The organism is Mesorhizobium sp. WSM4808, from assembly GCF_055811675.1.
Genome location: NZ_JBVVQX010000005.1, coordinates 368,107 through 478,640, shown reverse-complemented (window position 1 = coordinate 478,640; position 110,534 = coordinate 368,107). Strand labels below are relative to the sequence as shown.

Here is a 110,534-nt window from a genome sequence, read left to right as displayed (position 1 = left end):
TTCGGCCGAGGACTTGCCGAACCAGGCCATCTCGGCTGGCGCCAGATGCCAGTTCTCGGCCCCGGGCGGCCCGTGCAATGCCCTGGAATTGCTGGAGAAATGGCAAGTCATGCAACGCAGGCCCGGACTGCCGAAGCCCGACCCGTCAGCACCGCGCTGGACATTGAAGGCGTGCACGCGCGTGCCGCCGTAATGCGCACCCGACCAGCGCGGTCGCTCGTCCGCGACATGACAGTCAGCGCAGCGCGGATGCGAGAACACCGCATAGACCTTGTCCCATTCGGACAGGGCTTTTGCTGTGTCGACTGCCACCGGCGCCGGCGTCTGGCTCTCTTGCGCGATCGCAAACGATGCTGCGAGCACAAGCATGGCAGCAGGCGTCAGCATGATGACGAGCTTCTTCATGCGAAGGCCACCGTTTTCGACAGCGGCAGCGTGCGGATGCGCTTTCCGGTGAGCGCGAAGATGGCGTTGGCGAGCGCCGGAGCCGCCGGCGGTGTGCCGACCTCGCCGACGCCGCCCATCCTGTGGAAGTTTTCCAGGATGGCCACTTCGAATACCGGGCACTGGAAGATCCGCATGGCGTCGAAATCGTGGAAGTTCGACTGTTCGACCATGCCGTCGGCGAAGGTGATTTCCTGCCCCATCGCCGCCGAAAGACCGTAGATGGCCGCCGAGATCAGCTGCGCCTCGATGATGCCGGGGTCGAGCGCGGTGCCGACATCGGCGGCGATCCACACCTTCTCGATGCGGATGCCGGCCGGCGTGTCCGCCACCTGGACGATCTCGCCGACCCAGCTGCCGAAGGACAGCGTGAAGGCCATGCCCCTGGCCTTGCCGGCGGGCAGCGCCTCGCCCCATTTCGCCATCGCGGCGACTTTCTCCACCACCTTCACCGCCGAGGGATAAGCGGCCATCAGTCTCTTGCGCATCTCGACCTGATCGATTTTTCCGGCAATGGCGATCTCGTCCATGAAACCCTCGTGGAAGAAACCGTTGACCGAGCTGCCGACCGAGCGCCAGGAGCCGACGGGGATGGAGACCGGCGCCGCGACACCGCTGACCCGGTAATTCGGGATGGAGTAGGGTTGGTCGTAAGCGCCATCGACGATGGTCTTGTCGGGACCGAGCGGCGATATCGAAGGGAACAGCCGGCGCAGCATGCCGGCAATCACCGATGGTGAGGCCATCTTCATGTCGACGGCCACCGGCATGCCATCGTCGCCAAGCCGCGCCTGGAACTTGCCGATAGCAGCCGGCCGGTAGGCGTCGTGGCGCATGTCTTCCTCGCGCGTCCAGGTTACCTTGATCGGACGCCCGCCCGTCTCTTTCGCCATCAACGCGGCACACAGCGCGTAATCCGTCTCGACGCGCCGGCCGAAACCGCCGCCCATGAAGGTGGTGTGCACATTGACCTTACCCTGCTCGATGCCGACCGCGTTGGCGCAAAGCTGCCGCACCAGGGTCGGCGCCTGGTTGCCGCACCAGATGTCGAGCGCACCGTCCTTGAACTGTGCCGTGGCGTTCATCGGCTCCATCGTCGCATGCGCCAGATAGGGCACGGCATAGTCTGCCTCGACGATCCTTTCGCGCGGCGCGTCGGCAAAAGCGGTATCGACGTCGCCATTGTCGCGCATCACCGACCCCTTGGTGGCAAGCGCCTGCTTCAGCACATCTGAAATGGCAGCGCTGCCGAGCGGGTATTCGGGATCGAACCACTGGGCGTCGATCGCCTCGGCCGCCTTGAATGCCGCCCATGTGTTGTCGGCGATGATGCCGAAGCCATGGCCATAATTCGTCTCAAGCGGCACGATCTTGATCACGCCGGGCATTTTTTCGGCCCTGGAAAGGTCCGCCTTGACCGGCTTGGCCCAGAAGCGCGGGCTCATCTTGACCGTGCCGTAGAGCATGTCCGGCAGCCTGACATCGATGCCGAAGATCGGCGCCCCGGTGACCTTGGCCAGCATGTCGATGCGCTTTTGCGGCTTTCCCAGCAGCTTCCAGTCGGCTTTGTCCTTGAGCCTGACTTCGTCCGGCGGCGCCATCGCGGCGGCAGCCGCGGCGACCGCGCCATAGGTCAGCGACTTGCCCGACGCCTTGTGCAGGATCGAACCGTCGGCCGTTTCCAGATCGGCTGCGGCAACACCCAGTTCTTGCGCCGCAGCCGCGATCAGCATCTGCCGGGCAGCGGCACCCGCTTGCCGCATCTTGTCAAAACCATCGCGTGTCGAAGCCGAACCGCCGGTGCCCTGCAGGGCAAGGAACTTGCCAACCACGCCGAGACCCGAGCGCACCGCTTGCGCCGTCATGCTCTCGTCGAAGAAGGCGAACGGACCGCCCTCTTGAAGGATCGCGGCGTTGTAGTAGGCATGGGATGCTGGTCCATGCTCGACCTTAACCCGGTCGAGCCCGACGTCGAGTTCCTCTGCGACCATGGCCGCCAGCGTCGTCGAGATGCCTTGCCCCATCTCGGCGCGCGGCGCGACGATGGTGATGGTGTTGTCGGCGCCGATCTTCACATAGGGGTTGAACGTCGCCTCGCCCTTGCCGAGTTCGGCCTCGAGCGGGTTCGGAAAAGGCTTGCGATAGTAGTAATAGCCGACGGCAACGCCGCCCGCGACAGCGGCAGCGCCGATCAGAAACGTGCGGCGGGCGATCTTTCCGACACTGGCCATGGTCAGAGACCCGCCGTCTTGAGCGCCGCGGCCTTCTTGATGGCCGAGCGGATTTTGGGGCAGGTGCCGCAGCGGCAGAGATTGCCGCCCATGGCATTGTCGATGTCGGCATCGCTTGGGTCGGCGACTTCATCGAGCAGCGCCACCGCGCTCATGATCTGGCCGGCCTGGCAGTAGCCGCATTGCGCGACTTGTTCCTCCAGCCATGCCTGCTGCACCGGATGCAGTCCGCCTGCTGTCCCGATGCCTTCAATGGTGGTGACGGCGCCGCTGACCTGCCCAACCGGGAGTGAGCAGGAACGCACCGGCTGACCGTCCACATGCACCGTGCAGGCGCCGCAGGCCGCGATGCCGCAGCCGAATTTCGGCCCGGTCTTGCCAATGAGATCGCGCAGCGCCCACAACAGCGGCATGTCCGGATCGGCATCGATATCGAATGACTGCCCGTCGACGGTAAGGCGCATGGGGATACCCTTTGTTGTCGTCCGCTGCCAAGGGCGAAGCGTCCTCTCGGCCATTTCACCTAATACAGATTGACAAATTTCGTCATTTTGTCAAATAGGATTTTGCAGGATAGAATTGCTCCATGAACCAGATCGAAGACATCACCGCCACAGACCCCAAACGCGTCCGTATCCTGGATGGCGCGATGAAGGTGTTTTTGGCCTATGGTTTCTCGCGCACCACCATGGACGATATCGCCCGCGCCGCAGACATGTCGCGCCCGGCGCTCTATCTCCTGTTCAAGAACAAGACCGACATTTTCCGCGCCATCGCCATGATGATCCTGTCACGCTCGGTCGAGGCGGCAAAGATTGCCCTATCCGGCGATGGCCCTTTCACCGAGCGCATGATGCGGGCCATCGACGAGGCATTCATCTCGATGATGGGCGCGGTCGTTGCTTCGCCGCACGGCGCCGAATTGCTGGACATGAAATCGAGCCTTGGCGATCTGGTAGGCTGCTGGCGCGGCGGGCTTGGCCAACACATCGGCGCCGCGATCGAGCGCGAGGCAGCCAGGAACGGCGTCGACCTGGCGGCCAGAGGCCTGTCGGCGCAACTGCTTGCCGACATGCTGCTCGACGGGCTGGAAGGCATGAAGGCGCGGATCAGAGATCCGGAGGGACAGCGGCAGGCGGCCGCTGCCCTGATCAGGGTGATCGACCTGACCTTGAAGGCATGATTGCGGACCAATCGATGCACATTGATTGGTCGCTCAGGCGCGCCGGCGCTCTGCCTCCGGGTTCTTGCGCGCCGCAAGAAATTCCTTGACCCGCCGGCCAGGTGCCGGACCGCGCACCGGCTTGAAGCCGTCATCGAGTTCGCCGGAGAGATCGAGCGTAGGTCGCTTGCCGACGGCCTCGTAATTCTCTTCCAGCCAGTCGCTGGCGGCGGTGCGGCCGAGATCACGCAGGTAGGTCAGAAACGCCCATTCGGCGTTGACCTTCGAGGACGCCGACAGGTCCTTGAACGCCTCGTCGGCATCGATGCGGTGCATGCGGATGTCGCGATACTCGCCATGCGGCAGACGGCCGGCGGCGATCAGTTCCTTGACGAAGGCGATCGAGCGGAATTCGCGCAGCAACCCGGCGTTGAAGGCGATCTCGTCGATGCGGTTCTGGATCTCGTTGGCGCTTCTTGGTGTTCCCTCCCGCACCACCGGATTGATCTGCACCAGAAGCACGTCCTCGGTCGCAGCCGTCTTGAAGAACGGATAAAGCGCCGGGTTGCCGCCATAGCCGCCATCCCAATAGGGCACCCCCTTGATCTCGACAGCACGGAACAGTTGCGGCAGGCAGGCCGAGGCCATCACCGTGTCGAGGTCGATCTCGCCATCGGAAAAGACGCGCAACTGTCCGGTCTCGACATTGGTCGCCGAGATGAACAGTTCCATCGACTTGCAGGCGCGGACATTGTCGAAATCGATCTCCTGCTGAACCACGTCGCGCAGCGGGTTGAAGCCGAGCGGATTGGCGACATAGGGCGAGAACACCCGCGACATGGTGTCGAAGAAGACATAGCCAGGCGTATTCTCGATCGACCAGTTGCCCCAGGCGACATCCCACGGCATGCGGTGTACCGGGCTGAACCGGCCCTTGGCCGCCACCGCGCGCCAGAAATCGTCAAGTTTCTGCCGCGCTCCCTCGACACCTCCGCGCACATATCCGTCGGCCAGCGCCACCGCGTTCATGGCGCCGGCGCTGGTGCCGGACACTGCTGATATCTCCAGCCGTCCGTCCTCCAGCAGGCGGTCGAGCACACCCCAGGAAAAGGCCCCGTGCGAGCCGCCGCCCTGAAGCGCGATGTTGATCTTCTTCTTTGTCTCCTCCGCCTTGCCGTTTTTGGTCATGGCGTCGTCCTTGGTTCGTTTTGGATAGATGAGAAGATTTTGCGCCTCACGCGGCGGTCCAGCCGCCATCGACCGAGAGATGCGTGCCGTTGATCTGCGCTGCCGCGTCCGAGCACAGGAACACCGCCGCTGCCGCGATCTGCTCCACCGTGACGAATTCCTTGGTCGGCTGCTTGTCCAGCATGACCTCACGGATGACGGTCTCGCGATCCATCTGATGGGCTTTCATTTGGTCGGGGATCTGCGCCTCGACCAGCGGCGTCAGGACATAGCCCGGGCAGATGGCGTTGCAGGTGATTTTTTCGCGCGCCAGTTCGAGTGCGACCGTTTTGGTCAATCCCATGATGCCGTGCTTGGCTGAGACATAGGCCGATTTGAACGGCGACGCGACCAGGCCGTGCGCCGAGGCGATGTTGACGATCCGGCCACCGCCGGCCTCCTTCATCAGCGGGATCGCGGCTGCAATGGTGTGGAACGCCGACGACAGGTTGATGGCGATGATGGCGTCCCATTTCTCGATCGGAAAGTCCTCAACCGGCGCGACATGCTGGATGCCGGCATTGTTGATGAGGATATCGACCGATCCGAATGTCTCAGCCGCCTTGGCGATCAGCGCCCGGCATTCGGCCGGCTTCGACATGTCGGCCTTGATGTAGGCGGTTTTCACCCCGTGGTGTTTGGCGATCGCATCAGTGATGGCGTGGTCGGCGGCCGTGTCGGAGAAAGAGTTGACGACGACATTATGGCCTTCGGCCGCCAACGCCTGGGCGATGGCCAGGCCAATGCCCGATGTGGAGCCGGTGATGACTGCGGTTTTTCTGGCGGCCAAGGGCGGAGTCCTCTGGTTGCGGCAAGAGCGAGCTTATGTTGCACTGCAGCATATATGCTCAATGCGACGCAATAACAGCGGCCAGAATTTTTGAGGAGATGAAATTTTCGTCATGAGCGGCCACACGGCCGCTCACCAGGAGGATATCGTTTGGATCGCCGGTCGCTCGCCAGGCGCCAAAAGACCTCAGGCAACCAGGTCCGGCACCGGCCCGACATAACGCGACTGCGGGCGGATTAGCCGCCCGGTCGTCTGCTGTTCACGCGCATGCGCGATCCAGCCGGCGACGCGCCCGGCGGCAAAGACATTGCTGAAGGTTTGTGGCGGAAAACCCGCCGCCTCCAACAGCAGCGCGGTGTAGAACTCGACATTGGTCTGCAGCGAGCGCGACGGCTTGGCGATCCGCAGCACGTCGAGCGCTACCTGTTCCACTGTCTCCGCGAATGCCAGCCGGCGGCCGGTTTCGCCCTCGCCGCCGAGTTGCCGCACGACGGCCTTCAGCACATCGGCGCGCGGATCACGCACGCGGTAGACGCGATGTCCGAACCCCATGATGCGCCTGCCGTGCGCGATCTCGTCGCGCAGCCAGCCGGCGGCATCGCCATGCGCCTTGATCGCATCCAGCATCTCGATCACCGGGCCAGGCGCGCCGCCATGCAGCGGCCCCTTGAGCGCGCCGAGTCCGGCCAGCACGGAGGATGTCAGGCCGGCCTGCGTCGAGGCCACCACGCGCGTCGCAAAGGTCGACGCATTGAGGCCATGATCGCAGACGGTCACGAGATAGGTATCGAGCGCCTTCGCCAGCGCCGTCGAGGCGACGCTGCCGCTCAGCATCTTCAACATGTCGGCGGCATGATCGGCGCGGCTGTCCGGCGCGATCGGCTGCTCGCCGCGCTGCAGGCGCAGCAGGGCCGGCGTCAGCACGGCGGGCGCTGCGATGAGCAGCAAGGCATCGGTCAAGGTCTCGCCGTCCGGCAGCAGCGCCATGCCGGCGCGCATGGCGCTGTAAACATCGAGCGACGCCAGCAGGGGCAGCGAGGGCAAGAGCCGTTCGAACACCTCAGCGCGTGCCTGGGCCAGTGCCCGCGTCAGTTGCGCCTCATCGGGAAGGTCGTCGAAGAGGCCGTCGAGCAGCAGCCGCATCACCTGGGCATAGTTCAAGCGGCCGGCCAGCTCCGGCAGCGAATGACCTCGGATCGTCAGACGGCCACCAAGACCATCCACATCGGAAAGCACGGTTTCCGCCGCCACCACATCATCGAGCCCATTCGCCATAGCCTGTCTCCTTGAAGCATTTCCGGATCGGAGATAGAGATGGGCAACGTTTCCATCAATCTTGATCAATAGAATCAATATCAGGGCTCGATATGTCCGAGTGGTTGTCCCGGGAAGAGGCGCTTGAGCGCCTCAAGGTGCGGGCGCAGACGCTGTACGCCTATGTCAGCCGTGGGCGCATCGGCATGCGGCCCGACCGCGCCGATCCGCGCCGCAGCCAGTACCGCGCCGACGATATCGCCGCACTGGCGACCCGCCGGGCGCGCGGACGGAGCCCATCAGTCATCGCTGAAAGCGCCATTGCCTGGGGCGAACCCTCAATCGCAACGGCGATTTCGACCGTCTCGCACGGTCGGCTCATCTATCGCGGGCAGGACGCCGCAGTGCTCTCCGGGCACGCCACACTGGAAGAAGCCGCCGCCATTCTCTGGGCTCTGCCGGAACCGGTGGCTTTCGAAGCACCGTCGCCGGATGTGCCCCATCAAGCCGGCCGGGCCTCGGCTTTTGCGCAACTTGCCGTGCTTGCCGGCCAAGGGCGCCCGTCGCTTGGGCGCAACCGGGCCTCGCTGCATGCCGATGCCGCGCACGCTGTCGGCGTGCTGGTCGCCGCGCTGGGCGCACCGGCAGGACCAGATCCCGTCCATCAGCGGCTGGCGCAGGCCTGGTCGGTGGAAGCCGGCGGCGCCAATGCGATCCGCCGCGCGCTTGTCCTGCTTGCCGATCATGAACTGAATGCGTCGACCTTCGCCGCGCGCGTCGCAGCCTCGACCGGCGCGCCGCTGGCCGCTTGCCTGCTGGCCGGGCTCGCGACGCTGTCAGGCCCTCGCCATGGCGGTGCCGGCGAGGCGGTGATGCAACTGGCCGAGGATGCGGCCCGGCATGGCGCCGATGCGACGATCCGGCGCTGGCTCAGCCACGACCGGCCATTGCCGGGGTTCGGTCATCAGCTCTATCCCGACGGCGATCCCCGGGGCGCCGCGCTGCTGTCGGTGATCGAGGTTGACGGCACACTATCGTCGCTGCGCGATGCTGCCCTTGCCGCGACCGGCGCGCTTCCCAACATCGACTTTGGGCTGGCAGCGCTGACGCGCAGCCTTGGCTTGCCGCGCGATGCGCCGTTTCGCCTGTTTGCGCTCGCACGCAGCGTCGGCTGGGCCGAGCACACGGTCGAACAGATCACAAGCGGAAGTGTCATCAGGCCGCGCGGCCGCTATGAGGGCGTGCTGGTGTAGGGTTGCAAGAGCGCCAAGCGCTCAGGACATCGTGTCGAGCTTGCGCTGCATGGCCGCGATCTGGTCCTTCAGTTCCTGAAGATCGTCGGGTTTTTCTGACGTTTCCTTCCTGGCCGGCTCGGGCGACGGCGCGGCGGCTGGCGCGGTGCCGGCGGGCGGGAACGGCGTGAACAGCCGCATCGCATTCTGGAACATTTCCATGTTGCGGCGTGTCTGTTCCTCCAGGGCCTTGATCGGCGTGGTGATCTTCATCATGTCGAGCGGCGACTTGCCGATCGCCCCCTTCATCTGCTCGCGAAAGCGCTCCTGCTCCTTGGAAAAGGCAAGCATCGACTGTTCGAGGAAGCTCGGCACGATCATCTGCATCTGGTCGCCATAATAGGCGATCAGCTGGCGCAGGAACGGGATCGGCAGCATGTTTTGCCCGTCCTTGTTCTCCAGTTCGAAGATGATCTGTGTCAGCACCGGATGCGTGATGTCGTCGCCGGTCTTGGCGTCCTGGACGGTAAACTCCTCGCCCTTCTTGACCATCTCGGCGAGGTCCTCGAGCGTCACATAGGTGCTGGTGCCGGTGTTGTAGAGGCGGCGATTGGCGTATTTCTTGATGATGATCGGATCGTCTTTAGCGGCCATCTACATCCTCCCGGGGACACCGGCGCGCCTCTGAGCAAGCCGCCGATAACGATTGTGCCTTTTTTTTGAGGATATGCGCAAAAGCTTCACAATTCCAAGCAGTTTGTGCAGTGCGGGATCACTAAATGCTGCATAGCAGGCAAAATATGCTGCGCAGCAATGGACGAATGGTCGCCATGGCAAGGCACGGCCTGCTTGCGGCGCATGGGCGCCATACCCATTTCCGGTTTGACTTGGGGTTGGGAAAGGGCAAGAAAAGTCCCCAACGACAGAGCAACACCCTTGAAGTCTGGAGAAGAAAATGTCCGCTTCCATCGTCATTGCCAGTGCGGCGCGCACGCCGGTCGGCTCCTTCAACGGCGCCTTCGCCGCCACCCCGGCGCATGAACTCGGCGCCGTCGTCATCAGGGAATTGCTGTCGCGTGCCGGTGTCGAACCAGGCGAGGTCGATGAGGTCATCCTCGGCCAGGTGCTGACCGCCGCGCAAGGCCAGAACCCGGCCCGCCAGGCATCGATCAATGCCGGCCTGCCCAAGGAAACCACAGCCTGGGGCCTCAATCAGGTTTGCGGCTCGGGCCTGCGTGCCATTGCGCTCGGCATGCAGCAGATCGCCATCGGCGACGCCAAGGTGATCATCGCCGGCGGCCAGGAATCGATGTCGCTTTCGACGCATGCCCAGCACCTGCGCGCCGGCGTCAAGATGGGCGACTTCAAGCTGATCGACACCATGATCAAGGACGGGCTGTGGGACGCCTTCAACGGCTATCACATGGGCAACACCGCCGAAAACGTCGCGCGTCAGTTCCAGATCACCCGCGAAGACCAGGACCAGTTCGCGCTCGCCTCGCAAAACAAGGCCGAGGCCGCGCAGAAGGCCGGCAAGTTCAAGGACGAGATCGTCGCCGTCACCATCAAGGGCAAGAAGGGCGACACCATCGTCGACCAGGACGAATACATCCGCCACGGCGCCACGATCGACGCCATGACCAAGCTGAAACCGGCTTTCGACAAGGACGGCACGGTGACCGCCGCCAACGCCTCCGGCATCAATGACGGTGCCGCCGGCGCGCTGCTGATGAGCGAGGCGGAAGCGGTGAGGCGCGGCATCACCCCGCTGGCACGCATCGTGTCCTGGGCAACCGCCGGCGTCGATCCGCAGATTATGGGCACCGGCCCGATCCCAGCATCGCGCAAGGCCTTGGAAAAGGCCGGCTGGTCGGTCGGCGATCTCGACCTTGTCGAGGCCAACGAGGCCTTTGCGGCACAGGCCTGCGCCGTCAACAAGGACATGGGCTGGGATCCTTCGATCGTCAACGTCAATGGCGGCGCCATCGCCATCGGCCACCCGATCGGTGCGTCCGGCGCCCGCGTCTTCAACACACTGGTCTTCGAAATGCGCCGGCGCGGCGTCAAGAAGGGGCTGGCCACCTTATGCATCGGCGGCGGCATGGGCGTCGCCATGTGCATCGAAGCACTCTGAAAAAGAAGTGAGTAGCAAACAGGGAGTAGTCAATAGGGAAGAATTGCGTCAGCGCGACGGGACGTAGATCCCTACTCGCTATTCGCTACTCCCTATTCGCTCTCCCGACCAAAGGGAGGGAACACGCATGACCAAGGTAGCAATCGTCACAGGCGGATCGCGCGGCATCGGCGCGGCGATCTCGATCGCATTGAAGACCGTCGGCTATTCGGTTGCCGCGAACTATGCCGGCAATGACGCCGCAGCGGCGAAATTCAAGGCCGAGACCGGCATTCCCGTCTACAAATGGTCGGTCGCCGACTATGATGCCTGCGCCGCAGGCATCCGCCAAGTCGAGGCCGATCTCGGCCCGGTCTCGGTGCTGGTGAACAATGCCGGCATCACTCGCGACGCCATGTTCCACAAGATCACGCGCGAGCAGTGGAAAGAGGTCATCGACACCAACCTGTCCGGCGTCTTCAACATGACGCATCCGCTGTGGAGCGGCATGCGCGACCGCAAGTTCGGCCGCGTCATCACCATCTCCTCGATCAACGGCCAGAAAGGCCAGGCCGGCCAGGTCAACTATTCCGCCGCCAAGGCTGGCGACATCGGTTTCAGCAAAGCTCTCGCTCAGGAGGGGGCTCGCGCGGGCATCACCGTCAACGTCATCTGCCCCGGCTACATCGCCACCGAAATGGTCAAGGCGATCGACGAGAAAGTGCTCAACGAGCGCATCATCCCACAGATCCCTGTCGGCCGCCTCGGCGAGCCCGAAGAAATCGCACGCTGCGTCGTTTTCCTCGCATCCGAAGATGCCGGCTTCATCACCGGCTCGACCATCACAGCCAATGGCGGCCAATACTTCGCCTGACCAAAACCACGTGGCTTGAATGTGCACACGTGCCGGCAGTGTCGCCGGCACATTTGTCTTTAGACGCAACGCTCCGATACAGCGCCGGAAGTTGTCCGGCGCCTCAAGTTCACGCGACCAGCTTGAGTTCGCGTCTCACCGCTTGCTTGCGCAGGCCCGGCTGCGACGACGCTGGCAGCTTCGCCATTTCGGCCCGGCTGAGACCTGACAATTTCATCGAGATCCTGCGCTTGACGAACGGCATCATGTTGACGACGCCGAGCACGAAATTGCGCAAGACGCGCCGCAGCGGTGTGCGAACAAGCGCCATGCCTGTCAGCCTGCCCGCCAGTTCGATCACCTCCTGCGCCGCGGGACGCCGAAGCGTCTCGTAGAGGTCGAGTTCGCTTTCCGGGCGGACACCGTTGATCACGTCGCCGAGCAGTTCTCCCAGCACCACGGCATCGATCAGGCCGGTGTTCATGCCTTGGCCGCCGGCCGGGCTGTGCACATGGGCGGCGTCGCCCATGACGAACAGGCGCCCCTGCCGGTAGGACTTGGCAAGGCGGTGATGCACGCGGAAGCGTGTACTCCAGGTCAGGTCGAGCACCTGCGCCGGGCTGGCCGACGGGCCGCGACTGTCGAGCAGCGCCTGGATGTCGGCAATGCCGGTCCGCTCAGGCGCCTCATCCATGGTCGCTACGATGCGGTATGATCCGTCCGGCAGTGGCGCGACGACGACCAGTCCGGCCGGAGAGAACAGCAGCGACACCTCTGTTGGCCCGAGCGGCCAGTCAAGGCGCACGTCGGCGAGTACAAAAGACCCTGCATAGGCCTCGCCGTCGAAGCCTATGCCGGCGGCCTCGCGCACCACGCTGTGCATGCCGTCCGCACCGACGACGTAGCGCGCCGAGATCGTCTTTTCGCGACCATTCTGGACGACCGTGACGTGCGCGCCATCGACCCCCTGCAATACCTCCTTCGCCTCGACGCCGCGACGGATGACACCGCCCAACCCGGCGATACGCTCAGTGAGGACCTTCTCGGTCAGGTTCTGCGGAATCATCAGCACGTAGGGATACGCCGAGGGCAGGCTCGAGAAATCGAGGTTGATTAGGACCCGGTCGCGATCACGTATGGCGAAGTTGTCAAGCTTCAGGCCGAGTTCGACCAGCCGCCCCGTAACGCCAAGCGGCTCGAGTGTCTCCAGCGTCTGCGCGTGGATCACTCCGGCACGTGAGGTGTTGAGGCCTTCGGCGAGGCGGTCGACCACGACGTGATCGACGCCTGCCTGATGCAGGGCAATGGACAGCGCCAGGCCGGTCGGGCCGGCGCCTATGACCAGGACTTCGGTGGTATCAGGCAGCATTTTCTCTCTCCATTTGTCAACGATTGGTGACTTTTATCTTGGGTGCTTGAGTTTGTCAACGCTCGTTGATATTTGATTTTCATGAGCACGAATCATTCGAAAAAGCCGAGCAAGTCGGATCGCACCCGAGGGCAAATCCTGGATGCCGCCAGAGATCTGTTTGCCGAGCACGGCTATGACGGCGCGTCGATCCGCGATGTCGGGACCCGCGCCTCGATCGATCCGGCCATGGTGATCCGCTATTTCCACAGCAAGGACGAATTGTTCGCCCGGGCGGCACTCGTCGACCTGCAACTGCCGGCACTTCGGGTGATCGACCCGGCCACCGTCGGCGAAACTTTGATCAGGCGGTTTCTCGAAGTCTGGGAAGGCCCGGCCAGCGGACCCGGCATGGCAATTCTGCTGCGTTCCGCGGCGTCGAACGAATTCGCCGCCGAAAAAATGCGCGAGATATTCGCCAACCAGGTGAGGCCGGTGGTTGCGGCGGTCGGCGATCTCGCCGACGCCGGTCGAAGGGCCGGGCTCATTTCGAGCCAGTTGCTGGGTTTGGCGATGTGCCGATATGTGCTGCGGCTACCGCCCGTCGTCGCTCTGTCACACGACGAGATCATCCGGAACGTCGGCCCTGCGCTGCAACGCTATGCCACTGGAGAGGACACGGCCTGAACCAGCGGTCCGGCCGGACCCGTCAACATGCAGCGGCTGCACCTAGCCAAAGCATGCAACCAATCTGTGCCGAAGCAGCACGCGGAGGTTAACAGCCACCCGCCGCCCTGTGCGAAAGCTGCTTCGTAACCTGTGGATTCTCGGTGGATAAGCTGTTCACAACACAAGATATTGGGGTGAACAAATCAGGAAAATCACGCCATCGCTGATTCGTCGCTGATTCGTTCCGGCTATGAGCCGAACGTTAACGACGACAGCCGGAATCGCCTGCCCAACTGCTTAACGCAGGTTAAGAAAGATCAACAATTTCATCATGTTGGTCGAGGCGCGCCTAGCCACCGTGATTGTTTCCAGGCAAAGGTTAACGGCAACACCCCTCTTAGCATGAAACGGGCCAGTTCAGCGATTCAGCATGTGGTGCGACTCGCGGCCGCGAAATCCACATGTAGCCGTGAACAAAAGCTGAATCTGCAGGAGTCACTGATTCGTCGCCGATTCGTTCCAGACTCGTTCTATCCGTTAATCCGCAGCCGATTGGAAGCTTGACAAAACCACCTTCTCGCCGCCGGCGGAACATTCCGCTTTCGCTTCGCGCCCGAAATCCCTATGTGTCGCCTGTCATACGCGCCATTTGAGGCAGCGCTCCCGACAACCAGAGGCCAGAAGCCTTATTTCCAGATCCCGGAAGCCTTATTCTAGGTTGATGAACATCCAGCCCAAACACACAGAGCCGCTGATCCTGTCGGGCCGCGACGTGACCGCCGTGCTCGGGCCCACCAACACCGGCAAGACCCATCTCGCCATCGAGCGCATGGTAGCGCATGAGAGTGGGATCATCGGCCTGCCGCTCAGGCTTCTGGCGCGCGAGGTCTACGCCCGCGTCTGCGAAAAGGTTGGCGCCCACAAGGTCGCGCTGATCACGGGCGAGGAAAAGATCCAGCCGCCGGGCGCCAGATATTCGGTCTGCACCGTCGAGGCCATGCCGCGCGAGACCGACGCCGCCTTTGTCGCCATCGACGAGGTGCAGCTCGCCGGTGACCTCGAGCGCGGCCACATCTTCACCGATCGCATCCTGCACCTGCGCGGCCGCCAGGAGACGCTGCTACTGGGTGCCGCCACCATGCACGGTATCCTGCAGCGCCTGCTGAGGGGTGTCTCGGTGGTGACGCGGCCGAGGCTGTCGCATCTTGCCTATGCCGGCTCCAAGAAGCTGACCCGCCTGCCGCGGCGCACGGCAATCGTCGCCTTCTCCGCCGACGAGGTCTACGCCATCGCCGAGTTGATCCGCCGCCAGCAGGGCGGTGCCGCCGTCGTGCTCGGCGCGCTCTCGCCGCGCACCCGCAACGCCCAGGTGGCGCTATTCCAGTCCGGCGATGTCGACTACCTCATCGCCACCGACGCCATCGGCATGGGTCTCAATCTCGATCTCGACCACGTCGCCTTCGCCCAGAACCGCAAGTTCGATGGCTTCCAGTACCGCAACCTGACCGCGGCCGAGCTCGGCCAGATCGCCGGCCGCGCCGGCCGGCATCTGCGCGACGGCACGTTCGGTGTCACCGGCCAGGTCGACCCGCTCGACGAAGAGCTGATCAAGAAGATCGAAGGCCACGAGTTCGATCCGGTGAAGGTGCTGCAGTGGCGCACCGCGCATTTCGACTTTGCCAGCCTCGACGCGCTGAAGCGCTCGATCGAGACCAACGCTCCGGTCGAGGGACTGACGCGGGCATTGCCTGCCGTCGACGCACAGGCGCTCGAGCATCTGTCGCGCGACGAAGACATCCGCGCGCTCACCACCAATGCCAAGCGCGTGGCGCTGCTGTGGGAAGCCTGCGCGCTGCCCGACTACCGCAGGATCGCGCCGGCGCAGCATGCCGACCTCATTGCCTCGATCTACACGGACCTCGCACGCCACGGCCATGTCAACGAGAATTACATGGCCGAGCAGGTGCGCCGCGCCGACACCACCGAGGGCGACATTGACACGCTGTCGCATCGCATAGCCCAGATCCGCACCTGGACATTCGTGTCGAACCGGCCCGGCTGGCTGGCCGATCAGGCACACTGGCAGGAAAAGACGCGCGAAATCGAAGACAGATTGTCGGATGCGCTGCATGAGCGGTTGACGAAACGCTTCGTAGACCGCAGGACTTCCGTCCTCATGCGGCGCCTTAGAGAAAATACCATGCCTGAAGCCGAAATTAGCCCTACCGGAACCGTCCTTGTCGAAGGCCACCATGTCGGCGAGTTGCAAGGGTTCCGCTTCACCGCCGACCAGACCGCCGGCGGCGAAGACGCCAAGGCGGTGCGCACCGCTGCCCAGAAGGCGCTGGCCGCCGAGTTCGAATCGCGCGCCGAACGCTTCGGCGCCTCGGCCAATGGCGACATCGCGCTCGGCTCGGACGGCACGCTGCGCTGGATCGGCGCGCCGATCGGCACGCTTGTATCAGGCGAAGACGCGCTGAAGCCGCGGCTGGTGCTGCTGGCCGACGAGCAGCTGACCGGCCCGGCGCGCGACAAGGTCGCCGCGCGTGCCGAGCGATTCGTCAATTTCCAGATCGAGTCGCTGCTGAAGCCGCTGGTCGACCTCAGGAACGCCGACCAGATTTCCGGCATCGGCCGCGGCATCGCCTTCCAGCTGGTCGAGAATTTCGGCCTCATCAACCGCCGCGACATCGCCGAGGAGATGAAGTCGCTCGACCAGGAAGGCCGCGCCGCACTTCGCCGGCTTGGTGTGCGCTTCGGCGCCTACCATGTCTTCGTGCCGGCGCTGATCAAGCCGGCGCCTGCCGGGCTGGTGACATTGCTATGGGCGCTGAAGAACGACGGCAAGGACAAGCCGGGCTTTGGCGACGTGGTCCATGCGCTCGCCTCGGGTCGCACCTCGGTGGTGATCGACCCTGCTTTCGACAAGACGTTCTATAAGCTTGCCGGCTACCGCAATCTCGGCCGTCGCGCCGTGCGCATCGACATACTGGAACGGCTGGCGGATCTGATCCGTCCGGCGACCAACTGGAAGCCCGGCCTCGGCCAGCGCCCGGACGGCGCCTATGACGGCCAGTCCTTCATGGTGACGCCGCCGATGATGTCGATCCTCGGCGCCACCGCCGACGACATGGAAGAAATTCTCAAGGGTCTCGGCTACCGTGCCGAGCCTAAGCCGGCCGTCGAGGTCAAGGCGCGGCTCGAAGCGCAGGACAACGCCGCCCGCGAAGCGGCGGTGGCGAAACTGGCGACGGAAGAAGCTGCACGAGCCGAGCAGGCCAAAGCGGCGGAAGCCGCGGCAACGGATGCCGCAGCAGAGGCAGCCGTCGAAGGGTCGGAGCCGGCATCGGACGCAGTGGCCGTTTCGGAAACCACGGTCGAAATTCCCGCCGAAATCACCTCCGACGCCGCGGCGGAACCTGCTGCGCCAGCCGTGGAAGAACAGGCGGACGCTCCAGTCGAAACCGTGCAAGACGAAGCGCCTGTAGCCGAGGCTGCGGCCGACGTCGCCGAACCGGCGCCGGTTGAACCGCAGGCAGAGACTGAGACTGCCGAGATCGAAGTTGCAGCGGCAGAAGAAGCCGCAACGCCCGAGCTGGCGGCAAATGCCGCGCCGGCAACGGACGCCGCGCCGGACGAACCTGTGGCGGTGACTGAAGCAGCCGTCGGCGAACCCGCTCCGGAAGCCGAAGGGCCAAAACCCATCCTGTTGTGGCGGCAGGGCCGCTTCGAACAGCGGCCGCGCAACCGCGATGACAACCGCAGGAACAATCGCCCGCGCAACGGACAAGCGCGCGGCCGAAGCGATGCGCCTGCGGATGCCGCCGGCGCACCGGCCGCCGCCGCTGCACCCGGCGAACGTCCGGCCCATGAAGGCCGTCGCGATGGAGCCGGCAAGCCGCGCTTCGACCGCTCGAAATTCAAGCCCAAGCCGCAGGCCGAAGGCGAACAGCGACGTGATGGCAGGCCGCAGGGCGAACGTCCCGACCGCCGCGAAGGCCGTCCCGACTGGAAGGGTGGCAGGCCGGATGGCAAAGGTGGCCCGCAAGGCGGCAAGCCGGCCTTCCAGCCGAAGCCGCGCGAGGAGCGCCCGGTGCGTTTCGATCCGGATTCGCCCTTCGCCAAGCTCGCCGCTCTCCGCGACCAGCTGAAGAAGTAGAACCCGGCTCGCTTCGATGGTTGCCGAAGGCCGCCAGCGCATCGACAAATGGCTGTTCTTCTCCCGCGCCGTGAAATCGCGCTCGCTGGCGGCGAAGTTGGTCGTCGCCGGCCGCGTCCGCATCAATCGCGACAAAGCAGCGCAGGCCTCCGACCAAGTCAAGCCAGGCGACGTCCTGACCATCACGCTCGAACGCCGCATCTTCATCTGGAAGGTGCTTGGTGCCGGTGCACGGCGCGGCCCGGCCGAGGAGGCCCGGACGCTCTACGAGGATATGTCGCCACCGCCCGCACCGAAGGGCGAAGCCCCTCCCGATGCAATTCCGGGGCTGCGCGAGGCCGGCAGCGGCCGCCCGACCAAGAAGGAACGTCGCCAGACCGACCGATTGCTCGGCGAAGATTGATGCCTGGCGTCCAAAAACACGCAGTGGTTCTGGGACAACGGCACGCCTGAGGCGAGAACTGAGCCCGGCAAACAGACGCTCTGCGGGACATGACTGACTTCCGCCGGGCCTGCAGTCTGGAATTCCATTCCGGAAACACCGGCACCGTCCGCAATGGCTACCCTTGCAAGCGGTCGACAAAGGCGTTACCTGACGGAAAAAGCCCAACAAAATGGGACGTCCCGGAGCCGACCGATGACCTATGTCGTGACCGACAATTGCATCAAATGCAAATACATGGACTGCATCGAAGTCTGTCCGGTCGACTGTTTCTACGAAGGCGAGAACATGCTCGTCATCCACCCCGACGAGTGCATCGACTGCGGCGTTTGCGAGCCGGAATGCCCGGCCGACGCAATCAAGCCGGACACCGAACCCGGCCTCGACAAATGGCTGCAGGTCAACACCGAATACGCCGAGAAATGGCCCAACATCACCGCCAAGAAGGAACCGCCGGCAGACGCCAAATCCTTCGACGGCGAGGCCGGCAAGTTTGAGAAATACTTCTCGGCCGAGCCCGGCGAAGGCGATTGACAACACGGCCGCAAAGGCCGGTATTACGCTGGGTAAGAGGCACGTCACATTAACCGGCTTGACAGCCGGCGCTGACCTGTGGCCTTCGCGTATGCAGCAAAACCTTGATTCTTCCGACTTTTTGTGTTACATCAGCGAAACATGCCGGTGACACAACGTCGATTTATGGCGCAGACGCCCCAAATCACTGAAAGGTGAAAATCCCATTCGGACCAGAGCGATCTGGGCCAGGCGGTCGCGATGTTGCGGTTTGCCGGTCCGGCTTTTCCGATGGGTTCATCTGTTGTGCGGCTAACGATCGGCTTCCCCGATCGCGCGAGTTCGGACCGGCAGGACGCCGGTGCCACAACAAGGAGTTCAGGGCGTAATGGCAACGATCACCCCGCAGAAGAAGTCCACCGCTGCGCGTCACGGTTTCAAGACCGGCGAGTACATCGTCTACCCGGCGCACGGCGTCGGCCAGATCGTCTCGATCGACGAGCAGGAAGTTGCTGGACACAAGCTGGAACTGTTCGTCATCGACTTTTCGAAGGACAAGATGCGCCTGAAGGTGCCGGTCGCCAAGGCGACCTCCATCGGCATGCGCAAGCTGTCGGAGGAGGATTATGTCGAGCGCGCGCTGAAGGTCGTGCAGGGCCGCGCCCGTGTCAAGCGCACCATGTGGTCGCGCCGCGCCCAGGAATATGATGCGAAGATCAATTCGGGCGACCTGATCTCGATCTCGGAAGTCGTGCGCGACCTCTACCGCGCCGACAACCAGCCGGAGCAGTCCTATTCCGAGCGCCAGCTCTATGAGGCGGCGCTCGACCGCATGGCCCGCGAGATCGCGGCCGTCAACCGCATGTCGGAAACCGAAGCCGTGCGCTTGATCGAGGTCAACCTCAACAAGGGCCCTAAGCGGGGCGCCAAGGCCGACAATGAAGAGGCCGAGCAGGAAGAAGCTGCCTGATCCTTCTCGCCTTTTCGAGAGATCCTGCCTGAAACGATTGGAGGCTCCGGTTTGACCGGGGCCTCTTTTGCTTTTGGGCGGCAGCTTCGATGTTGAAGATGCACCGCGCGCCAGCGTGCTGCATCACGGCTTGCCGGCGCGCCGAACCGTGGTGCCGTCCAGCGCGCGTTTTCGTTTAACGTGTGTCCCCACTTGTCGCCTTGCCAGCAAAGCAGACCGCAGCAATGGTTTCGCGCAATTCCTCGTCGGCGATCGGCTTGTGCAGGATGCGGCTGCCGCTGGCGCTGATCTCCTTGAGGCGCGAAGGCGAGGTATCGCCGGTGATGATGATGGTCGGGACAACGCGGCCGATATGGGCGTGAAGCGCACGGATCGCGTCGGTGCCGGTGGTGTCATTCTCGAGACGGTAGTCTGCGATGATCAGGTCGACCGGCGCATCGCCGGCAGCCAGCGCCGCCGCATGGGCCTTCCGTGCCTCTGCGGCGGAGCGGCCGGGATAGACACGATGTCCTTCCAGGCTGAGCAAGCGCACCATGGCATCGAGAACGTCGCCCTCATCCTCGACCACCATGATGCCGGCGGCACTGCTGGCCGGCGATGTCGTGTCGACCTCTGAGCGAGCCTGCACCGCGCCGGCCTTCGCGACGGTGATGGAAAACAGGGAACCGCGTCCGGACGTCGAAGCCAATTTCAGCGGGTGCCCCAACAGGTCGGCGGTGCGGCGAACGATGGCGAGCCCGAGTCCCAGGCCTTGCGTGCGGTCCCGCGCCGGGTTCTGCAACTGCACGAAGTCCTCGAAGACCATCCCCTGCTGATCGGCGGGGATGCCGGGGCCGCTGTCGAGGACCTGTATCTCCACACATGCGCCGCGCCGGCGACAGCCCAGCAGGACACCACCTTGCTTGGTGTAGCGAAAGGCATTCGACACCAGGTTGTTGAGAATGCGCTTCAGCATCATCGGGTCGCTGTCGACGCAGAGGCCGCTGTCGACCACGCGCCACGTAAGTCCGCGCTGTTTCGCCTCGGCGGCGAATTCATTGCGAAGATCACCAAAGAGGTCGCGCAGCGGCACCGCCTCGCTCGCGACCGTGACGATGCCCGCATCGAGCCGGGAGATATCGAGCAAAGCGTTGAGCAGCCCACTGAAGTTGCTGACAACCGATTTCGCCCGGCTGGCCAGGTCGCGCGCCTCGCGGGAGGGTACGTCGCCGCGCTGCCCCAAAACGGCAAGCGTCGAGACCAGCAGGCTCAGGGCATGGATCGGTTGGCGCAGATCGTGACTCGCCGCCGCCAGAAAACGCGTCTTGGCACGGTCGGCGGTCTGCGCCCTGTCGCGTTCCTCTTGCAGATGCTCGACCAGCGTTTCGTTCTCCAGTCGCAGGCTGACGGTTTCGCGCAGCATGCGGTAGGTGATACGGCAGTAGTAGAAATTGATCGCCACCAGCGACGCGAGCAGGAACAGGAAGGCGCCGGAAATATCGCTTTGGGTGGTCAGGCAGCGCAGGGCGACCGGCACCACCGTGGCCAGGATGGAACCAACCAGCGCCGGCGGAAAGGCCGACAGAGACGGCACGGTGCCGCAGACGAGACCAGTCAGGACGATGACCGTGAAGGACAGCACGATCGGCGCCTCGGGCATGAATCCGACCCAGCCAAGCACACCCCACAGAAGGCCTGACATGCAGGAAAATGCCGTCGCCAGCCGTGCCCAGCGCAAGATCGAGTGGCGATCCCGGGCGCGGCTGAAAAAACGGCGCGACGCCAGCACCCGGATAGCCGTCAGCAGATACAGCGCCGCCAGCCAGCCGATCAGCCAATGGGTGGAAACGGCCGTTCTCAGCACATAGACCGCCGCCATCGAGATCACGATGTTGGAGATGACCACGCCGTAGGAATTGCGATACAGGAGTTCGATCAGGGCCTGGCGTATCTTGTCTTCCTGCATCGAATCCCCCCAATTGCCCCAAGTATTCTCCGGGCGGTCTTCCCCGGTACCGTTGATCTACCGGCAACCTGTTTCGCATAAGTTGGCGATTGATCCATATACGCCGCTGCAGTCCTGGATGATGCCCTGATGATTCGCCCGCTCACCGCCATACTCGCCGACGACCATGCCATCGTGCGCGAGGGGCTGAAGCTGCTCATCTCGGCGATGGACAATGTCTCGGTCGTCGCCGAGGCTGCGGATGGCGAGGCGCTGCTTGGCCAACTGCGAAGCACGCGCGCCGACCTTTTGATCCTCGACCTCGGCATGCCAGGTGTCGCCGGGATGCAGTTCATCGCCACCATCAGGACCTTGGCGCCACACCTGCGCATCGTGGTGCTGACGGCCAATATCGAGCCGAGGACGGTGCGCGCCGCGCTCAGTGCCGGCGCCAGCGCCTACCTGACCAAGGACGGCGATCCCGAGGAACTCGGCGCCGCCATCGAAGCGGTCAAGAAGGGGGCACCTATCTGACGAAAACCGTTCGCTTCGCCGTCAGCGATATGGGCAGGGGCAGCGAGCCGATAGCCGCACAGGAAATCCTCTCCCCGGTGCCGCTGACGCGGCGCGAACGGCAGATCCTTCAACTGGTGGCGCAAGGCATGATCACGCGCGACATCGCCGAACGGCTGGGTATCAGCCTGCCGACCGCTCGCAAGCATCGCGAAAACCTGATGGGCAAGCTCAATCTCCACAACACCGCCGAACTGACCGCCTACGCGGTTCGTCTGGGATTGCCCGCCGGCTGACATCGCAGCCGCTCGGCAACGTCCCCTTAACCATCGGCAGATTAGCCAAGCCCGATCACGATCCAAATACGGCATCTGCCGTATGTTTTCGGCCTGACCCCCAGCCTACTCCTCCCACGGCTTGATCACATGGGAGGAGCCGTCATGCCGTCGCTGGATCTTTGGATTCCGTTCGCCCTCGCAACGCTCGCCTTCGCCCGCATGCCAGGGCCGGCGATTCTCTACATGACCGCGCAGACGCTGGCCCATGGCCGTCAGGCGGGATTGATGGCGGCACTGGGTGTTCATCTCGGCTGTTACGTGCACATCCTGGCCGCGGCGGTCGGACTCGCCGCACTGATGGAACACGCGCCGGTCGCTTTCTCGATGATCCGATTGGCGGGCGCCACATATCTCATTTCGCTGGGCCTTGCCATGTTCCTGGGATGGAACCGGATGGGCGAGGACGGTGCCAGGCCGGCCCCGAACACATTCCGCGACAGCATGGTCGTCGAGATCCTCAATCCCAAGACAGCACTGTTCTTCCTGACCTTCCTGCCGCAGTTCGTGGATCCGTCAGCCGCCATTGCCGTAGGGTTGCAATTCCTCATCCTCGGCATCGTCGTCAATCTTATCTTCTCGATGGCCGACCTGGCGGCGGTCGGCATCGCCTCGCTCGCCGTTGGCCGGTTCACTGGCGGCGGCGCCGGATGGGTGATCCCCAAGACATGCGGTTCGATCCTCATCGGACTTGGCGTGGCGCTCGTCAGCCATCATATCTGAACCTGCAAATGAAAAGCCGCGGCGTCAGGGGAGAGCCGACGGTGAAATTTTAGCGGCTGCCGGCAGCAAGGGCCAGTATGCCGGAGGGCGCCTCACGGCCAGCTCGCGCACCGGGCAAGATATCCCGGAAACCAGCGCCCCTTTTAGGGCCATCGCCCGAATCAACATACTCTGGGTCGCGCGCTTACGCGCCGCCGCCTTCCTTCTCAGCCTCCTGCTTCAGCGTTGCGATGAACCGCTTCGTCCGTTGCTGCTGCGGATTGTTGAACAGCACCGCGGCCGGCCCCTTCTCGACGACGACGCCGGCATCGAGGAACACCACTTCCTGGGCGATCTTGGAGGCGAGGCGCAGATCATGCGTCGCCATCACCATGGTCGTGCCTTCGCTGGCGAGCTTGCCAAGCACCTCGACCACCTCTTGCGCCAGTTCCGGGTCGAGCGCCGAGGTCGGCTCGTCGCAGAGCAACACTTTCGGCGACGGCGCCAACGCGCGGGCGATCGCCACGCGCTGCTGCTGGCCGCCCGACAGCGTCGCCGGCCAGGCGTCTGCCTTGTGCACCATCCCGACCTTCTCCAGCAGAGCCAGTGCCCGCTCGCGTGCCCTCTCAGGCGACCATTTCAACACCGTCACCAGCCCTTCCATGACGTTCTCGATCGCAGTGCGATGCGGAAACAGCTGGAAGTTCTGGAACACCATGCCAGTCTGCAGCCGCAGGCGCTGGATATCCCTGGCCGGAACCCTGCCGCCGGGGTGGAATTCGAGCGTCTCGTCGCCAATGCGCACCGTGCCCGAGGTCGGGATCTCCAGGAGGTTGATACAGCGCAGCAGGGTGCTCTTTCCCCCGCCCGACGGACCGACCAGCGCCGTGACGCTGCCTTCGGCAATGGTGACCGTCACGCCCTTCAACACGAGATTGTCGCCGAAGCGCTTTTCGATGTTGCTGAGGCCGATCATGAGCGCGCCTCCAGGAAGCCGCCATAGCGGTTGAGCCGGGTCTCCAACCGCGTCTGCAAGGCCGACAGCACCGAACTCAGCGCCAAATAGAGGATCGCCGCCTCGACATAGAGGATCAGCGGCTCATAGGTGGTGGCGACGATGCGCTGCGCCGCCTGGAACATCTCCGGCACGGTGATGGCGGCGGCCAGCGACGTGTCCTTGACCAGCGAGATGAAGGTGTTGGAGAGCGGCGGCACCGCGACCCGGCCGGCTTGCGGCAGAATGGTACGCCGCATCGCCTGGCCCCAGGTCATGCCGATCGAATAGGCGGCTTCCCACTGGCCTTTCGGCACCGAGCCTATTGCCGCGCGGATGATTTCCGACGTGTAGGCGCCGATGTTGAGCGTGAATCCGATCAACGCCGCCGTGAAGGCGTCGAGCAGGATGCCGACCGACGGCAGGCCGTAGAAGATGAGGAACAGCTGCACCAAAAGTGGCGTACCCCGGAAGATCCAGACATAGAAGCGCACAAGCGCGACCAGCGGCTTGGGGCCGAACAGCCGGGCGAGTGCAGCACCCAACCCAACGGCCAGCCCCAAGGCGAAGGACAACAGCGTCAGCGGCACGGTGAAGATCAGCGCCGCCCACAGCAGCGAAGGCAGCGACTCCAGCATCAGTTGCAGCCAGTGCGGCACGTATGACCCTCCAGATTGGTCGAAGCAGCTTGGTCAAGGCGAGAATGCGTCTGCCATATCACGACAAAAGCGGCGGGCCGTCAAAGACGGCTCGCCGCTCTATGTGTCTCATGGCCGCGGAGCGGCTCGCCTCGTAGATTACTTCGAAACATCCTGGCCGAAATAGGTGTCGGCGATCTTCTTATAGGTGCCGTCGGCCTTGATGTCGGCCAGCGCCTTGTTGATCGCGGCGACCAGTTCCGGATCGCCCTTGCGCACGATGACGCCGGAATAGTCGGCGTTTTCCTCTTGCGCGGCAATCTTCACATTGGCTTCGGGCTTGTGCTTCTTGAAGTCGAGGAACGACAGGCTGTCATTGATCGTGGCGTCGGCGCGGCCGGTCAAAAGCAGCTGGATCGACTGGTCGAAGCCATCGGTGCCGACCAGCTCGGCGCCGTTCGTTTCGGCCAGCTTGCCGAAATTCGAGGTCAGCGACTGCGCCGACTTCTTGCCCTTGAGATCGGCGAAGCTCTTGATGTCGGTGTTGTCGCCGCGCACGATCAGCACCGCCTTGGAGGCGATGTAGGGATCGGAGAAATCGTACTTGGCTTTGCGGGCATCGGTGATGCCGACCTGATTGATGACGGCGTCGTAGCGATTGGCGTCGAGGCCGGCGATCAGTCCATCCCACTTGCCTTCGAGGAACTCGGCCTGGACACCAAGCTTCTCGGCAATCGCCTTGGCGATTTCGACGTCGAAGCCGACCAGTGCACCGGACGTGTCATGGTAGGTGAACGGCGCATAGGTGCCTTCCGTGCCGATCTTGATGACACCGGCGTGCTTGATCTGGTCGAGATTGGGGCCGGCATGACCTGAAGCGACAGCCAGGGCCTGCAGCGTTCCGGCGATAATGAGCGACTTGAGCCATTTCATTTTTCTGTGATCCCGTCCTTGGCCGGCTGGCCGGCATATTTGTGAGCGCTGGAAACTGACAGATGCAAGCCGAAAAAATAAGGAACTGAATTTCAAAAACAGCGGGTTTATGAAACCATATTCTCTAAACGGTACTTTCCACTCGTGATTGCAGCCATCTCGGACCCCCTGAGAATCCTTCAGGCAACACAATCGCGCCGCTGCGGTCGCGGAACCTTTCCCGCGCATGGCAGTTCTGGCTGTTCTAGGGCACGACGCCGGCATTTCAACCCGGGCGGCAGCCAACTTTGCAAAGTCATTCGCACCACCCAGGGAGCGCCTCATGATGGAAGACACGGCAGGACGGATCATGGTCCGCGCGGCAATGAAGGCTCCCTACCTCGAGCGTGACGAAGAGCATCGGCTTGCATTGCTCTGGAAAGAGGACAACGACCAGAACGCGCTGCACTCAATCACCGTCGCCCATATGCGGCTGGTCATTTCCATGGCCTCCAAGTTCCGCCATTACGGCCTGCCGCTCGGCGATCTGGTCCAGGAGGGTCATGTCGGATTGCTCGAGGCCGCCGCCCGCTTCGAGCCGGAGCGCGAGGTGCGGTTCTCGACCTATGCGACATGGTGGATCCGCGCCTCGATGCAGGACTATATCCTGCGCAACTGGTCTATCGTGCGTGGCGGCACCAGCTCGGCCCAGAAGGCGCTGTTCTTCAACCTGCGACGCCTGCGCGCGCGGTTGGCGAATGGCACGGAGCCGCTCTCCAACGCCACGCTCTATCGCGAAGTGTCGGAGGCGCTTGGCGTCTCCGAAGCCGATGTGGCGATGATGGATTCGCGGCTCTCGGCGCCCGACTCCTCGCTCAACATGCCTATTGCCGACGATGCGGGTTCGACCGAGCGCATGGATTTCCTGATTTCGGACGATCCGCTGCCCGACGAGATCGTCGGCGACAAGATCGATGTCGCGCGCCGCTCGCTCTGGCTGAGGGAGGCGCTTCGCGCGCTCAACGCACGGGAGCTTAGGATCATCGAGGAACGGCGGCTGAACGACGAGGGCGCGACACTCGAAGCGCTCGGCGAAACCCTCGGCATCTCCAAGGAACGCGTCCGCCAGATCGAGGCCCGCGCCATGGAAAAGCTCAAGGTCGCATTGGTGAAGCAGAACCCGGAGTTCATGGCGACTGCCGCCTGAACGGCGGCAGGCGTCCAGCGGCGCCTACTTGTCGGTGACGATCTTGACCTTGTCGCCGGCCGAAACGGCGGCACCGGGCGACAGGGCGTTGAGGACGCGGAACAGGTCGAGCTTGCGGTCGACGCCGACCATCTGCGCCGAAAGTGAACCCATCGTCTGCCCAGGCTGGACGGTGACGACGCGGATGTGCAGCGGCTTCAGCGCCGCCTTTTCGGCAGCACTCAGTATCCGGAACGAGCCGCTTACCGAACGGGCGATCGTGTCCAGAGACGCGCTGGCGGAAGGGGCCGCGGTCAGCAGCCGGTAGACTTGGCCGCCAGCGCGGATCACCGCTATGTCGAATTGCCAGCCTTCGGCGCCGGCATGCGCGGTCGCCGCCTCATTGCCGTTGATGGTTTCCTGCTTGACGCTACTGTCGACGAGACCAGCCACCCAGCCGCTGCGGATATAGTCCGTCAGCGCCCGGTTCTTGTCGATGGAAACGCCATCGAAACGGATCGCTATGTCGCCGGGGCCGGTGGCCGTCACCGCTGCTGCCGAATTGTCGATGATGAAGCCGTCCGGCACCGTGAACGACACACCAAGGCCCGGGTGCAGGAAGGTTTCGCCGCGCACGTAGCCTTCCTCGGGCGTGTCGCCATAGAGCAGGCCGTCTATGCCGGCGAGGAAGGAATCGCGGTCGCGCGTGCCGACGCCCGGCGCGCCGAACTGGCGGGCATGGCGCTGCGCCAGATCAATGCGCTGCGGCGTGTTGGGGTGCGTGGCCAGGAAGTCCAGGCTAGCGTCGGTGGCGCCGCTGATCGAGCGGAAATCGGTATAGGCCGACATCGATTGAAGGAAGCGGCCTGCGGCGAAAGGATCGTAGCCGGCCTCGCCGATCGACTTGATGCCGATGGCGTCGGCTTCCAGCTCCTGGTTGCGCGAAAATTGCGCCAGCCTCAGCTTGCCGCGGATCAACGCCGCCTTGGCGGTCGGGCTGTCGCCGAGCACATCGGAGACCACCTTGGTCGCTAGGCCTTCCTCTGCCTCGAGCTGTTGGCGCTGCAGGCCGTGATTGGCGGTGACGTGGCCCATCTCATGCGCGATTACAGCGGCAAGCTCGGCCGAATCATTGGCCAGCGCCAGGAGGCCGCGGGTGATGTAGAGATAACCGCCCGGCAGCGCGAATGCGTTGACGTTGGGCGAATTTAGAATGGTGATGCGATAGGTCTGTGTCGGGTTGGCGGACACCACCGTCAAACTACCGACCACCTTGGCGACCATTCGCTCGAGCTTGGGGTCGGAATATTCACCGCCGTAAGTCGCCAGGATGCGCGGGTGCTGCGCCTTGGCCAATTCGGCGAGCTTGTTGTTGGCGCCGACATTGTCCACTGTGATCGGCTTGTCGGAAGGCTGGAAGCCGGATTCCTGAACTTCCGGCGGCGTGAACATCTGGCAGCTTGCCAACGCCACGGCAAAACCGGCCAGCGCGAGAAAACGCGCCAGCGGTTTCATTCCCAATGTGTTAGCGCCGATCGCCAGAACGGCTTCCTTTCGGGTCCCGGCGCATGACCACGAAAATCGGGGGCGATCTTCGGAACGCGTCATGCGCTATCTCAAACTGCTGCAGCATCCGTTGCCCGTCCCTTAGGGCGGGCGGCGGATACTGCAGGCAAATCACGGCCTGTGCCGGACCGGTAGGGCGACCTAGCCACACTCCCCCGGTCATGGCAAGCAAACGCCACATCGCCTGGAGCCGGTTTGACCGTAAATTATGTCCGCTTCCGGGCAACATCGCGTGATGTGGAATATCCAGCACCCGCGCCGATATAGCGCCGGAACGCCTCCGGACCAGCCCCGGTAAAGAAATCATCAGCCTTGCCGGTTGCGGCCACCAACCCATTGTCGACAAACACCATGTGCTCGCCGATGCGGCGTGCATCCTCGGGCTGGTGGGTGACAAATAGCACCGTCATGGCGCGTTCGGCATGAACGGCAGCAACCAGATTCAGCATCTCGTCGCGCAAAGCGGGTCCGAGCGAAGCGAATGGCTCGTCGAGCAGCAACACCGGTCGGTCGCGCACCAGCACGCGGGCCAGTGCGACGCGCTGGCGTTCGCCCCCGGAGAGCTCGCGCGGCAGGCGTTTCTCCTTGCCCGCGAGACCGGTGCGCGCAAGCGCCTCGGCGACCGCGGCGCGGTCCGCCTCGGTCAGTCCCAGGGAGGGCGAGCGACCGAGCCCGACATTCTGCTCGACGGAAAGATGCGCGAAGAGATTGTTCTCCTGGAACACCATCGACACCGGCCGCGCCGAGGCCGGCTCGGCGCTGACATCGGCCCCGCCGATCAGCACGCGGCCCGATTGTGGGGTCTCGAAGCCGGCGACCAGATTGAGCAGCGTCGACTTGCCCGAACCGCTCGGACCCATGATGGCGGTGATCTTCGCCGTGGCGAACTCGACGTCGAAGACAAGTGGCACCTCACCATAACTGAACGACACCTTGTCCAGCCGCACCGATGCGCCCTTTTCAAGCCTGCTGGCCGCCCCGTCACGCATCCCGGACCTTCTCCCTTCCCAGCCAGTGCGCCGCCACGATCAACGCGAGACAGACGAGGCCGAGCAGGAGTGCCAGGCCGGCGGCATCCTCGGTGCGGTAGCTGCCCATCCGAGCCAGAAGAAGGTAGGGCAATGTCTGCACGGAATCACTGCCGAACAGGGCAATGACACCGAGATCGCCCAGCGACAGCGCCATGGCGAAAGCGAAGGCCGTGGCGAGCGGGCGCCGCAGCGACGGCCAGTCGACCAGTATCAGCCGGTTCCAGCCCGCAATGCCGAGCTGTGCGCAGAGCCGTTCGTGACGCTCGCTCGCCGCATCATAGGCGGGACGCACGGCGCGCAGGGCGAACGGCATCGCCATCACCGCGTTGACGGTGACGACCATGACCGGGGCGATGGCAAAGACATCGCCGGCATGGCGCAGCAACAGGAACCAGCCGGCGCCGACGACGATCGGCGGCACGACAAGAACAAAGCCGGCGCCTGTATCGGCGGCGCGTTCGAGCAGTGTCTTTGCGCCGGCACGGCGGTTCAGCGCCAGTGCCCGCCGCGCCATGGTCAGCGCCAGCGACAGCATCACCGAGAGCAGTGCCGACAGGAAGGCGAGCGCCGCGCTGGTCAGCGTTGCCTGCCGGACAGTGGCCTCGCTGGCCAAACGGCCGAGATCCGCACCCAACCCGGCCATCACGGTTGCCGCCATCGGCCCAACGACGAACAGCAGCGCCAGGATGATGACTAGCGCGTTCAACCAGGTCTCGCTCCGATTCACCGAGATATAGCGGCGTTGCGCGACCGGCAAATTGGTGTCGCCGACCACATTGGCGCCCAGGCGCGTCAGGGCCAGCACAACGATAAAGGTCAGGGCGATCTGCAACAGCGTCAGTGTAACGGCCCGCGCGGGATCGAAATCGAAGCGCAGGGCCTGGTAGATGCCGACCTCCAGCGTCGTCGCGGCCGGCCCGCCGCCGAGCGTCAGCACGATCGTGAAGGATGTGATGCAGAGCATGAACACAAGCCCGGCGACGCCGGGCAGTGCGGCGCGCAGCGTTGGCCATTCGATCAGCCGGAACGCCGGCCGCGCCGCCATGCCGAGTTGGCTCGCCAACCGCCATTGGTCGGCCGGTATGGTCTGCAGCGCCTCGAGGAACAGCCGCGTCGCCAGCGGCAGGTTGAAGAAGACATGGGCGACGAGGATGCCGGACAGGCCATAGATACCCGGCCAGCTTCCGCCGCCGATCAAGGCAAGCACGCCGGCGAAATAGCCGGCACGGCCATAAAGCGCCAGAATGCCGAGCGCTGCGACAATAGCCGGCAGCGCCAACGGCACGGCGAAGATCTGCAGGATGAAGGCGCGGCCGAAGAAACGTGGATGTCGCGACAGAGCGCGCGCCACGAACAGCGCCGGGATGGCCGAAAGCAGCGTCGAGAGCGCCGCTTGCCAGAGCGTGAAGCGAATGACGCGAAGCAGATAGGGATCGAAGGCTGCCCAGGCGCCCGAGAAATCATGGGCGCCCTCGAAAAGCAGGCCGGCAAACGCGCCGCCGATCAGCAGCGCGATCGCGGCAAGCGCGACAATGCCGGCGCTGACGCGGGGATCAGAGGCTGCGCGTCGCACGCCGGACCACCAATCTCCGGATCGCGGCACTTACAAAGGATTGCGTTCCTTCGCGCCCCCCTCTGTCCTGCCGGACATCTCCCCCACAAGGGGGGAGATTGGCAATTTCGACGCCTCGCTCACTCCAGCAGCATTGGCGATTGGCGAAATCGCCGATGGCAGCCAATCTCCCCCCAAGCGGGGGAGATGTCCGGCAGGACAGAGGGGGGCGCCGTAGAGCACTCATCTTCGATAGCAAACTTATTTGCTCATCACCGCAAGCCATTCATCGACCCAGGCCTTGCGATTGGCAGCGACCTCTTGCGGGCTGAACAGCAAGGTCTTGGTCGGCTTGACCAGTTTGTCAAAGGCCGGATTGAGCGGCTTGTCGGTCTTGCCGGCCGGGAACATCCAGTTGGTCTCGGGAATGGCATCCTGGAATTTAGGCCCGGTCATGAAGGCCATAAACTTGGCCGCCAGCGGATTCTTGGCTCCCGTCGTGGTGATACCCGCCACCTCGATCTGCAGATACTCGCCCTCCTCGAAGGAGGCCGCCTGGTAGCGCCCGGTGTTCTCGGCGATCATGTGATAGGCCGGCGACGTCGTGTAGGACAGCACCATCGGCGCCTCGCCCTTGGTGAACAGCCCATAGGCCTCGCTCCAGCCCGGCGTCACGGTCAGCACCTTCGGCTTGAGCTTGGCCCAGGCCTCCGGCGCCTTGTCGCCATAAACCGACTTGACCCACAGAAGCAGGCCGAGGCCCGGCGTCGAGGTGCGTGGATCCTGGATGACGATCTTGTCGTCGGCACTGCCTTCGACCAGCTCTTTCAGGCTTTTCGGCGGGTTCCTCAGCTTCTCGGTGTCGTAGACGACAGCGAAATAGCCGTAATCAAAGGGGACAAAAGTATCGTCGCTCCAGCCACCCGGCACGTTGACATCAGTTACGCCGCCATGCGGCGCGAACAAGCCTGAGGCCTTGGCATCGGCGGTGAGATTGGTGTCGAGGCCAAGCACGATATCGGCCTTGGTCGATGCGCCTTCCAATCTGACGCGGTTGAACAACGCGACGCCGTCGGCGACCGAGACGAACTCGACATCGCAGCCGCATTCGGCCTCGAACGCCTTCTTCACCACGGGACCCGGACCCCAGTCGGCGGTAAAACTCTCATAGGTGTAGACGGTGAGCTTGTCCTTGGCCAAGGCCGGTCCGGACAAGGCCACGACAGTTGCTGAAACAAGAGCGTATAAAAGCGTGCGCATCGGCGCCTCCTTCGTTCGAATTGAAAGGAATTGAGGCGTCGGACTGTCCGAAACGTCTAATCCCTCCGCCGGTACAAACCGGATCAGGTTCAGCGGGTTGGCGAGACTGCCTCTCAGCCGGTCCGCGAAGATCGCGTCCGGCACCCCGTTAGAGCGTTTCGACACATAGGCCGGCCCGATCCGCCACGCAAGTGGGAGTTTGCCGCCTTCCGTTTCCCGTGCCGGGCTGGTAAGGGCCACACGATATGAGCACATTCACCATCCTGCTTGGCGGCGATCTCATCCGCACGCCACGGCTCGACCGTCAGGTCGAAGGCTCCCGCGTCATCGCCGCCGACGCCGGCATAGGCCATGCGCAGTTGCTGGGCCTCGTGCCGGAGCTGTGGGTGGGTGATTTCGATTCCGTGCCGGCGAACCTGCCGGACGATCTCGCTTCCGTGCCGCGCCGGACCTTCCCGGCGGAAAAGGACCAGACCGATGGCGAACTGGCCATCGCCGCAGCACTCGAGCGCGGCGCGACCCGGCTGGTGCTCGCCGGTGCTTTCGGCGGCAAGCGCGCCGACCACGCTTTCCTGCATCTGGCGCTTGCCTTGCGGCTGGCCGAAGCAGGGACCGATGTGCTCCTGACCAGCGGCGCCCAGGAAGGCATTCCCCTGCTGCGCGGAACGGCCGGCTTCGACTATGCCGATGGCACGCTGTTTTCGGTGCTCGGCTTTTCCGAGCTTGCCGGGTTGACCGTCACCGGCGCCAAATGGCCGCTGAACCACGTCAAGGTGGCCTTCGGTTCGTCGCTGACCATTTCCAACGAGGTCAAGGGCCGCCTCGAAATCGCGCTCGGCCATGGCCGCGCGATGCTGCTCGCTCATCCCTATCCCTTACCTGAAAGCTGACATGGCCCCGCCCCTTCTCAACCTCGACGGGATAAAACTGACCTTCGGCGGCACGCCGCTGCTCGATGGCGCCGCCTTGACGGCTTCGGCCGGCGACAAGATCGCACTGGTCGGCCGCAACGGGTCGGGCAAGTCGACCCTGCTGAAGATCGCCGCCGGCCTGATCGAGCCGCAGGACGGTGAGGTGTTCCGCCAGCCTTCGGCAACTGTCCGCTATTTGCCGCAGATGCCCGACATGGAGGGCTTTGCCACTGTCCGCGCCTATGTCGAGGCCGGGCTTGGCCCTGCCGACGATCCCTACCGCGCCAGCTATCTGATGGAGCATCTCGGACTGTCGGGTGAGGAACGTCCGAACGACCTGTCGGGCGGCGAGGCGAGGCGTGCTGCCCTTGCCCGCGTCATGGCGCCGGAGCCAGACATCCTGCTGCTCGATGAGCCGACCAACCATCTCGACCTCTCGGTCATCGAATGGCTGGAAGAAGAACTCATCCGCACCTCCTCGGCACTGATCGTCATCTCGCACGACCGCCGCTTTCTCGAACGTGTGTCGCGCGCCACCATCTGGCTCGATCGCGGCCAGACCCGCAGGCTGGACAAGGGCTTTGGCCATTTCGAGGAATGGCGCGACCTGGTCCTGGAGGAAGAAGAGCGCGAGCAGCATAAACTCGGCCGCCAGATCGTTCGCGAAGAGCATTGGCTGCGCTACGGCGTGACGGCGAGGCGCAAGCGAAACATGCGCCGGCTCGGCGAGTTGCAGACCATGCGCCAGCGTTTTCGCGGCCATCGCGGTGCCGAAGGGTCGGCGACCATGGTGGCGAGCGACGCCGCCGAGTCCGGCAAGCTGGTGATCGAGGCGAAGAACATCGAGAAGAGCTTTGGCGATCTAACCGTGGTCAAGGGGTTTTCGACCCGCATCCAGCGCGGCGATCGCGTCGGCCTGGTCGGGCCGAACGGCGCCGGCAAGACGACGCTCTTGAAGATGCTGACCGGCGAGATGAAGCCGGACGCCGGTTCGGTGCGGCTCGGCACCAATCTGGAGATCGCCACGCTCGACCAGAAGCGCGAGGCGGTCGACCCGCAGGAGACGCTGGCGCAATATCTCACCGACGGGCGCGGCGAGAACCTCGTCATCAATGGCGAGCAGCGCCACGTCGTCTCCTACATGAAGGATTTCCTGTTCAAGCCGGAGCAGGCACGCACCCCGGTGCGCGAATTGTCCGGCGGCGAGCGGGCACGGCTCTTGCTGGCGCGCGTGCTGGCGCGGCCGGCAAACCTTCTGGTGCTCGATGAGCCGACCAACGATCTCGATATGGAGACGCTGGAACTGCTGCAGGAACTGGTCGCTGGCTTTGCCGGCACCGTCATCCTGGTCAGCCACGACCGCGATTTCCTCGACCGCACCGTGACCAGCCTGATCGCACCGGATGGTGACGGCCGCTGGATCGAATATGCCGGCGGCTACTCCGACATGCTGGCGCAGCGCGGCGGCACCAGGCTGGACGACCGCAAGGCGCGCGCGAAGGCCGAAAACGGCGAAGCGCCAGTGACGGCCAAGAGTGAAGCGGCTGCGCCAAAGGGGCCGGCGAAGAAACTGTCGTTCAAGCAGAAATTCGCGTTGGAATCGCTGCCCAAAAAAATCGAGGCTGTGACGGCTTCGATCTCAAGGCTGGAGAACAACATCGCCGATCCGGCCTATTACGAGCGCGACCCGGCCTCGTTCCAAAAGACGATCGCCGCCCTCGACAAGGAGCGCGCTACGCTGGCGGCGCTCGAGGAAGAATGGCTGGAGCTGGAGATGTTGCGCGAGGAAATGGAAGGGTGAAGGATTGCGTGGGGGCTTTTATGCGCCTAGATTATGCGCATAAAAGGAGGCGATCTTTATGCTTCAATCGACGTCAAAACCTCAGCGACAATCTGTGAATACGTCCATCGACTCTCGGTTGATCAGCGATGCGAAAGCTTTGGGCATCAATATCTCACGCGCCGCCGAAGAGGGCATTGCAAAAGCAATCTCGGCAGAAAAAACGCGCCGATGGCAGGAAGAAAATAAGGAAGCTATCGACAGCTCCAATGAGTATGTCAGACGCAACGGACTGCCACTGGCCAAACACCGGCCGTTCTGATGGCGCGTTATGATTTCTATAGGAATGCCGCGGGCGGCGGTTATCTTCTCGACGTGCAATCAGACCTTCTTGAAGGACTAAGCACCAGGATCATCATTCCGCTGATGCCGCCCAAGATAGCCCCGGTTCCTGGTCGCCGATTAAACCCGACCTTCGCCATAAATGGCAAAGATCATGTGATGGTCACCCAGTTTATGTCAGCCTTCTCTGCCTCGGAATTGCCGGATCCAGAGGGAAGCCTTTCCAGGCACCATGACGAGATTGTCTCCGCGCTCGACATGCTGTTCCAAGGCTTCTGAACTGCTCCTTCTCAGCCAGCCGTCTTGGCCTGCCAGGCCTTGATCGCCTCGTCGAACACCTTCTCGCCGGGAATGCCCTTTTCCATGGTCAGCAGTGCCCGCCGTCCGGTCTTGTAGACGACCGGTACGTCGATCCAGTCCTGGCCGCGAAGCAGGGTCATGTTGGCGTCTTCGTCGGCCTTGGTGTCGTTGAGCGCGACGAGGAAGAAGCCGTCGGCGATCTTCGCCGGAATGCCGATCAACGGGCTGCCGGCATCCTGTTCCGAACCCTTCATGGCGACGCGCAGGATGTTGTCGACACCGCCGCCCTCGAAACCGTCGGGCGTCAGGAAGATCATCTCGATGATATGGCTGGCCGGCAGTGTCTGATCGGTGTTGCGGCGGATGGTCATGCGCAACTGGATGTCCTTGCCGGGAATGGTGGCCTCGGCACGGATCGCCGGCTCCGGCGGCAGGTCGCCACCGGGCGATTCCTGCACCAGCGACCAGACGATATTGCCGGGCTCGGCGGAGCCCTGGGCGGTGCTGGTGCGCTCCTCGTAGAAGATCGCCTTCTGGCCGACAGGCAGAGCGGTTTCCGCAGGCGCAGCTGCCGGTGCGGGCGGCGTGCCGGCAGCATCGGGCGGCGCTGCCGGGGCAGCTCCGTTGGCAGGCGGCGTTGCGGGGGCGGCACCTGTAGCGGGGGGCGCTGCCGCGGCAGGTGTGCCTGCGGCCGGAGCGGAAATCGCCGGTGCGTTCGTCGCCGAGGGCGGCGTGGTCAGCGCGGCGACCGATTCGCCTTCGCCGATGCCGCTTTGGCCACCGGCCGGACCCGGGTCGACTTCACTGCCCTGCGGCGTCAGCCGCTGCGTGAATTTCGTGCTTTCGGCCTCCGTGCCGCCAGCCGCGGGCGCCGGAGGCGTTGCCGCGGCATCGGTTGCCGGCTTGGCAGGCGCTGGTTTCACCGGCTCGGTCTTGGCGACCTGATTGCCGCCAAGCCCAAGCATTTTGCCGAAGGCATCCTTGTTCAGCCAGATTCCGTAGCCGCCGCCGGCTACGACCAGAAGAGCGACGACGGCCGCGATCAGCCCACCATAGCTGCGCTTGCGCTCGGCGGGACGCAGGCGCTGGAAGGTGTCCGACACCGGCTCTTCGTCGCTGGAAAAGACATCTGCCTCGTCCTCCGCCTCGTCGGCATCCATACCTGGAAGAGGCGTGTCGGCGCGAGCCGGCTGGGAAGGCGCCGGCGTCGCCCTTTGCCAGCTCGGCTCGACCTTGGCGGCAGGTGGTGGCGCGGGCTGATAAGATTCAGGCTTTGCAGCGGGCGGTGCGGGCCAGGCCGATTCGGCCTTGGCCGGCTGCCGTGTATGGCTCGGCTGATTCTTGTTGCGATCGATCGACGAAAAGATGTGTTCCAGCTCCGCCAGCGGATCGGTCTCCGGCAGGCTCTTGGCATAGTCCCGCTCGACACTCGCGATCGCGTCTTCCAGCGAACGCATCTGCGTGGCTATGGCTTCGGCGGCCGGCGGCGGCGAATATTCCTCAAGCTTCTTCGCCAGCATGGTGCGAACGCTGGCATAGATGCGCGTACGCTTTTCCGGCGTCTCGTCGCCATGCTTGCCGAGCGCCTTTTTCAGAATAGCAACGTAATCTGCCATGCTTCAGTCGACCTGTATTTTGTTTCCGCGCCGGCCCCCGCAAATCGGCCGCGATGCCCGGAAAGGCTTCAGAAACTAGTCTTGAAACGGATCGGTCACAAGTATCGTGTCGTCGCGTTCCGGGCTGGTGGAAAGGAGTGCTACCGGGGCACCGATGAGCTCCTCGATGTAGCGGACATACTTGACGGCCTGGGCCGGCAGATCGTTCCAGCTGCGCGCGCCGGCTGTGGTGCCTTTCCAGCCCTCGAGCGTCTCGTAGACCGGTTCGACACGTGCCTGCGCGCCCTGGCTGGCCGGCAGATAATCGATCATTTCGCCGTCGAGACGGTAACCTGTGCAGACCTTGATCTCGTCCAGCCCGTCAAGCACGTCGAGCTTGGTCAGCGCGATTCCCTTGATGCCGTTGACAGCGACGGCCTGGCGTACCAACACCGCGTCGAACCAGCCGCAGCGGCGCTTGCGGCCGGTGACGACGCCGAATTCATGGCCGCGCGTGCCGAGGAATTCGCCGACTTCGTTCTTCTGCTCGGTCGGGAACGGACCCTCGCCGACGCGTGTCGTATAGGCTTTGGTGATGCCGAGCACATAGCCGATGGCGCCTGGGCCGACGCCGGAGCCGGCGGCAGCCTGTCCGGCAACCGTGTTCGACGAGGTTACGAACGGATAGGTGCCGTGGTCTATGTCAAGCAGCGTGCCCTGCGCGCCCTCGAACAGGATACGCTCGCCAGCCCGGCGCTTGTCGTCGAGAATCTTCCAGACCCGGTCCATATAGGGCAGGATGTCGTCGGCGACCGAGGTCAATTCCTGCATGATCGCGTCATGCGTGACTTCCGCATGGCCAAGCCCCCGACGCAGCGCATTGTGGTGCGTCAGCAGCCTGTCAACCTTCACGGGCAGTGTTTCCAAATCCGCCAAGTCCATCACCCTGACCGCGCGCCGGCCCACCTTGTCCTCGTAGGCGGGGCCGATGCCACGACGGGTCGTGCCAATCTTCGTCCCGGAATTGGATGCGGCGTCCTCACGGAATCCGTCCAGCTCCCGATGCAGGGACAGGATAAGCGCTGTGTTTTCGGCTATTTTCAGGCGATCCGGTGCGACTTCGACACCTTGCGCCTTGAGCTTGGCCACCTCGGCGACGAAAGCATGCGGGTCGAACACGACGCCATTGCCGATGATGGACAGCTTGCCCTGGCGCACGACGCCCGACGGAAGCAACGACAGCTTGTAAACCTTGCCGTCGACGACCAGCGTATGGCCGGCATTGTGGCCGCCCTGGAAACGCACCACGACATCGGCCCGCTCCGACAGCCAGTCGACGATCTTGCCCTTGCCTTCGTCACCCCACTGCGAGCCGACGACCACCACATTGGCCATGTTTCTTTTCCCTTGAGACGCCGCCAAGCGGCTTGAATATGGTTCGAAACGACAGGCCTCTATAACGTCAAGACCTCGCGAGCGCGACCTTTCTTTGCCGTCGAAAATGCCCTGAGGCACAACAATTTTCGGCTTTGACATCATTTACTTGGGCGAGCGACCGCAATAGGCCGGCAAACACCGCAGCTCCGGCGACTGGAATCCCGCGATGCATCGAAGCGCCTACATATTCCTGCTGCTCACCACCTTGCTCTGGGGCGGAAATTCGGTGGCCGGCAAGCTGGCGGTCGATCACGTTTCGCCGATGACGCTGGTCTTCCTGCGCTGGGTGCTGGCCGTGGCGATCATGCTGCCCATCGGCTGGAAGACCATCCAGAAGGACTGGCCGGTCGTCCGCAAGCACTGGTTCGTGCTGGTCGCCCTTGGCGCCAGCGGCTTCACCCTGTTCAACACCATCTTCTACACGGCGCTCAACTACACGACAGCGATCAATGTCTCGATCGAACAGGCGGCGATGCCGATCCTGATCATGACTGCCAATTTCGTCTTCTTCCGCCTGCGCGTGAACTGGGCGCAGATTGTCGGCGTCGTGCTGACCATCGCCGGCGTGATCCTCACCGCCTGCCATGGCGACCCGCGCCGGCTGTTGACGCTGGAACTCAATTTCGGCGATGCCATCATGCTGGTCGCCGTGTTTCTCTACAGCGGCTATTCGGTCGGGCTGCGGCTGAAGCCGGTCATGCACTGGCAGAGCCTGATGCTGGCCCTGTCGGTTGCGGCACTCGTCACTTCGCTGCCGTTCTTCCTGTGGGAGGTCGTCGCCGGCAAGGTCATCATGCCCGATGCGCGCGGCTGGACCGTCATCGTCTATACGGCGATCGGCGCCTCCGTCGTTTCGCAGATCTTCTACATCAGAGGCAACGAACTGATCGGCGCCAACCGCGCCGGCCTGTTCATCAATCTGGTGCCGATCTTCGGCACGCTGCTGTCAGTGCTGATCGTCGGCGAGACGTTCCACCTCTATCAGGCACTGGCTTTGGTGCTCGTGCTGGGCGGCATCGGGCTTGCCGAATACAGCGGGCGCAAGATGGCGTTGGCGGACCACCGCGGCTGACATGTGGCGGCTGACGCTCTCCCCGGTGCAGCGATTCACGCGAACAGCATGGATTTAGCCAATGGCCTGGAAGCAGCGGCATAAACTCTGCCGCGTCCCTACTTGGAACATTTCACCTCCAGCGGAGTTTGATTTGAACGGCATGGAGGCGACATGATGAGCCCCAACCCTCGCAGCACGGCAAGCATTGCCGGTCACCCTATCCATCCCATGCTGATTCCGTTTCCGATTGCCTTTTTTGTCGGCACCTTCGTTTGCGATCTTATCTTCTGGCGAACAGCCGATCCCGGATGGGTCACCGGGTCGCTTTGGCTTCTCGGCGCAGGCCTGATCATGGCAGCCTTGGCTGCGCTTGCCGGCCTGACGGATGTTCTCGGCGATGTTCAGATCCGCAATCTCACGACGGCATGGCTCCATGCCGGCGGCAATGTACTCGTTGTGTTGATCGAGCTTTACAACTGGTACTCGCGGTACGCCGGCGGAGCGGCGGCCGTGATGCCAACCGGCTTCGTCCTATCGCTGATCGTGGTTCTCATCCTGCTGTTTACGGGCTGGAAGGGTTGGGAACTGGTCTACCGACATCGCGTGGCTGTCTCCGATGGATCCGACGAGTTGACCTGAACCGGCCGCCGCGCCGGCCGGCATCAACGAGGGGGTCGGCGACCGCCTGTCCTCGATCACATCGCGTTGATGTCGAACTGCAGCCGCTTGGCCGAGTCGATCGACTTATGCGCCTTGACCTTTTCCAGCACGGCCTCCGGGAACGGGGCGTCGAGATAGAGCAGCGCTATGGCATCGCCGCCCGGCCGGTTGCGGCCGAGCTGGAAGTTGGCGATGTTGACGCCGTTCTCGCCGCAGACGGTGCCGAGCAGGCCAATGATGCCCGGCGCGTCGGCATTGGTGGTGTAGAGCATGTGCTGGCCGACCTCGGCATCGAGGTTGATGCCCTTGATCTGGATAAAGCGTGGCTTGCCATCCGAGAAGCATGTGCCGGCGATCGAGCGCGTCATATGCTCGGTCTTCACGGTCAGCTTGATATAGCCGTCGAACACGCCCGATTTGTCGCGCTTGACCTCGGCGACGATGATGCCGCGCTCCTTCACCATGATCGGCGCCGACACCATGTTGACGTCCGAGACCTGAGGCCGGATCAGCCCGGCGAGTGCGGCGCTGATCAGCGCGCGCGTATTCATCGTCGCGGTGGAGCCGTCGAACAGGATCTCGACCTCCTTGATCGGATCCTCGGTGACCTGGCCGACGAAGGCGCCGAGCACTTCGGCAAGCTTGACGAAAGGCTTCAGCCGCGGCGCCTCCTCGGCGGTGATCGACGGCATGTTGATGGCGTTGGAGACGGCGCCCTTGATCAGATAGTCGGCCATCTGCTCGGCAACCTGGAGCGCGACATTCTCCTGGGCCTCCGTCGTCGAGGCGCCGAGATGCGGCGTCGCCACCACATTCTCCATGCCGAACAGTTCGTTGTTCTCGGCCGGTTCGACCTCGAAGACGTCGACGCCGGCGCCGGCCACCTTGCCGCTCTTCAGCGCCGCGATCAGGTCGGCCTCGACGACCAGCCCGCCACGAGCGCAGTTAATGATGCGCACGCCCTTCTTCATCTTGGCGATCGCCGCGGCATCGATGATGTTGCGCGTCTTGTCGGTCAGCGGCGTGTGCAGGGTGATGAAATCGGCGCGGGCGAACAGTTCGTCGAGCTCGACCTTGTCGACGCCAAGCTCCTCGGCACGGCTGTCCGACAGGAACGGGTCGAACGCGATGACGTGCATCTTGAGGCCAACGCCGCGCGTCGCGACGATCGAACCGATGTTGCCGCAGCCGATGACGCCCAGCGTCTTGCCAGTGATCTCGACGCCCATGAATCGGTTCTTTTCCCATTTGCCGGCATGGGTCGAAGCGTTGGCTTCCGGTATCTGGCGGGCAAGCGCGAAGATCATCGCCACCGCATGTTCGGCTGTCGTGATCGAATTGCCGAACGGCGTGTTCATCACGATGATGCCCTTGCGGCTTGCCGCCGGGATATCGACATTGTCGACGCCGATGCCGGCACGGCCGATGACTTTGAGATTGGTAGCGGCGTTGATCAGTTTTTCGGTGACCTTGGTCGCCGAGCGGATGGCGAGGCCATCATACTGGCCGATCACTTCGGCGAGCTTTTCCTTGTCCTTGCCGAGATCGGGCAGATAGTCGACCTCGACGCCACGATCCTTGAATATCTGCACGGCGGTGGGGGAGAGTTTGTCTGAGACGAGAACGCGGGGCGCCATGGCGGCCTCCTTGAAATGGATTTGATCCTGATGGGAATGGGCGGCCCGAAGGCCGCCGCGAATGATCTCAGGCCGCCGCTTTGAGCGACGCCTTCTGCGCGGCGAAGGCCCAGTCGAGCCAGGGCAGCAGCGCCTCGAGATCCGACGTCTCGACCGTCGCGCCGCACCAGATGCGCAGGCCGGGCGGTGCGTCGCGATAGGCACCGATATCGTAGGCGACGCCTTCCTTGTCGAGCACCGACACCAGCCCCTTGGCGAAAGCCGCCTGCCCCTCGGCGTCGAGCGCGGACACGTCCGGGTCGGTGAAGGACAGGCAGACGGACGTGTTCGACCGTGTCGCCGGCTGGACGGCGAGATGACCGAGCCAGGAGGATTTGCCGACAAAGCGATCGAGGACGGCCGCATTGGCATCCGCCCTGGCGATCAGCGCGTCGAGGCCGCCGGTCGACTTCGCCCAGTTGAGCGCATCGAGGTAATCCTCGACGCACAGCATCGAGGGGGTGTTGATGGTCTCGCCCTTGAAGATGCCTTCGATCAGCTTGCCGCCCGAGGTCAGGCGGAAGATTTTCGGCAGCGGCCATGAAGGCTTGTAGGTCTCCAGCCGCTCGACGGCGCGAGGCGACAGGATCAGCATGCCGTGAGCGCCCTCGCCGCCCAGCACCTTCTGCCAGGAGAACGTGACGACATCGAGCTTTTCGAAGTCGAGCCTCTGCGCGAATGCGGCGGAAGTCGCATCGCAGACGGTCAGGCCCTTGCGGTCCGCGGGAATGAAATCGCCGTTCGGCACGCGCACGCCCGACGTGGTGCCGTTCCAGGTGAAGACCACATCGCGGTCGAAATCGATCTTGGTGAGATCAGGCAGTTCGCCGTAGCCGGCTTCGATCTTGCGCACGTCGGCGAGCTTCAACTGCTTGACCACGTCGGTGACCCAGCCGGAGCCAAAGCTCTCCCAGGCGACCATGTCGACGCCGCGCTCGCCGAGCAGCGACCACAGCGCCATCTCCACCGCGCCGGTGTCCGACGCCGGCACGATGCCGATGCGGTAACCCGCCGGGACCTGGAGAATTTCCCGCGTCAGCTCGATCGCCTGTTCGAGCTTGGTCTTGCCGATCTTGGCGCGGTGGGAACGGCCGAGCGCGGCATTGTTCAGCGCCTCGACCGACCAGCCGGGACGTTTTGCACAGGGACCTGAGGAAAAATTGGGGTTTGCCGGACGGAGTCCGGGCTTCGTATGCGTCGTCATCGTGGTCTATCCTTCCAGATAGTGGCCCCTCGTTGGGGAGGGGTGGCCCACGGACGGCGATATGCGTTCAGACTTCGGGCGTCAAGAGGAAAGTTTTTGTCGCTGCCGGGATACCGGCGATCCCCGATCAGGATGTCGTGACTTCAAACGCAAACGGCGGACTCCGAAAGATCCGCCGTCTGCGTTTTCGTGCATGCCGTACCTACTACCAAAGATCGTAGCGCAGCCCGAGCTTGACCGTCTGATAGTCTATGCCCTTGTGGATGTTGAAGGCGCCATCGTCATAGGCGACATATTTTGCACTCGGGACGGAGAAATATTCGTAGCCCAGATCGACGGAAAGGTTTTTCGAGACCTGATAGGAAAGTCCCGCACCGATCGAATATGCGAGATTGAATTTGGCCTCCGTATCGGTTTGACCTTCATACCCGGCAGGATCATCGCAGAAAAATCCGCCTGTACCAGCGGAATTGACTGGCGATTCCTTGCAGTCGCGTGCGCCGATGCTCCTATAGTACTTGTTATACGCAACGCCGATACCGCCACCAAGATAAGGGGTGATTCCGACATAGGTGCCAAGATCTACATAGCCGTTGGCCATGAGGCTGTAGCCTTTGTTGGTGCCGTTGTTAATGAGATCGCACGCTTGCGTTGCCGCTACGGAATTGATGGTCCCAAAACCGTCGTCTACGAGCGTCGAGCCGCCGCAGGTCGTGGCCAGATTTTGATGATCGCTAAATTTGTTGGTAGGCAGAATACCACCGTTCAACTCCACCCGAAGATAGTCATTGACGTGGTAGCCCATGCCGATGCTGCCGGTAAAAAGGCTGCTGTCGGATGTGAAGCTGTTCAGAGGCCCGCTCGAGGTCTCCTCGTGTTCGAAAGGATGGCTGAAGGCGTAGCCGATATCGCCGCGCAGATACCAGCCGGAGCCGACCTCGACAGGCACGTAGTCGGGTGCCTGGTCGACATAGATCGGCGGATCGTAGTCGGCCGCATGCACCGGCGTCAGCGGCAGGAAGGCCAGTGCACCGAGCGCCAGCGCCATACGCGATGTAAGTTTCATGGTCCCCGACTCCCGAATTTGGCGCAGCCCGCAATCGCAGCGGCAGCCATCGTTTCAAGGAGCATTGTTAACCATAGTGGTTAAGTGCCGGTTAAGGCTAACAGAGCGTTAGCGAATTCATTTCCCCTGTCGATTCCAGGCGGCCCAACGAAAAACCGCCCGGCTGAGGCCGGGCGGTTTGTGAAGAATGCAAGTAATGTCGATGCTGTTACTTGGTGTAGATCGGCTCGGGTTCGGGCTGGTAGGCCACGATCGGCGCGGCGCAACCGTTGCTGCCACCGAACTGGTAGCGCAGGCCACCGCGCACTTCGTGCGTGTTGATGCCACGATCGAAGCCGGGACCGGAGCTGGTGATGTTCCAGTCGAACATGCGGCCGCCCTGAATATGGGAGAAGCGGTAGCCGGCATCGAGAATGATCTTGTCGGTCAGGCAGTACGAAGCGCCGGCCATCAGACCGTAGGCGAAACGCCAGCTTGATCTGCCGGGATTGAACTCGGTGGTGTTCGGGTCGTAGACATCATCCCACTTGACGCGGGCGCCGCCGATGCCGGCGCCAACGTAAGGCGTGATGCCATGGTAGGTGCCGAGATCGACATAGGCGTTGGCAAGCAGCAGCAGGGCGCTCATCTTCGATACTTCGGTCGAAGTACCGTTGATGTCCGAGGTGCCGCCGTTGAAGTTCGACTTGAACCAATAGTCGGCCGTCAGGTCGGTCCGGAAGTGGTCGTTGATCTTGTAACCAACGCCGGCACCGAGCGAGAAACCTCCCTTGAGCTTGCCGAAATCGAAACTTCTGGTGCCGGGCGTGACCGTACAGTTACAGGGATCGACGGTGTAGGTCATATAGTCGATGCCGCGCACGGTCGACTTGTGATAATCGATATCGCCGCGGATATACCAGCCGCCGACCTCGACCGGCTGCTCGTAGATGGCCTGAGGCGGAGCCTCTTCAACCATTGGCTCCGGCAGATCGGCCGCGAACAACGGCCCTGCCAACCCTGCGAACAGGAAGGCGAGCAGGGCCTTTCTTGCTGTCTTGAACATGCTTGTCACCCCTGAGAAGCTCGGAACGGCGAACCCGCCCGAAATGCGATTGGCTTTCAGTCGTGGATAATGAATTGCAAAGGTTAAAAGGCGTTTAACCCTGTTGCTTAACCACGAATCTCGAAACTTCTAGGGATAGGCGCGAGATTTACGGACACCGAACAAAGTGGCGGCTGACAAGAAAAAGCCCGCCGAGGGGCGGGCCTTGGACCGGTTAAGGGAGCGCGGCGCTCCTGGTTGTCAGATCCACGTCCTGCTGGACGCGCTGGGATCAAGCGGCGCTGCGCGTTTCCGAGATGATGTCCACTATGCCATTGACCACGGACTCGACCAGTTGCGGGTCGTCGCCTTCGGCCATCACGCGGATCAGCGGCTCTGTCCCTGATGGCCGGATAACCAGCCGTCCGGTCTTGCCGAGGCGGTTGCGGGCGTCTTCGATGGCGGCCTTGACCGGCGCCTCCTCAAGCGGCTTGCCGCCGGAAATGTGGACGTTCTTCAGGAGTTGCGGCACGGGTTCGAATTTCTTCGACAGTTCGCTGACCGGCCGCCCCTGCCGCTTGATGCAGGCGAGCACCTGCAGCGCCGAGACCAGGCCGTCGCCGGTCGTCGAAAAGTCGGACAGCACGATATGACCCGACTGTTCGCCGCCGACATTCAAGCCATGCGCACGCATATGCTCGACGACATAACGGTCGCCGACCTTGGTGCGGTGCAATTGCAGCTTCATGTCGCCGAGGAAGCGTTCGAGGCCCAGATTGGACATCACGGTTGAGACGACACCACCGCCGGCAAGCCGCCCGCTCTGGTGCCAGGATTCGGCGATCAGCGCCATGATCTGGTCACCATCGACGATCGCGCCGTTTTCATCGACGATAACGACACGATCGGCGTCGCCGTCGAGCGCGATGCCGATGTCGGCGCGCACTTCGTGCACCTTCTTTTGCAGGCCGGCCGGATGGGTCGAGCCGCATTCCTTGTTGATGTTGAAGCCGTTGGGCTCGACATTGATGGCGACGACTTCGGCGCCCAGTTCCCACAGCGCCTCGGGCGCCACCTTGTAGGCCGCGCCATTGGCGCAATCGACAACGATCCTCAAGCCGGCGAGCGACATCGAGCGCGGCAAGGTGCGCTTGGCGAATTCGATGTAGCGGTCATGCACCCCGTCGACGCGCTTGGCGCGGCCAAGCCCGTCGGAATCGGCGAGCGCCAGTTCGATATCCTTGTCGAGCATGCTCTCGATGCGCTCCTCGATTTCGTCGGAGAGCTTGTAGCCGTCGGGTCCGAACAGCTTGATGCCGTTGTCGTAATAGGGGTTGTGCGAGGCCGAGATCATGACGCCGATATCGGCGCGCAGCGAACGCACCAGCATGGCGACAGCCGGCGTCGGGATCGGGCCGAGCAGGAACACGTCCATGCCGGCGGCACAAAGACCGGCGACCATGGCATTCTCGATCATATAGCCGGAAAGCCTGGTGTCCTTGCCGAGCACGACACGATGTCGATGGCTGCCGCGCTGGAAGGAAAGGCCGGCGGCCATGCCGACCCGCATAGCGATTTCAGCCGTCATCGGAAACTTGTTGGCGCGTCCGCGAATGCCGTCCGTGCCGAAATAATTCCCTGCCATGCTAGTCAGCTTCCTCGACGTTTCTTCCCCGGCACGTCATGCCACAATTGGCCAGGGCGCTATGATCACATTGTGTGATTGTACGTTACCAATCCTTAGAAAACCATTGTTGTGCACTGCACACATGTGGCCGCAACCTGACATGCCCAGACTGCCATGTTGCAATATACAAGTCATGCGAGCCTTTCAGCGCGGATGCACGAGGAAAATCTTGCTCTGAACCAGACAACGGACAACGATTTCATCACCTTATCGGGAGAAACCGGTTTTCGGCGATATATACGCCACTTAGCATCTGGCGCAACCGCCCGTTGAGCGATATTGATCTGCAGGGACGTATCATGGGCTGCTGCAACGGAGAAACGCTATGCTCATCCACCGACTTGCCACTTTGACCGGCCTCGCCGTCGCGACCTTGTTCCTGGCCGCGCCAGCCAACGCACTGACGATGGCCGAGTGCAGCACGAAATACAACGCCGCCAAGGATGCGGGGACACTCGCCGGCGCGACCTGGAACCAGTTCCGCAAGGCTCAGTGCGGCACCGACGCCGCCGCGACGACCGACGCCAAGCCGGCCGATACCAAGAAGGCTGCCGAGACGAAGCCGGCCAAGGCGGCCAAGGCTGCCGCCGCTGCGGACGACAGCACGGCCAAGGGCCTGACGGCGAAGGAATGCAGCACCAAATACCAGGCGGCGAAGGCTGCCGGCACGCTGAACGGCATGAAGTGGAACGACTTCCGCAAGTCCGAATGCGCCGCCGGTGCATCCGCCGCTGCCGCCGCCAAGCCGGCAACCACCAAGGCTGCCGCGGCCCCCGCCGACGGCAAGGGTCTGAGCATGGCCGAATGCAGCACCAAGTATCAGGCCGCCAAGACGGCCAACACGCTGAAGGGCATGAAGTGGAACGACTTCCGCAAGACCGAATGCGGCGCCGGCGCATCGGATGACGACACGGTGCCGGCCGCCGACGAGGCCAGCTACACCAAGGAGCCGGCGAAGCCGACGACGGCTGCGCCCAAGGGCGTCAAGTTCCCGTCCGCGATCTCGGCGAAATATGCCAGCGAGACCCCCGGAAAGGGCCGCATGCACACCTGCCTCGACCAGTACTATGTCCTCAAGGACGCCAACGCGCTCGGCGGCCTGAAGTGGATCCAGAAGGGCGGCGGCTTCTACAGCCTGTGCAATGCCAAGCTGAAGGGCTGATCGCTTAGCCATAGTCTCCAAACAAAGGCCCGCGCATCGCAAGATGCGCGGGCCTTTTTTGTTGCGCGAAGACGCACACTGCCTTGCTCGCATCTGCATGTCGCCGGGCTGTCGGCATCATCAATTCGCCTACACTGCCCACCGCCAAGCTCATCGGTAGCCCGTAAAGATTCTGGTTGAACATATCAAGAACAAACCATATACAAAAAGACGTCAAACTTATTATCAACCAGGAGGGTCTTATGCACGGTTTGAGATTGGCGGTATTGGCTGCGACCGCATTTGTCGCTTGGAGCGTCGCCCCCGCAAGCGCACTGACGATGAAGGAATGCGGCGAGACCTATCGAACAGCCAAGGAAGGCGGCACTCTGAACGGCATGGACTGGACGGCTTTTCGCAAGGAGAAGTGCGCGACATCAGCAGCGGACAGTGTCAGCGAGGATACGGTCAAAACCGAGCCGCAGACGAAAAAGGAAACCAGCGCGGCGGTCGCCCCCACTGTAGCGCCCGCGGGCGTGACATTCCCGACCACGCTGGCCGCCGAGTTCAAGACCGAAAAGCCCGCGAAGGCGCGCATGAAGACCTGTCTGCAGGGCTACCATGGCAACAAGGACGCGGGCACGTTGAACGGCCTTCGCTGGATCCAGAAGGGCGGCGGTTATTACAGCCTGTGCAATGCCAAGCTGAAGAGCTGAGCGACAAGACATCTGAAGAAGAGAAGGTCTGCGAACCGCAGGGTTCGCGGGCCTTTTTGTTGCCTTCGAGGGCACGCCAGCGGCGACGTTGCCAATCTCCCCCTTGCGGGGAGATTAGCTATCACCTTGGCTTTCGCCAATCGTCACCGTCGCAGATGCGAGGTCGCGGACAACTCCTCCCCAACGCCAAAAACAAAAAACGCCGCGGAGCAAGCCGCGGCGTTCGATGAAATCAGTGGTCAAGCTCAGCTCGATGGCTGCGGTTCCATGCCGCCTTCGGGCTCAGGACCCTTCTTTCGCCGGCCGCCGGACTTCGGCACGGCCGAGCCACGGCTGGGCGGCGTGTCGTCGCCAAGGTCGCGCGCGGGCTTGTGGCCGGCGATCAACTGCTTGATCTCCTCGCCGGACAGCGTCTCATATTCCAGCAGGCCCTGTGCCAGCGCGATCCATTCCTTCTTCTTCTTGGTCAGGATGGACTTCGCCGACGAATAGGCCTCGTCGATCAGGCGGCGCACTTCGGCGTCGATGATCTGCGCCGTTTCTTCCGAGACGTTCTGCGTGCGCGCCACCGAATGGCCGAGGAACACTTCTTCCTGGTTGTCGCCATAGGCGACATGGCCGAGCTTGTCGGAAAAGCCCCAGCGCGTGACCATGGCGCGGGCCAGCTTGGTCGCCTGCTCGATATCCGAAGAGGCGCCGGAGGTGATGTTCTCCTTGCCGAACTTGAACTCCTCGGCGACGCGGCCGCCCATCATGATGGCGAGACGCGAGATCATGTATTTGTAGCTCATCGAATAGCGGTCGCCTTCGGGCAACTGCATGACCATGCCGAGCGCGCGACCGCGTGGAATGATCGTGGCCTTGTGCAGCGGATCGGCCGATGGCACGTTGAGCGCGAGAATGGCGTGGCCGGCCTCATGGTAGGCGGTCAGCTCCTTCTCGGCCTGGGTCATGGCCGACGAGCGGCGCTCGGCGCCCATCATGATTTTGTCCTTGGCGTCCTCGAATTCGGCCATGGTGACGAGGCGCTTGTTGCGCCGTGCCGCCATCAGCGCGGATTCGTTGACGAGGTTCATCAGATCGGCGCCGGAAAAGCCCGGCGTACCGCGCGCGATCACCTTGAGGTCGACATTGGGCGCCAGCGGCACGTTGCGCACATGCACCTTGAGGATCTTCTCGCGGCCGACGATGTCAGGGTTCGGCACCACGACCTGGCGGTCGAAGCGGCCTGGCCTGAGCAGGGCGGGGTCAAGCACGTCGGGCCGGTTGGTGGCGGCGATCAGGATGATGCTTTCGTTGGATTCGAAGCCGTCCATCTCGACCAGCAGCTGGTTCAGCGTCTGCTCGCGTTCGTCGTTGCCGCCGCCGAGGCCGGCGCCGCGATGACGGCCGACCGCGTCGATTTCATCGATGAAGATGATGCAGGGTGCGTTCTTCTTGGCCTGGTCGAACATGTCGCGGACTCGGCTTGCACCAACGCCAACGAACATCTCGACGAAGTCCGAACCGGAAATGGTGAAGAACGGCACATTGGCTTCGCCGGCAACCGAGCGGGCGAGCAGCGTCTTGCCGGTTCCCGGAGGGCCGACAAGCAGCACGCCGCGCGGAATCTTGCCGCCGAGCCGCTGGAATTTCTGCGGATCGCGCAGGAACTCGACGATCTCTTCCAGATCTTCCTTGGCTTCGTCGACGCCGGCAACGTCCTGGAAGGTGACGCGGCCATGCGCTTCGGTGAGCAACTTGGCCTTCGACTTGCCAAAGCCCATCGCGCGGCCGGAGCCGGACTGCATCTGGCGCATGAAGAAGATCCAGACGCCGAGGATGAGGATCATCGGCAGCCAAGAGATCAAATAGCCGAACAGCGAATTGGAACCGTCTGTTTCAGGCCGCGCATTGATGGTGACGTTCTTGTCCTGCAGCCGCGAGACCAGCGAAGGATCGCCGGGCGAATAGGTCTGGAAGCCGCTGGCATTGTCGGTGTAGGTGCCGCTGATGCGGGCGCCCGCGATGGTCACCGTCTTGACCCGGCCCGCCGCGACATCCTGCAGGAACTGCGAATAAGGCACATCGCTGGAAGCCCCTCGCGTCTGCGGCGTCTGGAACAGATTGAACAGGGCTATGAGCAGGACCGCTATGATCGCCCAGAGCGCGAGGTTGCGATAGTTCGGATTCATCAATTGTCCCGTTGGCGTCCGCGGGGCGGACACGCGTCATGAGAGGAAACTTGCGCCTAACATAGGGAGAGCACCTCCCCTTGCCAAGCATAACAGCACGTCTGGGTTAAGCTTTCGCGCAACCATCAGCCGGCACTATGGCCGCTGAAGGGCAAGGGCGGGACCGGGGCCGCGCCAATCAGCCCGGCGACGGCCTGCGCCGGCGCCAGGTCGAAGGACGGCAGGAAGCGGGCAAAGGGACTAACGACCGGCCGCACTTCCACCATCGCAGACTTCAGTTCATATCCAGGCAAACCAAGGCATTCCCCGGCGTGCCACAACGCCGGTTCGGCCGCGAGCGCGGCGCGCATCAGGCTCGGCGGGGCTTTTCCTTGGCCCGTCGCCAGCCGCTTCGCCGCTGCCGTGCCTAGCGGGGCAATCAACAATGCGCTGCTGCTGTCGTTCAATGTGATGCGCCGGCGGCCATCCCACAGGGTGCTGCCAGTAAGGGTTGCGGCGGCGGGCAGGCCGCGCGCCTCGCGGCGCAGGAAGATGCCGGAGCGCCGGGAATCGACAACCGTCCGCGACAATGTGGCGCAAAGAAATCCAGCCCTCAGCCGACCGAACAGAGCCTCGCTGCGGGCCTGATCCGGCAGGAAGGCAATTCCGCCGGTCATGGCCAGCAGGATACGCAACGCATAGACGGCCGCTCGCTCGTCGCCTGTGTTCAGCAAGAGCGGATCAAGACGAATGAGCCCGCAGGACAGCCGGGTCGCGAAATCGCCGATCAAACTTGCGGCGGCGAGGCCGAGTTGACTGCGCGCGCGGCCCTCATGCGCGGCCAGCGCCAGTGCATCGTCGATGCGCTGCGCACCGTTGCTGTCGGCAAGGGCTGCCCGCACACGCGGCCGCTCGAAGGCCGCGTCGATATTGGTGGGGTCGTCGGCCCAGCCGACATTCTCACGCCGCAGGACGTCGCGCAGCGCCTCGCGCCGCAACCCGAGAAGCGGCCGAACGATCCACTCGCGCCAGTCATACAAGGTGGCCGGCGCCATGCCGGCAAGTCCCCGGCCTGCCATTTCGGCATGGCCTTGGCCCCCGTCCCGCGCCAATCCTTCTTCGCGCGCTTGCCGCATCAGCACCGTCTCTGCCTGGTCATCGGCGGTATGGCCGGTGAGGATCAGGCCGATGCCTTCAGCTTGTGCCGCCTCGGCCAGCAGCCGGTAGCGCACCTCGCGAGCAGCCGCGGGCAGGCCGGTCGATGGCTTGGGGCCCGACCATGTCAGGATGCGGTGTGAAATTCCGAATCTGGCGCACAGCTTCGCCACTGTTTGCGCTTCCGCAGCCGAACCGGACCGCAAACCGTGGTCGATCGTTACCGCCAGCAGCTTGGTTGCCGGCGCCGTGCAGTCGAGATGGTGCTTGAGAAGAAGGAGCAGGGCGGTCGAGTCGCTGCCGCCGGACACGGCCGCAACAGCGCCGCTGGTAAAATCGATATGCGAAAGAGGGTTAGTCGAAAGGTCCGGCTCGGTGTCGAGCATAATGCATGTCGCCCAAAAGTGATCCCGGTTTCAGGACAACGACATGTAGGACAAGGATCAGCAGGCAGCCAGAGCCTTCTCCTGCTTGACGCGTTCCTTGAGCGCACTGGAAATATCAGGGTAGCGCTTGCCGACCTCGCTGAAGGTGGCACAGGCAACGTCATGCTGCTTGAGGCCGACCAGCGACACGCCGAGCTTCAGCAACATGTCGGGAGCTTTCTTGGCCTTGGGGTAGTCCTTGCTGGCGGCAAGGAACGTCTCGGCCGCATCGCGGTATTTCTGCTGGCCGAGCAATGACTCACCCAGCCAGTAATGCGCGTCCGCCGCCTTCGCATCCTTGGGGAAGCGGGCGATGTGGTCGCGAAAACCTTGCTCGGCGGTGCCGTAGTCACCCGAAAGGATGAACTGGTAGGAGTTGCGGTAAAGCTCTTCCGGGTTGTTGGTGGCGGGCAACGCCGCGACCACCGTATCGGATTTGCCGGCCTTGGGCGGCGCCCCGGCGACTGGCGCGGTGTCCTGCGCCGGCGCGGTCGATTGTGTGTTGCCGCCGGCATCGATGACATTGCCATTCTTGTCGACGGTGATGGTGCCGAAATTCTTTTCCGGCGCTCCCGTACCGGGAATAACCTTGCCGGGGTCGCCGTCGGGAGATTCGACGATGACGTCCTCGACCGTCTTGCCGCCTGCCGATTGATCGTTGGCGGGCGCGGCGCCGGCATCGGCCGGCGCCCGTATTGCCGGGGCCGCCGCCACATCGTTGTCGGTGCCGGTGGTGGCGTCCGATTTCTTCTGCGCCGGCGGCTGCCCGCCTTGCGTGCCGCCGCCTTCCAGCTGCTGGAAGCGGAATTCATTGTCTTCCTGCTGCTTGCGGATCTGCTCCTGCATCTGCAGGACCTGGAAATTGAGTTCCTCGATCTTGCCGTTCATCTGCCGCAGCTGCTCTTCCAGGCTGGTGACAGCGGCAGGATCGGATTGCACCAGCTGAACCTGGTCCGGTTTCTTCTTTTGACCGAAAAGGCTGGGCAATTCGATACTGGGAAGATGGAAGGTAAAGCCGCTGTCGGTTGATTGCCCCGTGCCGCTCGCCCCGGTGCCGCTGGCCAGGGCGGTGACGCCTGATAGGAGCAGCAGCGCAAGCGTGCCGCTCAGAACCGATCTCAAATGCATGTGCCTCTCGCAGTGATTTCGTTAGCTTGTTCGCGCCTTCCAACCAGAATGGGACCAGCCAAGCGCCCTCGGCTCATAGCAGGAGCCGAGACTTCGGCCAAATTTTGTTTCGAGCATCGTCCGGATATGAAAAAGGCGGCCCCAAGGCCGCCTTTCGCACAGGTATGTTGCATTTTTAACGCTAGACGGCCGCGTGTTCTTTGACGCGCCGGTCGGCTGCGTGATGCTTCAGGAGCCAGCGCCGCTAAGCGTGGTGACCGCGCGGCGGTTCTGCGACCAGCAGGAGATGTCGTCGCACACCGCGACCGGACGTTCCTTGCCGTAGGAAATGGTCTTGAGACGGCTGGCCGAAACGCCCTTGGCAACGAGGAAGTCGCGGGTGGCGGCGGCGCGGCGGGCGCCGAGCGCCAAATTGTATTCGCGCGTTCCGCGTTCGTCGGCATGGCCTTCGACGACGATGGCATACTGCTTGTACTGGTTCAGCCACTGCGCCTGGCGCGAGAGCGTCGTCTGCGCGTCGGCACGGATCGAGGTCGAGTCCGTATCGAAGAAGATGCGGTCGCCAATGTTGACGGTGAAGTCCTGCGCCGATCCGGGTGTTGCGGCGCCGGCGCCGTTAAGGCCAAGATCGGCCGCGTTGTTCGGCGTCTTCTTCGAGGCGCAACCTGCGATGGCGAGCATCGCCACCAGCGCGATCATGACCGGGTTTCTGGTAAGTGCTGCAATACGGCCCATGCCGCCTCTCCTTCGTATTTCGAGTGATCTATTTTGAGTGATTTCGTTGATCACCCAGTAACCACGTTTGGGTTAACCGGCATTCAAGAAACACGGTTAATTTTGCTTTAAGCTGCCCGTCCGCAGCCCGTTGCCTAAGCCACATTTCACGCGGACCCTAGGCGTAAATACGGCCAAAACGCGACAAAGAGATGGAAATGAGGAATTGAAGAGTTGGGGAATTGAGGAACTGAAGAGAGAATTCACTTCAGCTTTTCTCTCAGATTGATCAGCATGCCGTAGATATGGGCATAGGATCGCAGCCAATCGTCGTGTTGTGCCTGGCTGATGTATCCAAGGTCGAACGCATAGGAAATCCACGTCTCCACCTCGCTGCATGACCCCATTGCCATCGAAATGAACCGCGCGAATTCGGGTTTGGAGTGAGTCTGCTTGGCAAATCCTTCAGCCAAATTGGCGCAGATTCCTTTGCTGGAGCGACGCAACTGATCAGCCAGTGCGTATTGCTCCATTTTCGGGAAAGCGAGCGTAGCTTTATGGACGTCAAGAGAAACCACATAAGCGCGCTTATATACCTCTAGATCCTTCGCGCGATTAATGTAGCCGCCCGCCTTCTCCATTCTTCAGTTCTTCAATTCCCCAGTTCCTCAATTCCTCTATTCAAGCAGCGGCGACCAGGCCGGGTCCGAAGCGAAGTTCGCCGTCGGGATCGATTGCTCGTTGCGTCCGGTCAGATCGACCGAAACCAGTTTGGGCCCACCGGCGGAATCGCGGAAGAACATCAGCACGCGGCCGTTCGGCGCCCAGGTCGGCCCCTCCTGCTGGAAGCCGGAGGACAGGATGCGCTCGCCCGAGCCGTCGGTCTTCATGACGCCGATCTGGAATTCGCCGCCGGTCTGCTTGGTGAAGGCTATGAGGTCGCCGCGCGGCGACCATACCGGTGTCGAATAGACGCCGTCGCCAAAGGAGATGCGGGTCTGGCCCGAGCCGTCGGCGCCCATCACGTAGATCTGCGCGCGGCCGCCACGGTCGGAGGTGAACACCACCTTGCTGCCGTCGGGCGAATAGGACGGCGAGGTGTCGATGGCGGTCGAGTTGGTCAGCCTCGTCGTCGAGCGGCTGCGCAGGTCCATGGCGAAGATGTTGGAATTGCCGTCGTCGCGCAGCAGGCTCATGATGACTTTCTGGCCGTCGGGCGAAAAGCGCGGCGCAAAGGTCATGCCCGGGAAATTGCCGACCAGTTCGCGCTGGCCGGTCTCGATCTGCAGCAGATAGACCCGCGGCTGGCCGCTTTCATACGACATATAGGTGATTTCCTGCCGGTTCGGCGAGAAACGCGGCGTCAGCACGATCGACCTGCCGTCCGAGAGATAGCGCACATTGGCGCCGTCCTGGTCCATGATCGCGAGGCGCTTCTTGCGCGCATTCTTGGCGCCGGATTCGTCGATGAAGACGACGCGGGTGTCGAAATAGCCTTTTTCGCCGGTCAGCCGCTCATAGATGGCGTCGGCGATGATGTGGGCGACACGCCGCTGATTGGCGTCGTTGGCGAAGAACTGCTCGCCGGCCATCTGCTGGCCGGCAAAGGTATCCCACAACCGGTACTGGGCGCGGATGCGGCCGTCGGCTTCCTTGCTGACGCTGCCGGTGACCAGCGCCTGCGCGTTGATCACCTTCCAGTCGTCGAAGCGCGGTGCTGCATCGGGGTTGGTGATCTTCTCGATAAAGGCGCTCTTGTCGATCGGAGCGAACAGACCCGAACGCTTCAAATCGGCGGTGACGATCTGCGAAATCTGCGCCCCAAGCGCGTCGCCGCCCTGGAAATCCGTGATGGCGATCGGCAGCGGCTCGACATTGCCCTTGTTGACGTTGAGCTCGACCAGCGCCAGCGCCGGCAACGTGCTGGCAGCGGTCATGCCCATCGCCATTGCTGCGACCATCAGGAGCGGCTTGAGGATTGATTTCATGTCTTCTCGCTTCTCGTACTGATTTCCGGATACGCGGGCCGCCTCAGAGGCCCAGCATCTCCCTTGGATCGAAGGTGACGCGGACGTCGGCCCAGATGTCCTGCTTGCCGGCGGGAACCTGCAGGCCGGTGACATCGCATTTTTGCACCGCACGAACGGCACTTTCGTCGAACTGGCGGTTTCCGCTCGACGTTTCGACCGCCGGGCGTCCATCCAGCTTGCCGGAGGCATCCAGGTTGAACCGCACCACGACGACGAAGTTCTCGGAACCTTCAAGGCCCGCGGGAAGGGTCCAGCAGCCGCCAAGCTGGCTTTCCAGGGCACCCATTTCGGACCTGGAAAGCTTCTGGCCCTGATCCTTGTCGCCGCCGAGCGACGCCTGCTGGGTCGAGCGCTTGGCGCCGCCGCCGGATGGTTTCTGCTTGTCTAGGAGCGCCGAAATCTCGTCGGCGTTGAATTGCTTGTCGTCGGACTTCGGCTTCGACGACGCTTCCTTGACCGGCTTGTCGGCGTTCTTGCGTTCCGGCGCCTTGGCGCTTTCGGCCTGCGCCGGCTGCGGCTTCGGCCGCGCTTCCGGCGCGGGAGCGGAATCCGGCAGCTGCGTCGCCTCGGCGGGCGGCTCCTGCGCTATGGCTTCAGCGACGGCGTCGGGCGTCGGATCGATGGCTGCGGTCTTGTCCTGCGGTGGCGGGGTTGGCGCCGGCTTGGCCGGTGTCGGCTTGGGGTCGGCCTGCTTGACCGGCTCGGGCTTAACCTCTTCCTTGGGCGTCGGCGCCGGCGCCACTTCCGTTGCCGGGGTGGGCTTAGGCTTTTCCTGCGGCTTCGGCACGTCCTCGGGCTTCGGCTTTTCGATCGGGGTCGGCGCGGGCGGCGGAGCCGAGGTCATGTCGACGGGCTTCGGCTTGGCTTCCGGCGTTATCGGCTTGTCGGTGTCGACGCTGTTCTCGCCGACCTTCTGCGCGTCCGGAACGATGTCCGGGCGCTGCGTCGGCACGGGTGCCGGTTTTTCATGCATCACGGCCTTCTTGTCGCCCTGCAACGTCTGCGCAATGGCTTCCATGGGCACGATATCGACCGCGACCGACTCGACGTCGGACGACGGAAGTGCCGCCGGCGCCGTCAGCGTGAACAGGCCGAAGGTCAGCGCCGCCGTATGCAAGATCACCGATGTGGTGAGGCCGGTCTTCATCGCGCGTCTATTGGTCCTGTTCCTGCAGTGAAACCAGGCCGATGTTCTTGTAGCCAGCGGCCGAAATGCGGGCCATCACCTTCATCGCCGTACCATAGTCGGTGGACTTGTCGCCGCGGATGAAGATGCGCTCCTCATAGCCGGTCTTCGAGATTGCCTGCAGCTTGGCCACCAGCTCCTCGATCGGGATCTCGGTTTCCTGCAGATAGATCTGGCCGGCGGCGTTGATCGAGACGGTGATCGGCTGCGTGTCGGCATTCATCGCCTTGGCCTGCGTATCCGGCAGGTCGATCGGCACGCCGACCGTCAGCATCGGTGCGGCGACCATGAAGATGATCAGCAGCACCAGCATCACGTCGACCATCGGCGTGACGTTGATCTCGGACATCAGTGCATGGTGACGGCCGCGCCGCCTGTGGCCGCGCCCGCCGCGCCCTCCCATGCCCATCGACATACCCATCTGCTACTCCTCAGGCCTTGGGGGCCACTTTTTCATCGATTTGGCGCGAGAGTATGGCGGAGAACTCGTCGGAGAACCCTTCCATGCGCACGGCTATCTTGCTCGCATCGGACGACAGCTTGTTGTAGGCGATGACGGCCGGAATGGCGGCGAGCAGGCCGATGGCCGTCGCCAGCAGCGCTTCGGCGATGCCCGGCGCAACCACGGCGAGACTGGTGTTCTTGGAGCCGGCGATCGCCTGAAACGACGTCATGATGCCGATGACGGTGCCGAACAGGCCGATGAAGGGTGCCGCCGAGCCGGTGGTGGCAAGGAAACCGAGGCGCCCTTCCAGCTTTTCCATCTCGCGGGTCAGCGCCAGGTCCATCGCCTTGTCGATGCGGGTCTGCAGGCCGAGCGGCGACTTGGCGCCCTTCTCGAAACTCTTCTTCCACTCGCGCATGGCGGCGACGAAAATGGCGCCCATGCCGGTGGTCTTGCGGTCGGCGAGCGTGCGGTAGAGCTCCTCCAGCGACTGCCCCGACCAGAAAACCTGCTCGAACCGGTTGAGCGCCAGCCGCATGCGGGCATAGGAAACCAGCTTGTCGACGATGATCGCCCAGGTCCAGACCGAGGCGCAGAGCAGGCCGATCATGACCAGCTTGACCACCCAGCTGGCCGAAACGAACAGCGACCAAACCGATAATTGCGCGCCCGGGTCGGCGAGTGCGATATTTTCCATCGTTACGTCCTTAAGATTTTCCGGGCGAAGCTGGCGGCTGGCCCCTGGCATCCCTTGTGGTCGGTTCGCACGAAGCTACCGGAACAACCCCAAACTGTGCCGTTATCGGCCTTTTCGGGGCAAATATTGGTGAAAGGAAGGCGTTCGATAACGCCAATCTTCACCAATCTCTTCATGAACCGTTATGGTTAAGGATGGGTTAGTATATAAGGCGCGGCGCATTGCCACGCCCAGTGGCAAGGCCATCAATTCAATGGCTGCGCCTAGGGTGCGCTGAGATTCAGGTCAGGCCGAGCCGAAAACGGTAGATTCCGAGAACCGGAGCGGAGCGTACTTTTCGTACGTGAGCACAGTTCTACCGCGATGCGGTAGAACGGGGAAGCGCAGGAAGCTGCTGTTTGCAGGCCGGCATCACCTGAATATCAGCGCACCCTCGGCATGAATGCCGCCACCCATTCTCTGGGAAAACGCCTTGGGCGGCCATTCTCACCGATGATCGCCGCCTCGACCTTGGCCTCGACCAGCAGTTCGTCGCCACGCTTGAGCTGTTGCGCCATGAAGATGCGCGCGCCGGAAATCTCCTCGGTGCGGGTGTCGACCGTCAGGATGTCATCGATGCGGGCGGGGCCGCGAAAGTCGATCTCCATGCGGCGCACCACCCAGACTATTCTTTCGCCATGCTTGCCATCGGCAAGCTCTGTGTGGTGCACGCCGGTCAGCCGGAGATAGTCGGAGCGACCGCGTTCGAAGAATTCGAGATAGCGCGCATGGTAGACGACGCCGGAGAAATCGGTGTCGGCATAATAGACCCGCGCCATCAGCCGGTGGCCGAACGCGGTCAGCGCGCCCGAAATGCCGGCCAGCAGCGTTGCCGATTCACCATGATCGCCCATTGCGCTTCCTTTTTCAGCCCCGGCGAGGCACCTGTTTCCCGCGGAACATAACATCGGATGGCACTGTTGACGGCGATGATCAAGAGTTTGACGGCGGCGCTGTTCGTGCTGGTGGCTTTGGCGCTGCCTGGCCAGACCGCGACATTCTCGATGAAGCGCGGCCTCAACCTCGACCAATGGGTCACATGGCCCGGCGAAGACCAGTGGGGCGACGCCAAAGCCATCCTGCCCTATCCGGAATGGCGCAAATTCCTTGGGGAGAACGACCTCAAGGCGCTGAAGGATGCCGGCCTCGATTTCCTGCGCATGCCGGTCGACCCTTCGCCTTTCCTGTCCGACCAGACCGTGGCCTTGCATGACGACCTCTATGCCAGCGTGCTGGACTCCGTGCGCATGATCAACCGCGCCGGGCTGAAGGTGGTCGTCGACATGCACCTGATCCCGGCCGGCGGCAGCCGCAAGATCGGCATGGCGCAAGTGATGGACGATCCGCGGACCTTCGACGCCTATGTCGAGATGGTCCGCAAGATGGCCCGCACGCTGGCCGGCGAAGATCCCACCCAGGTTGCCTTCGAGCCGATGAACGAACCGATCGTCGACTGCGACAGCGACGGCACCAGCCTGTGGCCGGACCGCCAGCGCAAACTGTTCGCCGCGGCGCGATCCTCGGCGACGAAACTGACACTAGTGCTGACCGGCGCCTGCTACTCCGCCGCGAGCTCGCTGGAGAAGATCGACCCGAAGGCGATCCCTGACGGCAATGTCATCTGGACCTTCCATTCCTACGATCCGTTCCTGCTCACCCATCAGGGCGCGACCTGGGCCGGCGACTTCATCCCCTATGTGACCGGCCTGCCTTACCCGCTGAGCGCGGTGCCCAAGGCACAGCTCGACGTGACGCTCGACACCATCCGCGCCAGGATCAAGGCCGAGGCGCCGTGGACACGGCAGAGCGGCCTGCTTGCCTATCTCGACGAACAGGTCGCCAGCATGGACAGCCTCGACAAGCTGCTCGGCCTGATGGATGCGCCGTTCAAAAAGGTCGAGGCATGGGCGAAGGCCAACGGCGTCAAGCCTGAAAACATCACGCTGGGCGAGTTCGGCATGATCCGACAGGAATATGGCAATTCCTATGTGATGCCCGCCGGGTACCGGGCCGCCTATGTCAGGGACATGATCGGGCGTGCCGAAGCACATGGCTTCTCATGGTCGGTGTGGAGCTATGGCGGTGCCTTCGGCATCGTCGACGCCTTCAATGGCGACAAGGCCGAGCCAGATGTGATGGACGTGATCCGCGGGCTGCATTGATCGCTCAGCCAAGATCGGTCGAGAAGATTCCGGGCGCATTCAAAAAACGTACCGACGCAATGCTGAGCCAATACCCGAGACGACGGGCGGCGCACTGGAAAATTACTCTTCCTGGAACAGGTTGATCTGCTGCTGCGCCAGATCCTTCGGCGCGTCGAGGCCGAGATGGCGCCAGGCATTGGCCGTCAGCATGCGGCCGCGCGGTGTGCGCTGGATGAAGCCCTGCTGGATCAGATAGGGCTCGATGATGTCCTCGATGGCGTCGCGCGGCTCTGACAGGCCGGCGGCGATCGTCTCGATGCCGACCGGCCCGCCGCCGAAATTGCGCGCGATCATGCTGAGATACCGCCGGTCGAGCGCGTCGAGGCCGAGCGCATCGACCTCCAGCCGGGTCAGCGCCTCGTCGGCGATCTTGCGGTCGACATGGCCGTCGCCGGCCACCGAGGCGAAATCGCGCACACGGCGTAAGAGCCGGCCGGCGATGCGTGGCGTGCCGCGCGCACGCCGCGCGATCTCCAGCGCACCGTCGTCGCCAAGCGGCATTTGCAGGATGCGGGCGCCGCGCCGCACGATCTGCTCCAGCTCCTCAACCGTGTAGAAATTGAGCCGTACCGGAATGCCGAAACGGTCGCGCAGCGGATTGGTCAGCAGGCCGAGCCGCGTGGTGGCAGCGACGAGCGTGAAGCGGGCAAGGTCGATCTTGACCGAACGCGCCGCCGGTCCCTCGCCGATGATCAGGTCGAGCTGGAAATCCTCCATCGCCGGATAGAGGATTTCCTCCACCGCCGGGCTCAGCCGGTGGATCTCGTCGATGAACAGCACGTCGCCTTCCTCGAGATTGGTCAGCAGGGCGGCAAGATCGCCCGCCTTGGCGATGACCGGACCCGAGGTCGAGCGGAAATTGACGCCGAGTTCGCGCGCCATGATCTGCGCCAGCGTCGTCTTGCCGAGACCGGGCGGCCCGACGAACAGCACATGGTCGAGCGCCTCGTTGCGGCCCTTGGCGGCCTCGATGAACACTTTGAGATTGGCCCGCACCGCCGCCTGGCCGACGAAATCGTCGAGCGTCTGCGGCCGCAAGGTCTGCTCGGCATCCTCGCCGCGTTTTTCCGGCGCAATCAGGCGGGGCGACAGGCTCATGACGCCTTCCTTGCACACGGCAAGGAGCTGAACAAGCGACGGTTCACCGCGCCAGTTCCTTCAGCCCGAAGCGGATCAGCTTTGGCGCATCGGCATCCTCGCCCGCCGTCTTCAGCGCCGCCGCCACAGCATTGGCGGCGGTGTCGCGCGAATAGCCGAGATTGACCAGCGCCGAGACCGCGTCGGTGATGGGCGCGGATGCCACGCCGTCGCCGAGTTCCTGTTTCAGGCCGATGGTGCCCGAGGCGGTTCCGGCATAGGCCGGCGCCTTGTTCTTCAACTCGGTGACGATGCGCTCGGCCACTTTCTTGCCGACGCCGGGCGCGCGCGAAACCATGGCGATATCGCGCAGCGCAATGGCGTTGGCGAGATCCGCCGGCGCCAGCGTCGACAGGATGGCCAGCGCCACCTTGGCGCCGACGCCCGGAACATTGTTCATCAGCAGCCGGAACCACTCGCGTTCCAGCACCGACTGGAAGCCGTAGAGGCGCAGCATGTCCTCGCGCACATAGGTCTCGATGAACAGCACCACCGCTTCGCCGGGCGAAGGCAGCGCCGCCAGCGTGCGCGCCGAGCAATAGGCGACGTAGCCGACGCCATGGATGTCCACGAGGCAATGGTCCTCGTCGACCTCGTCGAGCGTGCCCTTGAGCTTGCCGATCATGCCAGACCTTTCATGGAAGATGGGCTCTCATGGGTGCGTCTCAGGAGAGATGATGTCGAGGTCGGGAAAATAGCTGCGGTAGCGAGCAGCGTCGCGGGTCAAAAGACGATGTCCAGCGACGGTCGCGTGAGCGCCGATAAAGAAATCGGGCAAGGTTCTTTCCCTGACGCCACCGGCCCGGCGATAGCGGGAATGCGTAACGCCGGCAAGGAACGCCGCGTCCCAAGATACAAGTTCGCGATCCATCCCAAGCATGTCGACTGCTTTTCGAAGCGCCGTTTCCGTCGCAATCAGCGGCGCCAACTCGGACCAGACGATCGTGTTGACCACCAACGCGCCGTCGCGGCGGCAGGAGGCGATTGCCGATGCCGACCATCCTTTCATCGGTCCGGCTGGACCCCAAACATCGATCAGGACATTTGTGTCAATCAACGTCGAGATCTTCACGCGGCCCCCTCAACCACTCCATGTACTGATCGGTGGTCATGCCTCCCAGATCCAACGTCCCCTCCATCTGGTCGAGGACATCGCTGAACCTGCGCAATTTCTCTTCCTGGGAGAGGTTCTCGTTGACGGCAACCAGCCGAACGCCCTCGTCGGTGGCCACGAACTCCACCTCGGAGCCCGGGGCGATGCCCAGACGGTCCCTTATCGGCTTGGGGATTGTGACTTGCCCCTTGGTGGTCACACGCATGGTAATACCTCTGCGGTATTACCTATTCCTGCAACGTGAACAAGTCAAGAACGTAGCTAGCCGGCCAGCGCCATCCTGTAGGCCACGCTTTGCCGATGATGCGCGTGGCAGATGGCGATGGCCAGTGCGTCGGCGGCATGTTCGGTATCGAAGACGGCTTTTGGCAACAGCACCTTCACCATCATGTGGATCTGCTTCTTGTCGCCATGGCCGACGCCGATCACTGCCTTCTTGACCGCGTTGGGCGCATATTCGGCAACGACGAGACCCGCACGCGCCGGCACCAGCATGGCGATGCCGCGCGCCTGGCCGAGCTTCAGCGTTGCCACCGCGTCCTTGTTGACGAAGGTCTGTTCAACCGCCGCCTCGTGCGGCATCGCGCTGTGCAGGATTTCGGCGAGCCCGTCATGCAGCTGGCACAGCCGCGTTGCCAGCGCCGCCTTATCCTCGGACTTCACGGTCCCGGAAGCAATGAAGCGCAGCGAATTGCCGAGGCTTTCGACGATGCCCCAGCCGGTGCGTCGAAGCCCAGGATCGATACCGATGATGCGAATCGCTTCCGCCATTTGCCGACTTTACCTCCGGCCCACAGCGATGCCAGCGAAATGTGAACAAACCGGAAACAGAAGACAGACCGGGGTCTAACCCCGAGCGAAAGCCGTGTTGAGCAGGCTGATCTGGTCGGAAACCGGATTGAGGCGGCGAGCCATCGGTTGCATGTCGACCAAGGCGCCCGAGCCATAGATCTCCTCGTCCATGCGGCGCACCAGTGCTTGGAGGCGCAGCGAGCGGGTGACGAGATCGAGGAAATCCTCGGGCAACTCGGCCCAGCCGGCGGCTTCGTCATGGGCGGAAGCGGTGTCGAGACGCACCTTGGACTTTTCCGACGCGACCTGGTCGCGGGTCATCTCGCCGGAATTGGCGGCGCGCTGCAAAAGCAGCCAGGACGCAACCTGCATCAGCCTGGTGGTCAGCCGCATCGATTCGGCCGCATAGAGCGTGGCGCCCAGCCGCGACAGTTTCTTTGCCTCGGCCCGGCCCTTGCCGTCGAGATATTCGGCGGCCTGTTCGACCAGGCCCATGCCTTCCTGGTAAAGCGGCTTGAAGGATTGCGAGAAAACCCGGCGCTCCGCCAGCTTGACGGTTTTCGCACTGCCCTTCGAAGGCTCGTTCATTGATACGCCCCTGCACTTGCAACCGGCCGATTCGGCTCCCTGCCGATACACCCGGAACCCTATCTGACTGAAGCTTGAAAATGCGCTTCGTCACCGGCGAAGGCAAGCACATGTTTAACAGAAGGTTAACGGCGAGCCGCCATTGGGCGGCCCCCGCTGAGATGCGTACAAAAAGGGAAATGAAGACAAAAAAAGAGCCGCGGATAAGGCGGCTCTCAGGAGTTTAACAGGGAGGCGTCAAACAAAGTGGCTCCAACCACTCGGTAAGAATCCAGATCACTGGATGAACATAGTAAACACCTGTAAAGCTTAATGAAGCCTTAACGGCGCGGATGTTTTTTGACCGATCGCCGCCATACTGTGCCGTAACAGGACAGCATCTCCGGCGTCAGGCTACCTCAGGCTGTCCTCCAGATCGCCGGCACAGCCTCACCTCCCTTAGGTCCAGCTCAGGCCGTCCTCCAGACGGCCGGCAGCGCGATGAGGGCGAACAGCAGCATGGCTGCGTAGAAGCCCATCGAGGAGGCCGCCACCAGCGGTTCGATCGCGGCATTGCCGGCAAGCAGGAAGTAGAGGCCGATCAGCAGGCCGATGCCGCTGATTGCGGTCAGCCAGAAATGAACGGTGGCGAGTGTCTTTTGCCCGATGGCAGGGAACAAATGGTAGAAGAAGGCGAAGACCGCCGACATCAGCCATCCGGCCACCATTGTGTGGGCGTGAGTCGGCATCTGACCGTGATCCTGGCTGATCGACATGTGCAGGCCGAGCGCCATGCCGCACAGCGAATAGATGACGGCCAGTGTGAAGAAATTCCGTGCTACCCCTTGCATGTCTGTCCCCCGAATTGCCTTTTCCCGTTGTGGGAATGGGTTGATCGTCAGGCGATTGTTGTCGCCACCGGGCTCCCGGCGTCGGCGCATTAGCATCAGCGATGTTTCCGGACGATGTCGCGCCAACCCCTCCCGACGATTCGTACATTAGCAGGAAATCAGATAGCGCGTTCACTATCTCAGCCGCTTCTTCATTGCCTGAAACAGATCCGGTTTTTTCGCGACATCGTTCCGAAACAGGCGCCACGCTAATCGCCCGCTCCTCTGACGGCCGGCGCAAATCAGCGCCGCCGCAACCTGACCGGAACACTGCAGGAGCAACCCATGGACTGGTACACGATCGTCAAATTCCTCCACGTCACTACCGCCATTCTGTGGGTCGGAGGCGGCTTCGTGCTGTTCCTGCTGGGCATACTTGCCGAGCGGGCGGGCAACATAGAGGAAAAACTGCAGGCAATGCGCGCCAGCGGTCAGCTGGGCGGCAGGTTCTTCGCGCCGATGTCGATGCTGACGCTGATTTTTGGCCTCATCATGTGCTGGTTCTGGGTCGGCTTCTCCGACCTGTGGATCCTCATCGGCCTGGCCGGCTACGCCACGACCTTTTCGATCGGCATGTTCATCTTCAAACCGACCGGCGAGCGCATGGGCGCAATGATCGCCAGGGAGGGCGTCACACCAGAGGTTCTTGCCATCGGCCAGCGTATGATGAGCGCGGCACGCTTCGACTATGCCGTGATGCTGGTGATCATTGCCGACATGGTGCTCAAGCCGAACGTGCATGACATCGGCATCCTCGCCGGCATGGTGCTGGTCGTCTTGATCGGCGCCACACTGGCCTTTGGCGGCAACCGCCGTCTCGTACCGAGCGCTGCCTGACCCTGATGACGGGCGGCGGCGCAGCCGCCTTTCTACATCAGACCTGCGATGCCATCCCACAGCAGCTTCAGCGCCACGACCGCGACGGTTGCATAGGTGAAGGGATAGAAGGTTTCCGGCCGCATCCGCAGCACCAGCCAGGCCCCGGCGATGGTCGACAGCGGCGCCAGCGGCATCAGCACCGCCGATGCCGTCAGATTGGCGGTGTCGAACTGGCCGAGCGCGAAATAGGGCACCAGCTTCAGCGCATTGGTGGCGGCAAAGAAGATCGCGGCGGTGCCCGACAGAACCTTCGGATCGAGACGGATCGGCAAGGCATAGACCTGGAAGGGCGGGCCGCCGACATGGGCGACGAAACTGGTGAACCCGGCGACCGTGCCCCAGACGGCGGCGGCCACGCGGTTGGGCGCGGCAGCGTGATCGGCGCCATGGCGGAACTGCAGATAGAGCCAGCGCAGGACGAAGACGATGGCGACGGCGCCGACGATCAGCCGCACCGCCTCTTCGGTCACCAGTGCCGCCGTCAGCCAGCCAAGGCCGATGCCGATGACGGCGCCCGGCATCATGTCGACCAGCATCTTGCGGTCGTAAACGCCCCACCATGTCCATACCGAGACGATGTCCATCAGGCACAGGATCGGCAGCAGGATGGCCGCCGCCTGCACCGGCGGCATGGTCAGCGCCATCAGCGGCACGCCGACGAAACCGACGGCGCCGCCAAAGCCGCCCTTGGACAGGCCGACCAGAATGACCGCCGGAATGGCAGCCGCATAGAACCACGGATCGAGAAGCAGGCCTGACATGGGAGGGGGGACTGGTCCGGAGGGAAAGCGGGTCGACGCTTGAATAGCCCAGAATGCCCGGCGGAGCGACAGCAAATATGAGCGTGGCGGCGGCACACTCGGCCGACGCCGGCCAGTGCCTAGCGCCGAGCCGAGACCAGCAGGAACATCGGCCGCTCGAGCTCTTCCGCCAGTTCCGGCTTGGCTGCGATTTGCGCATCGGTCGGCCGGAATTCCTCGACATTGCCGATGGTGAAGCCGGACCGGATCAGTGCGTTGATGGTGGTGCCGATCGTGCGGTGATGTTTCACCACGCCCTTGGCCAGCCAGTCGGTGCTGCGCGGTCCTTCCACCAGATACTGGTCGACAGGCCACGTCTTGCGGCCTTCGCTATCGATCACCCAGCCGGGTTTTGTCGGCGCCATGAAGATCGGATGTTCCGTCGAAAAGACGAAATGCCCGCCAGGCGCCAAGGCCCGATGCACGGTCCCGAACAGACGCGACACATCCTCGACATAGTGCAAGGCGAGCGAGCTGTAGACGAGATCGAAGCTGGCTTCCGGCAGGCTGAGCCGATCGAGATCGGCCGTCTCATAGCTTATGCCAGCATCGGGGCCGGCGGCCCTTGCCCGGGCAAGCATCTTCTCCGACAGATCCAGGCCAAGCACCTGCGCCGCCCCATGCTCGCGAGCCCAGCGGCAGAACCAGCCGAAGCCGCAGCCGAGATCGACGACCCTCAAGCCGCCGACATCGGGCAGCATGGCGCGCAGTGCCGGCCACTCGGCGGCACCCTCCAGCCCTTCGACCGAACGGCCGAGCTGGCTGTAGCCTGCGAAGAAATCCTCACGATCGTATATATTCTGCGCCATGGTTCCGGCCTCGTTTGGGCCGGCACACTAACCAACCGGCCACCGGCTTTCCACCCAACTCGATCAGGAAGCCTGCAAGACCTTTGCCCTATCCCGAGAGGCGGTTGCGTCAAGCGGCGGCGGCCGCCGCCGGATCGGCTGCGCCTTGATGATGGCAGTGCTGGTCTCGGCCTTGTCGGCGATACGGTCCAAAATCCCGTCGAGATCACCGATCGAACGCACGAACAGTCGGGCGACGAAACAGTCATCGCCCGTCACCTTGTCGCATTCGCCGAATTCGGGAATCTCCTCGATCAGCTTCTGGACGATGTGCAGCTTGCCCGGCAAAGGCCGGATGCGCACGATCGCTTGCAGGGTATAACCGAGCGCCAGCGGATCGATCTCGACAGTGAACGCCCGGATGACGCCGCGCTCCTCGAGCCGTCGCAGCCGCTCCGAAACGCTTGGCGACGACAGCCCGACCTGGGCGGCCAGTTCCTTCAGCGAGGTCCGTGCATCCTTGACCAGGATTTCAAGGAGATTTCGGTCGAGATCGTCCAGCATCTTTTTCTTTCCCCGATAGTTTGGAGTTTTCTCCTAATATAATTAGGCCAACCGGCCATACACCCTTTCCAACCAGATGGAAAGCTTTGCGGCAGCATGAGATTATGGCGGCTCAACCGATATGGAGGTTTGTTGTGAACGAAACGGTGCGCGGCACGGTCGAAATGTCAGCCGCAATGGCCATCCTGGGAACGATCGGATGGTTCGTCGTCCTGTCCGGCCAGCCGATCATGGATGTGGTGTTCTGGCGTTGCGCTTTCGGTGCGCTGACGCTGCTCATCATCTGCGCCGGGCTGGGATTGCTGCGCAACAGGCTGTCGCTGCGCATCATCGGCATCGCCGCGCTCGGCGGCGTCGCCATCGTCGTCAACTGGCTGCTGCTGTTCAGCGCATTCTCGCGCGCGTCGATCTCGATCGCCACCGCTGTCTACAACACGCAGCCTTTCATGCTGGTCGGCTTCGGTGCGCTTTTCTTCGCCGAGCGGCTGACCCTGACCAAGCTGACCTGGCTGGCCATCGCCTTCGCCGGCATGGTGCTGATCGTGCAGTCGGCTCCCGATGCCGGCGACATCGGCACGGACTATTTCACCGGCATCGTCATGGCATTGGGCGCGGCCTTCTTCTGGGCCGTCGCCGCCATCGTCACCAAGAAGCTCAAGGGCACACCGCCGCATCTGATCGCGCTGATCCAGGTCTGCGTCGGCGTCGTCATGCTGGCGCCTTTCGCCAATCTTGCAGAGCTTCCGGCCGATGCCTGGAGCTGGACCATGCTGGCGACGCTCGGCATCGTCCATACCGGCCTGATGTACATACTGATGTACGGCGCCATCCAGAAGCTGCCGACGCATCTGCAGGGATCACTGTCCTTCATCTATCCCGTCGTCGCCATCCTGGTCGATGTCGTCGCCTTCGGCCATCGGCTGCATCTGAGTCAGGTCGTCGGCGCCACCGCCATCCTGATCGCCGCCGCCGGCATGAATCTCGGCTGGACGCTGTGGAAGGGCAAACCGCCCGTGGCGAGCCCGCGCCCGATCAAATGAAGCGCCCCGCCGGCTGCCCGGCGGGTCAAACATCGCGATCCCGGCTGCCCGCCTGTTCAAAGCGGGCACTTTGCTCTATGCCGCAATCCAACCATCTTCGCCCGGCATAGGCGAAACGCGGGACCCGAAGAACCATGAATGAAGCAACGCCCCCCAATCGCTGTCGCATCGTGCTGATCGCGCCGTCCGGCGTGCCGGCGGCCCGTATTGTCGCGGCATTCGATGGCGGCGATGTCGCTTCGCTGATCCTGCCCGAGAACGGCATGGATGAAGCCTCCTTCCAGGCTTTCGCCGAACAGATCGTGCCGGCAGCGCAAGCCGCCGGCGTTGCTGTCATCATCGCCGGCGACACCCGCATAGCCGGCCGCGTCCAGGCCGACGGCATCCATGTCGAGGTCTCCAAGGCCGAACTTGCCGAGACGATCGAGCATTTCCAGGCAAAGATGATGGTCGGCACCGGCGGCGCCAAGACACGTGACGACGCGCTCGAGCTTGGCGAGACGCGGCCAGACTACATCTTCTTCGGCCGCTTCGGTTACGACAACAAGCCCGAACCGCACCCGCGCAACCTGTCGCTCGGCGCATGGTGGGCGGACATGATCCAGATCCCTTGCATCGTCATGGCCGGATCCGACATCGCCTCGGTCGAAGCGGTGGGCGCCACCGGCGCTGAATTCGTGGCGCTGTCGAGCGCCGTGTTTGCCGACGGCACCGATCCCAGGACAGCGGTCGCCACCGCCAACGCGCTGCTCGACGAGACCGCGCCGCGCTTCGAGGACTGAAATGTCCTCGGCGACGCTTCCCCTCCAGGCTCTGCTTGCGGTGCTGATGGTCCAGGCTGCCGCCGCGGAGACCATCCCCCTGCCGCAGCCCAAGCCGGAAATCGGCGTCCACACCGACAAGCCGATCGACAAGCCGTTGCCGCAGCCCGCTACCACGGCCGAGCCCGCGCCGCTGCCGTCGGCCGACACGGTCAATCCCGACCGCTTCGGCGCAAAACCCGCCGACGCGGCCTATGGCGCCTTCCAGCGCGGTCTCTACAAGACAGCTTACAATCTGGCATTGGTCCGGGCGCAAAACGGCGATCCGGCGGCGCAGACCTTGGTGGCCGAGATCCTGTCGCGGGGGCTCGGTGTGCCGGTCAATTCGGCGCAAGCGGCGAAATGGTACGCGCTGGCCGCCGAACAGGGTGTGCCGGAATCGCAGTTCCAGTATGCGCTGATGCTGCTCGACGGCCGCTACGTCAAAAAGGATGGAAAAGAGGCCTACGCCTTGATGCAGGCCGCCGCCGAAGCCGGCAACCGGCTGGCGCAATTCAATTTCGCGCAGATGCTGGTCCAGCAGGACCCCGGCGACGCCGGCATGGCCAAGGCGGTTTCCTACTATGAGCGCGCCGCCGCGACCGGCCTCGCGGACGCGCAATATGCAATGTCGCAGATCTACGCCAACGGTGTCGGTGGCAAGCCACGTGACGACGCCCAGGCAAGGCGCCTGCTGGCGCAGGCCGCAAGGCAGAACTACGACACCGCGCAGATCGATCTCGCCGCCTGGATGATCGAAGGCCGCGGCGGTGCGCGCGACCTGAAATCCGCCTTCGGCTGGATGAAGCAGGCGGCGGAGGGCGGCAATGTCGCCGCCCAGAACCGCCTGGCCAAGCTCTATATGCAAGGCATCGGCACCGATCCGGACCTTGTGCTTGCCGGCGCCTGGTACGTCGTCGCCCGCCGTGCCGGCCTCATCGACCCACAGATGGACGACTTCCTGCAGGGGCTGGACGACGACCAGACCAAGCAGGCGCTGCAGAAGGCCAACCGGCTGCCTTGACGGCGGTTCTCGCGGTCATTGCAAGTGTAACCTCGGCTCCCCTCGCCTGGCACCGACCTGCCCGCTCCCTTGCCTCTTCTGGCGATTTGTGGTCTTGGGAGCCCGAAATCGCTTTCCCAGCGAACATCCATACCGACGGCGTGGCCGTTGGCATCATTCCGGATCATCTCATCATGGCCAAGATCAATGGCAACGAAATCCGTCCCGGCTATGTCATCGAGCATGATGGCGGGCTTTGGGTGGCGGTCAGGACCAACACCGTCAAGCCCGGCAAGGGCGGCGCCTACAATCAGGTCGAACTGAAGAACCTCATCAACGGCACCAAGCTCAACGAGCGCTTCCGCTCGGCCGAGACCGTCGAACAGATCCGGCTCGACCTGAAGGATTTTTCCTTCCTTTACGCGCAGGAAGACGCACTGGTGTTCATGGACACCCAGAGCTACGAGCAGCTCGAATTGAACAAGGACTTCGTCGGCGATCGCGCCGCCTTCCTGCAGGACGGCATGATGGTGACGGTCCAGCTCTACGAAGAGCGGCCGATCGGCATTTCGCTGCCCGACTATGTGACGCTGACCATCACCGAGGCCGACCCGGTGGTGAAGGGTCAGACGGCGGCATCGTCCTACAAGCCGGCGATCCTGGAGAACGGCATCCGCGTCCTGGTGCCGCCCTTCATCGGCGCCGGCGAGCGCATCATCGTCGACACCAACGAAATCACTTACGTGCGCCGCGCCGACTGACGCATGTCGCCCAAAAGTGGCCGGGTTCCGGGTCACCGACATGCATCGAGGCAGAATTTAAGCGCAGCACCGGGAAAAAGCACTATGGCACGCTCAGCCCTTCTCAACGTCATGGTCCAGGCCGCAATGAAGGCCGGCCGCTCGCTGTCGCGCGACTTCGGCGAGGTGCAGAACCTGCAGGTCTCGATGAAGGGCCCCGGCGATTATGTCAGCCAGGCCGACCGCAAGGCAGAGGACATCGTCTTTGCCGAATTGTCCAAGGCTCGGCCCGGCTATTCCTTCCTGATGGAAGAGCGCGGCGTGGTTGAAGGCGACGACGGCCAGCATCGCTGGATCGTCGACCCGCTCGACGGCACCACCAATTTCCTGCACGGCATTCCGCTCTTTGCCGTTTCGATCGCGCTGGAGCGCCAGGGCCAGATCGTCGCCGGCGTCATCTACAATCCGGCGATGGACGAACTCTACACCTGCGAACGCGGGGGCGGCGCCTTCATGAACGACCGCCGCTTGCGCGTCGCCGGCCGCATCAAGCTGGTCGACACCGTGATCGGCTGCGGCATGCCGCATCTCGGCCGCGGCCACCACGGCAATTTCCTGGTGGAACTGCGCAATGTCATGGCCGAGGTTTCCGGCGTCCGCCGCCTCGGCTCCGCATCGCTCGATCTCGCCTATGTCGCCGCCGGCCGCATGGATGGCTTCTGGGAAACCGGCCTGTCGGCCTGGGACATCGCCGCCGGGCTGCTTTTGATCCGCGAGGCGGGCGGCTTCGTCTCCGACATGGATGGCGGCCAGGACATGCTCGACAACGGCTCGGTCGTCGCCGGCAACGAGATCATCCAGCGCGCTTTGCTGAAGGTCGTGAAGAAGCCGCTCTCCTCCCGCTGACAGCCACGCCGCGCTGATGCGCCGCAGTCGCAAAACCGCAATGGAAGCTTGAAATACTGCCCGGCATGCGCCCAAATTGAAGGGCGCGGTGCAGGAACCCGGCTTAGTGAGAGACAACCAACCCTACCCCGATATCCCGTTCATCGGACGCTGGCACTATTCGCGTGCCGAGATGATCGCAGACGGTGTTGTCCACGCGATCGGCATCGTGCTGGCGATCGCGGCAGGGTCGGCACTGCTGGCGCTGGCGGCGTTTCGTGTCGGACCTGGCGAATACATCGCCGCCGCCTTCTACGTGGTTTCGCTGCTCACCGTGCTCTCGGTGTCGATGACCTACAATCTGTGGCCGGTGTCGTCGCCGGCAAAATGGGTGTTGCGGCGTTTCGACCACGCCGCGATCTATCTGCTGATCGCCGCGACCTATACGCCTTTCCTGGCCCAACTCGAAGGCTCGCCGCTGGCGCGCTGGATGATCGTGCTGGTCTGGACCGCAGCAGTGCTGGGCATTGCCATCAAGGTGTTCTTTCCCGGCCGTTTCGACCGGCTGGCAATCGGCTTCTATCTCGCCATCGGCTGGAGCGGCATCATCCTTGTCAAGCCGCTTATCCAGACGCTGCCGACGACATCGATAGCGCTCATCGTCGCCGGCGGCATGGTCTACTCCTGCGGCGTCATCTTCTTCGCCTGGAAGGGGCTGCGCTTCCACAACGCGCTGTGGCACGGTTTCGTCGTCACCGGCGCCGGTCTGCATCTGGCCGCCATGGTCGACTGTCTGGTCATCAATCGCTTCTGACATTCTCGACGCGGCAATATTGCCAAGCGCCATTCAATTTGGTCACAATTCCGTTTAGAGTCGCGGTTTACGTGATCGGCGGCGGCATCGGAAACGGGGCACGGATGGCTTTTCTCAGATCCTTCGGCATGGGCAGACGTTCTGATGTCCTGATCTACGACCCGTATAAATTATCGAGCCCGCAGGTCTTTTTGCTCACCATGGTGATCTTCCTGGTCATCGTCGCCTTCATCGCCGCCATCCTCACCCGACAGATCTCAACCGCTTTTGGCAGCAATCCCGGCCTCAATGGCCTGATCGTCGGCGTGCTGGTGGTCGGCATCCTTTTGGCCTTCGCCCAGGTCGGGCGACTGTTTCGCGAAGTGCGCTGGGTCAACTCCTTCCGTGCCGGCTCGGAAACGACAGAACCAGTGCTTCTGGCGCCGATGAAGGCGATGATCGGCCGCTCCTCGGCGACGGCCTTCTCGACCAGTTCGATGCGCACCATGCTCGATTCCATCGCCACCCGCCTCGACGAAAGCCGCGACACCTCGCGCTATCTCGTCGGCCTGCTGGTGTTCCTCGGCCTGCTCGGCACCTTCTGGGGCCTGTTGAACACCATCGGTTCGATCCGCGAGACCATCGAATCGCTCGATCCCGGCACCGGTGACGCCGCCGCGGTGCTCGATTCCCTGAAGCAGGGGCTTTCCGCGCCGCTGGCCGGCATGGGCACCGCCTTCTCGTCCTCGCTGTTCGGCCTCTCCGGCTCGCTGGTGCTCGGCTTCCTCGACCTGCAGGCCGGTCGCGCCCAGACACGCTTCTACACCGAACTGGAAAACTGGCTGTCCTCGGTGACCGACCTGTCGTCGGACATCGTCGTCGCCGACCCAGCCAAGACCGAATCCTCCGACGAGATCCGGGTGCTGTCGGAACGGCTGCGCTCGATGCAGGAGAATGGCGGCGGCTCCAACCCACGCGTCGCCACCGCCATGGCCAATCTCGCCGACGGCATTTCCGGCTTGGTCAAGAACATGCGCTCGGAACAGCAGATCATGCGCGACTGGGTCGAAGCCCAGTCCGACGAGCAGAAGGCGATGCGCAACACGCTGGAAAAGATCGCCGATGCCCTGAAGAAGCCCGGAGTTCACTGAAGTGGCACTCGCCAGGGGCCGGCGCACCGATCGCCGCATCGACTACTGGCCGGGTTTCGTCGACGCGCTGTCGACGCTGCTTTTGGCCATCATGTTCCTGCTCACGGTCTTCGTGCTGGCGCAGTTCCTGCTGGGACGCGAAATCTCCGGCAAGGATACGGCACTCTCGCGCCTCAACTCGCAGATCAACGAGCTGACCCAGTTGCTGGCGCTGGAGCGCTCGACGGCGCAGGACAAGGATGATTCACTGGCCAATCTGCAGGCGTCGCTGTCAGCCGCGCAAGCGGAAAGGAGCCGGCTCCAACAGTTGCTGGCGCAAGGCGCCGGTGCTGGCGACGCCGCCAACCAGCGCGCCGCGGCGCTCGGCGGCGAACTCGACAGCCAGCGCCAGATCAGCCAGCAGGCGCTGAGCCAGGTCGAGATCCTCAACCAGCAGATCGCGGCACTGCGCAAGCAGATCGGCGCGCTCGAGGATGCGCTCAACGTCTCCGAAATCCGCGACCGCGATTCCAACACCAAGATCGCCGACCTCGGCCGTCGCCTCAACGTCGCACTGGCACAGCGCGTGCAGGAGTTGAACCGCTACCGCTCCGACTTCTTCGGCCGCTTGCGCGAAATCCTCGCCGACCGAGAGAACATCCGTATCGTCGGCGACCGCTTCGTCTTCCAGTCGGAAGTGCTGTTCCCGACCGGCTCCGAGGTGATCAACGATGCCGGCAAGGTCGAGATGAAGAAGCTCGCCGACGCCATCATCGAGTTGCAGAAGGAAATCCCGCCCGAGATCAACTGGGTGCTGCGCGTCGACGGCCACACTGACAATAAGCCGCTCTCCGGCGCCGGCCGCTACCGCGACAATTGGGAGCTGTCGACGGCGCGTTCGACCTCGGTGGTGAAATTCCTGATCGAAAACGGCGTGCCTGCCAACCGGCTCGTAGCCGCCGGTTTCGGTGAGTTCCAGCCGCTCGACCCCGCCGACACCGAAGAGGCGCGCAATAAGAACCGCCGTATTGAACTGAAGCTCACCGAACGTTGATCCAAAATCACGCGAACTTGTTCGTCGGCTCAACTCTAGGGCGCAGATAGAGGCCGACAAGGCCTGAAAAGATTATCTTTTTTTAATTACACATTGTCGCAGGGCGATCCTAACTTGCCGCCCGGGCCGAGAACCGCCGGCGATGAACCCCCTCATCGCGACGCGACGGAACCGGACGGCCCAAGGCCGGAAGGCAGGCGGACAACCGCCGCCTTCCTCTACAAGAGGAGACGCGTGATGCGCTCTTTCAAGACCTCGCTTAGAACTGCTACACTCACGGCGCTCCTCATCGCCGTTCCGCTTGCCGGCGCCTATGCCGCGGGCCATCACAAGGGCGCTCTCGACGCGGCCGATCCGACCGACATGACTGGCCCGCGTGTCGAGGCGCTTATCGCACAGGTGCAGGGCGTCCGGCAGGGCATCGTGGACGCAAGACAGGCCAACAACATCACCCCGGCCGTGGCGGAACGCCTGGAAATGCGCACGGCCCACATCGGTCAGGCGGCAGAGAAAGTCGCCGCGTCCGATCACGGCAGGATACCGGCCGCGCAATATCATGACCTGCTGCGCCGGCTCAACAATGTCGACCAGCGCCTGAGGGTCGATACCGGCAGCGGTTTCCTGATGGGCGACGGCGACGACGGCGGCAACTACCCGAACGGCTGAGACCACAGCGGCTGAAACGGTCCAAGAGGAAGGGACCACCTGGCGCTTTCGGGAGCCATCCCGCGGGCGTCCTTTTACCAGCCCAGCCAGACCGCGATCAGCGCGGCAATCGCCGGCACGGTCTGGATGAACAGGATCTTGCGGCCAACCGTTGCCGCGCCATAGAGGCCGGCAACAGCCACGCACAGCAGGAAGAAAACCTTGACCTGGAAACCGACCGCCCCGAGGTAAAGCCCCCAGATGAGGCCGGCGGCGAGGAAACCGTTATAGAGCCCCTGATTGGCGGCGAGCACTTTCGAGGCACTGGCGAATTCCGGGGTCAGGTTGAAAGCCTTGTGTCCGCGCGGCGTGTCCCACAGCACCATCTCCAGATAGACGATGTAGGCATGGATCAAGGCCACCAGCCCGACAAGGATGTTGCCGATCATTTTTTTCCCCCTTGATGTGTTGCCGGCAGCATTTCATGCGCGGCCTCGCCTGCGCAAGGTGCATCTGCCGGACGGCATCCGAGGGTTGCCAACGCATTTGCGTTGGTGTCTTTCCGCGCCGTCCCCAATCACGGAAGCCACCATGTCCTTTCAGAAACTCGATGACCTCGGCCACAAGCTCGAAGCGCTTGAGCATGCGCTGGCCATCCTCGGCGCCGACGAGGCCACCCACATGGCTGTCGGCGGTGGCGAGAAACGTGCCGAGGCGATGTCGGCACTCGCCGGCATGTATCACACCAGGGCAACGGCGCCGGAGATAGCGGACTGGATCGCCGCGGCCGAGCAGGAAGCATTGGGTGAAGAGCAGCGCACTGCGGTCTCGGAACTGCGGCGGCAATACACCAACCTGACCTGCCTGCCGGTCGAATTCGTCGAACGCCAGACGACCGCGCGCATGCGTTGCGAGCAACTGTGGCGCGGCCTGCGCGCCAAGAACGACTGGGCGGGCTTCCAGCCTGCGCTGGAGGGCGTCGTGGCGCTGGTGCGCGAGGAGGCGGCGCTGCGTGCCGATGTGCTCGGCCTAGCCCCCTATGACGCGCTGATGGAGCAATACGATCCTGGGAACCGCACCGCCGACATCACGCCTGTGTTCACCGACCTGAAGGCTTTTCTGAAAGGCTTCGTGCCTGAGGCGCTGGCTATCCAGGACGCACGGCTGCGCAAGCGCCCGCTGAAGCCGCTCTCAGGCACCTATGCGATCGACCGGCAGCGCGAGCTCGGCCTTGCCATGATGGCGGCGGTCGGCTTCGACCTGACGCACGGATCGCTGTCGGTGTCGCACCATCCTTTCTGCGGCGGCGTGCCGAGCGACGTGCGCATCACCACCCGCTACAAGACTACAGACTTCCTGTCGGCGCTGATGGGCGTGTTGCACGAGACCGGCCATGCGCTCTACGAACAGAACCTGCCGAAGGCATGGTCGCACTGGCCGCTCGGCAAGGCGCGCGGCATGGCCGTGCATGAAAGCCAGAGCCTGTTCGTCGAAAAACAGCTCGGCCGCAACCCGGCCTTCTGGAACTGGGCGCTGCCGGTGGTCGAAAAGCATCTCGGCGAAGCCTGGTCGCTCGACGATATCCTGCCGCATGTGCATCGCGTCGAGCGCGGCCTGATCCGTGTCGATGCCGACGAGGTGACCTATCCCCTGCATGTCATCCTGCGCTACGAACTGGAGCAGGAACTCGTCGCGGGCCGGCTGGAGGTGGGTGATCTGCCCGAAGCCTGGGACGCCAAGATGCGTGACTATCTCGGCCTCTCCACCATCGACAACCCCGCCGACGGACCGATGCAGGACGTGCATTGGCCAGGGGCCGCCTTCGGCTATTTCCCCTCCTATACGCTGGGCGCGATGATGGCGGCGCAGCAATGGGCAGCGCTGACGCGGGATCATCCTGCCGCCGATGACGATCTCGCCAAAGGCAATTTCGAGGCGATCAACGAGTGGCGCCGCGAAAAAATCTGGTCGCAGGGATCACGCTGGTCGACGCCGGACCTGCTCGAACGCGCCACCGGCGAAAAGCTCAACGCCACCTATTTCGTGAACCATCTGAAGCAGCGATACGGAGCCGTATAGCGGCTTGCCGGCACAGCGGCAGATGTTTCTGCCTACTCAGCCGCGCCCCTGAAAGCACTGGCGCCGGTTTCGAACTGCAGCTTGGCCAGCCGCGCATAGATGCCGCCCTTGGCGACAAGGCTTTGATGCGTGCCTTCCTCGACGATCGAGCCGCCATCCATGACCAGGATCCTGTCGGCCTTCAGCACCGTTGCCAGGCGGTGGGCGATGACGATCGTGGTGCGGCCCTGCATCAGCCGTTCCAGCGCCGTCTGCACCAGCGTCTCGCTTTCGGCGTCGAGGGCGGAGGTGGCCTCGTCGAGCAGCAGGATCGGGGCGTCGCGCAGGATGGCGCGGGCGATCGCAACCCGCTGGCGCTGGCCGCCTGACAGCGTCACGCCGCGCTCGCCGACCTGGCTGTCATAGCCTTTTTCCAGCTTGAGGATGAATTCGTCGGCAAGTGCATCCTTCGCCGCCGTCTCGATTTCGGCCTTGCTGGCTCCCGGCCGGCCGAACCCAATATTGTCACGCGCGCTTGCCGCGAAGATGGTGACGTCCTGCGGCACGATCGCGATGCGCTGGCGGACCGAAACGGGATCAGCCTCGCGCACATCGACGCCATCGATCAGGATCTTGCCTGTTTCGGGATCGTAGAAGCGCAGGATCAGCGAAAACACCGTGCTCTTGCCGGCCCCTGACGGCCCGACGATCGCCACCGTCTCGCCCGGCATGACCTGAAAGCTCAAGCCATGCACGGCGGCACGGTCCGGCCTTGCCGGGTAGGAGAAGGAGACATTGTCGAAGGCGATCGCGCCCTTGGCGACGGCCGGCAGCGGCTTCGGATCGGCGGGAGCCTGGATCGCCGGCTTCTCGGCCAGGATTTCGGTCAGCCGTTCGGCGGCGCCCGCCGCCTGCGCAAGCTCGCCCCAGACTTCCGACAACGCGCCCAACGCGCCGGCGGCGAACACCGAATAGAGCAGGAATTGGCCGAGCGTACCGGGCGATATCGAACCTTCGAGCACGTCGCGCGAGCCGAACCACAGCACCGCCACGACGGACGAGAAGATGGTGAAGATGGCGAAGAAGGTAAGGAAGGAGCGCGCGAAGATCGAGGAGCGTGCCGCCTCGAAAGCGGCTTCCACCGCGGCCGAGAAATGCCCGGTAACCAGCTTCTCGTTGGTGAAAGCCTGCAGCGTGCGCACCGCGCCGATCTGCTCGCTGGCATAGGCGGTGGCATCGGCAAGCGTATCCTGCGCCTGGCGTGATTTGCGCCGCACCGAACGGCCGAAGGCGACCAGCGGCAGGACGATGACAGGAATAGCGGCAATGACCAACCCGGACAGTTTCGGGCTGGTGATGACCATCATCCCCACCGCGCCAAGACCAAGGATGACGTTGCGTAGCGCCACCGAGGCCGTCGCTCCGACCGCCGACTTGACCTGCGTCGTGTCGGCGGCAAGCCGCGACACGATCTCGCCCGACTGGGCGGTGTCGAAGAAGGCAGGCGACAGCGTCGTCACATGGGCAAACACATCGCGCCTTATATCGGCGACGACGCGCTCGCCCAGCGTGATGACGAAATAGTAGCGGCCGGCCGATGCCGCCGCCAGCACGGCGGCCATCGCCACCAGGGCGGCGAAATATTCGGCAATGAAGGTGGTGCTGGACGACGAGAAACCATGATCGATCATGCGTCGCACCGCCAGCGGCAGCGCCAGCGTGGTTGCCGCCGCGATGACCAGCGAGATGATGGCGCCGACGACCAGTGTGCGATAGTGCGTGATGTAGGGGAACAGGCGCCGGAGCGGCTTGAGCGAACGCCGGCGCTCGTCTGCGCTGGTGATTTGCGCCATCCCGATGTTTCCTCCAGCCGCCCTTGGGGTCTGCGCCTCAATATGCGCTTGCCGCGGCCTTGTGATTCAATTCCGGCTGATGTATAGGCTCGCCGACCGTTTTAGAAGCCGTGGCTCCTCAATAGCTGCGGCTTCGAGTTTTAAAAAGAGGCGCATCGACGCAGGCTTATGCCCGTCAGCCGCGCCGGCAAGCCAGGAACCGAGCCATGAAGAGCGCTATTCATCCCGATTACCACACCATCAAGGTCGTCATGACCGACGGCACCGAATACACGACCCGTTCGACCTGGGGCAAGGAAGGCGATACGATGAACCTCGATATCGACCCGACCACCCATCCGGCCTGGACCGGCGGCCAGCAGACCCTGCTCGACCGCGGCGGCCGCCTGTCGAAGTTCAAGAAGCGTTTCGAAGGTTTCGGCATCTAAGTGCATGTCGCCCAAAAGTGCGAAGCGGTTTTGGGATAACGACTTGCACCAAGTAAGAACTTAAACCAAACGACTTTTTACAGATCAAAGACCCGCCCTTGTGGCGGGTTTTTTGTTGCGGCGCGTTGCTACTCGCCCCGCAATTCCCTGAGCGCCATGCGCTTGTAGGCGGCGACCAGCCTGTCGCCCTCCTGGCGCTCGACGGAAATCGCCAGCCGCATGGCGGCCTCGCCCATTTGCCAGATGAGGAACGCCGTCGTTTCCAACGCCACCGGATCGGCTGCCGGCCGCAGCCGTTTCAGCACCGCGGTGAGGAATTCGGCGTTGGCCCGGCTGTCGGCGAGTTCGAGTTGGCGCAGCGCCTTGTCGGCTTGCGTGCCCGACCAGATGTCGCGCATCACCGGCTCGGCCAGGAACAGCCCGTAGTAGATATTAACCAGTTCCGAAAACGCCCGGCCGAGCCCTTCGGCGTCCCTGACACCAGCCAGTGCTGCCGAAATGCAGGACTGACTTTCGGCGGTGTAGCGCTCGGCCAGCGCCCAGATGATCGCCCGCTTGTCCGGAAAGAACTGGTAGAGCGACCCGATCGACACCCCAGCGCGCTCCGCCACCTCCCCCATGCGCATGGCGTCGCTGCCTTGCTCGGCGATCAGCGCTGAGGCGGCAGTCAGCATGCGCTCGACCCGCTCGCGGCTGCGCTGCTGGCTCGGCGCCCGGCGCGGCGAAGCAATCTGCTCCCGCGCGGAAACCGGCGCGGCCGTGTCTTCCATGACTGACTCCAATGCCAGCAAAATCGCTTGACTCGCAAAATACGAGGGTTTATCACATTTTGCAAATGTGAGGATTATTCATATTTTAAATAGAGGAAACGGTTATGACTGACACGACAACCAAACCAATTCTGATCCTCGGCGGCACCGGCAAGACTGGCCGCCGTCTGGCCGAGCGGCTGACGGCGCACGACCTGCCGGTGCGGATCGGCTCGCGCTCCGGTACACCGCGCTTCGACTGGGAAGTCCCAGCGACCTGGGGACCGGCAATGCAAGGCGTCAGCGCCGTCTACATCAGCTACTATCCCGACATCGCCGTGCCGGGCGCCGCTGAAACCGTCGACGCCTTCGCCAGGCTCGCGGTGCAAAACGGTGTCACCCGACTGGTGCTGCTGTCGGGGCGCGGCGAAACGGAAGCCCAGCGCGCCGAAGAGATGCTGAAGGCCTCGGGCGCCGACTGGACCATCCTGCGCTGCGCTTGGTTCTCGCAGAACTTCAGCGAAGGCTTCTTCACCGAGTCCCTGGCTGAAGGCGAAGTGGCGTTGCCGATCGGCAATGTCGGCGAGCCCTTTGTCGATGCCGACGACATCGCCGACGCCGCCTTTGCCGTGCTGACGGAGCCAGGCCATGTCGGCCAGCTCTATGAGTTGACCGGGCCGCGGCTGCTGAGCTTTGCAGACGCGGTCGCCGAGATCGGCAAGGCAGCCGGGCGCGACATCCGCTTTGTTAGGACTCGCATGACGAATTCACTACCGCAGTAGCCGCGCATGAGCTGCCGCCCGAATTCGGCTGGCTGCTCAATGAGCTGTTCACCCAGGTGCTCGACGGCCGCAACGAGTCGCTCACCGACGGCGTCCAGCGCGTGCTTGGTCGCAAGCCAAGAGACTTCTCCGCCTACGCAACGCAAACCGCCGCAACCGGCATCTGGAGCAACTGACATGATCGCGAAGCTTCTCCCCACCCTCATCTTCATCGCCGCAATCGGCTCGGGCATCGTCGGTGGCGTCTTCTTTGCTTTCTCCAGCTTCGTCATGCCGGGCCTCGCCCGCCTGCCAGCCGCAAGCGGCATTGCCGCGATGAATTCCATCAACGTCACAGCGGTGACGCCGCTGTTCATGACGGCGCTGTTCGGCACGGCGCTCGTCTGCATTGTTGTCGCCATCGGTGCGGCGATCGGCTGGAGCCAGCCGGGCTCGCTCTGGCTGATTGCCGGCAGCCTGCTCTATCTCATCGGCATCGTGGTGGTGACGATGATCTTCAACGTCCCGCTGAACGATGCGCTCGCCGCCGTCAATCCGGCAAGCGGCAACGGTGCAACCGTGTGGTCGCGCTACCTCAATGAATGGGTGATGTGGAATCATGTCCGCACCATCAGCGGCATAGCCGCGCTGGCATCTTTCTGGTTCGCCGCGCGTTGACGACGATGGATGGAGCGACCGATGAAGGACTACGCAAATATGGCCTTCGGCATGGCCATCGGAGTTGGTGTCGGTGCCGCGATCGGCACCGCTCTGGATGATCTGCCGATGGGCGTTGCCGTGGGTATTGCGATTGGCGCCGCCGTCGGTGCGTGGCGACGCAAGTGACGGCAGCGCTCGCGACCCCTATGCCTTTGTCTTCCGATCGGAATGGCCGAGGTCGCGGTCCGGATCAATGACATCGCGGACCAGTTGCTTCAGTTTGGCCGCGTCCGGAAAGCCGCCGTCGCGCTTGCGATCCCAGACAAGCACGTCATTGCAGGAAATGGTGAAGATGCCGCCGGTGCCGGGCACCAGCGTCACTTCGCCAAGGTCCGTGCCGAAGGTCAACAGCAGCTCCTGCGCCATCCAGCCGGCGCGCAGCAGCCACTGACACTGCGTGCAATAGGTGATGCGGATGACCGGCAACGGCTTTTCGCTCGTGGCGGGTATAGCTCCGCTCATTTCGGACTGAGCTTCGCTCATGCCGCGCTGAGCTTGGCCATGGTCTCGTCGTCGACTTCGAAGTTGGCGTAGACGCTCTGCACGTCGTCGTCATCCTCGAGCGTGGCGACCAGCTTCATCAGCGACTGTGCCCGCTCCTCGTCGACCGGAACGTTGTTTTGCGGCCGCCAGATCGGCTTGACCGATTCAGCCTCGCCGAGTGCGCCTTCCAGCGCCTTCGACACTTCGCCCATGTTCTCAAAGCCGCAATAGATGGTGTGGCCTTCCTCGTCGGATTCGACATCGTCGGCGCCGGCTTCGATCGCCGCATCCATGATCTTGTCGGCGCTGCCGGCCGATGCCGGATAGTAGATCTCGCCGGCACGGTCCCACATGAACGACACCGAGCCCGTTTCGCCCATCGCGCCGCCGGCCTTGGTGAAGGCGGCGCGCACATTGGATGCCGAACGGTTGCGGTTGTCGGTCAGCGCCTCGACAATGACGGCGACGCCGCCCGGGCCATAGCCCTCGTAGCGCACGGCTTCGTAGTTCTCGGCATCGCCCATCGAGGCCTTGTTGACGGCGCGCTGGATGTTGTCCTTCGGCATCGACACCGCCTTGGCGTTCTGGATCGCCAGGCGCAAGCGCGGGTTCATCGACGGATCGGGCGTCCCGCTCTTGGCGGCGACGGTGATTTCGCGCGCCAGCTTGGAAAACATTTTAGACCGCACCGCATCCTGGCGGCCCTTGCGGTGCATGATGTTCTTGAACTGTGAATGGCCAGCCATGGCACCCCTGTCGTCTTCTCGGCTAGAGCATCCCGAAGCGAAGTGATCTGACCTCGTCTGCCGCAATGCCCGAATTCAAATTTCAGAGCGTCCCAGGTGCAACTCGTGGAAGCACGGCGTTCTCTGTCGGAATGGCCCGGCTTATAGATAAATCGGCTCAATTCGTCCAGCCGCACCACGCATGGGACCCGCCGACATGACCTGCTGCGGCCGCTCACGCCTCGAGGTCCGACTTCAGCCGGTCGATGATGCTGAGGGCATGCCCGGCATACTGGCTGATCCAGCGGTCGTGGATCTGCTTGATCGGCAGCGCGTTGAGATGGTTCCAGCGCTCGCGGCCGTCGCGCCGCGCAACGATCAGGTCGGCGTCCTCCAACACCTTGAGATGCAGCATCACGGTGCAGCGATCGATGTCGGGAAAGGCCTCGCACAGCATGCCGGTCGTCTTCGGCGTGTCCTTCAGCTGATCCAGCATTTCACGCCGGCGCGGATGCGCCAGCGCCTTGAAAACATTGTCGTCTTGCGATTGGCTTGACATGTTATGTTTCTATAACATATTGTTGGGCCGATCAAGGGAAGGAGTTGTGGATATGTCACTTGGATTCAGTGTCTCCGGACGCATCGGCAAGCCGGTCGCCGACGTCTTCGACGCGGTCGTCAATCCGAAGAAACTGAGCGGCTACTTCACCACGATCGGCGGCGCCAGCGCCCCGCTGGAAGCTGGCGCCGGCGTCGTCTGGTGGGGCAAGGTGCCGGTCGAGGTCGACGAAGTGGTCAAGGACAGCCGCATCGTGCTGCGCTGGGATGCCACCGACGCTGACGGCAAGCCGGCCTACAAGACCCGCATCGAGATGAATTTCGAGCCGCTCGACGATGGCGGCACCTTCGTCACCATCGCCGAGAGCGGTTGGCAGGAAGGCGCGGTCGGCCTGAAGAAGTCCTACCTCAATTGCGAGGGCTGGTCGCAGATGCTGGCCTGCATGAAGGCCTATGTCGAATACGGCATCAATTTGCGCGACGGCTACTACCGCAGCGAGATGAAGGGCGAACCGGCCAACGAGACTAATGTTTGAGCGACCCGATATCCGAGCAACAGAAGGAAGATGGAGACCTTGCGATGACGAAAGTATCGCCATTCCTGATGTTCGAGGGCAAGGCCGAAGAGGCAATGACCCTCTATTGCGAGACCATTCCCGGCAGCAGCGTGCTTGACGTCACGAATTACGGCCCCGGCGAAGACGGCCCGCAAGGAACGGTCAAGCTGGCGCGGGTGTCGATCGCTGGGCTGGAAGTCATGGTCTTCAATAGCCCCGTGCACCACGCCTTCACGTTCACGCCATCGGTCTCGCTCTATGTGGACTGTTCCTCAGAAGAAGAGCTGAACCGAATTGTCGGGACGCTGGGCAAGGACGGCGCGTTCCTGATGCCACCGGACAATTACGGCTTCAGCCGCCGTTTCGCATGGCTCAACGACAGGTTCGGGGTCTCCTGGCAGATAAATCTCGCATGACCAGCCTGAGCAAAGGCGACAACAGCCGAACACGACAACGGAGCCAGCTATGACCACGAAAATCACCGGCGGCATCAACATCGCCATGAAGGTACCGCCGCACCAATATGAGGCGACGATCGCCTTCTACCGCGACGTCGTCGGCCTGAAGCCGTTCACAGACAAAGCACCGGCCATCGGCTTCGAGCTTGGCCCCAACCGCCTGTGGATCGATGAGGCGCCGATGATGAGCCAGGCCGAGGTGTGGCTGGAGCTGTTCACCAAGGATTTCCCCATGGCTGCGGATCATTTCGCCAAGGCCGGTGTTGTGCGTTGCGACGCCATTGAGCCCTTGGGCGAGGGCTTCCGCGGCGGCTGGATCACCAACCCTGCCAACATTATTCACATGCTGCGCGAACCGGACGCCTGGTGAGCGCCGAACCCCGAAAGGAGCATCCGATGGACATCCGCGAAAAGCCAACCGCCGAAGCCGGCATGCTGATCCGGCGGCCTGTCGCCCATGTGTTCGAGGCCATCGTCGATCCGGCCATAACCACGAAATTCTGGTTCACCCATGGCAGCGGCCGGCTGGACAGCGGCAAGCAAGTCCTCTGGGGGTGGCGCATGTACGGTGTCTCGACGACCGTCGACGTCAGCGAGATCGTCGCGAATGAAAAGATCGTCATGCAATGGAGCGATCCGCCGACCGCGGTGGTCTGGACCTTCACCGAAATGCCCGACGAGACGACCTTTCTCGAGGTTCGCAATTTTGGCTTCGCCGGGGATGGCGACGAGCAGGTGAAAGAGGCCGTCGGCTCAACCGGCGGCTTCACGCTGGTGCTGGCCGGCGCCAAGGCGTGGCTGGAACAGGGCCTGACGCTCGGCCTGATCGGCGACCGTCACCCGAAGGGCGTGCCAGGACATTAGGTATTCAGGGTCTGCCTCAATGCCCGCCGCCCGACTTCTTACGTCGCCGCGCCAGCATGTTGAGCCCCTCGACCAATGCCGAAAAGCCCATCGCCGCATAGATGTAGCCCTTGGGCACATGGTAGCCCATGCCGTCTGCGATCAGCGTCATGCCGATCATCAGAAGGAAGCCCAGCGCCAGCATGACGATGCTCGGGTTCTTGGCGATGAAGTTGGCCAGCGGCCCGGCCGCCAGCATCATCACGGTGACCGCGACGATCACGGCGATGTACATGATGGCGATCTCGTCGGTCATGCCGACGGCGGTGATGATCGAATCGATCGAGAAGACCAGGTCGAGCAGCAGGATCTGGAAGATCGCGCCGGCAAGGCTGATCTGCAGCGTCTCGCCCATCATCGTATCCTTGTGGTCGTCGGGATCGACGGTGTGATGGATCTCCTTGGTCGCCTTCCAGACCAGGAACAGGCCGCCGGCGATCAGGATCAGGTCGCGCCAGGAAAAACCGTGACCGAAGGCCGTGAACACCGGCGTGGTCAGCTGGACGATGATCGAAATGGTGGCCAGCAGCACCAGCCGCATGATCAGGGCCGCCGAGATGCCGAGCCGGCGGGCACGGGCCCGTTGTGCTTCCGGCAGCTTGTTGGTCAGGATCGAGATGAAGATCAGATTGTCGATGCCGAGCACGACCTCGAGCACAATCAGCGTCAGCAGCGCGACCCAGGCCGTCGGGTCGGAAACAAATTGAAAATGCGGCGCCAGGAATTCGATGAGCTGCATGGAGGTCGTCCCCTCTTTTAACGATCTAGAGCAGTGTCGCCGGCAGTTAGGTACTAAGCGTGCCTATATCAATGTCACGACCAGAAGGACGGTGCGGTTTCCTCCAGCCGTGGCCCGCGACGAAACGGCGCAATCCGCTCGGTCAGCCCTGTGCGGTCTGAAATATCGACGCCGACGCCGCACAAAGTCGCCGGTCCGGTCGCCGCCTCGAAGCGGCCTTTCGGCACCTTCGACAGGAACCGGTTGAGCGGCTCCTCCTTGTCCATGCCGAGCGAGGAATCATAGTCGCCGCACATGCCGGCGTCGGACATATAGCCGGTACCGCCGTTGAGGATCTGGTGATCACCCGTCGGCTGGTGGGTGTGGGTGCCGATGACGAGGCTGGCGCGGCCGTCGACGAAATGCGCGAAGCACATCTTTTCCGAGGTCGCCTCGGCGTGGAAGTCGATAATCACGGCATCCGCCTGCTCGCCGAGCGGACAGGCGGCAAGCTCGCGTTCGCCGGCCTGGAACGGATCGTCGAGCTCGGGATGCATGAACACCCGGCCCATGATGTTGGCGACCAGCACGCGCGCGCCGCTCCTGGCGATATAGACACCGGAGCCGCGCCCGGGCGTGCCCTTGGGAAAGTTGGAGGGACGCAGGAAGCGCTCTTCGCGCGGCGCGAAGGCGAGCGCGTCGCGCTGGTCCCAGACATGATTGCCGGTGGTGACGACATCGGCACCGGCCGCGATCGTCTCGCGAAAGATCTCTTCGGTGATGCCGAAGCCGCCGGCGGCGTTCTCGCCGTTGACGATGACGAAATCGAGTTTGAAGTCGGAGATCAGTCCGGGCAGCTGTTCCCACACCGCCGTGCGTCCTGTCTTTCCAACCATGTCACCGAGGAAGAGAAGTCTCATATGATCCCGCACCGAAGGTCAGCGAAAGCTGCATGACGCCAGTGAAGATCATGCGTCCCTTGTACTTATCTACAATTTTGGCGCGAAGCGGCGCAACCCGCTCTCGGTGAGTATTTCCGCAATGACGACGTCATGTTCCTCATCCGGCACCATTGCCACCTCCTGGCAGTCGAAGGCGATGCCGACCAGCCGCGGCGGCCGGCCCCTGTCGATCAGCTTGGCGATGGCGCGGTCGTAATAGCCGGCACCGTAGCCGATGCGATGGCCGCGCGCATCGAAAGCGGCGAGCGGCACCAGCATCACCGAGGGGTCGAGCACCTCGGCTTCCTCGTGGGGGCCGACCGTGCCGAAACCCATCTCGACCATCGGCGCGCCGCGCACCAGTTCGCGAAAGACGATCGTGGTCTTGTCGAGAATGGCCGGCAGGCAAAGCCGTGCGCCCTTTTCGCGCAAGGCAAACATCAGCGGCCGAACGTCGACTTCCGAACGCATCGGCCAAAAGCCGGAAACGATCTGGCCCGGCTCGACGTGGAGATGATCGCGCGCCGTCTCCGCCATTTCAAGCGCGACCTCCACCCGCCAGAACTCATCGAGCGCGTTGCGGCGTCCGAGGGCCTCACGGCGAAGCTGCTTTTTCAGGTCTTTGAGAGAGGTCATTCAGCCAGGGTAGAAAAGGTCAGATCTGGATGGAGTTTTGGGAGCGACGTTTTCCACCGCAATCATCCACCGAAATGCGGGACGCGTGGCAGTAAGTGACGATCCACACAACCGGTGGAGAGAGCGATCCCGGGAACCTACAAAGTAGGTGGGCGCCGTGTGAGAAAACCCACGGGTCTTCCCAGGGACAGCTCCCTAAGGATCGTTAAGGCCCCGGGGAAAATGTTCTCCTGCCGGGAAGCACAGACCGTCCCGCCCAATATAGGCTGCCGGCCGGCTAAGCGCCAGTGAGACGGGCATATGTTTCCATCAGGGTTCAAGCCCATTCGCCGCGGCCGGCGCACCCTTGCACAGGGTGAGCCGCGTCCTTACGGTTGCCATGACCAACCGAGGAGCAAGAATGCGTTTCGAAGGCACGGCGGCCTATGTCGCCGACAAGGATCTGATGGTGGCCGTCAACGCGGCGATCGCGCTGGAGCGGCCCTTGCTGGTCAAGGGCGAGCCAGGCACTGGCAAGACGGAACTCGCCCGCCAGGTGGCTGCTGCACTCGGCGTCGACCTCATCGAATGGCACGTCAAGTCGACGACGCGGGCGCAGCAGGGCCTGTACGAATATGACGCCGTCTCGCGGCTGCGCGACAGCCAGCTTGGCGACGAGCGCTTCAACGACATCAGGAACTACATCAAGCGCGGCAAACTCTGGGAGGCGTTCGCCGCCGGCAGGAAGGTCGTGCTTTTGATCGACGAGATCGACAAGGCCGACATCGAATTCCCCAACGACCTCCTGCAGGAACTCGATCGGATGGAGTTCTTCGTCTACGAGACCGGCGAAACCATCCGCGCCGCCGTCAGGCCGATCGTCATCATCACCTCCAACAACGAGAAGGAGTTGCCGGACGCGTTCCTGCGCCGCTGCTTCTTCCACTACATCCGCTTTCCCGACGTCGACACGCTGCACAGAATCGTCGATGTCCACTATCCCGGCATCAAGCAGAACCTGGTGCGCGCGGCGCTGACCCAGTTCTACGAAATCCGCGACGTGCCCGGCCTGAAGAAGAAGCCGTCGACCTCCGAGGCGCTCGACTGGATAAGGCTGCTGGTCGCCGACGACATCGCGCCGGAAGATCTGCGCGCCGATCCGAAGAACGCCCTGCCCAAGTTGCATGGCGCATTGCTGAAGAACGAGCAGGACGTGCATTTGTTCGAGCGGCTGGCCTTCATGGCACGAAGGCAGCAATAGGGCAGCAGCAGCGCTTTCCCTCCTGTGGACCGTTGCCCGCAGCCGAACAGGCAGGCAGCTTCGGCCAAACCTTCAGAGGAGATGACATGTCTGAGATTATCATCCGCCCGCTCGTGCAGTCCGACCACGCCGACTGGCGGCGGCTGTGGACCGACTACCTCACCTTCTATGAGACGAAGCTGCCGGAAGAGGTCTACGCCATCACCTGGAAGCGGCTGTTCACCGAAAGTGAGTTCGAGCCGAAAGGCTTCATCGCCACGCTGGACGGCAAGGCGGTTGGGCTCACCCACTATCTCTACCACCGCTCCGGCTGGTCGGAAAAAAACAACTGCTATCTGCAGGACCTGTTCGCCGACCCTGACGTGCGCGGCAAGGGCATCGGCGCTGCGCTGATCGAGGCAGTGAGACAGGAAGCCGAAAAAGTCGGCGTCAAGAACGTCTACTGGATGACGCACGAGACCAACACCACCGCGCGCAAACTCTACGACCATGTCGCGCGCCGCACCGGCTTCATCGAGTATGATCTGCTGTAGATAGACAATGTTCATCCCCTTTTTCCTCGAACTGAAGGCCGCGCGTGTTCCCGTTTCGCTCAGGGAATATCTGTCGCTGCTGGAGGGGCTGGAAGCCGGGCTGGTCGACTACGACGTCGAAGGCTTTTATTACCTCGCCCGTGCGGCGTTGGTGAAGGACGAGCGCCACATCGACCGCTTCGACCAGGTGTTTGCCCATGTCTTCAAGGGCATCGAAGCACTGGGCGGGCCGGATGCCGTCGATGTCGCCAATATCCCTGAGGAATGGTTGCGCCGCCTCACCCAAAAGCACCTGAGCGACGAAGAGAAAAAACTGGTCGAGGCGCTGGGCGGTTTCGAGAAACTGATGGAAACCTTGAAGCAGCGGCTGCAGGAGCAAAAAGGCCGCCACCAGGGCGGCTCGAAATGGATCGGCACCGGCGGCACCTCGCCTTTCGGCGCCTATGGCTACAATCCCGAAGGTGTGCGTATCGGCCAGCATGAAAGCCGCAACCGCCACGCGGTGAAGGTGTGGGACAGACGTGAGTTCAGGAATTTCGACGATGCCGTCGAACTCGGCACCCGCAACATCAAGATCGCGCTGAAGCGCTTGCGTCGCTGGGTGCGCGAAGGCGCCGAGGAGGAATTCGACCTGCCCGGCACCATCCACGCCACCGCCGAACATGGCTATCTCGACGTGCAGACGCGGCCCGAACGGCGCAACGCGGTGAAGCTTTTGATGTTCTTCGATGTCGGCGGCTCGATGGACGACCACATCAAGAGCGTCGAGGAGCTGTTCTCGGCCGCCCGCGCCGAATTCCGCCAGCTCGAATATTTTTATTTCCACAACTGCCTCTATGAGGGCGTGTGGAAGGACAATCGCCGCAGGCATGCCGAGGTGATTTCGACCTTCGACCTGCTTCACAAATACGGTCCGGACTACAAGGTGATCGTCGTCGGCGACGCCTCGATGAGCCCTTACGAGATCGCTCACCCCGGCGGTTCGGTCGAGCACTGGAATCCGGAGGCAGGCAGCGTCTGGCTCGGCCGCCTGCTGCAGCAATGGCCGAACGCGGTATGGCTGAACCCCGAAGACCCCAGGAACTGGGGCTACACCCATTCGATTGCGATGATCCGCGACATCTTCGGCGGCCGCATGTTCCCGCTGACGCTGGCCGGGCTCGAAGGCGCGACCAAGCAGCTTTCAAGGAAGCATTAGTTGTCAGAGGTGCGGAACCATCACCTCAGAGACCATCAATCGTGAAAGTTAGCGCCGCCCCTCACTGTCCTGCCGGACATCTCTCCCCGTAAACGGGGCGAGAGGGCCTGGCCGCAACGCCGGCGCCTTTCTTGCAACGCTGACAATTGGCGAAATCGCGGACGACAGGGCCCCTCGCCCCGTTTACGGGGAGAGGATGCCGGCAGGCAGGTGAGGGGCGGCGCAGACGCCTGAAGAAGGGGGAATTCAACCTTGGAACGTCAGACACTGGGCAGTCGTGTAACAAATGCCTATCTTGACGCGAATATCCGGTTGCAATCAACAACGAGCCGGCAAGGCTGAGGAGATCACATGGACACCCACACCTACCCTGTAACCCGCACCGACGACGAATGGCGCGCCCGGCTGACGTCGGAGCAGTATGCCGTCATGCGCGGTCACGGCACCGAGCGGCCGGGAAGCTGCGCTTTGCTCTACGAGAAGCGCGCCGGCACCTTTTCCTGCGCCGGCTGCGACCAGCCCTTGTTCGAATCCAAGCTGAAGTTCGAGAGCGGCACCGGCTGGCCGAGCTTCAACGACCCGGTGCCGGGCTCGGTCGAAAACACCATGGACCGCAGCTACGGCATGGTTCGCACGGAATGCCATTGCGCCCGCTGCGGCAGCCATCTCGGCCATGTCTTCGAGGACGGCCCGCCGCCGACCGGCCTGCGCTATTGCATCAACGGCGTGGCGCTGAAATTCGAGCCTTCGGCCTGAGCCATCCGGGTTCGACACTATGAAAGGGCGGCATCTGTCGCCCTTTTCGTTTAAGTATCCGTTGCCCCCCTCTGGGCAGACGATCAGACCACGATCATCGCCACCAGCCACAGCGTAGCGCCCAGCGTCATCATCCAGGCCTTGGCACCGGGTATCTTTTCGGTGGTCCGCCACACCGCCAAGGTCAGGAACAGGCTGTAGGGCACCGACGCGAAATGCACTGCCAGCACAAGCCCGAGCGGCAACTTCAATCCGAGCAGAACGAGCGCCAGCACCGATGCGGCGATGCTGACCGCGGTGCCGACGAGGACGAGGTCGCGCCAGAACAGCCGGTCGAGCGGCACCTGGCCTTGCCAGCGTGAGCGGAAAAAGGAGCCGATACCTTCTGGCAACACCGGATGTCTATCCCTGCACCAGGACTTCGGTTACGGCACGCTCGAAGCGCGAACATTCGGTCACCAGCCAGTCGGCCATGGCTGGCCAGTTATCCTCGGCATAGCAGTTCACCCGCCACATCGAATTGATGCCGAGATCCTCGCAACTCTGTTCCGGCCTGAGCTTCAGCCTGGCCTCGATATCAGGCTGGAACGGCTTCAGCCGCGACCACGCCTGCGTGGCGCCGAACTTCTCGTTGCGGCCGAAGAAGACGCCGACCTGACTCTGCGCCGGCGCGACATACATGGAAAGGACCAAGGCGAAGTCGGGCAGCCCGCGCTGCCAGAACCAGGGTCCGCGCCTCGCCATCGAAGCCGTTTCTTCCGGATGCCGCTCGGCGAACAGCGTCCAGAAGCCGCGCTGGCGGAATTCAGAGGCGCGGCGGGCGCCGAAGTCGAATTCGCTCATGGCTCGATGCTCGCTTCGGCATCATGCTCGGCCCGAGACTGTTTCGAAATTCGCTCTGGCGAGTCATATGGTGGTGGTTTCGAGAACCGGAGCGGAGCGTACTTAAAGTACGCGAGCACCGGAAGCGCAGAAAACGCCAACAGATGGCCGCGAGAGTAGAATTTCCAGACAGTCTCTACACCATACCGAGTGCGGCCTTGTATAGATCGAGGATGGTTTCCTCTTCCTGACGCTCGGCCTGGTCCTTCTTGCGCAGCCGGATGATCGTGCGCATCGCCTTGGTGTCGAAGCCGGTGCCCTTGGCCTCGGCGAACACTTCCTTGATATCGTCGGAAATGGTTTTCTTCTCTTCCTCGAGCCGCTCTATGCGCTCGATGAAGGCACGCAGCTGGCCGGCGGCAACAGTCTGGCTGGTATCGGTGATATCGTCGGCCATATTTTTCTCCAAAAGCATCGGCTCCGCGACTCGCGGACGACTGCGGCAAAATTTGAGCCGGTTCGATGCCCGACCGGCGGCGGCGGGTCAAGCCGTTATCGACCAAGCCGCGCGGGCTGCCGCCAGAAGCCGACAACCAGTCCGTTTTGCGAACTCTAATTGAAAGCGATCAGCAGATCCTTGGCATCGATCTGGTCGCCTGCCTTGACCAGCACCTCGGCGACCGTGCCGTCGCGCTCGGCATGCAGCGCCGTCTCCATCTTCATCGCTTCGATGGAAAGCAGCACGTCACCGGCCTTCACAGCCTGGCCGGCAGCCACCGAAAGCGCCGAGACGACGCCCGGCATCGGTGCGCCGACATGCGCCTCGTTGCCGGGTTCGGCCTTGCGGCGGGCCTTGGCGGCGGACGCGCCATGCGCCCGGTCGGGCACCTTGACACGACGCGGCTGGCCGTTGAGCTCGAAGAACACGGTGACCATGCCCTTCTCGTCGACATCGCCGATGGCCAGGCAGCGCACCACCAGCGTCTTGCCCTTCTCGATGTCGACGAAGATCTCGTCTTCCGGCTTCATGCCGTAGAAATAGGTCGGCGTCGGCAGGACGCTGACCGGCCCATAGGTTTCCTGCGCGCCGGCGAAATCCGTGAACACCTTCGGATACATCAGCCACGAGGCGAATTCGAACTCCGACAGCTTGCGCTCGAGCTTTTCCTCGATTTCCTTGCGGTTGGCCTTGAGGTCGGCTGGCTTGAGCAGCGAACCGGGCCGCACCGTGATCGGCTTGTCGCCCTTCAGCGCCTTCCTCTGCAGCGCCGTCGGCCACCCGCCTGGCGACTGGCCAAGATCGCCGCGCAGCATCGAGACGACCGAGTCCGGAAAGGCGATATCCTTGTCCGGGTTTTCGACATCGGCAACGGTCAGGTCCTGACTGACCATCATCAATGCCATGTCGCCGACGACCTTGGAGGACGGCGTCACCTTGACGATGTCGCCGAACATCAGATTGACGTCGTGATAGGTCTGCGCCACCTCGTGCCAGCGCGTCTCCAGTCCGAGCGAGCGCGCCTGTTCCTTCAGATTGGTGAACTGCCCGCCCGGCATCTCGTGCAGATAGACTTCCGAAGCCGGCCCCTTGAGGTCGCTTTCGAAGGCGGCGTACTGGTTGCGCACCGCTTCCCAGTAGAACGAGATCTTCCTGATCCATTGCGGGTCGAGACCGGGGTCGCGTTCTGTGCCCTTCAGCGCCTCGACGAGCGAGCCAAGGCATGGCTGCGAGGTGTTGCCGGAGAAAGCATCCATCGCCGCGTCTATGGCGTCGACGCCGCTTTCCACCGCCGCCAGCACCGTCGCCGCCGACAGGCCCGACGTGTCGTGGGTGTGGAAATGGATCGGCAGGTCGGTCGCCTCGCGCAGCTCCTTGAACAGCACGCGTGCCGCCGCCGGCTTCAACAGTCCGGCCATGTCCTTGACGGCGATGATGTGGGCGCCGGCCGCCTGCAATTCCTTGGCCAGGCCGACATAGTATTTGAGGTCGTATTTCGCCCGCGCCGGATCGAGGATGTCGCCGGTATAGCAGATCGCCGCTTCGATCAGCTTGCCCTCGGCGCCGACCGCATCCATGGCGACGCGCATGTTGTCAACCCAGTTCAGGCAATCGAAGACCCGGAACAGGTCGATGCCACCGCTTGCTGCCTGCTTGACGAAATGCTGCACGACATTGTCGGGATAGTTGGTGTAGCCGACGCCATTGGCGCCGCGCAGCAGCATCTGCAACAGCAGATTGGGCGCCGCCTCGCGCACCAGCGACAGCCGCTCCCACGGATCCTCGGTGAGGAAGCGCATGGCGACGTCGAAGGTGGCGCCACCCCAGCATTCCAGCGATAGAAGCTGCGGCAAGGCACGCGCATAGGTACCGGCGATGCCGGCAATGTCATGCGTTCGCACACGGGTGGCGAGCAACGACTGGTGGCCATCGCGCATCGTCGTGTCGGTGACCAGCACTTGCCTCTGATCGCGCATCCAGGCGGCGAACTTCTCCGGCCCGAGCACATCCAGCTTCTGCTTGCTGCCGCCGGGCACATTGCCGTTGAGGTAAGGCACCACGGGTGCGGCCGCATCGGCCTTCGGCTGCGGCCGGCCGCGCGTCTCGGGATGGCCGTTGACGCTGACGTCGGCGAGATAGTTGATGAGCTTGGTGGCGCGGTCCTGGCGCTTGACCTGCTGGAACAGTTCCGGCGTCGTGTCGATGAACTTGGTCGTGTAGGAATTGTCGGCGAAGCTCGGATGGTTGATGATCGCTTCGAGGAAGGTCAGGTTGGTGGCGACGCCGCGGATGCGGAACTCGCGCAGCGCCCGGTTCATGCGGGCGATGGTCTCGGCCGGCGTCGGCGCCCACGCCGTCACCTTCTCCAGCAGCGGATCGTAGAAGCGGGTGATGACAGCGCCCGAATAGGCGGTGCCGCCATCGAGGCGGATGCCGAAGCCTGTTGCGCCGCGATAGGCGGTGATGCGGCCGTAATCGGGGATGAAATTGTGTTCGGGATCTTCCGTGGTGATGCGGCACTGCAGCGCGTGGCCGTTCAGCCTTATGTCCTTCTGCGCCGGCACGCCTGATTCCGGTGTGCCGATGGCAAAGCCGTCGAGGATGTGGATCTGCGCCTTGACGATGTCGATGCCGGTGACCTGCTCGGTGACGGTGTGCTCGACCTGGATGCGCGGATTGACCTCGATGAAATAGAATTTGCCGGTGTCGGCATCCTGCAGGAACTCGACCGTGCCGGCGCCGATGTAACTGGTCTCGCGGGCGATCTTCAGCGCATGGCCGCAAAGCTCCTCGCGCTGCGACATTTCGAGATAGGGCGCCGGCGCTCGCTCGACGACCTTCTGGTTGCGGCGCTGGATCGAACAGTCGCGCTCGAACAGGTGCACCGCATTGCCGTGGGTGTCGCCCAGCACCTGCACCTCGACATGGCGGGCGCGTTCGATCAGCTTTTCAAGATAGACCTCGTCCTTGCCGAAGGCGGCTTTCGCCTCGCGCTTGCCCTCGGTGACTTCACGGGCAAGGTCGGCTTCGGCGCGGATGGCGCGCATGCCGCGGCCGCCGCCGCCCCATGACGCCTTCAGCATCACCGGATAGCCGATTCCCTTGGCCAGTTTCTTGACCGCCTCCATGTCATCCGGCAACGGATCGGTGGCGGGGATCACCGGCACCCCGACCTCGATGGCGAGATTGCGCGCCGCGACCTTGTTGCCGAGCCGCCGCATTGTGTCCGGCTTCGGCCCGATGAAGGTAATGCCGGCTTCGGCACAGGCGTCGGCGAATTCGGGACTTTCCGACAACAATCCGTAGCCGGGATGAATAGCATCGGCACCCGACAGCCTGGCGACGCGGATCACCTCCTCGATCGACAGATAGCTTTCGATCGGCCCCATGTCCCGGGTCAGATGCGGCCCGCGTCCGACCTGGTAGCTCTCGTCGGCCTTGAAGCGATGCAGGGAGTATTTGTCTTCCTCGGCCCAGATCGCCACGGTTTTGAGGCCGAGTTCGTTGGCCGCGCGAAAAACGCGAATGGCGATTTCGGACCGGTTGGCGACGAGGATCTTCGTGATGGCCAAGGACTGGGCTCCAGCAACGGAAGGAAGAGAAATCGGCGCAATGATTAGCGTGAAAATGCTGCAGTGCAAACAAAATTGACGTGCGTTTAAACCGATTGAAATGGAATCATTGCGCCAGAAGCCCTTCGCATTCATCCGAACAGCAAGAAAAGCGCCGGCTTTGCAGTTAGCGCACGATCATTCACCGGCTAAGGACCCGGCTCTGTCGGCCGCCCCCTGAACGTGATGGGAAAAGAAAATGCCCGGCGCGAGGCGCCGGGCATCCGTAAACGGTCTGGAGACTGACGCTTACATCTTCTGGATGTAGGTGTACTTGCCGTCGTCGCCCTTCTTCCATTCGTACATGACGTAGCCGGGCAGCGTCGGGTCGCCCTTGGCGTCATAGGACAGGTCGCCGAGCACGGTCTTGAACGGGCCGTTTTCATGCAGCGCCTTGGCAACTGCCTGCGGGTCGTTCGACTTGGCAACGGTCGCTGCTTCGGCAAGCGCCTGCACGGCAGCGTAGGCGTAGAGCGTATAGGCTTCCGGCTCGAAACCCTGCGCACGGAACTTCTCGACGAGTTCCTTGTTGGCAGGGATCAGGCGCGGATCCGGGCCGAACGTGTTGAGCGTCCCCGCAACCGCGTCGCCCGCGATCGAAGCCAGCTCGTTCGACACGATGCCGTCGCCGGAAATCAGCGTCGCCTTGAGGCCCTGGTCGGCCGCCTGGCGGATGATCAGGCCGGCTTCGGTATGCAGGCCGCCCCAATAGATGATGGAAACGCCGGCTTCCTTCATCTTGGCGATCAGCGCCGAGAAGTCCTTGTCGCCGACATTGATGCCTTCGTACATGACTTCCGTCACGCCGGCGGCGTTCATCGCCTTCTTGGTTTCGTCGGCAAGGCCCTGGCCGTAGGTGGTCTTGTCGTGCACGACGGCGATCTTGGCGTCCTTGAAGTTTGCGGCGAGATAAGCGCCGGCGATGCTACCCTGCTGGTCATCGCGCCCGCAGGTGCGGAACACGTTCCACAAGCCGCGCTCGGTGAGCTGCGGGTTGGTGGCAGCCGGGGTGATCTCGACGATGTTGTTTTCCGCATAGACTTCCGACGCCGGGATCGAGACGCCCGAGTTGAAGTGGCCGACCACGAACTTGACGCCGTCGCCGACGAACTTGTTGGCAACCGAGATGCCCTGCTTCGGATCGGAGACATCGTCGCCGACTTCGAGCTTGATCTGCTCGCCGTTGATGCCGCCCTTGGCATTGATGTCGGCGACAGCCGCTTCCGCACCCTTCTGAAGCTGTGCGCCGAAGGCGGCATTCGGACCGGTGATCGGGCCGGCAACGCCGAACATTACATCGGCCCACGCGTTGCCGCCGAACGCGACAAGCGCGGTCAGGGCTACGGCGGACAAAAGTGACTTTTTCATTTAAACGCTCCCATTTACGGAGTGGGCGTGGATGAAGCTTTCATGCGATGCCCACCCTTATCGCAGAAAGCATAGTTTGCCGATTTTCAGGCACTTGTCACGCCGATTCAATTCCGAGGCGGCGTTAATGATGAACGTCAACCTTTCGGTTTCCAGCTCAAGATTGAAGCTCTTTCGTAGAGCCAATTATACTGTGTCACCATCTGGTTGGTGCGCGTGTATTGATAGCCGACGAAGCCGAGGATCATCAGCACGATGGTGTCGACGACATAATAGTGCAGCGAGAACATGGTGCCGCCGAACAGCGCGTGATGGATGAAGCGGATCGCGATGCCGAGGCCCAGCATATAGGCGAACAGCTGGATGAAGCTGCGCCACGTCTGAGCACTGGCCTTGCCCGTCATCCACGCCGCCCAGCCGCCGAGCAGACAGGTGACGAAGAAGAACTGCCAGATCGAGGGTTCCTCATAAAGAATGCCCTGCATGGTGAAGTCTCCTTAGCATGACCCCGAAAAGTTGCGGACTTTCCGGACAAGATCATGCGACAAACAAACAATCTGGAGCAGAATGGCGGATGCACGCATTCCGCTCCGAACTCAGTGGTGCCCGCCTTCGAGATAGGCGGCGCGCACTTCCGGATTGGCGAGCAGCTCCTTGCCGGTGCCGCTCATCGTCACATTGCCATTGACCATGACGTAGCCGCGCGTGGCGAGCTTGAGCGCGCCGAAGGCGTTCTGCTCGACCAGGAACACGGTCAGCCCCTGGGTGCGGTTCAGTTCGCGGATGGCGTCGAATATCTGCTTGACGATCAGCGGCGCGAGACCCAGCGACGGCTCGTCGAGCAAAAGCAGCTTCGGCCGTGCCATCAGCGCGCGTCCGATCGACAGCATCTGCTGCTCACCGCCCGACAGCGTGCCGCCGCGCTGGGTGATGCGCTCTTTCAACCGCGGGAACAGCGTGAACACCTTCTCGACGTCCTCGTCATAGTGCTTGAGGTTGTCGAGGCTGGCGCCCATCTGCAGGTTTTCCATCACCGTCATGCGCGGAAATATCCGCCGGCCCTCGGGCGACTGGGCAATGCGCATGCGCGCGATCTCGTGCGTCGGCATCTGGGTGATGTCGGTGCCGGCAAAGGTGATGGTGCCGGCGCGAGCGCGCGGCGCGCCGAAAATAGTCATCATCAGCGTCGACTTGCCGGCGCCGTTGGCACCGATCAGCGCCACGATCTCACCTTCCTTCACAGTGACATCGACGCCGTTCAGCGCCCGGATGTTGCCGTAATAGGTCTGCACGCCCTTGATATCGAGCAGCGTTGTCGCGGCCATCATTTACGCCCTCCGCGCGGCTTGGCTGTGGGAGGTTTCGCGGCCGGCTTGGCCTTCACCCGCTCGGACGGCTTTCTGGGCGCGGCATTGGCTCTTGCGTCGACTTGACCCGCCTTTGATGCGCCCTTGGCGACCGTAACCCGCTCACCTGAACTGTGGCCCACCGTGTCGGTCACCGGCCCGGCGAGATAGGACGACGATGTCCCCGGACCATGCGCGGCATCCGGCCCTGTATCGAGCTGTTCGATGACATCTTCGTCGCCGACTTCGGTAAGGACCGCTTCGACTTCCTCGTCGTCGACGCCGAGATAGGCGGCGATGACGCGCGGATCGGTGCGCACCGACTGCGGACTGCCGTCGGAGATCTTGCGGCCGTACTCCAGCACCACGACATGGTCGGAGATCTGCATGACCACCGACATGTCATGCTCGATCAACAGGATCGAGGTACCGGATGTGTTCTTGATGTCGATCAGCAGCTCGTTCAGCGCCGCCGATTCCTTCGGATTGAGGCCGGCCGCCGGTTCGTCGAGGCACAGAAGCTCGGGTCCCGTGCACATGGCGCGAGCGATCTCGAGGCGGCGCTGCGCGCCATAGGGCAGGTCGCCGGCCGGGTCGTCGGCACGGTCGACAAGATCGGCCTTTTCCAGCCAATGCTTGGCGAGTTCCACCGATTCGGCCGAAGCCTTGCGATAGCCGCTGAAGCCGAACAGGCCGAGGACCGTGTAGCCCGATGCCTTCATCAGTTTGTTGTGCTGGGCGACCAGCAGGTTCTCCAGCAGGGTCATGCCGGAGAACAGGCGGATGTTCTGGAAGGTGCGCGCCACCTTGGCGCGCGCCGGGATCTCATGGTTGGGCAGCCGCTCGAGCAGGAAGGTCGAACCATCGTTCCGGTTGAGCGTGATCATGCCTTCCGACGGCTTGTAAAAGCCGGTGATGCAGTTGAACACCGTGGTTTTGCCGGCGCCGTTAGGGCCGATCAGCGCGGTGATCTCGCCGCGCTTGGCGGCGAAAGACAGATCGCCGATGGCCACAAGGCCACCGAACTTCATCGACAGATGATCGACCTGCAGGATAGCGTCGTTCACGCCGGAATTGGCCTTCTGAACAGGGTTCGCATTCATCAGCCGTGTCCTTCCTTGGTGAAGGAGCTTGAGACAGCCTTTCGCTCCTTGAGGAAGGCGGTTGGTTCACGACTGCCGACGAAGCCGCGCGGCTTCCACAGCATGACGATGACCATGGCCATGCCGAACAGAAGCATGCGGTAGAGTTCCGGTGTGAAGTCCGGCCCGAAGACCTGCTTGAGGAAGTCGAGTTCGCGCAATGCCTCGGTGCCGCCGATCATCACCATTGCGGCGACCGCGATGCCGACCAGCGAACCCATGCCGCCGAGAACGACGATGGCCAGGATGATGGCCGATTCCAGGAAGACGAAGGATTCCGGGCTGACGAAGCCCTGCCGTGCGGCGAAGAACGCGCCGGCGAAGCCGCCGAACATCGCACCCGTGGCGAAGGCTGTGAGCTTCGTGGTGGTGGTGTTGATGCCGAGCGAGCGGCAGGCGATCTCGTCCTCCCGCAACGCTTCCCAGGCACGGCCGACCGGCATGCGCCGCAGCCGGATGGTGACGAAGGCTGTCAGCAGCGCCAACGCCAGGATCAGGTAATAGAGGAAGATCTTGTAGTAGGCGCTCGATGTCGCCAGATGCAGCACCTTGGCGATATAATTGGGGTCCGACACGTTGAAGGTCATCAGGCCGAAGAAGGTGACCTTCGGGATGCCGGAAATACCGGCCGAACCGTTGGTGACCTCGCGCCAGTTGATCAGCACCAGGCGGATGATCTCACCGAAAGCCAAGGTGACGATCGCCAGATAGTCGCCGCGCAGGCGCAGCACCGGGAAGCCGAGCAGCACGCCCCAGAAGGCGGCCATGGCGCCGGCGGCCGGCAAAAGGATCCAGAACGACAGGCCGTACTGCGTGCCGAGCAGCGCATAGGCATAGGCGCCGACCGCGTAGAAGGCGACATAACCGAGGTCGAGCAGGCCGGCGAGGCCGACGACGATGTTCAGGCCCCAGGCCAGCATCACATAGATCAGGATCTGGATGCCGAAATTGTCGACCCATTTCAGCGAGCCTTGCAGCCCGCCGACGAACGACCAGGACATCAGCGACAGGATCGCCACCACCAGGATCGGATAGAGGATCAGCGCGGCAATGCCTAGTTTGGTGAAGTTGGCATGGATGAAGCCCCGGAAATAATAGATCACGCAGGCCAGCACATAGATGACCGCCAAGGCGCGCAGGAATTGCAGATAGCCCGCCGGCTCCGCTCCCACCCATCCGACGAGAGAACTGTTGACCGCAAACAACACCACCGCCGCGACCAAGGCCACGATGAAGGCCGGCAATTGGAAGAAGCGTGACGCCACGCTGGCCGGCAGCAGACCGGTGGCGACGTCGGTGATCTTCTGGTTGGCCAGGAAGGGCTGGCCATAAGCGACATAGAGGAAGCGCCCGATGGCCGTGGCGATCACCACGGCGGCAAGCAGGCCCCAACGCGTCGTCAGGACCAATTCATTGGAAATGTTCTGGCCGGTCTTCAGGCCGATGAACAGCACGAACAGGCCAAACGATATGGCAGCGGCATAAAGTGACTCGCGCAACGCGCGCTGCATAGGCGTGGCGACGGTGTCGCGCTCCGGAGATACGGTGACGGCCATGGTCTCAGACCTTTTCGACTTCTGGCCGGCCCAATATGCCGGAAGGCAGGAAGATCAGCACGATGGCCAGGATCGAGAACGCCGCGACGTCCTTGTAGTCGATCGAGAAATATGCCGACCACATGCTCTCGATGAAACCGATCATCAGCCCGCCAACCACCGCGCCCGGCAGCGAACCAATGCCGCCCAGCACCGCCGCCGTGAAGGCTTTCACGCCGGGCGTAAAGCCATCAGAGAAGGCAATGACGCCGTAATACATCAGGAACAAAGTGCCGGCGACCGCGGCAAGGGCCGCACCCATGATGAAGGTGATCGAGATGGTGCGGTCGACATCGATGCCGAGCAGCGCCGCCATCTTGCGGTCCTGCTCACAGGCCCGTTGCGCTCGCCCGAGCGAGGTCTTGTTGACCAGATACCAGAACAGCGCCAGCAGCAGCGCCGTGACGACGACGATGATGATCTGCTTCAGCGACACGCTGATGCCGTTGATGTTGTAAACCTGGCTGACCATCGGCGGGATCGGCTTGTTGCGGGGACCCTGCGTCACCTGGACGAAGTTCGACAGCGCGATCGACATGCCGATGGCAGTGATCAGCGGGGCCAGTCGGAACGAACCGCGCAGCGGCCGGTAGGCGACTTTTTCGATTGTCCAGTTGTAGAGGCTGGTGAGCAGCATCGCCACGATCATCATGATCAGCAGCGCCAGCACAACCGGCACGGAATAGAACAGCGCGCCAAGGGCGAGGAAGACGATCAGAGCCGTGAAGGCACCCACCATGAAGATGTCGCCATGGGCGAAATTGATCATGCCGATGATGCCGTAGACCATCGTGTAGCCGATCGCGATCAGCCCATAGATCGATCCCAGCGTCAGCCCGTTGATAAGCTGCTGGACAAAGTACTGCATGTGTACATGGCTCCCCTGGAATGTCGCCCATGCAGACGCATTCCTTTTCGTATTTCCCCTAGTCGTAAAGTTTCGAGCCCGGATTGCAACGTCATTTTTCAATCGTCATGCGTGTTTTCGAAGCACGCTGTCCGATTGCCCGTTTTCCATCATCCGGCCCCTGGACTATCGCGGACCCTACCATTGGCATAACGCAATGTCTTTGACGATTCGACCCCATCATGCGCTCCGTTTCGAAGAAATCGCCGTCAAAATTAGGTGATGAAAGGAATCGTTGCGTTTTTGGCACGATCCGTTTTTCAAGCCGTCGCTTTCCGCAAGGTCAGGATTCCCATCACTTGACAGCAAATCCGTGCGCGAACGGGTCGCGGTCGTCGATGAAGATGGTGTTCAGCCCGGTCATCCGCGCCCAGCCGCCGATAGAGGGAATGATGGCCGGCTTGCCGGCGACGGTGACATCCTTTTCGACCTTGCCCTTGAACAGCGAACCGATGATCGATTCATGGACGAAGCTGTCGCCGGCCTTGAGTTTGCCCTTGGCATGAAGCTGCGCCATGCGCGCCGAGGTGCCGGTGCCGCAGGGCGAGCGGTCGATCGCCTTGTCGCCGTAGAACACGGCATTGCGGGCATCCGCGCCATCCACCGTCGGCGCACCGGTCCACAGCATGTGCGACAGCCGGTTGATGCCCGGGTTCTCGGGATGGACGAAGGAATATTTCTCGTTGAGCCGCTGGCGCACCACCGGGCTCCAGGCGATGAAGTCGCCCGCCGAATAATCGGCCATGTCGCGATAGTTCTTCTGTGGCTCGACGATGGCGTAGAAGTTGCCGCCATAGGCGACATCGACGGTGATTTCGCCGAGCCCGGGGCATTCGACCGTCAGCCCCTCGGCATGGAGGAAGGACGGCACATTGGTGATGCGCACCTCCTCGACATAGTCGCCGACCTGCTTGTATTCAGCGATGACAAGTCCGGCCGGCGTGTCGAGCCGAAGCACGCCCGGCGTCTTCGGCTTGATCAGACCGTGCTCGATCGCCATCGTCACCGTGCCGATCGTGCCATGGCCGCACATCGGCAGGCAGCCGGAGGTTTCGATGAACAGGATGGCGATGTCGCAATCCTCGCGCGTCGGCGGATAGAGGATCGAACCGGACATCACGTCGTGGCCGCGCGGCTCGAACATCAGGCCGGTGCGGATCCAGTCATACTCGGCCAGAAAATGCGCACGCCGCTCCATCATCGTCGCGCCCTGCAGCAGCGGGCCGCCCCCAGCGACCAGCCGCACCGGATTGCCGCAGGTGTGGCCGTCTATGCAGAAGAAGGATTTCTTGGCCATGACGCTCCTCGAAAATCAAAAACACGAAAAAATCAAAATCGTTGCGGACTGAAGGGGGCCAGATCGATCGGCGGAGTCTGCCCCAGGACAAGATCCCTGATCAACCGTCCGGTGGCCGCCGCCTGGGTCAGGCCGAGATGGCCATGGCCGAAGGCATAGACCACCGACCGCTTTCCCGGCGCGCCGCCGATGACGGGCACTGAATCCGGCAGCGAGGGACGGAACCCCATCCATTCGCGCCCGCCCGAGGGATCGAGCCCCGGCAGGAATTTCTGCGCCTTCTGCAGCAGCGCCTTTGACCTGGCATAATTGGGCGGCCGCTCGATGCCGCCGAGCTCGACGGCGCCGCCGACGCGCAGGCCCGTTGCGAGCGGCGTGACGACGAAGCCATGGCCGGAGAAGATCAGCATCCGCTTCACGTCGAAGGCACTCGTCGGCAACGTGGTGTTGTAGCCGCGCTCGGTCTCCAGCGGAATGCGATCGCCGAGTTGCTTCGCCAGCAGATGCGACCATGCGCCTGCTGCGACGACGAGGTGTCGCGCCTGTCTGGTCGTGCCGTCTGCCAATGTCAGCGTCGCACCATCCTGATCCGCCGCGACTTGGCCGATCCGGGCCATCTCAAAGCGGGCACCCTTGCTTTGTGCGTAGGCCCACACCGCCTTGCCCAGCAGTTTCGGGTCGGCGACCGTCTTCCATCCCGGCACGAACGTGCCTTTGATGAAGCGCGGCGACAGCCCCGGCTGCAAGGCGGCCAGCTCCTCGCCCTCGACATGGCGGAAACCGATGCCGAAACGCTCACGCGCCGCCCAGCCGGGCAGCCCGGCCTGGAACTCGGCTTCGCTTTCATAGAGCTCGAGCGAGCCATCCTCGCGCAGCATCGACCGCGTACCGGAGCGATCGAGCAAGCCCATCCACTCCGCCTCGGCGAGCTTCATCATGCCCGCCTGAGCGGCAAGGCTCGCCTCGTATTTCCCCGGCGCACCGGCGCGCCAGAAGCGGATCAGCCAGGGCAGAAGCCTCGGCAGATAGGCGGGCGGAATGCTGAGCGGGCCAAGCGGATCGGCCAGCCATTTCGGCAGCTGCCGGATCATGCCCTTGTGGGCCAGCGGCAGCACATCGGAAAAGGCAAAGGCGGCGGCGTTGCCGGAGCTCGTCTCCTCGCAAATGCCTGTGCGGTCGAAGACGGTGACCCTGCGTCCGGCCTCGGCGAGAGAAGCGGCTGCACAGATGCCGATGATGCCGCCACCGATGATGGCGATGTCCAAGCCTTCTCCCCGTTCACGGGGAGAAGGTGCCCGAAGGGCGGATGAGGGGCGGCGCACCGCTTCTGTCGACTTGGAATTTCCTGACACGTAGGCGCTGCCCCTCATCTGGCTGCCGCCATCTTCTCCCCGTGAACGGGGAGAAGAAAGCCATCAAAATGTCGGCAGCGTCGGCCGAACCGCGAGCGCATCCTTGACGGTCTTCTCGACGGCCTTGCGGCGCTCGCCCGACAGCGGCTGGCGCGGCATGCGAACGCGGTCATTTGTGTTGATCGCGAACACTTCGGCAAGCTTGATGTTTTGGACCAGATAGGTCGAGACATCGAGATCGAGCAGCGGCCGGAACCAGCGGTAGATGGCGAGCGCCTCCTCGCGGCGGCCCTGCTTCATCAGCTGGAATATGGCGACGGTCTCGCGCGGGAAGGCTGTGACCAGTCCCGCAACCCAGCCGATGGCGCCGACCGACAGCGCCTCGAAGGCCAGATTGTCGACGCCGGTGAACAGGTCGTAGCGAGTGCCCAGGCGATTGATGATCTCGGTCGAACGACGGATGTCGTCGGAGGATTCCTTGATCGCGACAAAGCGCCTGTCCGACGCCAGCTCCTCCATCTGGTCGACGCTGACGTCGACGCGGTAGGCAAGCCGGTTGGAGTAGATCATGACCGGCAGGTCGCCCGCCTCGGCGACCGCGCGCAGCGCCGCGACCGTCTCTTCCGCATTGGTGTGGTAGATCGGGCTCGGCACGACCATGAGGCCATTGGCGCCTTCTTTGGCGGCGCGTTTGGCGATGCTGGCCGCCTCGCGTGTGCCGGCCTCGTTGACGGTCAGCAGCACCGGCTTCTTGCCGGCGACCTTCTGTGCGGTCTTCAGCACCTCGATCTTCTCGTCGGGCGACAGCATCGGCCCCTCGCCGAGCGATCCGCAGACGATGATGCCGTCGCAACCGGCCTCCATCTGCAGGCTGAAGCAGCGCTCCATCTCGGCATGATCGAGACGATCATCCGCGGTGAATTTAGTCGTGACGGCGGGAAAAACTCCGGTCCACATGATCATCTCTCCATCTGATATATCAGTGGTATATCTATTAACAAACCCGCTGTCAACGCGGATTCCGTTATGATATATTCAAGATATATCAGGAGAGCGCATTTGATATCCACGGCAGCAAGCACCTCGGCAGAGCCGGCCGCGACCAGGGCCTACCATGTGCTCGAGCACATGATCGTCACGCTCGAACTGGCCCCGGCAAGCTTCGTCACCGAGGGCGCTCTGATCGACAGGCTCGGGCTTGGCAGGACACCGGTGCGCGAGGCGATCCAGCGGCTGGCATGGGAAGGGCTGCTCGACGTCAGGCCGCGCGCCGGCATCGCCATCGCCCCGCTCCATCCCGGCGACTGGCTGCGCGTCCTCGATGCACGTCGCGGCGTCGAGGTGGTGCTGGCCCGCTCGGCCGCCCGCTTCGTCACCCGCGAAGCCGCCGACCTGTTCCACGAAGCAGCGCTCGCCATGCAGAAAGCGGTGATCTCGGGCAACGTGCTTGCCTTCATCCAGGCTGACAAGGCTCTCGACGAAGCGCTGGCGCTGGCTGCCGACAATCTCTTCGCCGCCCGTCTGGCCGCCCCCTTGCAGACCCACAGCCGCCGCTTCTGGTTCCGCTACAAGGCCGAGACCGGTCTTGCAGAATCCGCCGAGCACCATGTCGCACTGATCCGCTCGATCCTTGCTGGCGACGAGGAGGCCGCGGCCAAGGACGCCAAACGCCTGATGGCGCTGCTGCGCGGCCACGCCGAGACGGCCGCCACGCGCTGACCTCTTTTACATCCGGTGCGCTTTCGTCGCCGGCGCTTCCTCGAAACTCGGGTCAAGTCCCTGGCAAGGCAGCCGCCGCCATCAACGAACCGTCCCAGCCTTCGCCCGCCGTGATGACGCAACTCTGACCACGCGTGTCGGTGGCAAGAATTGTCCAGGTGCCCCGGTCGGAGACGAATATCTCAAGAATCAGGCTCGGGTTGACCAGGCCGCGCGCCGCCTCACTTTCGTGGAATTTTTCCCCGAGCGCTTTGATCATATCCGCACGGGCCGCGCATTGCTCCGCCAGCGCCGGGACGGCGGGACACGCAAAAATTGCCGCGAAAAATAGCGTTGCCACAAGACGGGTCATCTGACACCTCCTTGCGCCAGACGATGTCCCCGAAGCTGTCGCCAGCGCCGTTGCTTGATCTGCCGTACCTCCTTGCGGCAGGACTGCAGACCAAGACGGCAGATGCCTATTTGGTTCCATCACATTAGCGTTCAAGCGGATAGGGTCGCCACCGGATTGCAAAAAAACGCCCGGGCGCGAGCGCCCGGGCCTTGAATCCAAATCAATTTGTTGTCCGGTCAGTTCATCGTCGGGATGACGAATTCAGCACCGTCCTTGATGCCGCCCGCGCGACCGCAGCCGAAGGCGAGGACGCGCAACCAAGAAATCGTCCGGTCAATTCATCGTCGGAATGACGAATTCGGCACCATCCTTGATGCCCGCCCGCGCGACCGCAGCCGAAGGCGAGGACGCGCAACCAAGAAATCGTCCGGTCAGTTCATCGTCGGGATGACGAATTCGGCACCATCCTTGATGCCGGACGGCCAGCGCGAGGTCACCGTCTTGGTCTTGGTATAGAAGCGGAACGCGTCCGGGCCGTGCTGGTTGAGATCGCCGAACGAAGATGCCTTCCAGCCGCCGAACGTGTAGTAGGCGATCGGCACCGGGATCGGCACGTTGATGCCCACCATGCCGACCTGGACACGGCTTGCAAAGTCGCGCGCGGCATCGCCGTCACGGGTGAAGATGGCGACGCCATTGCCCATCTCGTGATCGTTGGCGAGCTTGATCGCGCTCTCATAGGTCGGGGCGCGCACAACAGAGAGCACCGGCCCAAAGATCTCTTCCTTGTAGATACGCATGTCCGCGGTGACGTTGTCGAACAGGCAGCCACCCATATAGTAGCCGTCTTCATAGCCCTGCATGGAGAAGCTGCGGCCGTCGACGACCAGCTTGGCGCCTTCCTTGACGCCGGTATCCACGTAGCCCTTAACCCGTTCCAATGCCTGCGCCGTCACCAGCGGGCCGAAATCGGCGGAAGAGTCCGTCGAAGGACCGACCTTCAGGCTCTCGACGCGCGGGATCAGCTTTTCCATCAGCCGGTTGGCGGTATCGTTGCCGACCGGGACGGCGACCGAGATCGCCATGCAGCGCTCGCCGGCCGAGCCGTAGCCGGCGCCGATCAGCGCATCGACGGTCTGGTCCATGTCGGCATCAGGCATGATGATCATGTGGTTCTTGGCACCGCCGAAGCACTGCACGCGTTTGCCGGCGGCCGTGCCGCGCGAATAGATGTAGTGGGCGATCGGCGTCGAGCCGACAAAGCCGATGGCCTTGATGTCGGGATCGTCGAGGATGGCGTCGACCACGTCCTTGTCGCCATTGACGACATTGAGGATGCCCGCCGGCAGACCGGCTTCGAGGAACAGTTCGGCGATGCGCATCGGCACGCCCGGATCGCGTTCCGACGGTTTCAGGATGAAGGCGTTGCCGCAGGCGATGGCCGGCGCGATCTTCCACAGCGGGATCATCGCCGGGAAGTTGAACGGCGTGATGCCGGCGACCACGCCGAGCGGCTGGCGCATCGAATAGACGTCGATGCCGGGGCCGGCGCCGTCGGTGAATTCGCCCTTCATCATGTGCGGTGCGCCGATGCAGACCTCGACCACTTCGAGGCCGCGCTGGATGTCGCCCTTGGCGTCGGCGATCGTCTTGCCGTGCTCGCGCGCCAGGATGTCGGCCAGTTCGTCATAGTCGCGAGCGACCAGTTCGAGAAACTTCATCAGCACGCGTACGCGGCGCTGCGGGTTGGTCGCGGCCCATTTCGGCTGCGCTGCCTTGGCATTCTCGACCGCCGCGCGCAGTTCCGCCTGCGAGGCCAACGCCACCGTGCCGCGCACGGAGCCGTCCATCGGCTGC

The 110,534-nt window shown here is 63.1% G+C and carries 111 protein-coding genes, 1 other RNA gene, 2 pseudogenes and 1 riboswitch (2 of these 115 only partly in view); of the genes and pseudogenes, 46 read left to right on the top strand and 68 right to left on the bottom strand.

The genetic code is table 11. From position 1 onward, the window contains the following. The 3 genes in view from AC0L2U_RS12330 to AC0L2U_RS12320 are tightly spaced (at most 2 nt apart) and all read right to left on the bottom strand, a layout consistent with a single transcriptional unit that may run on beyond the window. A protein-coding gene (locus AC0L2U_RS12330) for a hypothetical protein (RefSeq protein ID WP_127323174.1) crosses the window boundary here: on the bottom strand, positions 1–405 show its 5' portion. Its footprint begins 204 nt before the window's first position; 405 of the gene's 609 nt are visible here — the first part of the coding sequence; it begins with the start codon at positions 403–405; its stop codon lies beyond the left edge, outside the window. Further along, positions 402–2,675: a xanthine dehydrogenase family protein molybdopterin-binding subunit gene (locus AC0L2U_RS12325; protein ID WP_128287766.1), complete on the bottom strand. Its 2,274-nt coding sequence runs from the start codon at positions 2,673–2,675 to the stop codon at positions 402–404. The genes AC0L2U_RS12330 and AC0L2U_RS12325 overlap by 4 nt, the downstream gene beginning before the upstream one ends. Before the next feature lie 2 nt (positions 2,676–2,677). Beyond that, on the bottom strand, positions 2,678–3,139 hold the full coding sequence (locus AC0L2U_RS12320; protein ID WP_473601970.1) for a (2Fe-2S)-binding protein: 462 nt from the start codon (positions 3,137–3,139) through the stop codon (positions 2,678–2,680). Between the two features lie 122 nt (positions 3,140–3,261). On the opposite strand from AC0L2U_RS12320, the gene AC0L2U_RS12315 reads away from it, so the two are divergent. Next, entirely contained in the window at positions 3,262–3,858 is a 597-nt protein-coding gene (locus AC0L2U_RS12315; protein WP_127322484.1) for a TetR/AcrR family transcriptional regulator, read from the top strand. Between the two features lie 33 nt (positions 3,859–3,891). On the opposite strand, the gene AC0L2U_RS12310 is transcribed toward AC0L2U_RS12315, so the two are convergent. From AC0L2U_RS12310 to AC0L2U_RS12300, 3 genes are all read right to left on the bottom strand, one after another. Beyond that, complete coding sequence (locus AC0L2U_RS12310) at positions 3,892–5,025, bottom strand: patatin-like phospholipase family protein (protein ID WP_127270167.1); 1,134 nt, start codon at positions 5,023–5,025, stop codon at positions 3,892–3,894. A 46-nt stretch (positions 5,026–5,071) separates the two neighbouring features. Further along, positions 5,072–5,854, bottom strand: a complete 783-nt coding sequence (locus AC0L2U_RS12305) for a 3-hydroxybutyrate dehydrogenase (RefSeq protein ID WP_127809045.1) — start codon at positions 5,852–5,854, stop codon at positions 5,072–5,074. Positions 5,855–6,040: 186 nt separating this feature from the next. Next, entirely contained in the window at positions 6,041–7,129 is a 1,089-nt protein-coding gene (locus tag AC0L2U_RS12300) for a citrate synthase/methylcitrate synthase (RefSeq protein WP_473601969.1), read from the bottom strand. A gap of 92 nt (positions 7,130–7,221) precedes the next feature. Here AC0L2U_RS12300 and AC0L2U_RS12295 point away from each other — a divergent pair, with 92 nt between their 5' ends. Continuing rightward, on the top strand, positions 7,222–8,361 hold the full coding sequence (locus tag AC0L2U_RS12295; RefSeq protein WP_473601968.1) for a citrate/2-methylcitrate synthase: 1,140 nt from the start codon (positions 7,222–7,224) through the stop codon (positions 8,359–8,361). A 21-nt stretch (positions 8,362–8,382) separates the two neighbouring features. Here AC0L2U_RS12295 and phaR read toward each other — a convergent pair whose 3' ends face one another. Beyond that, a complete protein-coding gene (phaR, locus tag AC0L2U_RS12290; RefSeq protein WP_027037157.1) occupies positions 8,383–8,994 on the bottom strand; it encodes a polyhydroxyalkanoate synthesis repressor PhaR in 612 nt (203 codons plus the stop codon). Between the two features lie 301 nt (positions 8,995–9,295). Here phaR and AC0L2U_RS12285 point away from each other — a divergent pair, with 301 nt between their 5' ends. Beyond that, positions 9,296–10,474 (top strand): acetyl-CoA C-acetyltransferase, encoded by a 1,179-nt coding sequence (locus AC0L2U_RS12285; protein ID WP_292632888.1) that lies wholly within the window; start codon positions 9,296–9,298, stop codon positions 10,472–10,474. Between the two features lie 127 nt (positions 10,475–10,601). Further along, a complete protein-coding gene (phbB, locus tag AC0L2U_RS12280; protein WP_027037159.1) occupies positions 10,602–11,327 on the top strand; it encodes an acetoacetyl-CoA reductase in 726 nt (241 codons plus the stop codon). A 109-nt stretch (positions 11,328–11,436) separates the two neighbouring features. On the opposite strand, the gene AC0L2U_RS12275 is transcribed toward phbB, so the two are convergent. Further along, positions 11,437–12,675, bottom strand: coding sequence for an FAD-dependent oxidoreductase (locus AC0L2U_RS12275; protein ID WP_128289259.1), 1,239 nt, complete (start codon positions 12,673–12,675; stop codon positions 11,437–11,439). Between the two features lie 81 nt (positions 12,676–12,756). Between AC0L2U_RS12275 and AC0L2U_RS12270 the strand changes: the two genes are divergently transcribed. The 5 genes from AC0L2U_RS12270 (at position 12,757) to AC0L2U_RS12250 (ending at position 19,407) form a co-directional block, all read left to right on the top strand. Next, entirely contained in the window at positions 12,757–13,341 is a 585-nt protein-coding gene (locus AC0L2U_RS12270) for a TetR/AcrR family transcriptional regulator (RefSeq protein WP_127397678.1), read from the top strand. A gap of 703 nt (positions 13,342–14,044) precedes the next feature. After that, positions 14,045–17,482, top strand: coding sequence for a helicase-related protein (locus tag AC0L2U_RS12265; protein ID WP_128289260.1), 3,438 nt, complete (start codon positions 14,045–14,047; stop codon positions 17,480–17,482). Between the two features lie 16 nt (positions 17,483–17,498). Continuing rightward, on the top strand, positions 17,499–17,885 hold the full coding sequence (locus tag AC0L2U_RS12260; protein WP_023814308.1) for an RNA-binding S4 domain-containing protein: 387 nt from the start codon (positions 17,499–17,501) through the stop codon (positions 17,883–17,885). Positions 17,886–18,119: 234 nt separating this feature from the next. Then, complete coding sequence (gene fdxA / locus AC0L2U_RS12255) at positions 18,120–18,458, top strand: ferredoxin FdxA (RefSeq protein WP_013529180.1); 339 nt, start codon at positions 18,120–18,122, stop codon at positions 18,456–18,458. Positions 18,459–18,825: 367 nt separating this feature from the next. Further along, the gene (locus AC0L2U_RS12250; RefSeq protein ID WP_013529179.1) at positions 18,826–19,407 is read left to right on the top strand and encodes a CarD family transcriptional regulator; all 582 of its coding nucleotides are present in this window, start codon (positions 18,826–18,828) and stop codon (positions 19,405–19,407) included. Between the two features lie 175 nt (positions 19,408–19,582). Here the strand turns inward: AC0L2U_RS12250 and AC0L2U_RS12245 are convergent, their stop codons facing one another. Next, the gene (locus AC0L2U_RS12245; protein ID WP_473601967.1) at positions 19,583–21,352 is read right to left on the bottom strand and encodes a hybrid sensor histidine kinase/response regulator; all 1,770 of its coding nucleotides are present in this window, start codon (positions 21,350–21,352) and stop codon (positions 19,583–19,585) included. A 129-nt stretch (positions 21,353–21,481) separates the two neighbouring features. Here AC0L2U_RS12245 and AC0L2U_RS12240 point away from each other — a divergent pair, with 129 nt between their 5' ends. From AC0L2U_RS12240 to AC0L2U_RS12230, 3 genes are all read left to right on the top strand, one after another. Next, positions 21,482–21,865 carry a response regulator gene (locus AC0L2U_RS12240; RefSeq protein WP_473601966.1) on the top strand — a complete coding sequence of 128 codons (384 nt, stop codon included), beginning with the start codon at positions 21,482–21,484 and terminating at the stop codon, positions 21,863–21,865. Positions 21,866–21,894: 29 nt separating this feature from the next. Continuing rightward, complete coding sequence (locus AC0L2U_RS12235; protein WP_473601965.1) at positions 21,895–22,140, top strand: LuxR C-terminal-related transcriptional regulator; 246 nt, start codon at positions 21,895–21,897, stop codon at positions 22,138–22,140. A gap of 144 nt (positions 22,141–22,284) precedes the next feature. Beyond that, the gene (locus AC0L2U_RS12230; protein ID WP_473601964.1) at positions 22,285–22,902 is read left to right on the top strand and encodes a LysE family translocator; all 618 of its coding nucleotides are present in this window, start codon (positions 22,285–22,287) and stop codon (positions 22,900–22,902) included. Positions 22,903–23,086: 184 nt separating this feature from the next. Here AC0L2U_RS12230 and AC0L2U_RS12225 read toward each other — a convergent pair whose 3' ends face one another. The 3 genes from AC0L2U_RS12225 to AC0L2U_RS12215 form a co-directional block, all read right to left on the bottom strand. Next, positions 23,087–23,857, bottom strand: a complete 771-nt coding sequence (locus tag AC0L2U_RS12225) for an amino acid ABC transporter ATP-binding protein (protein ID WP_127267253.1) — start codon at positions 23,855–23,857, stop codon at positions 23,087–23,089. Further along, the gene (locus AC0L2U_RS12220; protein WP_127267252.1) at positions 23,854–24,534 is read right to left on the bottom strand and encodes an amino acid ABC transporter permease; all 681 of its coding nucleotides are present in this window, start codon (positions 24,532–24,534) and stop codon (positions 23,854–23,856) included. Before AC0L2U_RS12220 ends, AC0L2U_RS12225 begins: the two co-directional genes overlap by 4 nt. A 138-nt stretch (positions 24,535–24,672) precedes the next feature. Next, positions 24,673–25,446 (bottom strand): amino acid ABC transporter substrate-binding protein, encoded by a 774-nt coding sequence (locus AC0L2U_RS12215; protein WP_127809037.1) that lies wholly within the window; start codon positions 25,444–25,446, stop codon positions 24,673–24,675. A 322-nt stretch (positions 25,447–25,768) separates the two neighbouring features. Between AC0L2U_RS12215 and AC0L2U_RS12210 the strand changes: the two genes are divergently transcribed. Continuing rightward, a complete protein-coding gene (locus tag AC0L2U_RS12210; protein WP_023814301.1) occupies positions 25,769–26,632 on the top strand; it encodes an RNA polymerase factor sigma-32 in 864 nt (287 codons plus the stop codon). 24 nt (positions 26,633–26,656) lie between these two features. On the opposite strand, the gene AC0L2U_RS12205 is transcribed toward AC0L2U_RS12210, so the two are convergent. From AC0L2U_RS12205 to thiB, 4 genes are all read right to left on the bottom strand, one after another. Further along, entirely contained in the window at positions 26,657–28,126 is a 1,470-nt protein-coding gene (locus AC0L2U_RS12205) for a M48 family metalloprotease (RefSeq protein ID WP_127809036.1), read from the bottom strand. A 257-nt stretch (positions 28,127–28,383) separates the two neighbouring features. Next, positions 28,384–29,166: a thiamine ABC transporter ATP-binding protein gene (thiQ, locus tag AC0L2U_RS12200; protein WP_127395564.1), complete on the bottom strand. Its 783-nt coding sequence runs from the start codon at positions 29,164–29,166 to the stop codon at positions 28,384–28,386. Continuing rightward, positions 29,159–30,781, bottom strand: a complete 1,623-nt coding sequence (gene thiP / locus AC0L2U_RS12195; protein WP_127809034.1) for a thiamine/thiamine pyrophosphate ABC transporter permease — start codon at positions 30,779–30,781, stop codon at positions 29,159–29,161. The genes thiQ and thiP overlap by 8 nt, the downstream gene beginning before the upstream one ends. Positions 30,782–31,021: 240 nt before the next feature. After that, positions 31,022–32,020 carry a thiamine ABC transporter substrate binding subunit gene (gene thiB, locus AC0L2U_RS12190; protein ID WP_473601963.1) on the bottom strand — a complete coding sequence of 333 codons (999 nt, stop codon included), beginning with the start codon at positions 32,018–32,020 and terminating at the stop codon, positions 31,022–31,024. A gap of 43 nt (positions 32,021–32,063) precedes the next feature. After that, a riboswitch (TPP riboswitch) is annotated at positions 32,064–32,178 on the bottom strand. An 87-nt stretch (positions 32,179–32,265) separates the two neighbouring features. On the opposite strand from thiB, the gene AC0L2U_RS12185 reads away from it, so the two are divergent. The 4 genes from AC0L2U_RS12185 to AC0L2U_RS12170 are packed head-to-tail and all read left to right on the top strand — an operon-like array spanning position 32,266 to position 35,332. Beyond that, positions 32,266–32,910 (top strand): thiamine diphosphokinase, encoded by a 645-nt coding sequence (locus AC0L2U_RS12185; protein ID WP_128289264.1) that lies wholly within the window; start codon positions 32,266–32,268, stop codon positions 32,908–32,910. A gap of 1 nt (position 32,911) precedes the next feature. Continuing rightward, positions 32,912–34,732, top strand: coding sequence for an ABC-F family ATP-binding cassette domain-containing protein (locus AC0L2U_RS12180; RefSeq protein ID WP_127380673.1), 1,821 nt, complete (start codon positions 32,912–32,914; stop codon positions 34,730–34,732). A 58-nt stretch (positions 34,733–34,790) separates the two neighbouring features. Next, positions 34,791–35,033, top strand: a complete 243-nt coding sequence (locus AC0L2U_RS12175) for a type II toxin-antitoxin system CcdA family antitoxin (RefSeq protein WP_127270148.1) — start codon at positions 34,791–34,793, stop codon at positions 35,031–35,033. Then, positions 35,033–35,332, top strand: coding sequence for a CcdB family protein (locus AC0L2U_RS12170; RefSeq protein ID WP_127327637.1), 300 nt, complete (start codon positions 35,033–35,035; stop codon positions 35,330–35,332). The genes AC0L2U_RS12175 and AC0L2U_RS12170 overlap by 1 nt, the downstream gene beginning before the upstream one ends. A gap of 11 nt (positions 35,333–35,343) precedes the next feature. Here the strand turns inward: AC0L2U_RS12170 and AC0L2U_RS12165 are convergent, their stop codons facing one another. Together AC0L2U_RS12165 and AC0L2U_RS12160 are read right to left on the bottom strand one after the other, a co-directional pair. Next, a complete protein-coding gene (locus tag AC0L2U_RS12165; protein ID WP_127270144.1) occupies positions 35,344–36,969 on the bottom strand; it encodes a hypothetical protein in 1,626 nt (541 codons plus the stop codon). A 75-nt stretch (positions 36,970–37,044) separates the two neighbouring features. Beyond that, the gene (locus AC0L2U_RS12160) at positions 37,045–38,343 is read right to left on the bottom strand and encodes an adenylosuccinate synthase (protein WP_127267133.1); all 1,299 of its coding nucleotides are present in this window, start codon (positions 38,341–38,343) and stop codon (positions 37,045–37,047) included. A 208-nt stretch (positions 38,344–38,551) separates the two neighbouring features. On the opposite strand from AC0L2U_RS12160, the gene AC0L2U_RS12155 reads away from it, so the two are divergent. Then, on the top strand, positions 38,552–39,457 hold the full coding sequence (locus AC0L2U_RS12155; RefSeq protein ID WP_023811869.1) for a DMT family transporter: 906 nt from the start codon (positions 38,552–38,554) through the stop codon (positions 39,455–39,457). A gap of 156 nt (positions 39,458–39,613) precedes the next feature. Continuing rightward, positions 39,614–40,078: a DUF2231 domain-containing protein gene (locus tag AC0L2U_RS12150; RefSeq protein ID WP_292565562.1), complete on the top strand. Its 465-nt coding sequence runs from the start codon at positions 39,614–39,616 to the stop codon at positions 40,076–40,078. 56 nt (positions 40,079–40,134) lie between these two features. On the opposite strand, the gene serA is transcribed toward AC0L2U_RS12150, so the two are convergent. The 5 genes from serA to glmM form a co-directional block, all read right to left on the bottom strand. Further along, a complete protein-coding gene (gene serA, locus AC0L2U_RS12145) occupies positions 40,135–41,736 on the bottom strand; it encodes a phosphoglycerate dehydrogenase (RefSeq protein WP_127267135.1) in 1,602 nt (533 codons plus the stop codon). Between the two features lie 67 nt (positions 41,737–41,803). Next, positions 41,804–42,979: a phosphoserine transaminase gene (locus AC0L2U_RS12140; RefSeq protein WP_127397218.1), complete on the bottom strand. Its 1,176-nt coding sequence runs from the start codon at positions 42,977–42,979 to the stop codon at positions 41,804–41,806. A gap of 205 nt (positions 42,980–43,184) precedes the next feature. Next, positions 43,185–44,045: an outer membrane protein gene (locus AC0L2U_RS12135; protein ID WP_128289269.1), complete on the bottom strand. Its 861-nt coding sequence runs from the start codon at positions 44,043–44,045 to the stop codon at positions 43,185–43,187. Positions 44,046–44,253: 208 nt separating this feature from the next. After that, on the bottom strand, positions 44,254–45,090 hold the full coding sequence (locus AC0L2U_RS12130) for an outer membrane protein (protein WP_473601962.1): 837 nt from the start codon (positions 45,088–45,090) through the stop codon (positions 44,254–44,256). A gap of 271 nt (positions 45,091–45,361) precedes the next feature. Further along, entirely contained in the window at positions 45,362–46,714 is a 1,353-nt protein-coding gene (gene glmM, locus AC0L2U_RS12125; RefSeq protein ID WP_127267139.1) for a phosphoglucosamine mutase, read from the bottom strand. A gap of 367 nt (positions 46,715–47,081) precedes the next feature. Here glmM and AC0L2U_RS12120 point away from each other — a divergent pair, with 367 nt between their 5' ends. Continuing rightward, positions 47,082–47,918 (top strand): hypothetical protein, encoded by an 837-nt coding sequence (locus tag AC0L2U_RS12120; RefSeq protein ID WP_127809023.1) that lies wholly within the window; start codon positions 47,082–47,084, stop codon positions 47,916–47,918. Between the two features lie 242 nt (positions 47,919–48,160). After that, a complete protein-coding gene (locus AC0L2U_RS12115) occupies positions 48,161–48,613 on the top strand; it encodes a hypothetical protein (RefSeq protein WP_127397625.1) in 453 nt (150 codons plus the stop codon). Positions 48,614–48,858: 245 nt separating this feature from the next. Here AC0L2U_RS12115 and ftsH read toward each other — a convergent pair whose 3' ends face one another. From ftsH to ybgC, 10 genes are all read right to left on the bottom strand, one after another. Next, on the bottom strand, positions 48,859–50,787 hold the full coding sequence (gene ftsH, locus AC0L2U_RS12110; RefSeq protein WP_023811859.1) for an ATP-dependent zinc metalloprotease FtsH: 1,929 nt from the start codon (positions 50,785–50,787) through the stop codon (positions 48,859–48,861). Positions 50,788–50,912: 125 nt separating this feature from the next. Then, on the bottom strand, positions 50,913–52,307 hold the full coding sequence (gene tilS, locus AC0L2U_RS12105; protein WP_127396528.1) for a tRNA lysidine(34) synthetase TilS: 1,395 nt from the start codon (positions 52,305–52,307) through the stop codon (positions 50,913–50,915). Positions 52,308–52,364: 57 nt separating this feature from the next. Next, complete coding sequence (gene ybgF / locus AC0L2U_RS12100; protein WP_127396527.1) at positions 52,365–53,474, bottom strand: tol-pal system protein YbgF; 1,110 nt, start codon at positions 53,472–53,474, stop codon at positions 52,365–52,367. Positions 53,475–53,702: 228 nt separating this feature from the next. Further along, positions 53,703–54,209, bottom strand: coding sequence for a peptidoglycan-associated lipoprotein Pal (pal, locus tag AC0L2U_RS12095; RefSeq protein ID WP_013529149.1), 507 nt, complete (start codon positions 54,207–54,209; stop codon positions 53,703–53,705). A gap of 242 nt (positions 54,210–54,451) precedes the next feature. Then, positions 54,452–54,829: a four helix bundle protein gene (locus AC0L2U_RS12090; RefSeq protein ID WP_127809020.1), complete on the bottom strand. Its 378-nt coding sequence runs from the start codon at positions 54,827–54,829 to the stop codon at positions 54,452–54,454. A 36-nt stretch (positions 54,830–54,865) separates the two neighbouring features. After that, complete coding sequence (tolB, locus tag AC0L2U_RS12085; RefSeq protein ID WP_127270138.1) at positions 54,866–56,176, bottom strand: Tol-Pal system beta propeller repeat protein TolB; 1,311 nt, start codon at positions 56,174–56,176, stop codon at positions 54,866–54,868. 43 nt (positions 56,177–56,219) lie between these two features. After that, entirely contained in the window at positions 56,220–57,365 is a 1,146-nt protein-coding gene (locus tag AC0L2U_RS12080) for a TonB family protein (protein ID WP_128289285.1), read from the bottom strand. A 7-nt stretch (positions 57,366–57,372) separates the two neighbouring features. Further along, positions 57,373–57,825: a protein TolR gene (tolR, locus tag AC0L2U_RS12075; RefSeq protein ID WP_023811855.1), complete on the bottom strand. Its 453-nt coding sequence runs from the start codon at positions 57,823–57,825 to the stop codon at positions 57,373–57,375. A 10-nt stretch (positions 57,826–57,835) separates the two neighbouring features. Next, entirely contained in the window at positions 57,836–58,546 is a 711-nt protein-coding gene (tolQ, locus tag AC0L2U_RS12070) for a protein TolQ (RefSeq protein ID WP_013529145.1), read from the bottom strand. A 422-nt stretch (positions 58,547–58,968) separates the two neighbouring features. Further along, positions 58,969–59,439 carry a tol-pal system-associated acyl-CoA thioesterase gene (gene ybgC / locus AC0L2U_RS12065; protein WP_128289286.1) on the bottom strand — a complete coding sequence of 157 codons (471 nt, stop codon included), beginning with the start codon at positions 59,437–59,439 and terminating at the stop codon, positions 58,969–58,971. 57 nt (positions 59,440–59,496) lie between these two features. Here ybgC and AC0L2U_RS12060 point away from each other — a divergent pair, with 57 nt between their 5' ends. Beyond that, positions 59,497–60,747, top strand: a complete 1,251-nt coding sequence (locus AC0L2U_RS12060; RefSeq protein ID WP_128289287.1) for a glycoside hydrolase family 5 protein — start codon at positions 59,497–59,499, stop codon at positions 60,745–60,747. 102 nt (positions 60,748–60,849) lie between these two features. Here the strand turns inward: AC0L2U_RS12060 and ruvB are convergent, their stop codons facing one another. The 7 genes from ruvB to AC0L2U_RS12025 form a co-directional block, all read right to left on the bottom strand. Then, on the bottom strand, positions 60,850–61,887 hold the full coding sequence (gene ruvB, locus AC0L2U_RS12055) for a Holliday junction branch migration DNA helicase RuvB (protein WP_023811851.1): 1,038 nt from the start codon (positions 61,885–61,887) through the stop codon (positions 60,850–60,852). Positions 61,888–61,930: 43 nt separating this feature from the next. Beyond that, positions 61,931–62,551, bottom strand: coding sequence for a Holliday junction branch migration protein RuvA (gene ruvA / locus AC0L2U_RS12050; RefSeq protein ID WP_013529140.1), 621 nt, complete (start codon positions 62,549–62,551; stop codon positions 61,931–61,933). A gap of 27 nt (positions 62,552–62,578) precedes the next feature. Continuing rightward, positions 62,579–62,998 (bottom strand): type II toxin-antitoxin system VapC family toxin, encoded by a 420-nt coding sequence (locus AC0L2U_RS12045; RefSeq protein WP_127268491.1) that lies wholly within the window; start codon positions 62,996–62,998, stop codon positions 62,579–62,581. Beyond that, positions 62,976–63,245: an AbrB/MazE/SpoVT family DNA-binding domain-containing protein gene (locus AC0L2U_RS12040; RefSeq protein WP_127268490.1), complete on the bottom strand. Its 270-nt coding sequence runs from the start codon at positions 63,243–63,245 to the stop codon at positions 62,976–62,978. The genes AC0L2U_RS12045 and AC0L2U_RS12040 overlap by 23 nt, the downstream gene beginning before the upstream one ends. Before the next feature lie 56 nt (positions 63,246–63,301). Next, positions 63,302–63,811 carry a crossover junction endodeoxyribonuclease RuvC gene (ruvC, locus tag AC0L2U_RS12035; protein ID WP_127320884.1) on the bottom strand — a complete coding sequence of 170 codons (510 nt, stop codon included), beginning with the start codon at positions 63,809–63,811 and terminating at the stop codon, positions 63,302–63,304. A 75-nt stretch (positions 63,812–63,886) separates the two neighbouring features. After that, the gene (rcdA, locus tag AC0L2U_RS12030; RefSeq protein WP_127320883.1) at positions 63,887–64,420 is read right to left on the bottom strand and encodes a protease adaptor protein RcdA; all 534 of its coding nucleotides are present in this window, start codon (positions 64,418–64,420) and stop codon (positions 63,887–63,889) included. Positions 64,421–64,869: 449 nt separating this feature from the next. After that, positions 64,870–65,250 (bottom strand): hypothetical protein, encoded by a 381-nt coding sequence (locus AC0L2U_RS12025; RefSeq protein ID WP_128363414.1) that lies wholly within the window; start codon positions 65,248–65,250, stop codon positions 64,870–64,872. Positions 65,251–65,574: 324 nt separating this feature from the next. Here AC0L2U_RS12025 and AC0L2U_RS12020 point away from each other — a divergent pair, with 324 nt between their 5' ends. After that, positions 65,575–66,126 carry a DUF2269 family protein gene (locus AC0L2U_RS12020; RefSeq protein WP_473601961.1) on the top strand — a complete coding sequence of 184 codons (552 nt, stop codon included), beginning with the start codon at positions 65,575–65,577 and terminating at the stop codon, positions 66,124–66,126. Between the two features lie 32 nt (positions 66,127–66,158). Here AC0L2U_RS12020 and AC0L2U_RS12015 read toward each other — a convergent pair whose 3' ends face one another. The 3 genes from AC0L2U_RS12015 to AC0L2U_RS12005 all read right to left on the bottom strand — a co-directional run bounded on the left by AC0L2U_RS12015 (position 66,159) and on the right by AC0L2U_RS12005 (position 68,320). Next, positions 66,159–66,929, bottom strand: coding sequence for a sulfite exporter TauE/SafE family protein (locus tag AC0L2U_RS12015; protein ID WP_473601960.1), 771 nt, complete (start codon positions 66,927–66,929; stop codon positions 66,159–66,161). A 119-nt stretch (positions 66,930–67,048) separates the two neighbouring features. Further along, a complete protein-coding gene (locus tag AC0L2U_RS12010; RefSeq protein ID WP_473601959.1) occupies positions 67,049–67,777 on the bottom strand; it encodes a class I SAM-dependent methyltransferase in 729 nt (242 codons plus the stop codon). A 63-nt stretch (positions 67,778–67,840) separates the two neighbouring features. Next, positions 67,841–68,320, bottom strand: coding sequence for an Lrp/AsnC family transcriptional regulator (locus AC0L2U_RS12005; RefSeq protein WP_127268483.1), 480 nt, complete (start codon positions 68,318–68,320; stop codon positions 67,841–67,843). A gap of 134 nt (positions 68,321–68,454) precedes the next feature. On the opposite strand from AC0L2U_RS12005, the gene AC0L2U_RS12000 reads away from it, so the two are divergent. The 9 genes from AC0L2U_RS12000 (at position 68,455) to AC0L2U_RS11960 (ending at position 76,431) form a co-directional block, all read left to right on the top strand. After that, entirely contained in the window at positions 68,455–69,360 is a 906-nt protein-coding gene (locus AC0L2U_RS12000) for a DMT family transporter (protein ID WP_473601958.1), read from the top strand. 134 nt (positions 69,361–69,494) lie between these two features. Continuing rightward, entirely contained in the window at positions 69,495–70,142 is a 648-nt protein-coding gene (locus AC0L2U_RS11995) for a thiamine phosphate synthase (protein ID WP_127272276.1), read from the top strand. A gap of 1 nt (position 70,143) precedes the next feature. Beyond that, positions 70,144–71,184 carry a tetratricopeptide repeat protein gene (locus AC0L2U_RS11990; RefSeq protein ID WP_127270840.1) on the top strand — a complete coding sequence of 347 codons (1,041 nt, stop codon included), beginning with the start codon at positions 70,144–70,146 and terminating at the stop codon, positions 71,182–71,184. 173 nt (positions 71,185–71,357) lie between these two features. Further along, positions 71,358–71,924 carry an elongation factor P gene (gene efp / locus AC0L2U_RS11985; RefSeq protein WP_013529127.1) on the top strand — a complete coding sequence of 189 codons (567 nt, stop codon included), beginning with the start codon at positions 71,358–71,360 and terminating at the stop codon, positions 71,922–71,924. A gap of 84 nt (positions 71,925–72,008) precedes the next feature. Beyond that, positions 72,009–72,809 (top strand): inositol monophosphatase family protein, encoded by an 801-nt coding sequence (locus AC0L2U_RS11980; protein ID WP_013529126.1) that lies wholly within the window; start codon positions 72,009–72,011, stop codon positions 72,807–72,809. Positions 72,810–72,915: 106 nt separating this feature from the next. Beyond that, positions 72,916–73,602 carry a PAQR family membrane homeostasis protein TrhA gene (gene trhA, locus AC0L2U_RS11975; RefSeq protein WP_164895723.1) on the top strand — a complete coding sequence of 229 codons (687 nt, stop codon included), beginning with the start codon at positions 72,916–72,918 and terminating at the stop codon, positions 73,600–73,602. Between the two features lie 104 nt (positions 73,603–73,706). Next, complete coding sequence (locus AC0L2U_RS11970) at positions 73,707–74,732, top strand: MotA/TolQ/ExbB proton channel family protein (protein WP_127396703.1); 1,026 nt, start codon at positions 73,707–73,709, stop codon at positions 74,730–74,732. Position 74,733: 1 nt separating this feature from the next. Next, positions 74,734–75,765: a peptidoglycan -binding protein gene (locus AC0L2U_RS11965; protein ID WP_127327624.1), complete on the top strand. Its 1,032-nt coding sequence runs from the start codon at positions 74,734–74,736 to the stop codon at positions 75,763–75,765. Positions 75,766–76,002: 237 nt separating this feature from the next. Continuing rightward, a complete protein-coding gene (locus AC0L2U_RS11960; protein WP_292659600.1) occupies positions 76,003–76,431 on the top strand; it encodes a hypothetical protein in 429 nt (142 codons plus the stop codon). Between the two features lie 74 nt (positions 76,432–76,505). Here AC0L2U_RS11960 and AC0L2U_RS11955 read toward each other — a convergent pair whose 3' ends face one another. Next, entirely contained in the window at positions 76,506–76,859 is a 354-nt protein-coding gene (locus tag AC0L2U_RS11955; protein ID WP_127397799.1) for a DUF1304 domain-containing protein, read from the bottom strand. A 142-nt stretch (positions 76,860–77,001) separates the two neighbouring features. Between AC0L2U_RS11955 and AC0L2U_RS11950 the strand changes: the two genes are divergently transcribed. Next, the gene (locus AC0L2U_RS11950) at positions 77,002–78,489 is read left to right on the top strand and encodes a carboxypeptidase M32 (protein ID WP_127397800.1); all 1,488 of its coding nucleotides are present in this window, start codon (positions 77,002–77,004) and stop codon (positions 78,487–78,489) included. Between the two features lie 32 nt (positions 78,490–78,521). Here the strand turns inward: AC0L2U_RS11950 and AC0L2U_RS11945 are convergent, their stop codons facing one another. After that, on the bottom strand, positions 78,522–80,321 hold the full coding sequence (locus AC0L2U_RS11945; protein ID WP_127809007.1) for an ABC transporter transmembrane domain-containing protein: 1,800 nt from the start codon (positions 80,319–80,321) through the stop codon (positions 78,522–78,524). A 206-nt stretch (positions 80,322–80,527) separates the two neighbouring features. Here AC0L2U_RS11945 and rpmE point away from each other — a divergent pair, with 206 nt between their 5' ends. After that, positions 80,528–80,749, top strand: a complete 222-nt coding sequence (gene rpmE / locus AC0L2U_RS11940; RefSeq protein ID WP_023811830.1) for a 50S ribosomal protein L31 — start codon at positions 80,528–80,530, stop codon at positions 80,747–80,749. Positions 80,750–80,877: 128 nt separating this feature from the next. Here rpmE and AC0L2U_RS11935 read toward each other — a convergent pair whose 3' ends face one another. Then, on the bottom strand, positions 80,878–81,519 hold the full coding sequence (locus AC0L2U_RS11935) for a TetR/AcrR family transcriptional regulator (RefSeq protein ID WP_473601957.1): 642 nt from the start codon (positions 81,517–81,519) through the stop codon (positions 80,878–80,880). A gap of 104 nt (positions 81,520–81,623) precedes the next feature. Between AC0L2U_RS11935 and AC0L2U_RS11930 the strand changes: the two are divergent. The 3 genes and pseudogenes from AC0L2U_RS11930 (at position 81,624) to AC0L2U_RS11920 (ending at position 83,105) form a co-directional block, all read left to right on the top strand. Further along, positions 81,624–82,456: pseudogene (locus AC0L2U_RS11930) on the top strand (NAD(P)H-binding protein). 1 nt (position 82,457) lies between these two features. Further along, a complete protein-coding gene (locus AC0L2U_RS11925; protein WP_473601956.1) occupies positions 82,458–82,937 on the top strand; it encodes an anthrone oxygenase family protein in 480 nt (159 codons plus the stop codon). Between the two features lie 39 nt (positions 82,938–82,976). Next, a complete protein-coding gene (locus AC0L2U_RS11920) occupies positions 82,977–83,105 on the top strand; it encodes a glycine zipper domain-containing protein (RefSeq protein WP_473601978.1) in 129 nt (42 codons plus the stop codon). A gap of 18 nt (positions 83,106–83,123) precedes the next feature. Here AC0L2U_RS11920 and AC0L2U_RS11915 read toward each other — a convergent pair whose 3' ends face one another. From AC0L2U_RS11915 to AC0L2U_RS11905, 3 genes are all read right to left on the bottom strand, one after another. Beyond that, entirely contained in the window at positions 83,124–83,441 is a 318-nt protein-coding gene (locus AC0L2U_RS11915; protein ID WP_164895741.1) for an Rdx family protein, read from the bottom strand. A gap of 17 nt (positions 83,442–83,458) precedes the next feature. After that, positions 83,459–84,208: a YebC/PmpR family DNA-binding transcriptional regulator gene (locus AC0L2U_RS11910; RefSeq protein ID WP_023811824.1), complete on the bottom strand. Its 750-nt coding sequence runs from the start codon at positions 84,206–84,208 to the stop codon at positions 83,459–83,461. Positions 84,209–84,422: 214 nt separating this feature from the next. Further along, positions 84,423–84,746: an ArsR/SmtB family transcription factor gene (locus AC0L2U_RS11905; protein ID WP_127809002.1), complete on the bottom strand. Its 324-nt coding sequence runs from the start codon at positions 84,744–84,746 to the stop codon at positions 84,423–84,425. 52 nt (positions 84,747–84,798) lie between these two features. On the opposite strand from AC0L2U_RS11905, the gene AC0L2U_RS11900 reads away from it, so the two are divergent. Genes AC0L2U_RS11900 through AC0L2U_RS11885 form a run of 4 tightly spaced genes read left to right on the top strand, consistent with a single transcriptional unit; the run spans position 84,799 to position 86,624 of the window. Next, positions 84,799–85,281, top strand: coding sequence for an SRPBCC domain-containing protein (locus AC0L2U_RS11900; RefSeq protein ID WP_128289474.1), 483 nt, complete (start codon positions 84,799–84,801; stop codon positions 85,279–85,281). Positions 85,282–85,325: 44 nt separating this feature from the next. Next, complete coding sequence (locus AC0L2U_RS11895; RefSeq protein ID WP_127319138.1) at positions 85,326–85,718, top strand: VOC family protein; 393 nt, start codon at positions 85,326–85,328, stop codon at positions 85,716–85,718. A 49-nt stretch (positions 85,719–85,767) separates the two neighbouring features. Next, positions 85,768–86,130 carry a hypothetical protein gene (locus AC0L2U_RS11890; RefSeq protein WP_127269214.1) on the top strand — a complete coding sequence of 121 codons (363 nt, stop codon included), beginning with the start codon at positions 85,768–85,770 and terminating at the stop codon, positions 86,128–86,130. Between the two features lie 26 nt (positions 86,131–86,156). After that, entirely contained in the window at positions 86,157–86,624 is a 468-nt protein-coding gene (locus AC0L2U_RS11885; RefSeq protein WP_473601955.1) for an SRPBCC family protein, read from the top strand. 16 nt (positions 86,625–86,640) lie between these two features. On the opposite strand, the gene AC0L2U_RS11880 is transcribed toward AC0L2U_RS11885, so the two are convergent. The 4 genes from AC0L2U_RS11880 to ssrS form a co-directional block, all read right to left on the bottom strand. Next, on the bottom strand, positions 86,641–87,402 hold the full coding sequence (locus AC0L2U_RS11880) for a TerC family protein (RefSeq protein WP_127269216.1): 762 nt from the start codon (positions 87,400–87,402) through the stop codon (positions 86,641–86,643). Positions 87,403–87,476: 74 nt separating this feature from the next. Next, complete coding sequence (locus tag AC0L2U_RS11875; protein WP_127319132.1) at positions 87,477–88,301, bottom strand: TIGR00282 family metallophosphoesterase; 825 nt, start codon at positions 88,299–88,301, stop codon at positions 87,477–87,479. 69 nt (positions 88,302–88,370) lie between these two features. Further along, the gene (locus AC0L2U_RS11870) at positions 88,371–88,958 is read right to left on the bottom strand and encodes a 5-formyltetrahydrofolate cyclo-ligase (RefSeq protein ID WP_127397998.1); all 588 of its coding nucleotides are present in this window, start codon (positions 88,956–88,958) and stop codon (positions 88,371–88,373) included. A gap of 96 nt (positions 88,959–89,054) precedes the next feature. Further along, a non-coding RNA gene (ssrS, locus tag AC0L2U_RS11865) (6S RNA) lies at positions 89,055–89,210 on the bottom strand. Positions 89,211–89,358: 148 nt separating this feature from the next. Here ssrS and AC0L2U_RS11860 point away from each other — a divergent pair. The 4 genes from AC0L2U_RS11860 (at position 89,359) to msrB (ending at position 92,685) form a co-directional block, all read left to right on the top strand. Next, on the top strand, positions 89,359–90,198 hold the full coding sequence (locus tag AC0L2U_RS11860) for an AAA family ATPase (protein WP_473601954.1): 840 nt from the start codon (positions 89,359–89,361) through the stop codon (positions 90,196–90,198). Between the two features lie 86 nt (positions 90,199–90,284). Continuing rightward, positions 90,285–90,731, top strand: coding sequence for a GNAT family N-acetyltransferase (locus AC0L2U_RS11855; RefSeq protein WP_473601952.1), 447 nt, complete (start codon positions 90,285–90,287; stop codon positions 90,729–90,731). Between the two features lie 7 nt (positions 90,732–90,738). Further along, complete coding sequence (locus AC0L2U_RS11850; RefSeq protein ID WP_473601951.1) at positions 90,739–91,929, top strand: vWA domain-containing protein; 1,191 nt, start codon at positions 90,739–90,741, stop codon at positions 91,927–91,929. A gap of 351 nt (positions 91,930–92,280) precedes the next feature. Further along, positions 92,281–92,685: a peptide-methionine (R)-S-oxide reductase MsrB gene (gene msrB, locus AC0L2U_RS11845; protein ID WP_473601950.1), complete on the top strand. Its 405-nt coding sequence runs from the start codon at positions 92,281–92,283 to the stop codon at positions 92,683–92,685. Between the two features lie 83 nt (positions 92,686–92,768). Here msrB and AC0L2U_RS11840 read toward each other — a convergent pair whose 3' ends face one another. The 13 genes and pseudogenes from AC0L2U_RS11840 to AC0L2U_RS11780 all read right to left on the bottom strand — a co-directional run bounded on the left by AC0L2U_RS11840 (position 92,769) and on the right by AC0L2U_RS11780 (position 107,581). Then, complete coding sequence (locus AC0L2U_RS11840; RefSeq protein WP_127270382.1) at positions 92,769–93,080, bottom strand: hypothetical protein; 312 nt, start codon at positions 93,078–93,080, stop codon at positions 92,769–92,771. Positions 93,081–93,087: 7 nt separating this feature from the next. Then, on the bottom strand, positions 93,088–93,528 hold the full coding sequence (locus AC0L2U_RS11835) for a hypothetical protein (protein WP_473601949.1): 441 nt from the start codon (positions 93,526–93,528) through the stop codon (positions 93,088–93,090). A gap of 175 nt (positions 93,529–93,703) precedes the next feature. Then, on the bottom strand, positions 93,704–93,964 hold the full coding sequence (locus AC0L2U_RS11830; protein WP_013529099.1) for a DUF2312 domain-containing protein: 261 nt from the start codon (positions 93,962–93,964) through the stop codon (positions 93,704–93,706). A gap of 155 nt (positions 93,965–94,119) precedes the next feature. Further along, positions 94,120–97,578, bottom strand: coding sequence for a pyruvate carboxylase (pyc, locus tag AC0L2U_RS11825; RefSeq protein WP_127808995.1), 3,459 nt, complete (start codon positions 97,576–97,578; stop codon positions 94,120–94,122). 288 nt (positions 97,579–97,866) lie between these two features. After that, on the bottom strand, positions 97,867–98,985 hold the full coding sequence (locus AC0L2U_RS11820; protein WP_127382923.1) for a branched-chain amino acid ABC transporter substrate-binding protein: 1,119 nt from the start codon (positions 98,983–98,985) through the stop codon (positions 97,867–97,869). 137 nt (positions 98,986–99,122) lie between these two features. Continuing rightward, positions 99,123–99,470: a DUF6867 family protein gene (locus tag AC0L2U_RS11815; protein WP_127320415.1), complete on the bottom strand. Its 348-nt coding sequence runs from the start codon at positions 99,468–99,470 to the stop codon at positions 99,123–99,125. A 111-nt stretch (positions 99,471–99,581) separates the two neighbouring features. Then, positions 99,582–100,310: an ABC transporter ATP-binding protein gene (locus tag AC0L2U_RS11810; RefSeq protein ID WP_127296224.1), complete on the bottom strand. Its 729-nt coding sequence runs from the start codon at positions 100,308–100,310 to the stop codon at positions 99,582–99,584. A gap of 17 nt (positions 100,311–100,327) precedes the next feature. Then, positions 100,328–101,434 (bottom strand): annotated as a pseudogene (locus AC0L2U_RS11805) (ABC transporter ATP-binding protein); the annotation flags it as partial. Beyond that, positions 101,434–103,029 carry a high-affinity branched-chain amino acid ABC transporter permease LivM gene (livM, locus tag AC0L2U_RS11800; protein ID WP_127320417.1) on the bottom strand — a complete coding sequence of 532 codons (1,596 nt, stop codon included), beginning with the start codon at positions 103,027–103,029 and terminating at the stop codon, positions 101,434–101,436. The gene livM and the pseudogene AC0L2U_RS11805, both read right to left, overlap by 1 nt. 4 nt (positions 103,030–103,033) lie before the next feature. Next, the gene (locus tag AC0L2U_RS11795; RefSeq protein ID WP_013529092.1) at positions 103,034–103,936 is read right to left on the bottom strand and encodes a branched-chain amino acid ABC transporter permease; all 903 of its coding nucleotides are present in this window, start codon (positions 103,934–103,936) and stop codon (positions 103,034–103,036) included. Between the two features lie 334 nt (positions 103,937–104,270). Beyond that, complete coding sequence (locus AC0L2U_RS11790) at positions 104,271–105,272, bottom strand: 4-hydroxyproline epimerase (protein ID WP_473601948.1); 1,002 nt, start codon at positions 105,270–105,272, stop codon at positions 104,271–104,273. Positions 105,273–105,304: 32 nt separating this feature from the next. Continuing rightward, entirely contained in the window at positions 105,305–106,642 is a 1,338-nt protein-coding gene (locus AC0L2U_RS11785; RefSeq protein ID WP_164873768.1) for an NAD(P)/FAD-dependent oxidoreductase, read from the bottom strand. A 45-nt stretch (positions 106,643–106,687) separates the two neighbouring features. Beyond that, the gene (locus tag AC0L2U_RS11780; protein WP_128288057.1) at positions 106,688–107,581 is read right to left on the bottom strand and encodes a dihydrodipicolinate synthase family protein; all 894 of its coding nucleotides are present in this window, start codon (positions 107,579–107,581) and stop codon (positions 106,688–106,690) included. 69 nt (positions 107,582–107,650) lie between these two features. Between AC0L2U_RS11780 and AC0L2U_RS11775 the strand changes: the two genes are divergently transcribed. Then, on the top strand, positions 107,651–108,343 hold the full coding sequence (locus AC0L2U_RS11775) for a GntR family transcriptional regulator (protein ID WP_164873767.1): 693 nt from the start codon (positions 107,651–107,653) through the stop codon (positions 108,341–108,343). Between the two features lie 52 nt (positions 108,344–108,395). On the opposite strand, the gene AC0L2U_RS11770 is transcribed toward AC0L2U_RS11775, so the two are convergent. Continuing rightward, positions 108,396–108,695 carry a hypothetical protein gene (locus AC0L2U_RS11770; protein ID WP_127808989.1) on the bottom strand — a complete coding sequence of 100 codons (300 nt, stop codon included), beginning with the start codon at positions 108,693–108,695 and terminating at the stop codon, positions 108,396–108,398. Between the two features lie 413 nt (positions 108,696–109,108). After that, positions 109,109–110,534, bottom strand: partial view of a CoA-acylating methylmalonate-semialdehyde dehydrogenase gene (locus AC0L2U_RS11765; RefSeq protein ID WP_473601947.1) — the 3' portion only. The gene runs 71 nt beyond the window's last position; 1,426 of the gene's 1,497 nt are visible here — the last part of the coding sequence; the start codon falls outside the window, past its right edge — the gene reads right to left on this strand; it ends in the stop codon at positions 109,109–109,111.

What these genes read in the sequence shown, in the direction of transcription:
- AC0L2U_RS12155 (WP_023811869.1), top strand. Translation starts at nt 38,552, where the DNA reads ATGCATCGAAGCGCCTACATATTCCTGCTGCTCACCACCTTGCTCTGG.
- AC0L2U_RS11990 (WP_127270840.1), top strand. Translation starts at nt 70,144, where the DNA reads ATGTCCTCGGCGACGCTTCCCCTCCAGGCTCTGCTTGCGGTGCTGATG.
- AC0L2U_RS11950 (WP_127397800.1), top strand. Translation starts at nt 77,002, where the DNA reads ATGTCCTTTCAGAAACTCGATGACCTCGGCCACAAGCTCGAAGCGCTT.
- AC0L2U_RS11820 (WP_127382923.1), bottom strand. Translation starts at nt 98,985, where the DNA reads ATGAAAAAGTCACTTTTGTCCGCCGTAGCCCTGACCGCGCTTGTCGCG.
- AC0L2U_RS12185 (WP_128289264.1), top strand. Translation starts at nt 32,266, where the DNA reads ATGAGCACATTCACCATCCTGCTTGGCGGCGATCTCATCCGCACGCCA.
- tolB (WP_127270138.1), bottom strand. Translation starts at nt 56,176, where the DNA reads ATGAAATCAATCCTCAAGCCGCTCCTGATGGTCGCAGCAATGGCGATG.
- AC0L2U_RS12300 (WP_473601969.1), bottom strand. Translation starts at nt 7,129, where the DNA reads ATGGCGAATGGGCTCGATGATGTGGTGGCGGCGGAAACCGTGCTTTCC.
- AC0L2U_RS12025 (WP_128363414.1), bottom strand. Translation starts at nt 65,250, where the DNA reads ATGCAAGGGGTAGCACGGAATTTCTTCACACTGGCCGTCATCTATTCG.
- rcdA (WP_127320883.1), bottom strand. Translation starts at nt 64,420, where the DNA reads ATGAACGAGCCTTCGAAGGGCAGTGCGAAAACCGTCAAGCTGGCGGAG.
- AC0L2U_RS11915 (WP_164895741.1), bottom strand. Translation starts at nt 83,441, where the DNA reads ATGAGCGGAGCTATACCCGCCACGAGCGAAAAGCCGTTGCCGGTCATC.
- AC0L2U_RS12020 (WP_473601961.1), top strand. Translation starts at nt 65,575, where the DNA reads ATGGACTGGTACACGATCGTCAAATTCCTCCACGTCACTACCGCCATT.
- phaR (WP_027037157.1), bottom strand. Translation starts at nt 8,994, where the DNA reads ATGGCCGCTAAAGACGATCCGATCATCATCAAGAAATACGCCAATCGC.
- AC0L2U_RS12320 (WP_473601970.1), bottom strand. Translation starts at nt 3,139, where the DNA reads ATGCGCCTTACCGTCGACGGGCAGTCATTCGATATCGATGCCGATCCG.
- AC0L2U_RS12325 (WP_128287766.1), bottom strand. Translation starts at nt 2,675, where the DNA reads ATGGCCAGTGTCGGAAAGATCGCCCGCCGCACGTTTCTGATCGGCGCT.
- AC0L2U_RS11885 (WP_473601955.1), top strand. Translation starts at nt 86,157, where the DNA reads ATGGACATCCGCGAAAAGCCAACCGCCGAAGCCGGCATGCTGATCCGG.
- AC0L2U_RS12175 (WP_127270148.1), top strand. Translation starts at nt 34,791, where the DNA reads ATGCTTCAATCGACGTCAAAACCTCAGCGACAATCTGTGAATACGTCC.
- AC0L2U_RS11905 (WP_127809002.1), bottom strand. Translation starts at nt 84,746, where the DNA reads ATGTCAAGCCAATCGCAAGACGACAATGTTTTCAAGGCGCTGGCGCAT.
- AC0L2U_RS11925 (WP_473601956.1), top strand. Translation starts at nt 82,458, where the DNA reads ATGATCGCGAAGCTTCTCCCCACCCTCATCTTCATCGCCGCAATCGGC.
- AC0L2U_RS11945 (WP_127809007.1), bottom strand. Translation starts at nt 80,321, where the DNA reads ATGGCGCAAATCACCAGCGCAGACGAGCGCCGGCGTTCGCTCAAGCCG.
- rpmE (WP_023811830.1), top strand. Translation starts at nt 80,528, where the DNA reads ATGAAGAGCGCTATTCATCCCGATTACCACACCATCAAGGTCGTCATG.
- AC0L2U_RS12315 (WP_127322484.1), top strand. Translation starts at nt 3,262, where the DNA reads ATGAACCAGATCGAAGACATCACCGCCACAGACCCCAAACGCGTCCGT.
- AC0L2U_RS11850 (WP_473601951.1), top strand. Translation starts at nt 90,739, where the DNA reads ATGTTCATCCCCTTTTTCCTCGAACTGAAGGCCGCGCGTGTTCCCGTT.
- AC0L2U_RS11895 (WP_127319138.1), top strand. Translation starts at nt 85,326, where the DNA reads ATGACGAAAGTATCGCCATTCCTGATGTTCGAGGGCAAGGCCGAAGAG.
- AC0L2U_RS12140 (WP_127397218.1), bottom strand. Translation starts at nt 42,979, where the DNA reads ATGACGACGCATACGAAGCCCGGACTCCGTCCGGCAAACCCCAATTTT.
- AC0L2U_RS11785 (WP_164873768.1), bottom strand. Translation starts at nt 106,642, where the DNA reads ATGAGGGGCAGCGCCTACGTGTCAGGAAATTCCAAGTCGACAGAAGCG.
- AC0L2U_RS12275 (WP_128289259.1), bottom strand. Translation starts at nt 12,675, where the DNA reads ATGCTGCCTGATACCACCGAAGTCCTGGTCATAGGCGCCGGCCCGACC.
- ybgF (WP_127396527.1), bottom strand. Translation starts at nt 53,474, where the DNA reads ATGCATTTGAGATCGGTTCTGAGCGGCACGCTTGCGCTGCTGCTCCTA.
- AC0L2U_RS11960 (WP_292659600.1), top strand. Translation starts at nt 76,003, where the DNA reads ATGCGCTCTTTCAAGACCTCGCTTAGAACTGCTACACTCACGGCGCTC.
- AC0L2U_RS12235 (WP_473601965.1), top strand. Translation starts at nt 21,895, where the DNA reads ATGGGCAGGGGCAGCGAGCCGATAGCCGCACAGGAAATCCTCTCCCCG.
- pal (WP_013529149.1), bottom strand. Translation starts at nt 54,209, where the DNA reads ATGGGCCGTATTGCAGCACTTACCAGAAACCCGGTCATGATCGCGCTG.
- AC0L2U_RS12160 (WP_127267133.1), bottom strand. Translation starts at nt 38,343, where the DNA reads ATGGCCAATGTGGTGGTCGTCGGCTCGCAGTGGGGTGACGAAGGCAAG.
- AC0L2U_RS11995 (WP_127272276.1), top strand. Translation starts at nt 69,495, where the DNA reads ATGAATGAAGCAACGCCCCCCAATCGCTGTCGCATCGTGCTGATCGCG.
- livM (WP_127320417.1), bottom strand. Translation starts at nt 103,029, where the DNA reads ATGGCCGTCACCGTATCTCCGGAGCGCGACACCGTCGCCACGCCTATG.
- ruvC (WP_127320884.1), bottom strand. Translation starts at nt 63,811, where the DNA reads ATGGCGGAAGCGATTCGCATCATCGGTATCGATCCTGGGCTTCGACGC.
- AC0L2U_RS12135 (WP_128289269.1), bottom strand. Translation starts at nt 44,045, where the DNA reads ATGAAACTTACATCGCGTATGGCGCTGGCGCTCGGTGCACTGGCCTTC.
- tolR (WP_023811855.1), bottom strand. Translation starts at nt 57,825, where the DNA reads ATGGGTATGTCGATGGGCATGGGAGGGCGCGGCGGGCGCGGCCACAGG.
- serA (WP_127267135.1), bottom strand. Translation starts at nt 41,736, where the DNA reads ATGGCGCCCCGCGTTCTCGTCTCAGACAAACTCTCCCCCACCGCCGTG.
- AC0L2U_RS12285 (WP_292632888.1), top strand. Translation starts at nt 9,296, where the DNA reads ATGTCCGCTTCCATCGTCATTGCCAGTGCGGCGCGCACGCCGGTCGGC.
- AC0L2U_RS12120 (WP_127809023.1), top strand. Translation starts at nt 47,082, where the DNA reads ATGCTCATCCACCGACTTGCCACTTTGACCGGCCTCGCCGTCGCGACC.
- ruvB (WP_023811851.1), bottom strand. Translation starts at nt 61,887, where the DNA reads ATGAGCCTGTCGCCCCGCCTGATTGCGCCGGAAAAACGCGGCGAGGAT.
- AC0L2U_RS11795 (WP_013529092.1), bottom strand. Translation starts at nt 103,936, where the DNA reads ATGCAGTACTTTGTCCAGCAGCTTATCAACGGGCTGACGCTGGGATCG.
- AC0L2U_RS11860 (WP_473601954.1), top strand. Translation starts at nt 89,359, where the DNA reads ATGCGTTTCGAAGGCACGGCGGCCTATGTCGCCGACAAGGATCTGATG.
- thiB (WP_473601963.1), bottom strand. Translation starts at nt 32,020, where the DNA reads ATGCGCACGCTTTTATACGCTCTTGTTTCAGCAACTGTCGTGGCCTTG.
- AC0L2U_RS11875 (WP_127319132.1), bottom strand. Translation starts at nt 88,301, where the DNA reads ATGAGACTTCTCTTCCTCGGTGACATGGTTGGAAAGACAGGACGCACG.
- tilS (WP_127396528.1), bottom strand. Translation starts at nt 52,307, where the DNA reads ATGCTCGACACCGAGCCGGACCTTTCGACTAACCCTCTTTCGCATATC.
- AC0L2U_RS12150 (WP_292565562.1), top strand. Translation starts at nt 39,614, where the DNA reads ATGAGCCCCAACCCTCGCAGCACGGCAAGCATTGCCGGTCACCCTATC.
- AC0L2U_RS12270 (WP_127397678.1), top strand. Translation starts at nt 12,757, where the DNA reads ATGAGCACGAATCATTCGAAAAAGCCGAGCAAGTCGGATCGCACCCGA.
- AC0L2U_RS12250 (WP_013529179.1), top strand. Translation starts at nt 18,826, where the DNA reads ATGGCAACGATCACCCCGCAGAAGAAGTCCACCGCTGCGCGTCACGGT.
- AC0L2U_RS11770 (WP_127808989.1), bottom strand. Translation starts at nt 108,695, where the DNA reads ATGACCCGTCTTGTGGCAACGCTATTTTTCGCGGCAATTTTTGCGTGT.
- AC0L2U_RS12060 (WP_128289287.1), top strand. Translation starts at nt 59,497, where the DNA reads ATGGCACTGTTGACGGCGATGATCAAGAGTTTGACGGCGGCGCTGTTC.
- AC0L2U_RS11980 (WP_013529126.1), top strand. Translation starts at nt 72,009, where the DNA reads ATGGCACGCTCAGCCCTTCTCAACGTCATGGTCCAGGCCGCAATGAAG.
- AC0L2U_RS11900 (WP_128289474.1), top strand. Translation starts at nt 84,799, where the DNA reads ATGTCACTTGGATTCAGTGTCTCCGGACGCATCGGCAAGCCGGTCGCC.
- AC0L2U_RS11855 (WP_473601952.1), top strand. Translation starts at nt 90,285, where the DNA reads ATGTCTGAGATTATCATCCGCCCGCTCGTGCAGTCCGACCACGCCGAC.
- AC0L2U_RS12090 (WP_127809020.1), bottom strand. Translation starts at nt 54,829, where the DNA reads ATGGAGAAGGCGGGCGGCTACATTAATCGCGCGAAGGATCTAGAGGTA.
- AC0L2U_RS11815 (WP_127320415.1), bottom strand. Translation starts at nt 99,470, where the DNA reads ATGCAGGGCATTCTTTATGAGGAACCCTCGATCTGGCAGTTCTTCTTC.
- AC0L2U_RS11790 (WP_473601948.1), bottom strand. Translation starts at nt 105,272, where the DNA reads ATGGCCAAGAAATCCTTCTTCTGCATAGACGGCCACACCTGCGGCAAT.
- AC0L2U_RS12165 (WP_127270144.1), bottom strand. Translation starts at nt 36,969, where the DNA reads ATGGCAGATTACGTTGCTATTCTGAAAAAGGCGCTCGGCAAGCATGGC.
- AC0L2U_RS12265 (WP_128289260.1), top strand. Translation starts at nt 14,045, where the DNA reads ATGAACATCCAGCCCAAACACACAGAGCCGCTGATCCTGTCGGGCCGC.
- fdxA (WP_013529180.1), top strand. Translation starts at nt 18,120, where the DNA reads ATGACCTATGTCGTGACCGACAATTGCATCAAATGCAAATACATGGAC.
- AC0L2U_RS11835 (WP_473601949.1), bottom strand. Translation starts at nt 93,528, where the DNA reads ATGAGCGAATTCGACTTCGGCGCCCGCCGCGCCTCTGAATTCCGCCAG.
- phbB (WP_027037159.1), top strand. Translation starts at nt 10,602, where the DNA reads ATGACCAAGGTAGCAATCGTCACAGGCGGATCGCGCGGCATCGGCGCG.
- AC0L2U_RS11890 (WP_127269214.1), top strand. Translation starts at nt 85,768, where the DNA reads ATGACCACGAAAATCACCGGCGGCATCAACATCGCCATGAAGGTACCG.
- AC0L2U_RS11780 (WP_128288057.1), bottom strand. Translation starts at nt 107,581, where the DNA reads ATGTGGACCGGAGTTTTTCCCGCCGTCACGACTAAATTCACCGCGGAT.
- efp (WP_013529127.1), top strand. Translation starts at nt 71,358, where the DNA reads ATGGCCAAGATCAATGGCAACGAAATCCGTCCCGGCTATGTCATCGAG.
- AC0L2U_RS12225 (WP_127267253.1), bottom strand. Translation starts at nt 23,857, where the DNA reads ATGATCGGCCTCAGCAACATCGAAAAGCGCTTCGGCGACAATCTCGTG.
- AC0L2U_RS12210 (WP_023814301.1), top strand. Translation starts at nt 25,769, where the DNA reads ATGATGGAAGACACGGCAGGACGGATCATGGTCCGCGCGGCAATGAAG.
- AC0L2U_RS11970 (WP_127396703.1), top strand. Translation starts at nt 73,707, where the DNA reads ATGGCTTTTCTCAGATCCTTCGGCATGGGCAGACGTTCTGATGTCCTG.
- AC0L2U_RS12015 (WP_473601960.1), bottom strand. Translation starts at nt 66,929, where the DNA reads ATGTCAGGCCTGCTTCTCGATCCGTGGTTCTATGCGGCTGCCATTCCG.
- AC0L2U_RS12005 (WP_127268483.1), bottom strand. Translation starts at nt 68,320, where the DNA reads ATGCTGGACGATCTCGACCGAAATCTCCTTGAAATCCTGGTCAAGGAT.
- AC0L2U_RS12180 (WP_127380673.1), top strand. Translation starts at nt 32,912, where the DNA reads ATGGCCCCGCCCCTTCTCAACCTCGACGGGATAAAACTGACCTTCGGC.
- AC0L2U_RS12115 (WP_127397625.1), top strand. Translation starts at nt 48,161, where the DNA reads ATGCACGGTTTGAGATTGGCGGTATTGGCTGCGACCGCATTTGTCGCT.
- AC0L2U_RS12080 (WP_128289285.1), bottom strand. Translation starts at nt 57,365, where the DNA reads ATGAAGACCGGCCTCACCACATCGGTGATCTTGCATACGGCGGCGCTG.
- thiQ (WP_127395564.1), bottom strand. Translation starts at nt 29,166, where the DNA reads ATGCGTGACGGGGCGGCCAGCAGGCTTGAAAAGGGCGCATCGGTGCGG.
- AC0L2U_RS12205 (WP_127809036.1), bottom strand. Translation starts at nt 28,126, where the DNA reads ATGAAACCGCTGGCGCGTTTTCTCGCGCTGGCCGGTTTTGCCGTGGCG.
- AC0L2U_RS12260 (WP_023814308.1), top strand. Translation starts at nt 17,499, where the DNA reads ATGGTTGCCGAAGGCCGCCAGCGCATCGACAAATGGCTGTTCTTCTCC.
- AC0L2U_RS12240 (WP_473601966.1), top strand. Translation starts at nt 21,482, where the DNA reads ATGATTCGCCCGCTCACCGCCATACTCGCCGACGACCATGCCATCGTG.
- glmM (WP_127267139.1), bottom strand. Translation starts at nt 46,714, where the DNA reads ATGGCAGGGAATTATTTCGGCACGGACGGCATTCGCGGACGCGCCAAC.
- AC0L2U_RS11830 (WP_013529099.1), bottom strand. Translation starts at nt 93,964, where the DNA reads ATGGCCGACGATATCACCGATACCAGCCAGACTGTTGCCGCCGGCCAG.
- AC0L2U_RS11920 (WP_473601978.1), top strand. Translation starts at nt 82,977, where the DNA reads ATGGCCTTCGGCATGGCCATCGGAGTTGGTGTCGGTGCCGCGATCGGC.
- tolQ (WP_013529145.1), bottom strand. Translation starts at nt 58,546, where the DNA reads ATGGAAAATATCGCACTCGCCGACCCGGGCGCGCAATTATCGGTTTGG.
- AC0L2U_RS11810 (WP_127296224.1), bottom strand. Translation starts at nt 100,310, where the DNA reads ATGGCCGCGACAACGCTGCTCGATATCAAGGGCGTGCAGACCTATTAC.
- AC0L2U_RS11870 (WP_127397998.1), bottom strand. Translation starts at nt 88,958, where the DNA reads ATGACCTCTCTCAAAGACCTGAAAAAGCAGCTTCGCCGTGAGGCCCTC.
- AC0L2U_RS11880 (WP_127269216.1), bottom strand. Translation starts at nt 87,402, where the DNA reads ATGCAGCTCATCGAATTCCTGGCGCCGCATTTTCAATTTGTTTCCGAC.
- AC0L2U_RS12310 (WP_127270167.1), bottom strand. Translation starts at nt 5,025, where the DNA reads ATGACCAAAAACGGCAAGGCGGAGGAGACAAAGAAGAAGATCAACATC.
- AC0L2U_RS11935 (WP_473601957.1), bottom strand. Translation starts at nt 81,519, where the DNA reads ATGGAAGACACGGCCGCGCCGGTTTCCGCGCGGGAGCAGATTGCTTCG.
- msrB (WP_473601950.1), top strand. Translation starts at nt 92,281, where the DNA reads ATGGACACCCACACCTACCCTGTAACCCGCACCGACGACGAATGGCGC.
- ruvA (WP_013529140.1), bottom strand. Translation starts at nt 62,551, where the DNA reads ATGATCGGCAAGCTCAAGGGCACGCTCGACGAGGTCGACGAGGACCAT.
- AC0L2U_RS12010 (WP_473601959.1), bottom strand. Translation starts at nt 67,777, where the DNA reads ATGGCGCAGAATATATACGATCGTGAGGATTTCTTCGCAGGCTACAGC.
- AC0L2U_RS12230 (WP_473601964.1), top strand. Translation starts at nt 22,285, where the DNA reads ATGCCGTCGCTGGATCTTTGGATTCCGTTCGCCCTCGCAACGCTCGCC.
- AC0L2U_RS12295 (WP_473601968.1), top strand. Translation starts at nt 7,222, where the DNA reads ATGTCCGAGTGGTTGTCCCGGGAAGAGGCGCTTGAGCGCCTCAAGGTG.
- AC0L2U_RS12170 (WP_127327637.1), top strand. Translation starts at nt 35,033, where the DNA reads ATGGCGCGTTATGATTTCTATAGGAATGCCGCGGGCGGCGGTTATCTT.
- AC0L2U_RS12130 (WP_473601962.1), bottom strand. Translation starts at nt 45,090, where the DNA reads ATGTTCAAGACAGCAAGAAAGGCCCTGCTCGCCTTCCTGTTCGCAGGG.
- AC0L2U_RS12040 (WP_127268490.1), bottom strand. Translation starts at nt 63,245, where the DNA reads ATGCGTGTGACCACCAAGGGGCAAGTCACAATCCCCAAGCCGATAAGG.
- AC0L2U_RS12245 (WP_473601967.1), bottom strand. Translation starts at nt 21,352, where the DNA reads ATGCAGGAAGACAAGATACGCCAGGCCCTGATCGAACTCCTGTATCGC.
- ybgC (WP_128289286.1), bottom strand. Translation starts at nt 59,439, where the DNA reads ATGGGCGATCATGGTGAATCGGCAACGCTGCTGGCCGGCATTTCGGGC.
- AC0L2U_RS12215 (WP_127809037.1), bottom strand. Translation starts at nt 25,446, where the DNA reads ATGAAATGGCTCAAGTCGCTCATTATCGCCGGAACGCTGCAGGCCCTG.
- ftsH (WP_023811859.1), bottom strand. Translation starts at nt 50,787, where the DNA reads ATGAATCCGAACTATCGCAACCTCGCGCTCTGGGCGATCATAGCGGTC.
- AC0L2U_RS11955 (WP_127397799.1), bottom strand. Translation starts at nt 76,859, where the DNA reads ATGATCGGCAACATCCTTGTCGGGCTGGTGGCCTTGATCCATGCCTAC.
- AC0L2U_RS11910 (WP_023811824.1), bottom strand. Translation starts at nt 84,208, where the DNA reads ATGGCTGGCCATTCACAGTTCAAGAACATCATGCACCGCAAGGGCCGC.
- AC0L2U_RS11775 (WP_164873767.1), top strand. Translation starts at nt 107,651, where the DNA reads ATGATATATTCAAGATATATCAGGAGAGCGCATTTGATATCCACGGCA.